A 94,015-nucleotide genomic window follows, 5' to 3' on the forward strand; every position below is an offset into this window, starting at 1 on the left:
ATTCTCTGATAGGCTCTTCACTTGCCAATGTTGATTCAGTCCACCGTCATTTGACCAAAGTACGGCCCCAGCCCCGTTGTTCGATGCGCCATTCCCCATCGCCAGCACTTTATGCGTTTTCTCATGTTCTATTTGATAGTTATCGTCTAAGTTATGATGCAACACAAAGCGCTGGTTCAATGAGCTATCACACGCTTGCTGGGTTAAGGTCGAACCATTCGCACCATCGGTACGATAGGGTTGTAAACACAGGTTTGTTTGTGCGTTTTTTATGATGAATTCTCCGGATATGCCAGCGGTACCCACACCAGCTTCCGTCGGAATCACTTTTTCTATATTACCCGCATCATCGTAATACAGTTTGTCGATAGCGACGCTACGCCGATATTCCCCTCCGTCAGGCAAGTCGGCATTGTGATAAACCAAATACCATTGATCGTGATACTGAATGATAGACTGATGACTGGTGGGTGAACTCACATCATCAGCATTAAGAATGGTACCTTGGTAGGTAAATGGTCCCATCGGATTATCTGCCGTCGAATAATCAATTCGTTCAGGCCAGCTCGCAGCATAAGAAAGGTAATAAATACCGTTACGTTCATGCAGATATGGGGCTTCAGTAAAAGCGGGAACTTGATCGGTATCGATACTTTCGATATCCCCATCAAGTTCAATCATATTGCTTTTTAATTTGACCATCTTGATGATGCCGCTATCAGTCGCATTACCCCAGTACAAATAAGCTTGACCATCTTTATCAATGAACACAGTTGGGTCGATATCGAGTGTTTCATTCGGCGTCATGCTGTCGGTAACCAACGCATGACCTATCGCATCATGAAAAGGCCCTGTTGGAGAATCACCAACAGCCACTCCAATGCCAAACCAACCATCATCGTCATTATTAACTGGGACATACCAATAATAGCGATCGCCACGTTTAATGATCTGTCCAGCCCATGCATCCGCAGATGCCCAAGTAAAGTCGTCTAATGACAGCACTTCTCCGTGATCGGTCCAATTCACTAAATCTTTTGAAGAGAAAGCATGCCAATCATCCATTACATAATTACTATCATTAATTCCCGCTTCATCATGACCTGTATAAACATAGACAGTATCATCAAATACCGCTGCTGCTGGATCAGCGGTATATATATGTTTAACAATCGGATTGCTCGCAAAAGCCACAGTAGAACCCAACAAACACGTTAGTACGGTAAACGCACTCGAATACCTGGTGAATTTCATTCCAAAGTCTCCTAAATAAGAATATCGAATAGATAGCGAATTAACCGATTCACTATCGACGCTTCAGACTCTTGTATTAGGCACTGCACTGCCAATGAAATGGCGACACGTTTCGACCTTCGCTTGTTTCCCGACTTCAATCCCGTATCGTTCTAAGAAATCGTTGAGATGCCAATAGCACCTCCAAATAGGTCATTTGGGTATAAGTCTGCATTGTGTTGCAACTCACCCAAATTGCCCGCAGATTCTCGCCTTACCAAAGTAACATGGGTAAGTTGAGATCTTTCCGTATTGGGTCTGTAAGTTCATTCACTGTAAAGCTCCCCAAATAAGAATCAACATGCATATTTGTAGATTTAAATATTTGTTCTTCGAATTAAATCAGCTCGAGAACATGATTCCATTTTTACTCATACAGCTCACCTCACACCAAACCATGATTACGGTGGATCTGCCCAAACATGTAATTTCCTACAATAGTCATGGTATAATGCGAGATTGTTTGTCGCTTGTGTTCATCTTGAACATCGCTAGGCACACAGAATCATCTAAATATTTTAAATATATTCAGCACATTACAATTATTGGTTTTCGGCATTAGGTCGACCATTAAGCGAGACTGACGGTAAACGTCAAGATGGAGTAAACAGAGTGAGCGTTAAAATTCATTATCAAAACACGCATTTCATTACGAGTGCCCCAGACATTCGCCATCTTCCGATGGATGTAGGTATTGAAATTGCGTTTGCTGGACGTTCTAACGCAGGCAAATCAAGCTCTCTTAACCGCTTGACCAACCAAAAAAGCTTAGCGAAAACCAGTAAAACGCCGGGACGTACTCAGCTCATCAACTTATTTAAAGTGGCTGAAGGCTGTCACATTGTGGATTTACCAGGATACGGTTTTGCTCAAGTACCACTTGAGATGAAGAAAAAGTGGCAAAAATCACTCGGTGAATACCTGCAAAAACGCGAAAACTTAAAAGGTTTGGTCGTTCTAATGGACATCCGCCATCCAATGAAAGATCTCGATCAACAATTGGTCGTTTGGGCTGTCCAATGTGGCATTCCTGTTCAAGTGTTATTAACTAAAGCAGACAAACTAAAAAGCGGTGCTCGTAAGGCACAAGTACTGCAAGTACGTAAAGATGCTGAATCTTTCGGTGGCGACGTAAAAGTCGATGCGTTCTCTTCATTAAGTGGTATCGGTGTCGACATCCTACGCGCTCGTCTTGATGAATGGTATGCACCAATGGTTGAGCAGCTAGCACTCGCAGAAAGCGAGGGTAATCAAATTGAGTTTCTAGGTGACGAAGAGTAGTTACTCTTCTTTTTCCGACTATAAAGCCCTGCATTCCATGCGGGGCTTTTTATTATTCCCCTCTTCTTCGGCAAAGAAAAATCCCCACCGAAGTGGGAAAAAGGGAGAGATCTTGGAGTTATTGAAATAGATACGGTTTGAGTATTCTCCAATACATCACAAAATTCAATATCATCAGCGCACCAAAAACACGCACCCCACCCCAAACAAAGACATATTAACTATATGTTTTTATTGTATTTACCTAAAATCGCATGAAATTAATGCAACTTATTTTCTATGAATAAATAATCGAAGTGTGAATGAAGCTTTATTACAGAATTGAATAATTCAGTCAAATTATCACTCATCTCAAAAGAGATTAAAAAACAAACAAATAAGTTCGCTTTGTGCGTATATTTCACAAAAAGAGAAAGAGAGATATCGAAAAGAGAAACAAAATTAGACTGGGGTAAAAATGGATAGAAGCTAGGTAACCATTGGAATAGCGTACAATAAAAAACGCCCCAGTCAAAAAAGTGACTGGGGCGGCTGAATCAGCCTAATCCAATAACGTGAAACAAAAGGTCTGAAAGATAGAACATCTTACCTCTGTACCCTACGGAAGTTAATGTACAACATTTGGTCAGAAATGAAAATACTTTTTGTAAGTTTTTTTCATGATAGTTTTGTTAAACAACATGAGCGACTATTTAACGCTTTGTTTTTTAAACGTACAAAAAAGCCAGCGAATGTGCGCTGGCTCATAATATTTAGGATCTTTGTGTGAGATTTAATCTAGTGGGCTTGTTCCCAGTTGTCACCATGACCCACTTCCGCCACAAGTGGCACGTTGAGCTCTGCTGCCGATTCCATCAATTCTTGTACTTTACTTTCAATTTCGGACAAAGCTTCCTCTTTCACTTCAAAAACCAATTCATCGTGTACTTGCATTAGCAATTTCACGCGACCATCACCTTCTTTCTCAATCCACTCATCCACCAGCAGCATCGCTTTTTTAATGATATCCGCGGCTGTACCTTGCATTGGCGCGTTGATCGCCGCTCGTTCAGCAGCCTTACGACGCATACCATTACGTGATTGAATTTCAGGTAAATGTAAGCGGCGGCCGTAGATGGTCTCAACATACCCTTTTTCTGCAGCTCGGCTGCGCGTATCTTCCATATACTGCATTACACCAGGATAACGCTCAAAGTAAGTATCCATGTAGTGCTGCGCTTCGCCACGAGGAATACCTAGCTGTTTTGCTAGACCAAACGCGCTCATACCATAAATCAGACCAAAGTTAACCGCTTTAGCGCGACGACGCTGCTCGCTGGTAACATGGTCAATCGTGGTGCCCAAGATTTCTGCCGCTGTCGCTGCGTGAATATCTTTACCTTGTTGGAACGCTTCCAATAACGCTTTGTCGCCTGAAAGATGCGCCATAATACGCAACTCAATTTGCGAGTAGTCGACCGCCATGATTTTCCAACCATGTGGTGCAACAAACGCTTGGCGAATACGGCGACCTTCTTCGTTACGAATAGGAATATTCTGTAAGTTAGGATCCGTTGACGACAAACGCCCTGTTGCCGTAACCGCTTGATGATAGGAAGTATGCACACGTCCAGTCGTTGGGTTAATCATCTTCGGCAGTTTATCGGTGTAAGTCGATTTCAGTTTGGCCAAGCCACGATATTCTAAAATGACTGCAGGCAATGGGTAATCTAATGCCAGTTCTTGTAGAACTTCTTCATTGGTCGAAGGTGCGCCTGACGGCGTTTTCTTCACCACCGGCAATTGCATTTTTTCAAACAGAATGGTTTGCAGTTGTTTTGGTGAACTTAAATTGAATTTCTCACCTGCAATCTCATAGGCTTTGAGCTCTAGCTCATCGAGACGCTGGGCAATTTCTTGCGACTGAGCCCCAAGCAACATGTCATCAATCAGTACTCCTGTACGCTCGATACGAGACAGGACAGGAACAAGCGGCACTTCAATTTCACGATAAACCTTTTGTAATTCAGGCTCGTTTTCCATTAATGATTGGATTTGGTTGTGCAAACGCAAAGTCACATCAGCATCTTCCGCTGCATAAGGCGCAGCTTGTTCAAGATCGATTTGGTTAAAGGTGATTTGAGCTTTACCCTTACCCGCAATCTGCTCAAATGAAATACAGCTGTGTTGTAAGAAACGCAGAGCAAGACTGTCCATATCATGCTTGCCACCCACACTGTTGTAAACGTAGGAAGCGAGCATAGTATCGTGCTTGATACCTTGCATATGAATATCGTAACGCGCTAACACGCTAGCATCGTACTTCAAATTCTGACCAATTTTACCCTGCTGAGGGTTTTCTAGCAGCGGTTTTAATTGTGCAAGTACCCAATCACGCGATAGCTGCTCTGGAGCATCGAGGTAATCATGAGCAACGGGAACGTAAGCCGCCTCCCCCTCATTGATGGCAAAAGAGAGACCAACAAGATTCGCAACCATGTAATCAAGGCTGTCGGTTTCAGTATCAAAAGCAAATTCATCAGCTGCGGTTAATTTCTCTAACCACGTATTGAACTCTGTTTCTGTCAGTACTGTTTTATATTGGCTACGATCGATTTTAGTCGCCATAGAGATGGCTTCTGCTGCTTTTTCTGGGGCGTTATAACGCCCTGCAGCAGACTTCTCGTCAGCCACAACTGTACCATCCCCACCTTCTAAAAGTTCAGATAGCCATGATTTGAACGCCATTTTGCCGTACATCTCAATAAGCTCATCTTTGGCCGGAGTTTCCTTTAATAGGCTTTCTGGTGTAAACGGCATATCAACGTCTAACTTGATTGTCGCCAGCTTATAAGACAGATACGCATTATCTCGATTATCCTCTAACTTCTTAGCCATGGTTTTTGAACCACGAAAACCCAGCGGTGCAATTTTATCGAGGTTATCGTACAACTCATCCAAACCACCTATTCCCTGCAATAATGCTAAAGCTGTCTTTTCACCAACACCGGGAACACCAGGAATGTTATCAACCTTATCTCCCATAAGAGCGAGATAATCGATGATCAACTCTGGTGGTATACCAAACTTATCAATCACACCTTCGCGATCCATCACCACATTCGTCATGGTATTGATCAAGGTAACGTTATCGTCGACAAGTTGAGCCATATCTTTATCACCGGTACTGATCAACACCGGCATTCCTGCTTTTGATGCTTGGCTAGCGAGCGTACCAATAACATCATCGGCTTCCACCCCTGTTTCACAAATCAGAGGCAAGCCTAAAGCTTTAATAATTTTATGCAGTGGTTCTATTTGGCAACGTAACTCATCTGGCATCGATGGACGATTGGCTTTGTACTCCGGATACATGTCATCACGAAATGTTTTGCCTTTCGCATCAAATACAACAGCAATACGCTCGGACGCAAATTGACGCATCATACTGCGAACCATGTTTACGACACCGTAAATGGCATTAGTTGGAATCTCACCGTTACTCATCGTGCCGGGATAGGCATGGAACGCACGGTATAAATAAGAAGAACCATCGATAAGAATGAGTGGGTTATCAGGTATGCTGGCCATAATCTGTTTGCTGTCCAATTGGGATAATCTATTTTTACTAAGGATGCCACGACTGCCGATTCGTTTCTACGTTACGACAGCTTAGAGTACAAACATTCCATTGTTTAATATTTCCACGATCCACCACCACCCTGTGGATAACTCTGTTCATATATTTTATCCACTGGTTATTAAACACCAATAAACAACACCCCAATTAAAAATAAGCCACTGTTTTGTAATGATTTTTTATTAGATCGAACTTTTAATAATGGATCGATCATCAATTTCACTTTGTGGACAAGATTATGGCGAAACTTTTCTAAGCTATGGGATCACGATCGGATCTTAGTGAAGAAACTTTCAACAATTCTCTCAGATAACGAGAAGAAAAAAGAACCGTTGGATAAAGTGAGGATAAAAATAAGAAGAGTTAAAATAAAAAAAGCGACATCATAAGATGTCGCCTAGCGATACAGGTTGAAGCCAATTTAGAACCAGCCCCACCATAAAGCCTAAATTACACTGGAAGCAATGTGAGCAATGTCGTGTCAAAAAGAACTCTTGCACTTCTTATCCACTTACCGCTTAAGACCAAGAATGTTCAGAACCGATAAAACGTTTAAGAAAGAGCGTCATTCCCTAAGACATGGTTAATAATAATTATTCTCATTTAATAGTCAACATTTAAATGAGAAAAAATCTCATTTATTTTTTATACGTGTCACAAAAGTGATCTGTTTCGCAATTTAATAGGCAAAAAAAAGGGCTAACACAAGTTAACCCTTTCAATACATTTCAATCGTATTTCGACTATTTTTTACGTAAATATTGAGCTTTTTCTGCGTTATCTTCAGCTAACCACTCGGCGACATCTTTCGCAAAGTAAGTAAGAATACCGTCAGCACCAGCACGCTTAAAACAGATCAAAGATTCCATCACAGTCTCTTTCTCTTTTAGCCAACCATTCATGATAGCCGCCTTGTGCATTGCGTATTCACCTGACACTTGATAAGCGAAGGTAGGAACTTGCAGTTCTGTTTTTACACGACGTACTACATCCAAATATGGCATACCCGGTTTTACCATCACCATATCGGCACCTTCATTGATGTCCATCGCCACTTCATGTAAAGCTTCATCACTGTTAGAAGGATCCATTTGGTAATTTTTCTTGTCTGCGCCTTTTAGGTTCGCGGAAGAACCAACTGCATCGCGGAATGGACCGTAATAACAAGATGCGTATTTAGCAGAGTAAGCCATAATTTGAGTATAGATATGGCCAGCTTCTTCTAGCGCTTCACGAATCTTACCAATGCGACCATCCATCATATCGGAAGGCGCTACAACATCAGCACCTGCAGCAGCATGCGACAAAGCCTGCTTCACCAATACTTCTGTCGTTTCTTCGTTAAGCACATAGCCTGTTTCATCAATAATACCGTCTTGACCATGTGTAGTATAAGGATCAAGAGCAACATCAGTAATAACTCCCATCTGAAGAACATGGGCCTTCAATTCACGTACAGCTCTCTGCACTAAGCCTTCAGGATTGTATGCTTCGGCAGCATCCAAGGTTTTAACATCTTGATTCACCACAGGGAAAAGAGCCAACGCTGGAACACCTAAATTTGCTAGATATTGCGCTTCTTCCACCAATAGATCGATAGATAAACGTTCAACACCTGGCATAGATTCCACGCTTTCACGGCGACCTTTACCCATTAAGACAAATACTGGGTAGATTAAATCGCTCACTGATAAGGTGTTTTCTGCCACTAAACGACGACTGAAATCATGTTTACGAATACGACGTAGACGGCGGCCGGGGAATTGACCTTGAATGGATACGGACACTTTACTCTCCTTATTTATGGCATCGCAGGCACTCGCGTGCACAGGCAATGGTTGAGCTATCTTGGGAAGTGTTGCCGAAATGATATCACTCTCGAATCTCAACGCTAGGTTTCGGAGAAAATAAATCCCTCCAATGATTGTATGGCACTATTGACGTATACTACCCGCCAACCTAAGTAACGTTGAGATGAGACCATGATTGATACTCACGCCCATATTTATGCTGCAGAATTTGATGCTGACCGAGATGAGGTCGTCAAACGCGCTCTAGAGCAAGGAGTAGAACAAATTCTACTACCGAATATCAATTTGGAATCCATCGATCCAATGCTCGCAACCGAAGCAGCCTACCCTAGCGTCTGTCGTTCGATGATGGGATTACACCCTACCGACGTTAACGCCGATTTTGAAACCACATTAGCCACCATGTACGACTGGTTTGATCGCCACCCTTTTATTGCCGTAGGTGAAATTGGTATCGACCTGTATTGGGATAAAACATTCAAACAAGAGCAAGAGATTGCTTTTGTCACTCAGCTAGGTTGGGCAAAAGAAAAGAACCTCCCAGTGGTCATTCACACCAGAGATTCGATGGAAGATACCATTACTCTGCTTGCTAAAGAGCAAGATGGTCGTTTACAAGGCGTATTCCACTGTTTTGGAGGTTCGGTAGAAGAAGCACAAAAGATAAATGAGTTAGGATTTCACTTAGGTTTAGGTGGCGTATCAACCTTCAAAAATGGTGGCATGGATAAAGTGATCCCACATCTCGATCTCAACTATGTAATTCTAGAGACCGATTGTCCTTACCTTGCACCAGTGCCTCATCGTGGTAAACGCAATGAGCCAGCTTACACTAAATTGGTACTAGAGCGAATTGCAGACCTCACCATGTCAAATGTTTGTCAGATAGACAAAATCACGACAAATAATGCTAAGAAATTGTTTAGGTTATAGTTATAAATCTATAGATAGCATTTAAATAAAAATTACTGTGGCATAGATCCCATTATTGACGATATATTACATATACCATTCAGGGTATTACTATCAAAAAAATATATACGTCATGGCTAATCAAACTACTCTAGACAGTGCTCAGCACCGTGCAAAATGTGATCATAAAAATCACCTTCAGCGACAACATCGCACCGTATGGCAAAAACTTACTGGTGTTAAAGAAGTATATATCTGCCGTCAATGCGGTGAGAAGGTGGTTGTAAAATAGAAGTGCTATTGATTCGTTTTAGAACGACCAACAAATCACTCCAAAACAGAACAACCAAACATTAAAAAAAGAAGCGGCTTTGAGCCGCTTCTTCGTTTTTAGCCTTGGGAATTCCCTTCCGTTTCAGCATCCTCTGTTCGCTCATAAAATCGAGCAAAGAACATCCCTACCTCAAACAATAAGCACATCGGTATTGCCAACAAGGTCTGAGAAATCATATCGGGTGGTGTTAGCAGCATACCCACAACAAACGCACCGACAATAATATAAGGACGTTTTGCTTTTAGACTCTTAACATCGGTTGCCCCGGTCCAGCACAATAAAATAATGGCCACAGGCACTTCAAACGCAATCCCAAACGCCATAAAGAGTGCCAATACAAAATCAAGATAGCTGGTAATGTCCGTCATGTACTCCACACCGCCTAATGAGATGGCCGTGAAGAACCCAAACACTAACGGGAAAACAACGAAGTAAGCAAACGACACCCCAAGATAAAACAAGACCGAGCTGGAAATAAGCAATGGAAAAATTAAGCGCCGCTCATGCTTATACAGCCCAGGAGCCACAAAGGCCCAAACTTGATAAAGGATATACGGAACTGAAAGAAATACCGCTGTGATTAACGTTAACTTTAGCGGAGTAAAAAACGGTGATGCAACATCGGTAGCTATCATGCTCGCACCATAAGGCAATTTATCGACCAATGGCTTAGAGACGAATTCATAAATGTTGTTTGAAAAATATACCAACGCCAAAAAGACAATGATCACAGCAGCAACACTTCGCAAGATACGATTACGAAGCTCAAGCAGATGAGCAATCAGCGGTTGGCTTTGCTCTTGTTCGGCTGAAGACATTAAAACCCCATGATTAGCGGATCAAAAAGAGTTACCGTCAAGGTAACTCTTTATATAAAGATTAGTCGGCTTTATTAGTCACTTTTGCAGAGGTAGAAGATTGAGATTGCACTTTAATCTCCTCTGATTGAGATGACGCTTCCGGCTGCGCTTCTGTTGCAAAAGGGTGCTGTACTTCTTGAGCGACTTTTTTCAACTCATCGACACTCTTTTGTACGTCGGGAGAAAGATCTTTCATCCCCATTTTTTCAGCTTTACGTAAGTTCTCTTGTAACTCTTGAATTTTTAACTCTTGAGTCAATTCATCCTTCACGTTATTCGCCATCCCCTTCGCGGCTGCAACAAATTTTGCGACAGAGCGAATGGCATGAGGTAAACGCTCAGGACCGAGAACAACCAGAGCAACAACGGAGATTAATACCAGTTCCCAAAAACCGATATCAAACACGACTTAGGCCTGCTCTTTGTCTTTTTTTACATCAGCAGTCGCCTTTTGAGCGCTGTTCTGCTGTTCAATGTTTTTCGGTTCAAAATCAGCGTCTTTAGTGGCAGCTGTATTCTCTTCATCTGCCATTGCCTTTTTAAATCCTTTTACTGCACTACCTAAATCCGTGCCCATCGTACGTAGTTTCTTTGTTCCAAAGAGCAAAACAACGATGGCCGCGATAATAAGAAGTTGCCAAATACTGATTCCACCCATTTTCCATCCCTCGGGTTATTAATGAACTGGTTAACATCGAGTTTAGCGGCGATAAGCACGCCAGCTTAACAACCAAAATAGGACACCGGCAATACCGCAACCAAGCGATACCTGATCCAAATGACTGGTAAACAATATCGCAGAACAGACAACCAAAGTAGCGCCAATTCCAAATAAAAATTTACCAGTGGCATGCTGCCGCTTATTGTCACGATAGCCCTGATAAAGTTGATCCATTCGCTGATTCAACACCTTACCTTGTTTGAGGCTATCATAAAGTAACTCAGGTAGTTCAGGTAATTTTTCTACCCAGTACGGCGCTCGTTCTTTAAACGCATGCCAAACCGCGTGCGGTCCAATTTGCTGTTTCATCCACTGCTCTAGAAATGGCTTAGCCGTATCCCACAAATCGAGCTGAGGATAAAGTTGACGCCCGAGACCTTCGACATAGAGTAATGTTTTCTGCAGTAAGACCAATTGCGGCTGCACTTCCATGTTGAAGCGACGTGCTGTATTAAATAAGTTTAACAACACATGCCCAAACGAGATTTCACATAATGGCTTAGCGAAAATTGGTTCACACACAATACGTATTGCGACTTCAAACTCATCGACGTTGGTATCGTATGGGACCCAACCAGAATCCACGTGCAATTGTGCCACTTTGCGGTAATCACGATTGAAAAACGCCAGAAAGTTTTCTGCTAAATAGCGCTTATCTTCGTTATTGAGTGTGCCCACGATTCCGCAATCCAAACCAATCCATTGCGGGTTTTCCGGATGGGTTGGATTAACAAAAACGTTCCCTGGATGCATATCGGCATGAAAGAAACTATCTCGAAACACTTGCGTGAAAAACACACTAACGCCCCGTTCAGCAAGAAGCTTCATATCCGTGCCATTAGCAACAAGTGCATCTATGTCGGATACTTGAATGCCATAAATTCGTTCGGAGACCATTAAACTTTCATTACTGAAATCGGGCAGCACTTCAGGAACATAAAGCTCTTCGCTATTTTCAAAATTCCGTCGTAGCTGAATGGCATTGGCGGCTTCGCGACGCAAATCTAATTCGCTAATCAACGTTTTTTCATATTCACGAACCACTTCAACCGGCTTTAAACGGCGAGCTTCGGGTACCGACTTAGCGACCATACGTGCTAAGCGATACATCAATTTCAAATCGGCCTCAATAACCGGACGGATATCGGGTCGAATCACTTTAAGAACCACTTCCTGCTGTGTTTCTTTTACGCGTGCGGTATGTACCTGAGCAATCGAAGCGGACGCTAACGGCTCAATATCAAACTCATCAAACCAATTTTCAACAGGTCCCCCCAGCTCTTCTTCAATACGTTTTTTCGCTAACTGGCCATCAAACGGAGACACTTTGTCTTGTAATAACGCTAATTGGTCTGCGATGTGTGGAGGAAATAGGTCGCGACGAGTCGACATCATTTGGCCAAATTTAATCCAAACAGGGCCGAGTTCTTGTAGAGCTAACCGCAGACGTTCACCAAGAGGCTTTTCTGGGTATTTATTACGAATCCAAAACAGCGATTTACGAGCCAGCAACGGCGCTTTGGTCAGTTGGTGGTTAGGAAGTAATTCATCGATACCGTATTCAAGTTGAACCTTGATAATACGGTAAAGACGTTTGATTTCCGAAGGAGTCATACTCTATCCATTAGTTGTTGCAATTGCGCTTCCAAACGAGCAGCTCGGCTTTTTACCTCATCCACTTGATCGCAAAAATCGGCGATTTCTAACGGCGGAGGAGCCATACGCCACTCTTCTGTCAGCACTTGTCCAAGATGGCTTTGATGACGAGCAAAATGTTCATGCAGGAAGCCTGACACCTCTTTCACACCCTGTACAACCGTATGGGCCACCACATCACCAGTCACGCGAGACAGCCATTCTTCCACATTGGGCTTACTGTCTGTCATTAACTGAGCGAATTTTTGGGCTAGTTGGATATCTCCTTCCAGCACCAACTTATCCTGTTTAATCAGTCGAGTGATATTCGAGTGTTCACGTAGTTCTGGCAATATCGATAGATGCAAGGAAAGATAACAATCCGGCTGACCTTCATAACGAGCTAACACATCCACCTGCTGACTAAAAACAAAGGTTAATGTTTTATCAAGCTCTTTAAGATGCAACTGAATAACCCGGCCTTTTAAACGAGCCAAACGACGCACTAAATCAGGGTTATCTTGAATCAGCGTATTTAATGTTGTCTCGATGACCGCAGTCACCAGAGGTTCAAACGGCATGATACGACCTTAAAATTTATATCCACGGTGAAGCGCAACAATGCCACCGGTCAGGTTGAAATATTGGGCTTGCTCGAAACCAGCCTCTTCCATCATCCCTTTCAGTGTTTCTTGATCAGGGTGCATGCGAATCGATTCCGCTAAGTAACGGTAACTTTCCGCATCGCCAGCAATCATTTGTCCCATGCGAGGCAAGATATGGAAAGAGTAAGAATCGTAGATTTTGGATAACGGCTCAATGATCGGTTTTGAAAACTCAAGAATCAACAAACGGCCGCCCGGCTTAAGCACGCGAAACATTGAGCGAATCGCTTTGTCTTTGTCTGTCACGTTACGTAGACAGAAACTGATAGTGATACAGTCAAAGTAGTCATCAGGGAATGGCAGCTCTTCGGCATTCGCTTGAACATAATGAACATTGCCCACAATGCCATGGTCACGTAATTTGTCACGACCAACATTCAGCATTGAGTTGTTAATATCAGCGAGGACGACATGACCTTCATCGCCAACAATGCGAGAAAACTTAGCCGTTAAGTCACCTGTACCACCACCAAGATCAAGAATACGTTGCCCAGGACGCGCACCAGCACAGTCAATGGTAAAGCGCTTCCATAAGCGATGAATACCACCAGACATTAGGTCATTCATAATGTCGTATTTTGTGGCTACTGAGGTAAACACCTGAGCGACTTTGCCTGCTTTTTCTGACTTTTTAACGGTTTCGAAACCAAAGTGGGTGGTTTCTTGAGCTTCTTCTGTATTTGATTGTACGCTGATATCCGTCATTCTCTATCCTCTTAGGCCACGCCTAACTACCAAACTGCGACTGGGAGATTAGTTTACTTTATCCGCCGCCTCATGTCTTTCCGGCAACGAATTTTCCTCATTAAGACCATGTTGAGACCGTTCAACGACATCACTACGGATAGAACGTTTAATCTCAACACCCAGTTGTTTAAAACTTTCTGCCTGACGGATCGCATTACCACGCCCCGTCACCAATTTATTCATGGCACCTTGATAGCTCTGGTTCGCTTTATCCAGCGAAGACCCCAAGGTATCCATATCTTCTACGAACAAACGCAGCTTATCGTACAACTTACTTGCGCGATCAGCGATAATTTGTGCGTTTTGATTTTGCCTATCATTGCGCCATAAGTTATCTATGGTACGCAGCGCCACCAACAATGTTGTTGGACTGACAATAATGATGTTTTGCTCCATCGCATCACGTATCAAACTTGGATCAGCCTGAATAGCGACTTGAAACGCCGGCTCAACCGGCACAAACATCAACACATAATCCAGAGACTGAATCCCTTTCAGTTGCTGATAATCCTTCTGCCCTAGTCCTTTAATGTGGCTACGTAACGCTAACAAATGGTCGCGCAGTGCCAGTTCGCGATCATGGTCATTATCAGCATGGAAATAACGCTCATAAGCAATCAGCGCCATTTTAGAGTCGATGACCACTTGCTTATCGTTAGGCAAGTAAACAATCACATCCGGCTGATAGCGCTTGCCGGCTTCATTTTGCAAGCTCACTTGAGTTTGATATTCGTGTCCTTCGCGCAGTCCCGACTCCGCCAACACTCGAGCCAAAACCACTTCACCCCAGTTGCCCTGCTGTTTGTTATCGCCCTTCAAAGCTTGAGTAAGGTTCAGTGCTTCTTGCGCCATTTGTTCATTAAGACGCTGTAAGTTTTTCAATTCATGAACCAATGTGTGACGCTCTTTGGCTTCAGAGCTAAAGCTATCGTTTACTTGCTTTTTAAACCCTTCCAACTGTTCTCGAAGCGGGTTCAAAATCGCCGATAGGCTTTGCTGGTTTTGTTGATCCACTTTCGCGGTTTTCACTTCAAAAAGCTGATTGGCCAAATGTTCAAATTGCTGTTTTAAACGCTCTTCTGCACGTTCCAACAACGCCAGCTTTTCTTGACTCGATTCTTGTTGCTGCTGATGACGGGCTTCTTGCTCATGCAATTGCACTTCTAACTGGGCTTTTTGTTCACGCACGCGGTTAAGTTCGTCGGCGTATTGCTGACGCTCTTGCTTCACCGCTTCGAAGTAACGCAATTTTTCCAAAGCCGCCATCACCTTACCATGGGATTGTTTAAGCTCATATTCGGCTTTGTCTCTTAATCCATCTAATTGTTCTAACTCATCCTGAGTGGTAGCCAGTGAAGCTTTAAGCTGCTCAACTTGCTGCTCATGCCACTGATTTTGATAACTTAATTGCTGTTCTAACAGCTGCGACTTGGTTTGCAGTTTTTGCTTGACCCACCACCCGGCAGCACCACCCGCAATCACTGCGCTTGATAAGCCTGTAAACAAGATGTTTTGATTCTCGATTATCCATTGCATAGCTAGCGCGTACTCAGTTGTATTGATTACTGAAAATGGTATTTCGATACTGGATAAATGTCCAGTTTGTCGCACGATAATTCACCCGCTAGACTAGAGTTTCCCTCCATTTTTGGATACTCACTCAATGAATGAACGCCGAGCGTTAGGTTTAGCACTGTCTGCTGTATTGCTTTGGTCAACCGTTGCAACCGCTTTTAAGCTGACTTTATCTCAGTTCACCCCCATCCAAATGCTGACTATGGCAAGTATCGTATCGGTTGTGGTACTGCTGATTTTGTGTCGCGTCATGGGTAAATGGCACAACATTGGCAATACCTTTCTATCCAACCCGGGATACTACTTGCTGCTTGGACTGATAAACCCCTTGGCGTATTACCTCATTTTGTTCAAAGCCTACGCTTTGCTTCCCGCGTCTCAGGCACAAGCGATTAACTATAGCTGGGCGATTACCTTAACCTTGATGGCCGCCGTATTCTTGGGGCAGAAGATTCGCAAGCAAGACTGGATTGCCTGTGGGCTGAGTTACTTTGGCGTGGTAGTGATCGCGACCCAAGGCAACCTGCTTAATCTCCATTTTGAAAGTCCAACAGGGGTTATTTTGGCGCTGGTATCCACTTTGCTCTGGGCTGGCTATTGGATTCTCAATACCAAAAACAAAGCCGATCCAATCATCAGTGTGTTACTTGGTTTCTTAGTCGCGATTCCCTTTGCGATTGGACTATGCGTTTACGAAGGTTCGGACTGGCAGCACATCACTTGGTCTGGTTGGGCTGCGGTGACCTATGTGGGCTTATTTGAAATGGGGATTACTTTTGTTCTGTGGCTCAGCGCGTTGAAAAACACCAATAATACGGCGCGTATCAGTAACTTAATTTTTGCTTCGCCGTTTATTTCATTGATTTTGCTTTCCACCATTATTGGTGAACAGATCCATCCATCAACCTTAGTGGGCCTGTTGCTGATTATTAGTGGGTTGGTTGTGCAACAGCTCAAGTCTCGCAAAAGAGATAAAACCGTTCCACAAAACTAAATTTGAGGGAGAGGATCCGCTTTTCAGCCGCCGCCTGACTATCAGAACTGGAGCCTAATTAGGAATATCTATTTATGTAATTTGCTCACGATACAGCTTTGGACTCACGCCCGCCTTACGCTTAAACACGCGAGAAAAATAAAGTGGGTCTGAGTAACCCACTATTCTACCTATATGATTAACCGAATAGTGAGTGGTTACTAACAACTGCTTCGCTCGGCTGATTCGCTGGTCATCTCGCCACTGAGTAATGGTCATTTTCATCTCATCACGGAATAAATGCCCTAAACGTGATGGTGATAAGCAAGCATGGGCAGCTACATCCTCTAAAGTAAAATCCTGATTGAGATTTTGCGTCATGTAGTTCATTGCTTCTATCACGCGAGGATCAAGCGGTTTAGTGACGATATCCGGTTGCACAGTTTTGCATCGAATGAGCAACTGCTCCAGCAGATTAATCGCCAAATCATTACGATAAGGCAAATCCGACTTTGCAGTGTATTCGATATCAATAAACAGCTCTTCCAACGGTTGAGTCACCGATGGCGGCAAATTGCGCGTCACGTACACACCGCGCACTTCCGTCTGCCAAGTTAGCCAGTCGTTCCAAAATGCCCGCGGACGAAAATAGACCCAACGATGAAACCATGACGCACTGTCAGGGCTGCGTTGATAGAAATGGGCAGCACTCGGCGGGAAAAGCAGCAAATCCCCTGCTTTTACATCAAAAGCCTGATCGCCAGAAAATATGGTTCCCTCACCCTTACTGGTGATATTGATGATGTACCCTTTCATCCCGTTAGGGCGGTCGATAGTAAAATCGAGCTCATCCCCTTCGATGATAGGGGTTAAACCTGCGACGAGGTGCGCATCAAAGTTATACCCAGGTTTCAAAGGATCAGAATTCTGCATACTTAAGGCTTCATGAATGTTTCGCAATATTATATTTTAGACATCAATTAATTACGATTTTATAGCTCACATTTTGTCTAACACGATCCACTGGGTAGCAGAAAATGCTTCGCGAAAATGATCCGTCGTGGCCGGTTGAATTAGGCTATGACTAGGCAAACCGTGGCGACGTCGATGCCAATGATGAGTTAAATCAGGAACAGTTCGAGTTTGAGGAGGTTCAGTTGCTGCTGTGGTTTCAATGACATGATGGATGTCCAGCCGCGTGGGGATGCTATTGCGCGCTAAGTATTCCACCACCAGCGCATCATCATGAAAGTAGTAATTCATGTTGATCGACAATTTATCAACATGATTCATCTGACACCACTGTTCTAAGCGATCAGGTCGATGACGAAACTTCCACTGAACATCGTGAAAAGACAACGGTATACCATTGTTTTCTATGACCAATTGGCCCTCGAAAACCAACTCATCACCATATTGAATCCGCAACCGACCTGGCTCTTGCCGATTAACAAGCAGTTGCCACTGTTGATTTTTCACTATGTAGCAGCGATCAGGAGGAGAAGTTTCACTCACCAATGTGTTACCTCAGAAACGTGATGACCTAAAATTGCTCCCTTCCCTTTGAGGAAAGGGAGCAAGAGACCAAGCAAGAGACCATTAGATACCAGAAGCTAAACGGTAATACAGGCTGTTGGAACGCAATTCGTTTTTGAAACGACGAATTTCAGTCTGATCATCAATCACTACCATTTCCATACCAAGAATATCAGCGTAATCACCTAATGTATCCAAAGAGAGCGCTTGTGTATAAACCGTGTGGTGCGCACCACCGGCATGAATCCAAGCAGCAGCTGCAGTTTGTAGATTAGGTTCTGGTTCCCACAACGCGTGAGCCACTGGTAATTTTGGTAGATCGGCAGGTGGTTCAACAGCGTTGACTTTACTCACTATCATACGGAATCTGTTGCCTAAATCGACGACAGAGACCGCATTTGCTGGACCTGTTTGACCTGAGAACAATAAACGAGGCACTTCACAATGAACACCGATGGTGTGGGTATGAATTTCCAAACGTGGTTTTGCTGCTGCAATTGAAGGACAAACTTCCAACATATGCGCACCCAAGATTTGATCACGGGCACCAAAATGGTAGGTATAATCTTCCATGAAGGAAGTACCACCAGGTAAACCTTTTGCCATGGTTTTCATAATATGAGTCATAGCGGAGGTTTTCCAGTCACCTTCACCGCCATAACCGTAACCTTTCGACATCAGACGCTGAGTCGCTAAACCAGGCAGGCTATCGATACCGGTTAAGTTTTCAAAGGTGTTGGTAAAGGCTTTTGCACCGACTGCAGTCAAGAAACTTTCCATACCTGCTTCTAGACGGGCTTCTTTTTGCATAATTTTTAGCAAATCGCTGTCGTGCAGCAATTTGGGATCCATGACATAACTAGAAGCGTATTCATCTAGTAGTCGTGAAACGTCTGCGTCAGATACAGCATTAACGGCTTCAGTCAGTTCGCCTAGACCGTAAGCATTCACTTCATAACCAAACTGAATTTGAGCTGATACTTTGTTGCCTTCCGTTACCGCTACTTGGCGCATGTTGTCACCAAAACGCGCCACTTTCAGATCATGACCAGCTTGAATACCGATAGCAGCACGACACCATTGGTCTATTTCGCTGTGAACCTGTGGATTTTGCCAGTGACCCACTACGACTTTACGATCCAAACCTAAACGAGTACCGATAAAGCCAAATTCACGGTCACCGTGCGCACTTTGGTTCAGGTTCATAAAGTCCATATCGATGCTGTCCCAAGGCAGTTCAGCATTGAATTGGGTATGTAGATGTAAGAAAGGTTTGTTGAGTTGAGATAAACCTGCAATCCACATTTTGGCTGGAGAGAAAGTGTGCATCCACAAAATCACCCCTAAACAGTCTGGGTCATTATTTGCAGCACGACATACACCAAGAATCTCGTCTGGGGTTTTTACAATACCTTTTTCAGCAATCGGCACAGAAATGGTTTCAGAACTATTTAAGCCATTTACAATCGCAGCACTATCCTGACCTACCTGGCGAATTACTTCTGGTCCATAAAGGTGTTGAGAGCCGGTCACAAACCAGACTTGTTTATCATTAAATACTTTCATAACTTTCCCTTCACTTCTTATTTCTTATTGGATGAGGACTGTCCGTAATAGGCATTGGCACCGTGTTTACGCAGGTAATGCTTATCGAGCAGGGCTTGATTAATGTGATCAACTTGGGCATTGATTTGTAGGGTTTGGAGAGCCATGTCTGCCACGACTTCCATCACGACCGCATTATGAACTGCTTGTGCTGCGTCTTTACCCCAACTAAAAGGTCCATGTTCTTTCACTATGATGCCTGGGATGGCAACCGGGTCATTGTCACCAATGGTTTCCACTATTACCTTCCCTGTGTTGTACTCGTAGTCATTTTGAATTTCTTGGTCGCTCAAAGCGCGAGTACATGGAATATTTCCGTAGAAATAATCCGCGTGGGTCGTACCTAAAGCAGGAATGGGTTTACCCGCTTGTGCCCACGACGTGGCATGATTAGAGTGCGTATGCACCACTCCACCTATCTCAGGATAAGCGCGATACAAGACTAAGTGCGTCGCAGTGTCAGACGATGGGTTTAAGGAGCCTTCCACCACATTGCCTTCTAAATCAACAACGACCATGTTTTCAGCAGATAATTCACTGTACGCAACGCCACTTGGTTTAATCACCACCAATCCAGACTCTCTATCGATCGCGGATACATTACCCCACGTAAAAGTCACAAGATGATGGCGCTCAAGATCCATATTGGCTTGCCACACTTGGTGACGAAGCTGGCGTATACGTTCAAACTGAGCGCTACGGGGGTTATTTAGCACTGCATGTTCAGCCATGATGACGCTCCTGAGATAAATGAAATTCTTCAATTTGTTCAATATGATGACCTAACTCTCGATAAGCAGAATAACGCTGTGTTCGACGAGGCTTGGTCGCCAGATTGGGTTGGTAAATTTGGCAAATAGGACTGGCCATCACTTGTTGTGCGGTTTGGCTATCGGCATGTACGCCAGCAGCCACAGCGGCAAAAATAGCAGCCCCCAAAGCACAGCATTGTTCAGAGCGAACAATCGCAATATCCCGACCAATAACATCCGCACACATCTGCATGACGAATGGGGATTTTTGCGAAATACCACCAATCGCAATCACACGTTCAACATCCATACCTTGGTCAACAAAGCAGTCAACAATCGCTTTCGCACCATGGGCTGTCGATTCCACCAGCGCAGAAAACAAGGCGGGTGCACTTGAACCTAAGTTAAGTTCAGTGATGGCACCTTTGAGACGTTGGTTGGCATAAGGAGTACGGCGACCGTTATGCCAATCCATCGCGAGAGGAGACGTAGCATGCACATCGTATTGTTGTGCGGCCTCAGAAAGCATAGGAATCAGCTGATTTTCTAAGTCTTGCAAAGCTTGTGCATGCTGAGGGTTGTTCGCACCTAATTGCTGCATTGGCCACAACAACACATTTTTAAACCAAGCGTAAATATCTCCGAAAGCCGATTGACCCGCCTCCAAAGCAGTTAGATTGGGTAATGCACTGCCCTTAACCTGCCCACAAATACCATGAATGGTTTTATCACCGACTTGATCGTGTTCCACCATCAAAATATCGCAGGTGGAAGTACCAATCACTTTCACCAAATCGTGAGCGCCTGCGCCTGCGCCAACAGCACCCATATGGCAGTCAAATTCGCCAATCGCGACGGCGATGCCCTCTGGTAAACCAAAGCGCTGTGCCCATTCTGCTGATAAGCGCCCGGCTTCTTGGTCTGCGGTATAAACTCGGTCAAACATACGTTCGCGCATACCACTTAACGTTGGCGATATCGCTGTCAGAAATTGCTCATCAGGTAAACCGCCCCAGCTGTCATGCCACATCGCCTTATGACCTGCCGCGCAGATACCACGACGGAAATGATCAGGATGCTGGTTGCCACTGATCAGTGCTGGAATCCAGTCACACAGTTCAACCCAACTGTAAGCCTGTTTGGCTACATCGCTGTCTTGTTCACTCACCCAAGCAGCCTTAGCCCAAAACCATTCCGAAGAATAAATACCGCCGATGTAGCGAGTGTAATCAGGGAACTCACCACCATGAGCCAATTCATTAATTCGCTCAGCTTTCTCTACAGAGGTATGGTCCTTCCACAACACAAACATCGCATTAGGGTTATGTTCAAATTCTGGAAGAAGCGCCAGTACATTCCCCTCTTTGTCGATTGGCGCAGGAGTAGAGCCTGTGGTATCGACGCCGATCCCCACAACGGACTGAGCAATGTCGGCTGGAACTTGTGCGAGCACCTCTTGGACTGCACTGGTCATTGCCTCAATGTAATCTTTAGGGTGATGGCGAAATTGTGAATATTCAGGATTGCTATATAAGCCTTTCATCCAGCGAGGGTAATAGGTGACACCAGATGATACTTCGGCACCATTTGTCGCATTAACAAGCAGGGCACGTACAGAATCTGAACCAAAATCAAGACCGATAACGTGAGCTTGATGTGAAGTGAACTTGTCCATGACAGCTCCATCTATGGTTGGAATTGCTATTTGTTATAACCGTGCGGTGACGGTTCAACCATGAATCAAGCTGCTACAAGTATGGATAAAAACGCCACAACGTAAAATCCGTGCGTTAGGTTATAAAATCGGCCTCAAGTAACATATTGAGCCATATCACAAAAAAATAAGGGTAAATTCTCCCATTTGGTTCCATTCGTGCACGAACCGGCAGCGATTGAGATCCACTTCATAGTCATGGGAGCTAAATGAATGGACAAATTCGCTACTTTCCCCCCCTGTGATTTTTATCACTTCCTCCGTGCCACAATAGTGCAAATAATAGCCAGCGAAACCCTACAAACATCAGCGGATGAAATAACAATGAAACTAAAAACCCTACTCACTGCTGCAGCATTGTCTGGATTGACTCTGCTCAGCGCCTCTGCCAGTGCCTTTTCTTTATTTGGTTCTGACGATGACACCCTCAAACTCGGCTATTTAGTTAAACAACCTGAAGAACCATGGTTCCAAACCGAATGGTCATTTGCCGAAAAAGCCGCTAAGGACAAAGGCTTTGAGGTGATAAAAATGGCAGTACCCGATGGCGAGAAAACCCTAAATGCCATCGATACCCTCGCCGCAAGTGGCGCAAAAGGCTTCGTTATCTGCACGCCAGACCCTAAGTTGGGGCCTGCGATCATGGCTAAAGCGAAAAGCTATGATCTCAAAGTGGTGACAGTTGATGACCAATTCCTTAATGCTAAAGGTCAACCAATGACCGATGTACCTTTGGTGATGATGGCAGCAAGCCAAATTGGCTATCGCCAAGGACAAGAATTGATTAAAGAAATGCAACATCGCAGTTGGGATCAAGCCACAACTGGTGTTATGGCGATTACTGCCGATGAGTTGGATACCGCTCGTCGTCGTGTTGATGGCGCAATCAAAGCCATTGAAGAATCCGGTTTCCCTGTGGCGCAAGTGCATCGTGTACCAACCAAAACCAACGACATTCCTGGCGCATTGGATGCCGCAAACTCACTCCTTGTTCAATACCCAACAGTTAAACAGTGGTTAGTCGTTGGTATGAATGACAACACTGTTTTAGGCGGTGTACGTGCAACAGAAGGCCAAGGTTTTACCGCGAAAAACGTTATTGGTATCGGCATTAATGGTGTGGATGCGGTCAATGAACTTGCAAAATCTAAAGCGACTGGCTTTTACGGTTCACTGCTTCCTAGCCCTGATGTACACGGTTATAAAAGTATCGAATCTCTCTATGATTGGGTCGAAGATGGCGTTCAACCTAAGAAGTTTGTTGAGGTAACTGACGTCGTTCTCATCACTCGTGATAACTACAAAGCTGAATTGGCGAAAAAAGGTCTATAAGCAAAAGGGACACAGGTGACCAAAAGCTTGTGTCCCCTCCGATTAAGCAAAGTGAGCACAAGGAGAGACGGTGATGAACACAGCCCCCTCATACCTCGAATTTAGCCATATTTCGAAACATTTCCCAGGTGTCAAAGCGCTAACAGACATCAGTTTTAGATCAAACAAAAGCAGCATTCATGCCTTGATGGGTGAAAACGGCGCAGGCAAATCAACCCTTTTGAAAACCTTAAGTGGGTTACATCAACCAACGGAAGGTGAACTGCTCATCGATGGTCAGCCTCATCAGTTTTCGAATGCACAAGATGCACTCGAGCAAGGCATTGCCATTATTTATCAGGAGCTAAACCTAGTTCCAGAACTCAGCGTGGCAGAAAACATCTTTCTTGGCCAACTGCCAACTAAGCAAGGCCGAGTAGACGTAGACACTCTCAATCGTAATGCGCGAGAACAACTCGAGCGCCTTGGTGAACATTTTGACCCATCATTGCCATTGAAAGAATTTTCAATCGGCCAATGGCAGATGGTTGAAATTGCCAAAGCACTGAGCCGTAATGCACAGATCATTGCCTTTGATGAGCCCACCAGTAGCCTTTCCCAACGCGAGATTCAAAACTTGTTCAAAGTGATTCGCGAACTGCGCGACTCCGGCAAAATTATTTTGTACGTTTCACACCGTATGGAAGAGATTTTTGAACTGTGTGATGCCATCACCATTTTTAAAGACGGCACTTTAGTGCAAACCTTTGATGATCTTACACACCTAACCCACGAACGCTTAGTGGAGTTAATGGTGGGTCGAGAAATCAGTGATATTTACCACTATCGTCCCCGCCCATTAGGCGAAAGTGGTCTGCGACTTGACAACTTACTTGGTCCAGGTGTCAGCTCACCAATCTCTTTCGACATTCGCCAAAGCGAGATTTTAGGCCTATTTGGTCTGGTTGGTGCAGGGCGAACAGAGCTTACCAAACTAATATTTGGTGCCGAGAAAGCAACCTCTGGTCAAGTGTATCTGCATGACACTCCGATAAAGATAAATCGCCCGGTTGATGCCATTCGAGCCGGTATTACGCTCTGCCCCGAAGATCGAAAAACCGATGGCATTGTGCCCATTCTTTCCGTTGCAGAAAACACCAACATCAGTGCCAGACCATGGCACTTGAAGCTGAAAAGTCTGATCGATTTTTCATGGGAAGGCCAAAATGCAGCGGAGCAAAAAAAAGCTCTCAACATCAAAGCATCCTCTTTAGAACAGCGGCTTGGTGACCTATCTGGCGGGAATCAACAAAAAGTCATTTTAGGTCGCTGGTTGTCGACAGCAATGAGCGTGATTCTACTTGATGAACCCACTCGTGGCATCGATGTAGGTGCGAAATCAGAGATTTACGAACTGATTTTTAAACTGGCTGAAAATGGCGTCACGGTGCTCGTGGTATCAAGCGACTTGCCTGAAGTGCTTGGTATCTCTGACCGAGTTTTGGTCATGAAAGACGGCGCCGTAACGGGTGAACTGCAACGCAATGAATTCAAAGAACAAACCGCACTTCGACTCGCAATGCTTGGTGACGAAGCCACCGCGGCTTAATGAAAGGAATTAGATTATGTCTCTATCAAGTTCAACCAAAATGACTCAACAAGAGCCAAAAGAACGCCATCTCAACCTCACGCATCTTTGGGATAAATTCGGCATGCTGATTGTTTTCGCCGGTCTCTTTATCCTGTGCAGCTTGTTTGTGCCCTACTTTGCCACTTTTGTAAACATGAAAGGTTTAGGCCTTGCAATTTCAATGAGTGGTATGGTCGCCTGTGCAATGTTGTTCTGTCTTGCCTGTGGCGACTTAGACCTATCGGTTGCATCGGTTATCGCCTGCTCTGGCGTTGTGACCGCGGTAGCGATTAATGCCACCAGCAGTGTCGTACTCGGTGTCGGTGCGGGTTTATTATCTGGTGTGGCTTTTGGTTTGCTCAATGGCTTTGTGATAGCCAAACTGCAAATCAACGCCCTGATAACCACACTCGCAACCATGCAAATTGCCCGCGGTTTGGGTTACATCATTTCAGATGGTAAAGCCGTTGGTATCACTGAAGAAGGCTTCTTTGCTCTGGGCAACTCCTCTTTCATTGGTATTCCAACCCCAATTTGGCTCACCATCGTCACCTTTGCCATCTTCGCATTTCTACTTAATCGCACGGTTTATGGACGTAATACCTTGGCCATTGGCGGTAACGAAGAAGCAGCACGTTTAGCAGGGGTCAATGTGGTCAAAACCAAGCTACTGATTTTCACTATTTCCGGATTTATATCAGCCCTAGCAGGTGTCATCTTGGCAGCGCGTATGACCAGCGGCCAACCCATGACATCGGTCGGTTTTGAACTGGTAGTTATCTCTGCTTGTGTCCTGGGCGGTGTATCACTCAAAGGCGGGATAGGTAAAGTATCTTATGTCATTGCAGGGGTACTGATTCTGGGTACGGTGGAAAACGCGATGAACCTATTAAACATGTCTCCATTTGCGCAATATGTGGTTCGTGGGGCTATCTTACTTGCAGCCGTTATATTTGACCGCTATAAACAAAAAGCGCGATAAATATTATTTAATAAATTCAAGCCTCTGTTATTTTTCAGAGGCTTTTTATTTACAAAGAAAAATAAAAAACAACGCTATCACCTCTATTTTTCAACTCATTTTTTGTGAACATAATGTTATTTTTGTTGCTATTAAAATGGATAAAATTGCTACAAAAATTGTTATGTGATTAACGTCCAAATCCCTCTTATCTAACAAACATACTCTTATCTTCGTAATAAAAATAATGTCCTACAAAACGCTTTAATCCGTGAAATAAATAGTCAAACAAAATAGGTACATCAATATGTTAAAGAAACTTTCTCTCGCCGTTGCGATCAGCTCTTTATTGATGTCTGGTTCGCTGATGGCCAACCCCCTCACCGTCGGCTTTTCCCAAATTGGTTCTGAATCTGGTTGGCGCGCTGCCGAAACGTCAGTAGCAAAAACCGAAGCAGCCAAACGTGGAATTAACTTAAAAATATCCGATGCCCAACAAAAACAAGAGAACCAAATCAAAGCTGTGCGTTCATTCATTGCTCAAGGCGTCGATGCTATCTTTATCGCCCCAGTCGTGCAAACAGGATGGGAACCCGTGCTTGAAGAAGCCAAAGACTACGACATTCCGGTTTTTTTACTTGACCGTACTGTCTCTGTCGACGACTCACTTTACATGACATCCGTTGCTGCAAATGACGTTTTAGAAGGTGAAGTAGCGGGTAACTGGCTGATTAACCAAGTAAAAGATCGTAAAAACTGTAACGTGGTAGAACTACAAGGAACGGTAGGCTCTAGTGTCGCTATCGAGCGTAAACAGGGCTTTGATAAGACCATCCAAAAAGCTCAAAACATCCATGTTACCCGTACCCAATCTGGCGAGTTTACTCGTAGTAAAGGTAAAGAAGTTATGGAAAGCTTTATCAAAGCAGAAAATAACGGCAAGAGTATTTGTGCGGTATTTTCCCATAACGACGATATGGCCATTGGTGCAATTCAAGCAATAAAAGAAGCAGGATTACAACCGGGTAAAGATATTCTTATTGTCTCAATTGATGCTGTGCCCGATATATTTAGAGCCATGCTAAAAGGTGAAACCAACGCCACTGTTGAATTGACACCAAATATGGCAGGCCCTGCATTTGATGCCTTAATGGCATATAAAGACAAAGGTATTATTCCACCTAAAAAAATCGTAACTAAATCAACTCTGTTCTTGCCTAAAGATGCCGCTGAAGAACTAAAAATCAAACAAAACTTAGGTTATTAGTTTTTATTAAGTCATGAACTTTTATTAGGTTATGAATTTGCAGTAGTTCCCGCCTCATGCTGCTTCCTGCCAGCATGAGGCGCAGATGGAGTGATTCTCATGTCCAATCAAGATTTGGTGCTCGATGCCAAACGGATCTGTAAATATTTTCCTGGCGTTAAAGCATTGCAGAATGTCGATTTTTCTCTACGTAAAGGCGAAATTATGGCTTTGCTTGGGGAAAATGGCGCAGGTAAATCCACGTTGGTGAAAACCCTCACCGGCGTATACCCAAAAGATTCGGGGGAAATTCTTCTCGATGGCCGTTCTATCTCACCACAGAATACCGCACATGCCCAACGGCTTGGTATTGGTACTGTTTATCAAGAGGTCAACCTATTACCCAATATGTCGGTAATGGACAACCTCTTCATTGGTCACGAGCCGAGACGTTTTGGTTTGGTTGACCACAAAACCATGGCGCATAAAGCCAAACAAATCGTACAAACATATGGGCTGGATATCGACGTCAGCCTACCTCTTAATCAGTTTTCAGTTGCCATTCAACAAGTGGTCGCTATCGCTCGTGCGATCTCGATGTCTGCCAAAATTTTGATTCTTGATGAACCCACCGCAAGCCTTGATGGTAATGAAGTCAATATGCTGTTCGATATCATGCGTCAATTAAAAACGCAGGGAGTCAGTTTAATTTTCATTACTCACTTTCTTGAACAAGTGTATCAAGTGAGTGATCGCATCACCGTCTTGCGTAATGGACAGTTAGTCGGCACAAGGGAAACAGCCGAGTTACCACAAATTGAATTAGTAAAAATGATGCTGGGACGCGAATTGGAAGAAGGCGCACTGAAACGCGCAGGCAAAACCACTTGGAATGACAAACCCGTTATCCAACTATCCGATTTTGGTAAAAAAGGCACCATTGAGCCATTCACGCTTGACGTTCATGCTGGAGAAATTGTTGGACTCGCCGGATTATTGGGTTCAGGACGTACCGAAACGGCTCAAGTCATTTTTGGTATTGAACCTCATGATAGTGGTACCTGCCAACTGCAAAACAAAGTCGTCTCCATTCACTCAGCAAGACAAGCTTCCCATTTAGGACTCGGTTATTGTCCTGAAGATCGTAAAACCGATGGCATCATTGGCGCAGCCTCAGTAAGGGAAAACATTATTCTAGCTCTGCAAGCCCAACGCGGATGGTTTCGTCCTTTATCACGCAAAGAACAAGAGACCGTATCAGATCGGTTTATTCAACAGTTAGCCATTAAAACCCCAACGATGGAGCAACCTCTAGAATTTCTTTCAGGGGGGAATCAGCAAAAAGTCCTGCTGGCACGCTGGCTACTGACTAAGCCTAAATTTCTCATCCTAGATGAGCCAACTCGTGGGATTGATGTGGGTGCTCATGCTGAGATCATCCGACTCATCGAAAGCCTATGTGCGGATGGTCTGGCTTTGTTGGTTATCTCTTCGGAGTTGGAGGAATTGGTCGGTTATGCCGATCGAGTGATCGTCTTGCGTGACCGTAAACAGGTAGCTGAAATTCCAACAGAAGAGTTATCCGTTCCCGCCATTATGCAAGCTATCGCGATGTGAGGTGAATTATGAGTATTTTAACACCCTCAACCCTATCCAAGTCTGGACATAAGCCCACTCTACACTTACCTAAAGGTACGCCACAAATTGCCGCATTAGTGTTACTGCTGGTGGTCAACAGCCTGATTGCGGATAACTTTTTTTCTATCCATATCCAAGATGGGCGCCTGTTTGGCAGCCTTATCGATATTTTAAACCGCGGAGCACCGGTTGCCTTGCTGACCATTGGTATGACGTTGGTCATCGCCACTGGAGGTATTGACCTATCGGTTGGTGCCGTTATGGCCATAAGCGGTGCAGTGATGGCGAGCATGGCTCACCAAGGCTATGACCCAAGCGTGATTCTGCTTTGTGGCATCGTTGCAGGTGCGCTATGTGGGCTATGGAACGGCTTCTTAGTCGCGATTTTTAAGATTCAGCCGATTGTGGCCACCCTAATCTTAATGGTTGCAGGTCGCGGTATCGCCCAGCTTATCACTCAGGGGCAAATCATCACTTTTACCAACAGCACATTAGCTTGGTTTGGTAGTGGCACCTTGCTCTACTTTCCAACACCAGTTTGGTTGATGCTAGCCGCAGCGATAGCGGTATGGGCACTAACCAAAAAAACCGCCTTGGGACTCTTTATTGAATCGGTCGGTATTAATATTAAAGCCGCCAAAAATGCTGGCTTAAATACCCCTGCTATTGTGATGTCCGTTTATGTGGTGAGTGGTGTGATGTCGGCAATTGCTGGGATTGTTGTTGCAGCAGATATTCAAGGTGCAGATGCAAACAATGCGGGGCTGTATTTGGAAATGGATGCCATCCTCGCGGTTGTGATTGGCGGCACGTCGTTGATGGGCGGGCGTTTTAACCTCTTCCTTGCCCTGATCGGGGCCTACATCATTCAAAGTATCAACACGGGTATTCTTTTGTCTGGGTATCAACCGCAATGGAACCAAATCGTTAAATCTGTCGTGGTGCTGATTGTACTTGTGCTGCAATCACCAGCCGTTATTCGAGCTATAAAAGGGAGAATGAAACATCATGATTAAACGTCATTTCCCACTCTTCATAACAATTTGCGTTTTCTTGCTTGGTTATTTTTTCTGTGCCTTGCAATTTCCCGCATTTACTAGCACTCGAGTCATCTGCAATATCCTTACTGATAATGCTTTTCTGGGGATTCTAGCTGTTGGCATGACCTTTGTGATTTTATCTGGCGGTATTGACCTGTCCGTTGGGTCGGTGATTGCTTTTACAGGCGTGTTGATGGCGACGTTGATTAGCCATGGCATTCATCCTTACGCTGCCATGTTGATAGCCCTAGTCCTAGGAGCATTGTTTGGCGCATTTATGGGCTGGATTATCGACACTCTGAAAATTCCGGCTTTCATCGTCACGCTGGCGGGGATGTTTTTTCTGCGCGGTACCAGCTTCCTGATCTCAGAACAGTCGATCCCAATTAACCACCCTACTTATCGTGAACTATCTCGAACGGTATGGCACATCTGGGGTGGAGGACGCCTTAGCCTTTTAGCTGTAATTATGCTGGTCGTGGTGGCATTAGGTATTATCCTAGCTCAGAAAACCCGCTTTGGTAATAACGTCTATGCGATCGGCGGGAATGCAACATCCGCCTCTTTAATGGGAGTGCCTGTACGGATGACAACCATTGGTATTTATACTCTTTCGACCCTACTTGCGACCTTGGCTGGGATTGTTTTCTCTATCTACACATCAGCGGGTTACCCGCTGGCGACAGTCGGAGTTGAACTGGATGCTATCGCCGCTGTGGTGATTGGTGGCACTTTGCTCTCCGGTGGCGTGGGTACAGTGTTTGGTTCACTGTTTGGCGTGTTAATTCAAGGTTTAATTCAAACCTACATTACCTTTGATGGCACCTTAAGCTCTTGGTGGACAAAAATTATCGTCGGTATTTTGCTGTTCAGTTTCATCGGCATGCAGCGACTGCTCACCATCATTACCGAACGGCGTAAAGTCGTTCATAAGATAGAAGCGGCGACCACATAAAATAGTCACCACACCTAAACAGCAAACCCCAGTCTTGCACTTGGGGTTTGCTTTATTCTGCTTCTGAAGACGCGAGAGAGGATTGGGAAGTGGCAGGGCGAACTTCCGGTCGACGCCAAATAATCACCAAGGCAATCAACATACCAGCCGTAGCAACAAACAACACCCAAAACGCAACATGATGAACCCACAAGATAAGAAAACACACGGATATAGAAATAGTCGAGATCACTTTATTCTTGCGAGTGATAACCCGCCCATTTTGCCAGTTTTCTATCATGTCGCGAAAATAGGGCCGTGACATAATAAAACGATAAATCGTTGGCGAACCTTTGGCTGCCGCCCAAGCACTGAGAATCACAAACTCAGTGGCAGGTAAACCGGGTAACAAAACCCCCGCAAACGCCATCATCAAACTCAATACAGCAATACACTTGTACATCCAAAGCTTCATGCAAAGCTCCGTTTTATCTCAATATGCTACCAAGTATAGATGACGTTAACTGGCCCTGTGTCAGGCGTTATGATAGAGAAGCGGTTTGCTTATTCGACGTTTTGAATTGCCGCAACACAACGTTGCACAACTTCAGCAAAAGTCCCATCAATGTTAACGCGAATAATGTCGCTTTCTTCTGCCGTTGGCATCTCCAAGGTATCAAACTGGCTTTTGAGTAACTCAATTGGCATAAAGTGCTCGGCGCGATCCAGCATGCGTTGTTTCACTAGGTCAAATTCGCCATGGAGATGAATGAAGGTTAATCGACTATTGCCTTGGCGGATTTGATCACGGTATTTCTTTTTCAACGCAGAACACACTATCACACCGGACTCTTTTTTCATCTCAATGCTAAATACTGCATCATTAATGCGTTCCAACCACGGCGCACGGTCATCATCATTGAGTGGATGTCCCGATTTCATTTTGAGAATGTTGGCTTTGGGATGTAAGTCATCGCCATCAATGAATTTTGCGTTCAGTTCACGAGCGACTGCGGCACCAATCGATGACTTGCCACAGCTAGAGACGCCCATAAACAGATAGCTGTTCCCTTTTTTCTCTATCATCACTTTGTTGACCTCAATCTCATTTCCAAGCTTTGTTGGTTTTCATCCTACCACGTTACCCGTAACATGTTACGGGTAACCTACAAAAATGTGAACAAACTAACACTCCAACAAAAGGTACTTTTATGTCTGATCTTTCACTGATCCTGACGGCAATAGGCTCAATTGCGCTGCTTCTGTTCTTAGTCATGAAGGTGAGGCTTCATGCGGTAGTATCGTTGATTCTCGTGTCGATGATCGCAGGGCTTTGTTCAGGAATGAACCCTGCAGATATCGCTAACACCATCCAAAAAGGCATGGGCGGCACACTCGGCTTTGTTGCTGTGGTCGTCGCGCTCGGCGCTATGTTTGGACGCGTCATGGAAGAAACTGGCGCGCTTGATCAGATTGCCCATACCCTACTCAACAAATTTGGGTCGAATAAAGCTCACTGGGCAATGACTCTAACCGGTTTTATCTGTGCTCTGCCCCTATTCTTTGACGTGGCCGTTGTACTATTAATTGGTATTGCCTTTGCCGTAGTACGTAAAGGTGGTGGTAGCGTCGTTAAAATTGGTATTGCACTATTAGCGGGTATCGCAACCTGCCAAGCGTTTTTAATCCCAGCACCAGGGCCAATTCTAGTCGCTTCACAATTGAATGCTGACTTTGGCTACATGATTGTGATTGGTTTGCTAGCATCCATTCCTGCGATGATTCTTGGCGGACCTATCTTTGGTAGCATGATTGCGAAAAAGGTACATGTCGAGCTGCCAGCACACGAACAGCAAGACAATATGCAACGTGAGGGGTCAGTAATTCCTTCATTTTTACTCTCTATTAGCATCGTGATTTTCCCTCTGCTGCTGATTGGTCTAAAAACCATCGTATCCCGTTTTATTGACCCGCACTCCTCTCTACACGATTGGCTAGCACTGATCGGTCACCCATTTACCGCGATTTTGCTGGCATGCCTATTGGCATTTTATGCACTAGGAATTAAACGCAATATTCCTCGCGAACGTATTATGGATATCTGTGGTAGCGCCCTGCAACCAGCGGGTGTCATCATCTTAGTTACAGGTGCAGGCGGTGTATTTAAACAAGTACTTATCGATTCAGGCGTTGGCGCAGCATTAGGTAACACCTTAGCTGGCTCAGGTCTACCTATCGTGATTCTTGCCTTTATTTTGGCAGCGGCTGTGCGTGTTATTCAAGGCTCCGCAACGGTGGCTATGCTGACAGCATGTGGCTTGATCACACCGATGCTAGCACCACTGAATTTAGATGGGGCGCAATTGGCTGCGATTACTATCGCAATTGGTGGAGGCGCCATCGTGTTATCACACGTGAATGACTCTGGCTTCTGGTTGGCTAACCGTTATCTGGGTTTAAGTGAAAAACAAACATTGCAAACGTGGACCGTTATGGAAACCATTATCGGAACCACTGGCGCTATCGTAGCGATGTTAGTATCTATCTTTCTTTAATTAGATCAGTCTATCTCCAAGTAACCTCAAGATGTGGTTTCAGCGAGAATGTATTAGCTCCACAACGAACCGCACTCTGAATCTTTCGGGTGCGGTTTTTTATTGTAAGCTTTCACCAATATCAATTTCATACCCAAGATTGATGATTGACTTCTCCACTACCTTTCCTTGTAAGCGATCCAGTAGTTCTGTTGCAGAAATACGCCCAATTTGCTCTCGCGGGGTAATCACACTCGCCAGCTTTGGTGTCATCGATTGACCAATATCATGCCCATGGAAACCGGCAACACCAATCTCCTCAGGAACGCGAATACCTTGGCGCTGACACTCAAAAATAACACCTGCCGCCAAGTCATCGTTGGTACAAAAGAAACTATCTAAATCGGGGTAACTTTGCATACTGTTTTTTAGCAATTTAGCACCGAGAGAAAATGAAGAGGCTTCATCGGTCGTTACTACTGCGGTTGGTAAGCCAGCCTGATCCATTGCTGCTGCGTAGCCCTGCATCTTCAATTTGGTACGTACGTCCATTCGAGCGCCAAGATAGACAATACGTCGGTGACCACGCGCGATCATCGCCTGAACCATTTCATAGGCTGCTTGAGTGTTATCAATCCCGACGCACTGTTGGATTGACGGTGAGGCTATATCCATCATTTCAATAACAGGAATACCCGCAGTTTCAATCATTCTAACGGTTCTGGGCGTGTGATAACTCTCAGAAAGCAATAGCCCATCAATGTTGTAAGAAAGTAGCGAAGCCACCCTAGCCTCTTCAACTTCAGGACGATAACCATAGTGAGCAAACATGGTTTGATAACCATATTTCCCAGTGACTTTTTCAATACCACGAATCACTTCAGCAAAAACTTGGTTAGTTAAAGAAGGTACCAAAACGCCGATCGCTCGACTTTTGGCTTGCGCCAAAATCTCTGGAGCTCGATTGGGAATATAGCCACAAGTGTCGAGTGCAGAAGCTATCTTTTCGCGGGTTTTATCAGAAACCAATAGTGGATCTTTAAGATAACGACTCACCGTCATCTTGGTTACCCCTACCAGATCAGCAACATCCTGCAACGTAGGCCGGCGTTTTTTAGTCATAAATAGTTATCTTCCAAGTCGATGGAGAACTCTGTTTTAGAGAACCTATAACATCATAAATTACAATATGTTATGCAGCATCACTGAATCTTATAATAGATTGCCTAATTCAACCAGTCGCAATGGGGTTATGCCCACTGCCCTGCGACATAGCCACTCGACCATGCCCATTGAAAGTTATAACCTCCGAGCCAACCGGTCACGTCCATCACTTCGCCAACAAAAAACAACCCACTAACTTGAGTACATTCCATGGTTTTGGAGGAAATAACCTGAGTATCCACACCACCTAATGTAACCTCGGCAGTGCGATAACCCTCTGTTCCATTCGGCAAGATTTTCCATGCTTGTAACTGTTCGACCACTTGTTCGAGCTGTTTACCTTGATACTGCTTCAATGGCTTATCAGCAATGACTTTACGCTCAATCAGTACTTCCACTAAGCGTTTAGGTAATACTCGCGCCAGCGTGTTTTTCAGGCTCTGATTTGGATGTTGTTGCAAGGTTTCAGTGAGCATGGCACTCAAATCCACATCGGGAACAAGATTGATGGTAATCGCCTCACCAGGAGTCCAGTAAGAAGAGAGCTGCAACACGGCGGGACCAGATAAACCACGGTGAGTGAAAAGCAGTGCTTCTTTGAAGGTTTTACCCGATTTAGATTCGATAATGGTCGGAATAGCAATACCCGATAGTTCAGCGAAATCTTCTTTATCTTCTTTGTGCAACGTAAAGGGAACTAAGCCCGCAGTTGTGGTGATCACTGGCAGTCCGAAGCTTTCGGCCACCTTGTAACCAAAAGGGGTTGCACCTAGTTTAGGCATGGATAAACCGCCCGTTGCGATCACTAAAGACTCACACGTAATCTCGCCTTTATTCGTCGCCAACTGGAATCCTGTCTCGGTTTTATTAATCTGCTCAATCTCAACTTGATACTGCTGCTCAATATTTGCTTGGTCACACTCTGCCAATAACATGTTTACGATATCTTTAGCAGAATCCAAGCAAAACAGCTGACCATGATCGCGCTCTTCAAATTCTATACCGTGCTTGCTCACCATCGAGATAAAATCCCAGTTGGTATATTGAGATAACGCTGATTTCACAAAATGTGGATTGCGACATAAGTAGTTTTCAGCGGAAACATCGTAGTTAGTGAAGTTACAACGACCGCCGCCAGAAATAAGGATTTTTCGCCCCGGTTTTTTAGCGTTGTCGATGACCAAAACTCGGCGACCACGCAGTCCTGCTTGGGCTGCACACATTAATCCCGCCGCACCGGCACCCACGATGACTACATCGACCTGTCTACTCATGCTTTATAACTCTTGATTGAAATAAAAAAGGATGTGCTTGGGCACATCCTTCGATTACGTGAGGCGGTATTTTAGCGGCAAAGCCCGCGCTTGCCAATTAGCTGTTTACAGAATAATCGCCGCAGCCGTAGTGACAACCAACAGCGTAATACAGAGAATAAAGAGCTCTCGTACCCGATCGCACTTCGCCATAAACAGCTCATCATGATGATGATGGTATTCTTTGCTCTTAATATAATGGTAAAGACGCACTTGCTTCGTCCAATTTCCTTGGGTCGAGAAAAAACCTCTTCCATCCACTTGTTGATACAACAGAGGATGTGCATCCCTCATGATATACAGCAAAGAACGCAACGCGCTGAAATATCTTGCCAAATTAATTAAGGTTACTATCAGTAACGCAAAAAGAATGGTATCACCATTAATCATCTTTTCCTCCCCACATCTTCATACCAGACACCGAAAGAAAAAGACGATCGCTAACTCCAGTCTTTTACTTCTTACTATTCAGCAGAGGTATCTGATGCAGAAGATGAACTACCCACTTTTGCCAATTCCGCTAAATCCTTGTCGATAAAGAAGAGGGCTTTTCCGTCTTCACCAACAAGTTCTAGCTTGTCTAATATCCCTTTAAACAGTTTCTCTTCCTCATGTTGCTCAGCGACATACCATTGAAGAAAACTGAATGTAGAGTAGTCTTGAGATGTGAACGCCACATGAGCTAACTTATTAATATTCTGTGTAATCATTTGCTCATGTTCATACGTTTCACGGAATACCTCACCAAGGCTCGCGTACGTATGTTTAGGCGCAGCGATCGCACCAAGGATTGGCAAGGCACCCGTTTCACTTACATACGTAAATAAACGGTGCATATGCTGCATTTCTTCTTCTGCATGCTTACGCAAAAACTGCGCCGCGCCTTCGAATCCTTTGTCTTCACACCAAGCACTCATCTGTAAGTATAGATTGGATGAAAAAAATTCTAGGTTAATTTGATCATTCAATTGATCAATCATAGCTTGTGCCAACATAGATAACTCCTAACTCTCTGTTTCTATTTATAACAAGCACTATAACACGATCATTGTATTAAGTGCGTAAGGTATTACGGCGCGCTACGGATATGAGATCATGACTGCAAAAATCCCTAGCGTGCAGTGTTAATCTAATGTTAGTCACCTAAAAGGAGATAGCATTATGGGTTATCAACACATCTTAGTTGCCGTCGATCTTTCTGAAGATAGCAAAGTATTAGTCGACAAAGCGGTGGCGTTCGCAAGACCTTTAAACGCTCAATTGTCGTTCATTCATATCGATGTGAATTATGCGGAGCTTTATACTGGTCTCATCGATATCAATCTGGCTGAAACACAGCACAACTCCATGGAAGCCTCCCTCAATCAGCTTCAAGATTTGGCTAAATATGCGGGTTATCCAATTAATCACACCTTGGTGGGGAGTGGTGATTTAAGCAACGAGATCTGCGATACGATTGCGGAGTTTAATATTGACCTAGTTGTCTGCGGCCATCACCAAGATTTCTGGAGTAAAATCCTATCCTCAACCAAACAGCTCATGAATTGCACACCTGTCGACCTTCTGGTTGTGCCATTTGTTGACTGACGACAAAAGTAAATTCCGATAAACTTGGTTACTTTCTCCCTTGTGCGAAGTAACCATGTTTTATCTATCTGCTGTCACCCTACTATGGGCATTCTCTTTCAGCCTGATCGGCGTTTATCTTTCCGGTCAGGTTGATTCTTGGTTTGCGGTACTGATGCGTATTGCTCTCGCCAGCCTCGTCTTTCTGCCATTTCTCAAATTCAAAAACATATCAGGCAAGCTGATCATTAAATTAATGGCGATTGGCGGCATCCAACTCGGATTGATGTATTGTTTCTATTACCAATCCTTCCTACTACTGACGGTTCCCGAAGTATTGCTGTTTACCGTATTTACTCCCATCTATGTCACCTTGATTTATGACTTACTCAAAGGGAGATTCTCACCTTGGTATTTGGTGACCGCTCTCATCGCGGTGGCAGGCGCAGCCATTATTAAGTTCTCCGGCATTAACCAAAACTTCGTTTTAGGATTTCTCGTGGTGCAAGGAGCTAACCTTTGCTTCGCCATTGGCCAAGTGGGCTACAAATATGTAATGGAAAAAGAAGCCGCTGAGATTCCACAACGCACGATATTTGGCTATTTCTATCTCGGCGCTCTCGTTGTTGCGTCAGTTGCCTTTTTACTAATGGGTAACCTAAATAAACTGCCAACTACGGCTACACAATGGGGTATTTTGATCTATCTTGGCGTCATTGCTTCGGGTCTAGGCTACTTTGTGTGGAATAAGGGCGCCTGCTTAGTCAACGCAGGCGCGTTAGCTATCATGAATAACGCACTGGTTCCGGCAGGGCTTATCGTTAATATTCTGATTTGGAATCGAGATGTGGACTACCCTCGCCTTATTCTTGGGGGCATTGTTATCCTGTTTTCATTGTGGGCCAACGAAACTTGGATAAAACGCCTAGCGCAAAAAAGTTACGCGCGTTCAAATTGATAGGTTTACAGCAAAAAGCCGCTTGATAGCGGCTTTTTTCAATCCAAATTAATGCATCGGTACTGGTTCTTGCTGAACAACACCTAAACTGTTTTTTGCTGTTAGCTGATTGAATTTATTATTTAATTGGGTTTGTTTACGCACCAGTTTTTGCTGCTTTTTGTACACTTTTGCCAATTTCTTCTGCAACTTCTTCTGTTGCTTAAGTGCTTTTTTCGCCTTTTTCAAACTGATATTGAGCGGCATTTCATCCGTAATAAAATCCAAACCTAATATCGGCGCGTTATACGATGTCTCTTTACTACGTTCAATCTTCTGCGGCTTACATAAGTTGCCTTTCTCTTTCGAAGACCGAGCACAAGAGCGACAAACATAGTTTGGCGCTTCCACTAGACGATAGATTTCACCAAGTGAACTCGCGATATCGCGGCGATTCATTTTACAAAAACGGGTTGTCATCTTTACTCTCACTCCATGCTCACTTGGCAAGTCATTAAGACTAATCTTCTTTCATCGCAGACAACACATACACATCAAAACGGTTTTTCTTCGTCTCAATCGCCATGGTCGGTTTGTGTTGATTCAACCATTCTGCGTAATCTGGACGCTTTACGACCACACGTTTTGTCGCGAGTGCTAGAGCGGGCTCTAACAGACCATCCGCATCATTATCGGCACCAACCAGTGATTGAAAGACTCGCATCTCTTTTTTCACTAAGGCAGATTTCTTTTTGCCTTCTGGATGTGGATACATAGGATCAAGATAGACCACATCTGGACGAGCAAAATTCGGGTCTCGAGCAAGTTGGTGTAATGCATCATGGCTTGATGCATGGATTAAATTCACTCGTTCTTGCACCCAAGCACCGATCTCAGGGTCTTGCTTGGCTCTTTGTAAGCCATCATCAAGCAACGCGGCAACAACCGGATGACGTTCCACCAGCTGCACTTTACAGCCCAACGACGCCAGTACAAAAGCATCACGGCCAAGGCCTGCCGTACCATCTAACACAGTCGGCATAACGCCTTTATTTAAGCCAGCAGCTTTAGCTATCGCCTGCCCTTTACCACCACCAAACTTACGGCGGTGTGCAACGGCCCCAGTGACCCAATCAACATAGATTGCGCCAAGCTTAGGCTCGTCCAATTTGCGTAACTCAAGTCGCTCGTCTGTCAGCACTAAAGCAAAAAGGCTCTGGCTCGAATGTTCAAGCTTCCAGCGTGTCGCCAAAAGGTCTAATTCACCTTGACGCTCAGGTGCTTCAGCAATCAGTTGTATCTGCAAAAAATGGACTCCAAACTCGGGGCTAGTAACGGCGCAATTTTAGCGGATTTTGCTAGGAATACCTACACTTCGCAAAGAAAGTTCCATACACAGCCAACGCTCACACGTAACATCAAGAAAATGAGAATATAAACGCTAATTGATATTACTCTTTTCTAGGAGATGTTAAGATAATGAAACCGGTTGTTGTTCGAGAAGAGAAAAGGATATGACGAGCCCTGTAGCTGCGATAAAACTTGATGATTTAGACAGAGCTATTCTAAAGATCTTAATGGACGATGCTCGAACACCCTACGCTGAAATGGCCAAACAGTTTAACGTTAGCCCCGCCACAATCCACGTGCGTATCGAGAAAATGAAATCTTCCGATATTATTCAAGGTACAGAGGTGGTGGTAAATACAAAAAAACTCGGTTACGACGTTTGCTGCTTTATTGGTATTAACCTTAACGCAGCCCGTGATTACCATTCTGCTTTGACAAAACTTAATGCTTTAGATGAAGTGGTAGAAGCCTACTACACCACTGGTGCTTATAATATCTTTGTCAAATTAATGTGTCGCTCTATCGAAGAACTTCAACATGTACTTATCGATAAATTACAAGCAATTGATGAAGTGCAATCAACAGAAACATTAATTTCATTACAAAATCCAATTAATCGGAATGTAAATCCTTAAAAAAGCCCCAATTTATATTTGGGGCCAATCATTATATTTAAATTAATTAAATTATTTATTCAGATATTTTAATAATTCTTCAGCTGATATGCCTTGTTGTGCTAGTTCTTTTGCCAGAACATCAACTTGTTCGTTTTTACGTGAATCAATTACTTGTTGAAATTGATAAACCAGATCACGTAGGACGCTAATAGGTACTTGTTTTGCCGCACTGCGAATACGTTCACTACTTTGGTTGCCCAATTCACTAAGTAGTTTGCCAAACATAACCTTTTCTGGAGACTCATCAAGTTGTTCTAAAATTCGAGCCATTTCATAGGTTGTAAGAGACATTGATTATGATTCCAAAGTATTAATTAAAAGTAATGTTAGAGCCGTTAGGATTAACGTCTCTAACTAATTCAAGAAATAAAAATGAGGAGAGGTAATTTACCTAACCTAGCTTTAAGGCTCAAGCACCCATTGATGCCATTTTCGACCCACATCAGAGAATAGTACTAATAACGCAGGAACGACAAGCCACATTTGTATTGCAATTAACCAATAAGGTGTCATTTCTAGACTCTGTACTAGCGCAACCACCAGCCCAGAACCACTCATCTGAAATAAACCCAATAACGCGGCAGCGGTACCTGCTTTATCGCCAAAAGGAGCGAGTGCTTTACCAGCAGCAGCACCGAGAATCCAAGCAAACCCAAGTGATGAAATAAAAATGGGCAACATAAAACGCCAAGCAGTTTGCTCTGTGGACAAAACAACCATGACAGTTCCCGCAATGCCGAGCAGAAAAATACCCGCAATAATTGAGCGATGAGTTCCTAATTTATCCATAACCTTTGGTGCAGTTAAACACGCGATAATATTAATCGCAGCATTTACACCAAACCAAAAGGTAAATTGATCCATAGACAGCCCGAGACGCTGCATTAGAACCAATGGAGCAGAAGTGACGTACGCCAAAATAACTCCCATCGACAACATACACAAGCCCGCATGAAATAAAAATGACGGATTTTTTACAACATCCCAATAACGACTCACTTGAAAAGTGGGAGTTTGGGATTGATTTGGATTGGTTTCCTTCATACTAAACCAAAGTAAAGTACCGCAAACCACAGCGAATACCACCATAAATGAGAAGTTTGCCCGCCACGAGTAATGCTGGGTTAACCAACTCCCTAGAATAGGCGCTAAGGCCGGGATAAAGCAGATAGCTCCATTAAGATAACTGATCATTTTGCCACTTTTCTCTGGACCAAAGAGGTCGCGTACACACGCAAAAGCAGCCACTGATGTCGCACAGGCTCCTAAGCCTTGCATTAATCGTCCCATCAACATCCACTCAATGCTCTCTGCTTGCCAACAAAGAAATGCACTCACTGCGTAAATGGTGATACCCACTAATGCGACGGTTCTACGTCCATACTTATCAGCTAATGGACCAGCAAATAGTTGTCCTAGCCCCATAGCAAACAAAAAACCCGTAATCGTGAGTTTAGCTAGCTCATGTTCCACGTGAAACGTGGTAGCAATCATTGGTAAAGCTGGCAAATAGATATCAATCGCTAAAGGACTAAATAGAACTAACAGCGTCAAAAGCACCATTTGGAAGCGTGATGGAGAAGCAGAAACCATCAATAAAACTCCTTGTTGAACCAGAATAAAAAGAAATGCTGGCGCATCATAGAGCAATGGTGTTATGAATAACAATGATATGTAATCATTGTTATTATTCCAGTTTGGAAAATCATATGAAGGTAGAAAAACTCGCCCGTCTCGACCTAAATTTGTTGGTCTGCCTTAAGGTTCTTACAGAAGAACTTAACGTGACTCGGGCAGCCAATCGGCTTTTTCTCAGTCAATCAGCTGTCAGTAAGTCACTCGCAAAGTTACGAGAGCAGTTTGATGACCCTTTGTTTATTCGCACTTCTCATGGGCTAAAAGCAACACCAAAAACACTATTCCTTAAGCCAAAACTTGATGCACTCATTCATCAGTTGGACCTTATATCTCAGCCGATAGAGTTCAGCCCAACCCATAGTGAATACCATTTCCAAATTGCTGCAGTTGAGAGCATCTATCCTCTATTGCTTCCCCATTTTTTGCCAACACTGTTTCAATTGGGTCCTCAATTAAATATCAGCACGCATGCTTGGAATAATGACACGCTTAAAAAATTGCAATTAGGTGAGTTAGACTTAGGTATTGTCGGTCGTGATGTCGACATTAGTGATTCACGTATTACTATGCCATTACCCTTAGACATCGCGAGTGAAGAAATATACCGCGATCACCAAATGTGCTTGATAAGACAGGACCATCCGGCACTAAAACAAGACTGGAACTTAGAAAGCTATCTAGATTTACGTCACGTTCAAGTACGTTACGATGGTAACGATCGCTGGTTACTTGATTACCGGCTCGCCGACATTGGGCGCGAACGCGACATTGCCATAACCGTTCCCGATCATAATAGTGCAGCAACGCTATGTACTTACACAGATTTTGTTTTTACTGCGCCAAGTCACTTTGCTCATGAAATGGTAAAACAGAAAAACTTGGTCGCACTTCCCCTGCCACTAGCATTTCCCCCAATGGCCTATACCCTACTTTGGAGTCAAGAACGTAATAGCGATCAAGCATTAACTTGGTTACGGAAACTGATTAAGTCTAAAACCGCACATTTACAGTAGTCGTCAGGTTGCTGATTGCGCCCTAAAGGCAAAAAGAGTAGCTTAGACTTTCACGTCCAAAATCACATAAGATCATAGTCAAATAAAAGGACTGTTGTTAAAGGATATTACAGATGCAACCATTTACATCTCAACGTGTCGAAGCTCTGCGCAGCTGGATAGCACAACATCAACTTGATGCCATAATTATTCCTCATGAAGATGAATATCTAGGTGAATATGTTCCTGAGCATAACGAACGTTTGCATTGGTTAACCGGCTTTACTGGTTCTGCTGGTGCCGCAGTAGTGAGTCAGGATAAAGCAGCTATTTTCGTTGATGGTCGCTACACCGTACAAGTACGTAAACAAGTGCCTGCAGAAATCTTCGAGTATCGCCATCTTGTCGAACAACCTTATCTAGACTGGCTAATCGAACAACTACCAGCCGGCAGTAAAGTTGGCTTTGACCCAAGAATGCACCGAGCTAACTGGCTAACAGCCACCCAAGCTAAACTGGCTGGTGACATTGAACTCGTTGCAGTTGATACTAACCCAGTCGATGAACTTTGGCATGATCGACCTGCAGCGGTTGTCTCTCCTATGCGCTTAATGGGCAATGAACTAGTTGGTGAAAGCAGCTTAGCTAAACGCCAAAAAATCGCGAAAATCCTTCAAACCAAGAAAGCCGATAGCGTTATCTTGACTGAATTAGACTCTATTTGCTGGTTACTGAACATTCGCGGTCTCGATGTTTCTCGCCTACCAGTGCTACTTTCACACGCTATTTTGCACAACACTGGTGACGTGGATTTCTTCCTCGATCCTGCTCGTTTAGCAGAAGGCTTTTTTGCTCACGCAGGCGAAGGAGTTCGCGTACATCACCCAGACGAATTAGCGCAACAACTTAACGCACTAGCAGGTAAACGCGTTATCGTTGACCCAACCACCAGTAATGCATGGTTTACTCTTAACTTACAAAATGTAGGTGCAGAGTTAATTGCAGACTCCGACCCATGCCTGACACCTAAAGCAGCAAAAAATGCCACGGAAGTTTCGGGCATGAAAGCATGTCATGTGCGTGATGGAGCAGCAATGGTGAATTTCCTTGCTTGGTTAGATGCTCAAGTAGCAGCGGGAACCGAACTTAACGAAGCGCTAGTCTCCGATCGCCTACAAGCATTTCGCGAGGAAGACCCAACCCTAGCAGATTTAAGCTTTGATACTATTTCGGCAGCTGTAAGTAATGCTGCGATGTGTCACTACAATCACATGAATCAACCGGAACCTGGTAAGTTAGAGCTTAATTCACTCTACCTCGTCGATTCCGGTGGCCAATACATTGATGGTACAACCGACATTACTCGTACAGTTGCTATTGGTGAAGTTAGCCAAGAAATGAAACAGCAATACACCTTAGTTCTTAAAGGTCATATTGCGCTGGCTAAAGCACGTTTTCCGAAAGGAACCTGTGGCCACCATTTAGATATTCTTGCTCGCCAACACCTTTGGGCTAATGGGTATGATTATGATCATGGAACTGGCCACGGTGTAGGTCATTTCTTAAGTGTTCATGAAGGACCACAACGTATTGGTAAAGCGGTAAATAACTTCCCGCTTCAACCTGGTATGGTGCTATCCAACGAACCTGGCTATTACCGTGCCGATGGCTTTGGTATTCGCATCGAAAACCTAGAGCTTGTCGTTGATGTTGAAACTCAGGGTGATTTTGATGTTCTCGGCTTTGAGGCATTAACTCGTTGCCCAATCGATAAACGAGCTATCGATACTAACTTATTAACTAAACCAGAACTTGCATGGTTGAACCACTATCACCAACAAGTTTGGGATGATGTGAGTCCCCTTGTAAGTCAAGAAACACAAGCTTGGTTACGTGAAGCTACAGCCCCTCTCCATCACATTTAATCAACAAAATACATAAAACCCAAGCCCCTCATAACTTAGAGTTCTGAGGGGTTTTTTATTCTCTTTTGTAATAAAAATCACACAGATAAGAACTCAAAGTAAAATAAAAACAAAACCAATCCCATCTATATGTTTTAAAACACCTTTATCACAAAACAAGCACCAGAAAGAAACATTTCACCCCAAAATATATTTGAGATCTAAACATTATAGGTATAAGGTTATATTTAATTAATCGTTCAATAAAAATTAACAAAAGGTGTGAATATGCCAAAGGTAGGGATGCCAGACATACGTAAACCTCAACTTGTTAAGGCGACAATGACTGTCATCGAGCGTGTAGGCCTGCATGCGGCAAGCATTGCTCTTATCAGTGAAGAAGCTGGTGTGTCGTCTGGTATTATCAACCACTACTTCGGTGGCAAGCACGGCCTGCTTGAAGAAACGATGCGCTCGATCTTGCGAGAGCACGGAGCCACGGTCAGCAAAGCTTTAGCTGATTTGCCTAAAACAGCACATAAACAGCGCATATTGGCGATTGTTAAAGCAAATTTTGATAACTACCAAACCCAAGGATGTGTCATAAAAACGTGGCTGGCGTTCTGGTCCCACTCAATGCATGACAAACAACTAATGCGTTTACAACGAGTAAACGAAATGCGTTTGTTATCCCACCTATTAATTGAACTCAAAGCAATATTTTGCGAATCACACGCACAAAACGTAGCTCATGCTATTGCTGCATTGATTGATGGAATGTGGCTTCGTGCGGCATTAAGCCCTGAGGGGTTATCACACAATCACATCGAATCCATTATTGAAAACTACGTCGAAACACAACTTCTCGCTCAACAAACTCAGTATTAAGCAAAAGGCTTTTTATGGAAATTGCATCTCTTTATATTCATGGTCAGGCTTGCAAAGCCTCATCTGGTGAAACGTTTACCACTTACAATCCTGCAACTGGCAAGGTTTTAGCTGTTTTAGGGCAAGCAAGCGAACAAGATGTTCAAAACGCTATCAATTCAGCTCATCAAGGCTTCAAAGTTTGGTCTGCAATGACAGCAACTGAACGCAGTCGAATTTTGTTGAAAGCAGTAGCGCTCCTGCGAGAGCGAAACGATGAGTTGGCAGCTCTTGAGGTTCAAGATACAGGTAAGCCATTACAAGAAGCCATCTGTGTCGATATTGCAACTGGCGCGGATGTGATTGAATATTTTGCAGGGCTAGCACCCGCTCAAGAAGGCAGCCAGCAACCTCTCTCAGACAGCCAATTTTATTACACCCGCAAAGAACCGTTGGGTATTTGTGCTGGTATTGGTGCCTGGAACTATCCTATTCAAATCGCCATGTGGAAATCTGCGCCTGCACTTGCGGCAGGCAATGCCATGATCTTTAAGCCTTCAGAAGAAACACCTCTTACGGCACTAAAGCTGGCAGAAATCTTCACTGAAGCCGGCGTACCTGATGGTGTGTTCAATGTCGTTCAGGGTGATGGTCGTGTTGGTCAAATGCTAACGGCTCACCCTGATATTGCCAAAGTATCGTTTACTGGCGAGGTGGGCACAGGTAAGAAAGTGATGAGCGCAAGCGCACAAACACTTAAATCCGTTACGATGGAACTGGGTGGCAAATCTCCCCTACTGATCTTTGACGATGCTGACGTGACTCAAGCCGTTTCTGCAGCGATGATGGCCAACTTCTATACTCAAGGTGAAGTATGTACTAACGGAACCCGCGTCTTTGTACACGAGAAGATCTATGACCAATTTGTTGATCAACTTAAAACTCGCACAGAGAAACTGATCATTGGCGATCCGATGAATATGGATACTCAAGTCGGCGCTCTCATCTCAACATCGCACATGAACAAAGTACTTGAGTTCATTGAAAACGGAAAGAACAGTGGTGCCACTCTTCTTACTGGCGGATACCAAGTAACTACTGATGGCTTGGACAAGGGCAACTTTGTCGCACCTACTATCTTTACCGACTGCAATGATCAAATGGATTTTGTGAAATATGAAATCTTTGGTCCGGTCATGGCTGTCCTGAAATTTTCAGATGAAGATGAAGCTATCTCTCGCGCCAACAACACTGAGTATGGTTTAGCAGCCGGTGTCTTTACCCAGAACCTACCACGCGCTCATCGAGTTATCCACCAGCTGCAAGCCGGCATTTGTTGGATTAATACGTGGGGAGACTCCCCAGCTCAAATGCCCGTTGGTGGATACAAACTTTCTGGTATTGGACGTGAAAATGGAGTGGAGACACTCAATCACTACACCCAAACCAAAAGTGTTCTTATTGAACTGAATGAGTTTGTTGGACCGTACGCTTAAGGAGGCAGAATGAAGCAGCATTACGATTACATTGTTATTGGTGCCGGCTCAGCTGGCTGTGTGTTGGCAGATCGCTTAACAGAATCAGGCGAACACTCCGTATTACTGTTAGAGGCCGGAGGCAGTGATAAAAGCATTTTTATCCAAATGCCTACCGCTCTTTCTTACCCTATGAATACGCCTAAATATGCTTGGCAGTTTGAATCCCTTGCCGAAGAAGGCTTGGACGGACGTCGCCTTCACTGCCCACGCGGTAAAGTCCTTGGCGGTAGCTCTTCGATCAATGGCATGGTTTATGTTCGTGGACATGCCTGTGACTTTGATGAATGGCAAGAACATGGCGCCAAAGGGTGGGATTACGCACATTGTCTTCCTTACTTTAAAAAGGCGGAAAGCTGGATTGGTGGAGAAGATGAATACCGTGGCGGTAACGGACCATTAGCAACTTGTAATGGTAATGATATGAAGCTTAACCCTTTGTATCAGGCATTTATCGATGCCGGTCAAGAAGCGGGATACCCAGAAACAAAAGATTATAATGGTTATTGTCAAGAAGGCTTTGGGCCAATGCATATGACGGTTGATAACGGTGTTCGTGCCTCAACCTCAAACGCTTATCTACGCCGAGCAATGAAACGTCCAAACCTCACCTTAGTGTCAAAAGTACTCACGCGAAAAATCATCCTTAATGGCAAAAAGGCCATTGGTGTGGAGTTTGAGAAAAACGGCACGGTTCACCACGCTTTTTCTAATCAAGAAGTGATATCAAGCGCAGGTTCTGTTGGCTCCGTACAACTTCTCCAATTGTCAGGCATTGGTCCTAAAGATGTACTGGAAAAAGCGGGCGTAGAGGTTCACCACGAACTACCCGGTGTGGGTGAAAACCTACAAGATCACCTTGAAGTTTATTTCCAATATCGTTGTGAGCAGCCCATTACTTTGAACAGTAAATTGGGACTTATCAGCAAAGGATTGATCGGAACCGAATGGTTACTTACACGCAAGGGGCTAGGTGCAACAAATCACTTTGAGTCTTGTGCCTTTATTCGTTCTCGTGCCGGTCTAAAATGGCCAAACATACAGTACCATTTTTTACCAGCCGCCATGCGATATGATGGTCGAACTGCATTTGATGGTCATGGATTTCAAGTACACGTTGGACCAAACAAACCACTGAGCCGCGGCAAAATTTGGATTGAGTCATCCGATCCAAAAGCCAAGCCGGCTATCAAATTTAACTACTTACAAAATGAGCAAGATATTCAAGATTGGCGTGATTGCATTCGTCTAACTCGAGAAATCCTTGCTCAACCAGCCCTAGATTCTTATCGCGGAGATGAAATTCAACCAGGTATGGCGATTTCTTCTGACGCAGATATAGACCAATGGGTTAAAGAAAATGTTGAGAGTGCTTATCACCCTTCCTGCTCATGCAAAATGGGAGCAGATGATGACCCAATGGCCGTGCTTGACGAATCCTGTCGAGTACGAGGTATAGAAGGTCTTCGAGTTGTCGACTCTTCTATCTTCCCTACTATTCCCAACGGTAACCTCAATGCACCAACAATTATGGTCGCAGAACGAGCAGCAGATTTCATTTTGGGTCATGAGATGCTGCCGAAAAGCGAGGCTGCTGTTTGGATCGATCCTCACTGGCAAAATCAACAACGTTTAGAAAAACCTCAGCGTGCTCTTGCTGATAGTTCGCCAGTAATCACTTCAAAAGATAAGGAAATTCAACATGCGTAAAGTCGTTACCTTCACCGCCGCGACGTTATTATCAATAAACGCTTATGCAAGTAGCTGTGACTCCGTCAGCTTCGCCGATGTAGGTTGGACAGACATCACCTCAACCACAGCAGTGACATCCGAAATTCTGAAAGGTTTAGGTTACAAAACCCAAACAGAGCTTTTGTCTGTACCCGTGACGTACTCTTCTATGGCAAGTGGTGATATTGATGTATTTCTTGGAAACTGGATGCCTACTATGGAGGGTGATATTGCAAAATATCGCGACTCCGGAAAAGTAGATGTCTTACAAGCCAACCTTGTTGGAGCAAAATATACATTAGCTGTCCCTAAGTACGTTTATGATGCTGGTGTTCACTCTTTTGCTGACCTACAAAAATACGCTGATAAGTTCCATAACCGCATTTACGGCATTGAACCGGGTAATGATGGTAATCGCCTCATTCAATCCATGATTGATAACAATGCTTTCAACCTTAAAGATTTTAGTCTCGTAGAATCAAGTGAAGCCGGTATGGTTTCTCAAGTTTCACGCGCTGTTCGCCGTCATCAATGGATCGCATTCCTCGGCTGGGCACCTCATCCAATGAACAGCAAATTTGACATGAAATATCTCAGCGGTGGCGATGATTATTTTGGCCCTAACTACGGTGGAGCTAAGGTATTCACCAATGTGCGCCATGGTTACATTAAGCAATGCCCTAACGTGGGTAAGCTCATAACAAACCTAAAATTCGACTTAGATATGGAAAACCATTTAATGGGAAATATCTTAAACGATAAGCAGAAACCTGCGGTTGCTGCTCGTAAGTGGCTTCAAGCGAACGAGCAATATCTGGATGCTTGGCTGAAAGGTGTCAAAACCATCGATGGAAAACCTGGACAGGCTGCTGTAAAAGCCTATCTCGAGAAAGACAACGCCTAATACCAGTTAATTCAAACAGTGGAGCAATCAATTGCTCCACTGAAAGAAAAAGGATCTATTGTGAATATTTTTACCGATTACAAAATCCCTCTTGGTAGTTGGATGGAAACCCTTGTCGATTGGTTAACAATCCACGCGTCAGGCTTATTCGACGCTATATCTATCTCCTTAGAAACGGCCATTATGTTCTTAGTGGACATCTTTAAGGTGATGCCTCCTGCATTACCCATTGTGCTTACAGCGGCCTTAGCTTGGTGGCTACATCGCAAGGTTTCTCTCGTTATTTTTGTCGTAGCCGCCCTATTGCTTATTTTGAACTTGGGTTATTGGCAAGAGATGTTAGAAACGTTCGTTATGGTCTTTTCAGCAACTGTTATCTGTATTTTGGTCGGCGTTCCACTAGGCATCATGGCGGCACACCGCCCTTGGTTATATACAGTAATGCGGCCAATTCTAGACTTAATGCAAACAGTCCCGACCTTTGTATATCTAATCCCAACACTTGTTTTGTTTGGATTAGGTGTAGTTCCGGGGCTTATCTCAACCATTATTTTCGCTATCGCAGCACCAATTCGTTTGACCTACCTTGGTGTAAACCGTGTTCCAGAGGAGCTCGTTGAAGCAGGTAAAGCATTCGGCGCGAGCAAAATGAAATTGCTCTTCAAAGTCGAGCTTCCCGCAGCAATGCCTAGCATTATGACAGGGGTAAGCCAATGCATCATGTTGTCACTATCTATGGTTGTCGTTGCCGCTTTGGTTGGTGCAGATGGTTTAGGAAAACCAGTAGTACGCGCCCTTAACACGGTAAATATCTCTCAAGGTTTTGAAGCAGGTTTAGCCATTGTTCTCGTGGCCATCATTCTTGACCGTTTATGTAAAGCGCCAAACAACAAAGAGGTACAGTAATGAACGCTATTAGTATTGAAAACTTGGACGTGATCTTTGGTACCCATTGCGAGTCAGCGTTAGAACTTCTTGATCAAGGTAAAAGTCGCCAAGAGATTATTGATGAAACTGGATTAGTTGTCGGTGTTGATAATGTCTCTTTAGACGTTAAGCAAGGTGAGATTTGTGTCCTGATGGGACTGTCCGGTTCAGGTAAGTCAAGCTTGCTGCGAGCAATTAATGGACTCAACCACATTAGTCGCGGTTCTTTAAAAGTTCAAGATGGCGATGACGTTGTTGATCTGGCCGAATGTAACGAGACTACCCTCCGTCACTTACGAACTGAACGTATTTCAATGGTGTTCCAAAAATTTGCTTTGATGCCTTGGTTATCAGTATTAGACAACGTAGCTTTCGGCTTGGAAATGCAAGGAGTACCTAAAAAGGAACGTCGTCGTAGAGCTCAAGAAAAATTGGATATGGTTGGTCTTGGTGAATGGGGTGAGCAATTTCCCCACGAGCTATCAGGTGGTATGCAGCAACGAGTAGGCTTAGCTCGAGCCTTCGCAATGGACAGCGATATCCTGCTGATGGATGAACCGTTTTCTGCACTTGACCCTTTGATTCGTACTCAACTACAAGATGAGTTATTGGATCTCCAGAAGAAGCTCAATAAAACAATAGTGTTTGTTAGTCATGACCTAGATGAGGCATTAAAGATCGGATCTCGCATCGCGATAATGGAATCAGGAAAATTGATTCAATACAGTAAACCAGAGCGGATTGTTCTTAATCCTAAAACTCAATACGTGAGAGATTTCGTTGCTCATACAAATCCACTCAACGTGCTGCGCGGTCGTTCATTACTCAACTCAGCAAATGAAATAGTACAACAAAATGATCGTTGGCAAATTTCTGAAGATGATAATCTTTGGTTAGAAAAACATGGTCAAAGTTGGAAGCTTTCCGAAGCGAGTCACTACGAAATTATTGAATGGGATTCAAATCGTACACACGAAGACTTAAGCATCCATTCAATTGTTCTTGCATCTTCAGAGATAGAAATGCGCGAAGCTATAGAAATACGTTATCACACTAACAATCCGATCGTGTTAATAGAGTCGGGTCAGCCAATTGGTGTTTTGAACGACCATGATTTCTATCATGCACTATTAGGTAAATACAACGAACCACAAGAGTTAATAGAAGAAGCCAAGCAAGAAGAGCAAGCGGCTTGAACTGAAAATAAAAGCTAGAGATAACGACGAGTATCCATAGCTTGTTTCGGCATTTAAAATTTATTGATTCCGTATAAATCGAGAAACATAACGCGGGGTGTGCGAAAAGTTCACCCCGCTTTTATGTCTAACAGATAGCAACTACATTACGTTGAACTTTATCGAAGTTCTGCATTCCACTTAAAGCAACTTTATAAGAGTAGATAGTTATCCCTATCTGAACAGCTACTAATAATGATGCACAGCAGCATGTATTCGAACTGTTTTTTCGTGTAAGCAATCGCGTCTCTTGTCTATAGCCGCACATTTCATGTTTCACGTGAAACATCATTTAGGGAAAATGCATCAGACCAATCATGCCATACAGCTTCTATCTCATGATCTTTCAACATAGAATGAACATCTACAGTTGAGCGTTCATCACTTATTTCAAATTGAACTAGCTCAGTATTCGGATGTACATAACCTCCGGGTTGGGTGCTAGATTCAGCAGATAATGCCGTAATTCCTAACTGAATTAACTGATTTCGCAAACTAGACGGCTCCCTTGTTGAAAGCGATAACTCGACTTCAGGAAAGCATAGTCGATAAGCACAAATAAGCTGGATTAGCTGATTATCGCTAATCATACTTTGGGGCTCGACGCCACCCGAGCAGGGACGCAAACGCGGGAAAGAGACAGAAAATCTTGTCCGCCAATACTGCTTCTGTAAATACATCAGATGGTGAGCAGTGAAGGCAGAATCCCCTCGCCACTCATTTAATCCTAGCAACGAACCGATACCTATTTTATCGAGTCCAGCTCGACCTAATCTATCTGGAGTTTCAAGACGATAAATGAAATCCTTCTTTTTACCTCTTAAATGATGTTGACTGTAAATTACTGGATGATAAGTTTCTTGATAGACCAATACTGAATTAACACCTAGTGACTTAAGCTCGACATATTCGATTTCATCAAGCGGCTGCACTTCCATAGCAACGTATGAGAAATAACGTTTAACTAAAGGAATCACCCGTCGAAAATAGTTCATCCCAACTTTCGTCTCTTGCTCACCAGTAACTAGCAAGATACTGTCATACCCTTTCTTTTTGATGGCTTTTAGTTCTAACTCAACTTCTTGTTCATTCAGAGTCTTTCGCTTAATCCGATTACTCATTGAAAATCCGCAATAGGTACAATCGTTCGAACAAAGGTTCGATAGATAAAGCGGAATGTACATTCCCATAGTTCGACCAAAACGTTGTTGCGTTAGCTCAGCCGAGCGGGTTTTCATGAACGGGACAAAAGCTTCAGCCATAGGAGATATCAGTGTCATAAAATCGTCGAGATCTAAACGCATGCCTAACACGCTCTTTTCTAAAACGCGCTGGACATCAAGCGTCGTTTTTCCATAAAGTTGAAGAAGAGTATCGTCCCAATCTAGCTGTTCAAATTGCTCAATATAATTAGGCATCATGGTCTCGCTCCTATCCCGTTTGGCAGTTCGCTTAAGAAACTGCAAAGAGGACTAGTTGATGAGCCATACAGGCCAACATTTCCTAAACCACTTTCAAAACCTAACCTACCCGCTCTAACCGCTAATCGAAACGCTTCTGCCATTTCGATAGGATTACGAGCAGATGCAATCGCGGTATTGACCAAAACCGCATCGGCTCCCATCTCTAATACATAGCTAGCATCGGAAGGCCTTCCTATTCCAGCATCGACAACAACAGGAACAGTGGCTTGTTCTATGATGATGCGTAGAAACTCTTTCGCCACAATACCTTGATTACTTCCGATTGGAGAAGCTAATGGCATCACGGCAGAACACCCCACTTCTTCAAGTCGCTTACACAACACTGGATCGCAATGACAATAAGGCAGAACAATGAATCCTTGCCTAACTAGCTCCTCAGCAGCCAATAATGTTTCGACACCATCCGGCATCAAATAGCGACTATCAGGATGGACCTCTAACTTCACCCAATTGGTTCCAAACAATTCACGAGCCAATTGAGCCGCAAAAACAGCTTCTTTAGCATTCCTTGCTCCTGAAGTATTCGGTAGCAGTTTTACGCCAGACTTCACTAGTGAGGAATAGAGCGTCGATTTATCTCTTTTATTGCGCTTATCTTCAACTCGTTTAAGCGCTACAGTCACCAATTCGGAACCACTCGCTTTCAAAGATGCCAACATAATATCGTTACTAGAAAACTTACCGGTTCCAGAAAACAGTCTTGAACTGAAGGTCGTATCTGCGATTTTGAACATGATGATTAACCTCCCGCTACCGCATGAAAAGTAACAAGGTTATCCTGCTCTTTTAATTCAATTTCACCCCATTGAGATTTGGGAACGACAGACTGATTAAGCGCAACAGCAGTACCAAGTTGGTCGATTTTCAAATGCCGAAGTAAATCACGTATCGATGTATTGGGTATGGTTTCTAACGACTGCCCATTTACGAAAATTTGAATCATAACGCCTCCCTACACTATTTCTTTATTTGCAAGACAGCTGGCTTTACCATCACTGACTTCATCATCAAACAACGATACTGAACCAACATCGCCATTGGCTAAGTTTCCACACACACAACATTTAGGATCACGATTAATCTGAAACGAGGACCACTCTCCGGAAAGCCCGTTAAAGCAGTAAAGAGTCGAGCTTAGAAATCCGAAATGTTCGTTAGCCAAATAATTAAGGCAAGCTAGAGATTGGTAGCAACTAATAATGCCAACGAGTGGCCCGACAATACCTAATGATGAACAACGGTCAGCAATTACTTTAGTATCATCGGGATATAAACAGTGATAGCACGAACTATCCGCCTGATAGTCCCACGCACAAAATTGACCATCCCAACCGGCAGTAGCGCCAGAGATAAGGGGAATTTCACTACGATTACAGCATCGGTTTACTTGGTGGCGAGTAGCTATATTGTCACTACAATCAAGAACAACATCTGTAAGTGTTACTTCTAACATCAGTTGTTCATCGGTCATTCGCCTTCTTACAACCCTGACCTGACAATCACTATTACGCTGGCGAATTGCTTCTTTTAGCGCATCAACTTTACTCACACCTAAATCATCGAAGCAGTAAGTGACCTGTCTAGGGAGATTACTAAGTTCAACTTCATCATCATCAACGAGAACCAAATGACCTACCCCAGAAGCAGCCAAATAAAGAGCTGCTGCATTACCTAACCCACCACAACCGATAATAAGCACTGTACGCTCTAACAGTTTGGCTTGAATATCCTCACTCCAGCCATCAAGACAAATCTGCTTTTGATAGCGTAAGAACTGCTGATCAGTTAGAGTTGACATCTGTCACCTCCCGTAGCTTTAACATCTCAAACTCTCGAACAACAGATGAAAGATTGGGCAACGTTGAACTTACCGCTCGTACAACCGCAACACTATTAACACCTGTGCGGTAAACTTCTCTAGCATTATCAAGTTGAATACCACCAATCGCGACAGTGGGGATCAGCTTACTACCTAGTGATTGATATAGTCCCTCAATAAACTTCTGGTAGAGCGCTAACTTATATAATCCTTGGGGACGAGAAGGCATGTTTTTAGTTGTGGTAGAGAAGACATGACCCAAAGCGATGTAGCTAGGATAGCTTCGATAAACCCTTAGTATTTCAAAGTAGCCATGGGTAGATATACCCAGTCGGATATTGGCCTGCTGTAATAATGATATGTTTTCTTGAGAAATATCATCCTGACCGAGATGGACTCCATAGGCTTGACACTTCAACGCTAGCTGCCAGTGATCATTGATATAAACAGCGGCCTGATAGGTTTTACCAAGTTGAACTGCTTCTTCTATCGCCTTTTCAAGCGAACGCTTTTCTACATTTTTGATCCTTAATTGAATTGTTTTTACACCTAACTGTAGTAACTGTTCCAGCCATAAGTTGTTATCAACAACGGGGTATAAGCTAATTTCAGATAAGGTAGAAGGGAATGGTTTGGGACTGTCGAGTTGCTCTTTACAGTGAGGAACATTAGATTCATCAAATACCCAGTCGACAGGGCAAGCAAAATCTTGTCGTTTTACAGGCCAAGATGTTTCACGTGAAACATGTCCAAGTGAACGAGCCAAAAGCAAACTGTCTTCGATTGTAAACTCGAGTGCGAGCAAGACAACAAACCAACTAAAGTGGGTGGCTATATCAATTGGTAACCGTTCAAACTGAATGCCCTTTCTGGATGATATTAAATAATCCGTACCATTGGGAGCGCTTGTTAACAGCAGCTCCTTTTTATTATATGCGGGTGGATTGTGCAGATTAGACTTTTGCAGCAAGAAATCGTGAACGTAATGCAGAGAGATAAACGGCTCACTTTCTTGAGATTCTTGAGATTCTTGAGATTCTTGAGATTCTTGAGATAAAAAGGAGTGATTCGATGAGTTAGTACCAATACTTACATCGATATAAAGAACACTCGAGTCGTCAAATCGTAGGGAAATGGTAGGCTCATCGACCATTTCAAATTTCATGACGAATTCATTAGAACAAACATTATTTCGTTTTGCACAGCAAAGGTGATGCTCAACCTTTGTAATGAATTCGGCAACCGAGGAGATAGGATATGGCCAATGTTTCGGGATATGAATCTTAATCATTCTTCATCCTCCCTACAGGCAGGTTCTAAATACAACTCAGAACCTGCATCGACAAAACGCTGAGCCATTCGGTTCATTCCCTCACTAGCATTGAGAATGTCTATAGTTTTAGAATGAGTCTCTACAGAGGTTTGTTTTGGTAGTCCCGCTGCGTATTCACGTACTTCTTGAGAGATCTTCATTGAGCAAAACTTAGGACCGCACATAGAACAAAAATGAGCAATCTTCCCTGACTCTTGTGGAAGAGTCTCATCATGGAGCGATCTTGCAGTATCGGGATCAAGTGACAGGTTAAATTGGTCTTCCCAACGGAATTCAAAACGAGCCTTTGATAATGCGTTATCTCGTAGTTGTGCTCCAGGGTGCCCCTTAGCTAAATCAGCAGCATGTGCAGCAAGTTTGTAAGTAATTAGTCCAGTCTTCACATCTTCTTTATTTGGTAATCCGAGATGTTCTTTAGGTGTGACATAACACAGCATCGCACAACCAAACCATCCAATCATGGCAGCACCAATCCCAGAGGTAATATGGTCATAACCGGGAGCAATGTCGGTGGTAAGTGGGCCTAAGGTGTAAAATGGGGCTTCATGACAATGTTCGAGTTGTTCTTCCATATTCTTCTTGATCATGTGCATTGGCACATGTCCCGGGCCTTCTATCATGACCTGAACATCATGTTCCCAGGCTATTTTGGTAAGTTCTCCCAATGTATGAAGCTCAGCAAACTGCGCCTCATCATTGGCATCAGCAATACATCCTGGTCGTAATCCATCTCCCAAAGATAGTGCAACATCATATTGAGCACATATCTCGCAAATATCCTTGAAATGGGTATACAAGAAGTTCTCTTGGTGATGAGCAAGACACCATTTAGCGATTATAGAACCTCCCCGAGAAACAATACCGGTGATACGTTTTGCCGTCATAGGGACATAGCGAAGCAACAAACCACAATGGATAGTGAAGTAATCAACCCCCTGCTCCGCTTGTTCAATCAAAGTATCGCGCATTACATCCCACGATAGGTTTTCAGCAACCCCATTTACCTTTTCTAACGCTTGATACATTGGTACCGTACCAATGGGAACTGGGCTATTACGTAAAATCCATTCTCGAGTCTCATGAATATTGCGACCAGTAGACAGATCCATGACCGTGTCCGCCCCCCATCTCGTCGCCCAAACTAACTTCTCAACCTCTTCTTCAATCGATGAAGAAACCGAAGAATTACCAATATTGGCATTCACCTTCACAAGGAAATTTCGACCAATAATCATTGGTTCCGATTCAGGGTGGTTAATATTAGATGGAATGATGGCACGTCCTTTCGCAACTTCACTACGAACAAATTCCCCAGAGATCAACTCTGGAATTTGAGCACCAAAACGTTCTCCAGAATGCTGCCTTTCTAATTCTTGATTGGATACCTCTAAGCGATGCTGGTTTTCTCGAATAGCAATGAATTCCATTTCTGGGGTAACTATCCCCTGACGAGCGTAGTGTAGTTGTGTAACTATCTTGCCTTGCTTGGCTTTGCGGATTTTTGGTAAGTGAGGGAATCGAATATCCTCTAGAGTATTATCTTTTAGTCTTCCTGCGGTATAAGACGAAGCTGTTGTTGCTAATTCGACGGTATCTTGCCGTTCATTAATCCACTTGGCACGTATCGTTGCCAAACCAGCAAAAATATCGATGTGAGCATTAATGTCGGTATATGGACCAGAGGTATCGTAAACATACAGTGGTTCATTAGCACTAAACTTGGGGTTTTCTTTAGTACCGCCGACAAGAGAATCTGAAAGAACGATTTTACGAAATGGAACCTGCACATCCGAGCGAGAACCAGAAATGTAGGCTTTAGATGAGTTGGGCAATGGGGATGTTGTTAAGGATTCAATAAACGACTTGGCGCTTAATCTAGCGTTTTTTCTATTCGACATAGCATTTTCCTTGGATAGTAATTTAGGGATAAATGCTTGGCGGGTGTGTACAACAAGAGTGATTAACGGATGCTAATCGAGAGATAGGACAAAGCAATAAAACTCATGATATGCCCAGAATAGGGGTATACCAATGGTAAAATAGCTTTGAGAAATGTCTTCTCTTGTTCCCTTCGCAGGTTCTAACCTGATCAGGTTCAACGGATCCCGAATAAACGGTCTCAGCCTTATGGCACTCCGACAAGTGAAAGAGATTATAAGTAACACTTAAAAATTAACAAACATCTTTAAGTAATTAACATAAAAAATGAGAGAGAGCTTTCAGTTTGACACTTAGCGCTCAGCTTCTATTAAGAGCGTAGTAACCACTGATATCCAACGTAAGCAGCCGATATACTAAACAATACGTTCAATACAACATTGAAGCCCATCTTAACGAATGCCCCCTGCTCCATCATTAAAACGTTATCCATTGAGAACGTAGAGAAAGTAGTCAGCGCTCCCAAAAAACCTAACCCTATAATTTGGCGCCATGGGTATGGAGCAAGCCACTCGTTTTGAAAACAAGCCATCAACACACCCATGATAAAAGAACCAATAATATTGACGGACAACGTTCCATAGGGAAATGCGCGACCAAAGAGCGTAACAGTCCACTCAGAAACCAAATAGCGGGAGCAAGCACCAAATGCCCCACCGATAGCGATAAACAGTAAAGTAGATAATTGACTCATGATAAAACCTCGAAACATTTGCTTACCATTGTAAGCAAAAAACGATCAACTCTAAGCAATTTTTTATAGATTTACCCTTTTTATTTCAGGGATAAGCACAACAAACATAAGCATAAATAAAAAGTTACAGGAGTCACTTAAACTGTTAAAAATCAAAATTTGATGAGTTTAATGCCTCGAAAATCTGAGGAGCAAGTTTGTAAAGAATACCACGATGCATGATATTGAGTTGGAAAGCATAACTAAGTGGGGCTGTTAATCTTTAAATAGGGCTATAGATAGGAAATACGAGAAAGACCATCAAAAAACAAACCTATTTCATAAACGCACCGAATACAGACTGTAGTGACATTATCAACTCTCTACCCTCAAGAAAGATCTGGTAATGGCAGGAGTAGCCATAGCCACAAGTATCATAGATGCCACCAAAAACGTGAAATACAAAAGATGAACTATGAGGCAAAGGAAAGTTAAAATGCGGTATAGAGCGACTCTAGTGGGTATTTTCAATACTATTAAGGATTCGAGGTAAGAATCAATACCTAATCGCGCTAGAAAACACAAAATCCCAAGCTGTGAACATTCCATAAAAAAAACATAGTAGAGTTTGACTTCACCGGCACTCCGGAGATTCGACAGGACTGGCACTACAGCATCCAACGCTAATTCTTCTAACCGAAAAATAAAAAGCCTTAGTATTTCTGCTAAGGCTTTAAATTATGGCAGGAGTGGACTGGGCCGGCACTCCGGAGATTCGACCGGACTGGCAATCCAGCACCTGACGCGGATTCTTCTAAACAAAAAATAAAAAGCCCGGTGTTTTTCAAGATAGTTGTCATCATTTGCTTATTTATTAAGCTGCTTCTTTTTCTGGATTTAAGTAAACCTCTCCAACGGGTTTACAGTTCCTAATATCTCGCGACCAACGCTCTGGATGCCGCTGTTTTGCAGCAAGTAACACTTCAGCCCTGTGCGCTAAGATAGCTTTATCCTTCCCATTGTGTCGCTGCGAAGGTGTCACGTAATTTAATTGACTGTGTTTGTGCTCGGTGTTGTACCAACTCACGAACGTTTCAACCCAACTACGGCTCGACTTCAGATGCTCAAAGCCCTTTGTTGACCATGTCGGTACGTATTTCACCGTTCTAAACAGGGACTCAATGTAGGGATTATCGTCACTGACCCTTGGGCGACTATACGATGATATAATCCCTAGCTCCTCCATTTTGGCTTTGAAGGTCAGTGACTTCATCGGTGCCCCATTGTCTGAGTGAAGAACGATAGGCTGATTAAAGCACTGCTCTCGTATCAGAGTTCTTTGTAATAGCTGTGACGCTAATTCACCACACTCTCGCTCGTACACGTCGTAACCAACGATTTTTCGACTGTAGATGTCTTCGATAACATACAAGTAATAATGCTGTCCTTTTACCTTTGACGGTAAATAGGTAATGTCCCATGTATACACTTGATTTGGACCTGTTGCTTTATAGCTTCTAGGCTTAGCATGCGGCTGCCTTCTTCGCTGACGACCTCGGTGATGCAGTTGGTCATGGGCGTTGAGAACTCGATAAAAACTCGACTCTGAAGCAATATATTCGCCCTTATCCAGCAAGCTCGGAACAATTTGAGTCGGCGGTAAGCTCGCATACTCAGGGCGATTACAAACATCAATAATCGCTTCATGTTCTTGCTGCGATAATTGATTAGCGGGCCGTGGTCGAGCGCAGGTTTTCCTTTTGTCGGATTGAACCTCGCCTTGTTGATACCAACGACGATACGTCCGTAAATCAATAAGAGCTTCATGGCAGGCCGGGACTAAACGACTACCATTTTGCTGCGCTTCATGAATGAGCTCGATTAAGCATTGCCTTTCTTCGGTCGAGGTCAATCGTCCTCTGGCTCTTCCCCGTAAAAGGCTCTCAGCTTTTTTCGAAGAACCAACAAGGCAGCGGTTTCGGCTAAGGCTTTCTCTTTGATTCGTAGTTCTTTCTTTAGTGCTTTGATTTCATTTTTGTCGGCTTTAGCTTGTTTTTTAATGTCCGCTTCACGCTCTTTATTCGACATAAAACCGTGCATGCACTCGCTGCGCCAAGCTTCGACTTGTTCGGGGTAAAGCCCTTTTTCTCGACAATAGTTGCTAAGTTCATTTTCTGTCATCGAGTACGTTTCAGCAACGATAGCAAGCTTGGTTTGAGCAGACCACTGCTCTGATGATGTATGGCTATTAGGCACGGCGGCTCCTGATTCTCTGAGTTGTTGACGCCAATAATACAGGGTTGCCGTGCTAATGCCTTCCTCTTTTGCCAATTGACTGACAGACATGGAATAAGGTGGCAGTAACTTTTTTAATATGGCTTCTTTTCTTTCAACAGAAATACGAGACAAAATACACTCTTTAACGCCCAAACTGGTTAAATTTTAACAGTGACAACTATCCTGCCAGAGGGGGAGCCTTAACATTTCTGCTAAGGCTTTAAATTATGGCAGGGGTGGACTGGGCCGGCACTCCGGAGATTCGAACGGACTGGCATTCCAGCTCACTACACTGACTTTTATAAACAAAAAAATAAAAAGCCTTAGCATTTCTGCTAAGGCTTTAAATTATGGCAGGGGTGGAGAGATTCGAACTCCCAACACGCGGATTTGGAATCCGCTGCTCTGCCAATTGGAGCTACACCCCTAAAATCTTTTAGATACTAAAAAACCCCAGTCTGGGACTAAGGTTTAGAAGTAGTGGCGGAACGGACGGGATTCGAACCCGCGACCCCCGGCGTGACAGGCCGGTATTCTAACCAGCTGAACTACCGCTCCGCTATGTTCAGATTAACAAGACTTGCATCTCGCTAATGGAAATTAAAGCCTGGCGATGTCCTACTCTCACATGGGGAAGCCCCACACTACCATCGGCGCTAATTCGTTTCACTTCTGAGTTCGGCATGGAATCAGGTGGGTCCAAATCGCTATGGTCGCCAAGCAAATTCTTCAATTCGGAAAACTGATTTTATAAAGTTCAAACACAATTCAAATGTCTTAATCGAGTCCGTCAAAACCCTTTTGGTGTTGTATGGTTAAGTCTCACGGGCAATTAGTACAGGTTAGCTCAACGCCTCACAACGCTTACACACCCTGCCTATCAACGTTCTAGTCTCGAACAACCCTTTAGGACGCTTATAGCGCCAGGGAGAACTCATCTCAAGGCTCGCTTCCCGCTTAGATGCTTTCAGCGGTTATCGATTCCGAACTTAGCTACCGGGCAATGCGTCTGGCGACACAACCCGAACACCAGAGGTTCGTCCACTCCGGTCCTCTCGTACTAGGAGCAGCCCCTTTCAATTCTCCAACGCCCACGGCAGATAGGGACCGAACTGTCTCACGACGTTCTAAACCCAGCTCGCGTACCACTTTAAATGGCGAACAGCCATACCCTTGGGACCGACTTCAGCCCCAGGATGTGATGAGCCGACATCGAGGTGCCAAACACCGCCGTCGATATGAACTCTTGGGCGGTATCAGCCTGTTATCCCCGGAGTACCTTTTATCCGTTGAGCGATGGCCCTTCCATTCAGAACCACCGGATCACTATGACCTGCTTTCGCACCTGCTCGAACCGTCATTCTCGCAGTTAAGCGGGCTTATGCCATTGCACTAACCTCACGATGTCCAACCGTGATTAGCCCACCTTCGTGCTCCTCCGTTACTCTTTGGGAGGAGACCGCCCCAGTCAAACTACCCACCAGGCACTGTCCTTATCCCGGATAACGGGACCAAGTTAGAACATCAAACATACAAGGGTGGTATTTCAAGGATGGCTCCACAAATACTGGCGTACTTGCTTCATAGCCTCCCACCTATCCTACACATGTAGGCTCAATGTTCAGTGCCAAGCTGTAGTAAAGGTTCACGGGGTCTTTCCGTCTAGCCGCGGGTACACTGCATCTTCACAGCGATTTCAATTTCACTGAGTCTCGGGTGGAGACAGCGTGGCCATCATTACGCCATTCGTGCAGGTCGGAACTTACCCGACAAGGAATTTCGCTACCTTAGGACCGTTATAGTTACGGCCGCCGTTTACCGGGGCTTCGATCAAGAGCTTCGACCTAAGTCTAACCCCATCAATTAACCTTCCGGCACCGGGCAGGCGTCACACCGTATACGTCATCTTACGATTTTGCACAGTGCTGTGTTTTTAATAAACAGTTGCAGCCACCTGGTATCTGCGACTCTCAATAGCTCCATCCGCAAGGGACTTCACCGTCGAGAGCGTACCTTCTCCCGAAGTTACGGTACCATTTTGCCTAGTTCCTTCACCCGAGTTCTCTCAAGCGCCTTGGTATTCTCTACCCGACCACCTGTGTCGGTTTGGGGTACGATTCCTTACAATCTGAAGCTTAGAGGCTTTTCCTGGAAGCATGGCATCAATGACTTCACATCCTTAGATGCTCGACATCGTGTCTCGGCCTTGAGAGTATCCGGATTTGCCTAAATACTCAGCCTACGCACTTGAACCTGGACGACCGTCGCCAGGCCCACCTAGCCTTCTCCGTCCCCCCATCGCAATTGTAAGAAGTACGGGAATATTAACCCGTTTCCCATCGACTACGCTTTTCAGCCTCGCCTTAGGGGTCGACTTACCCTGCCCCGATTAACGTTGGACAGGAACCCTTGGTCTTCCGGCGTGGAGGTTTTTCACCCCCATTATCGTTACTCATGTCAGCATTCGCACTTCTGATACCTCCAGCATGCTTTACAACACACCTTCAACGGCTTACAGAACGCTCCCCTACCCAATACGATAAATCGCATTGCCGCAGCTTCGGTTTATAGCTTAGCCCCGTTACATCTTCCGCGCAGGCCGACTCGACTAGTGAGCTATTACGCTTTCTTTAAATGATGGCTGCTTCTAAGCCAACATCCTAGCTGTCTAAGCCTTCCCACATCGTTTCCCACTTAGCTATAATTTGGGACCTTAGCTGGCGGTCTGGGTTGTTTCCCTCTCCACGACGGACGTTAGCACCCGCCGTGTGTCTCCCGGATAGTACTTACTGGTATTCGGAGTTTGCAAAGGGTTGGTAAGTCGGGATGACCCCCTAGCCTTAACAGTGCTCTACCCCCAGTAGTATTCGTCCGAGGCGCTACCTAAATAGCTTTCGGGGAGAACCAGCTATCTCCGAGTTTGATTGGCCTTTCACCCCTAGCCACAAGTCATCCGCTAATTTTTCAACATTAGTCGGTTCGGTCCTCCAGTTGATGTTACTCAACCTTCAACCTGCCCATGGCTAGATCACTCGGTTTCGGGTCTATATCCAGAGACTGAACGCCCAGTTAAGACTCGGTTTCCCTACGGCTCCCCTAATTGGTTAACCTTGCCACTGAATATAAGTCGCTGACCCATTATACAAAAGGTACGCAGTCACCCCACGAAGAGGCTCCTACTGCTTGTACGTACACGGTTTCAGGTTCTATTTCACTCCCCTCACAGGGGTTCTTTTCGCCTTTCCCTCACGGTACTGGTTCACTATCGGTCAGTCAGGAGTATTTAGCCTTGGAGGATGGTCCCCCCATATTCAGACAGGATATCACGTGTCCCGCCTTACTCGATTTCACTGAATATACGCTAACGGCTACGGGGCTATCACCCTGTATCGCGGTCCTTTCCAGAACCTTCGCCTGACGCATATAAAGCTTAAGGGCTAATCCAATTTCGCTCGCCGCTACTTTCGGAATCTCGGTTGATTTCTTTTCCTCGGGGTACTTAGATGTTTCAGTTCTCCCGGTTCGCTTCATTAACCTATGTATTCAGTTAATGATAACTGCTTATGCAGTTGGGTTTCCCCATTCGGAAATCGTAGACTCAAGTGGCTCTTACTGCCTCATCTACGCTTATCGCAAGTTAGTACGTCCTTCATCGCCTCTGACTGCCAAGGCATCCACCGTGTACGCTTAATCACTTAACCATACAACCCAAAAGAGTCTTATGCTTGGTCTTTTGCTCCCAGACTGTGTTGCTGTTCGTTTTTGCTTGGTCATGTAGCGAGCTACACTCCCTGCGACAAAAACTCTCAGCGCCTTGTCTGAAACCAAAATCCACAGCGCATAACCATCAGGTTGTAACCGTAATTAAGGTTTTGTCTGCATAACTCTTTGCTTTCACTTTGAAAAGTGGAGACAAAAAGGACATGTTGCAGACTCGATATTGCCGGACTCAATTTTGAATATTTACTTAAAAAGTAAATCCAAGAACACTTGAATGTGTTTTTGTTTGTCTTCTTAAAGAAGACAATTGAGAACTTTACAAACAATCTTCTATTTCATTGAAATAAAACATTGTTTTGTCAGCTTTCCAAATTGTTAAAGAGCAAAGATTTCTTTCGAAACCATTTTTAAGAACACTGTCGCAAATGCGCTTAAAGATGGTGGAGCTATGCGGGATCGAACCGCAGACCTCCTGCGTGCAAGGCAGGCGCTCTCCCAGCTGAGCTATAACCCCATCGTAATTACATTTTCAAAAACAAGGCAGTTATTGAGGACGTGTAGTTCGCTACACGACGAAATAACTAACGCAGTTACTGGAAATGTTGGTGGGTCTGAGTGGACTCGAACCACCGACCTCTCGCTTATCAGGCGAACGCTCTAACCACCTGAGCTACAGACCCACTAGGTGCTCTATTAAACCGTATCAATCTGTGTGAACACTCATCGCAATAATCTTCGTATTAAGGAGGTGATCCAGCGCCAGGTTCCCCTAGCGCTACCTTGTTACGACTTCACCCCAGTCATGAACCACAAAGTGGCAAGCGTCCTCCCGAAGGTTAAACTACCTGCTTCTTTTGCAGCCCACTCCCATGGTGTGACGGGCGGTGTGTACAAGGCCCGGGAACGTATTCACCGTGGCATTCTGATCCACGATTACTAGCGATTCCGACTTCATGGAGTCGAGTTGCAGACTCCAATCCGGACTACGACGCACTTTTTGGGATTCGCTCACTTTTGCAAGTTGGCCGCCCTCTGTATGCGCCATTGTAGCACGTGTGTAGCCCTACTCGTAAGGGCCATGATGACTTGACGTCGTCCCCACCTTCCTCCGGTTTATCACCGGCAGTCTCCCTGGAGTTCCCACCATTACGTGCTGGCAAACAAGGATAAGGGTTGCGCTCGTTGCGGGACTTAACCCAACATTTCACAACACGAGCTGACGACAGCCATGCAGCACCTGTCTCAGAGTTCCCGAAGGCACCAAAGCATCTCTGCTAAGTTCTCTGGATGTCAAGAGTAGGTAAGGTTCTTCGCGTTGCATCGAATTAAACCACATGCTCCACCGCTTGTGCGGGCCCCCGTCAATTCATTTGAGTTTTAATCTTGCGACCGTACTCCCCAGGCGGTCTACTTAACGCGTTAGCTCCGAAAGCCACGGCTCAAGGCCACAACCTCCAAGTAGACATCGTTTACGGCGTGGACTACCAGGGTATCTAATCCTGTTTGCTCCCCACGCTTTCGCATCTGAGTGTCAGTATCTGTCCAGGGGGCCGCCTTCGCCACCGGTATTCCTTCAGATCTCTACGCATTTCACCGCTACACCTGAAATTCTACCCCCCTCTACAGTACTCTAGCCTGCCAGTTTCAAATGCTATTCCGAGGTTAAGCCCCGGGCTTTCACATCTGACTTAACAGACCACCTGCATGCGCTTTACGCCCAGTAATTCCGATTAACGCTCGCACCCTCCGTATTACCGCGGCTGCTGGCACGGAGTTAGCCGGTGCTTCTTCTGCAGCTAACGTCAAACGAATGCGCTATTAACACATCCGCCTTCCTCACTGCTGAAAGTACTTTACAACCCGAAGGCCTTCTTCATACACGCGGCATGGCTGCATCAGGCTTGCGCCCATTGTGCAATATTCCCCACTGCTGCCTCCCGTAGGAGTCTGGACCGTGTCTCAGTTCCAGTGTGGCTGATCATCCTCTCAGACCAGCTAGGGATCGTCGCCTTGGTGAGCCCTTACCTCACCAACTAGCTAATCCCACCTGGGCATATCCTGACGCGAGAGGCCCGAAGGTCCCCCTCTTTAAGCCGAAGCTATTATGCGGTATTAGCCATCGTTTCCAATGGTTATCCCCCACATCAGGGCAATTTCCCAGGCATTACTCACCCGTCCGCCGCTCGCCGCCCATAAGCGCCCCCGAAGGTTTGTTTATGTCGCTGCCGCTCGACTTGCATGTGTTAGGCCTGCCGCCAGCGTTCAATCTGAGCCATGATCAAACTCTTCAATTAAAAGTTTTTTCGGCTCAATGAATACTGAATACATTACTAAGTAATGTTGAATTGACTGTGCCGATAATAAATTATCGATTGGTCACTCAGTTCATTGAAACCATTTTGCTTCCTAAGAAGCTATGATTATCATCAACGAGTGCCCACACAGATTGATAGGTTTAAATTGTTAAAGAGCTTTGCTTTTCAAGAACTTTTCTCTCAAAGCGGAGGTGCATTCTAGCGATTTCGTTGTCAGTGTCAAACACTTTTTTCAACTTTCTCATTCGAGCGTCTTATCCTCTCACTGATACCGCTGAAGCCTTGTGGCGTCTGCCGTGTCAGTGAGGGCGCATTATAGGGAGTTATGGAAAGTTGGCAAGCATAAAAAGAGCTTTTTTTGTGAAAAACAGCCCGTTCGAACAAACAAGCACCAAACAGAGCATTATAACAACAATCTTTTAAACTAATGACTCAATATACCGAAACAAACATGTCGATTTGTAATAGTTAGCCATGGATAAACGGTGTCAAATTGTCTCGACTTCTAACGTCAAAGGCAGCACCTAATCTGCTCCAATAAAAGTATTGGTGAGGTAGATACTATTTCCTGAGTCATTTACCCTAGAGATCAGCAACTGCACCACAAGAATGATCTCATCCATCATCACGGTTATGGATGAGATAGAGTGACATACGGAAGATATTACTGAGGAATTTAATAAGGTCAGTGTCATCAAACTACCACTCTATTCACCGGAGCTGAATCCAATAGAACAAGTATCAAGTATGGCGTTGGTTAAGACAACATTACCTAGCCAACCATCGTTTACTGATTACGAGGATATTGTCGCCAAAGTTTGTGATGCGTGGAATCGTTTTTAGATTGCTCTCAAAGAGTCACAAATATGTGCTCGAGAAGAAGGACAGACCTGACCAATTAGTTTTCCAGATTGGTATAAGTGGCGGAACGGCCGGGGTTGCGGGCAACCGGGATTCGTCCCACGGCAATGCCACCATTAACCAGTCGATAAAAACATCAAATGTAAAAAAGCCTCAGTCTTTCGACTGAGGCTTTTTCAAATAAGTGGCGGAACGGACGGGATTCGAACCCGCGACCCCCGGCGTGACAGGCCGGTATTCTAACCAGCTGAACTACCGCTCCGCTATGTTCAGATTAACAAGACTTGCATCTCGCTAACGGAAATTAAAGCCTGGCGATGTCCTACTCTCACATGGGGAAGCCCCACACTACCATCGGCGCTAATTCGTTTCACTTCTGAGTTCGGCATGGAATCAGGTGGGTCCAAATCGCTATGGTCGCCAAGCAAAATTTTGTCTGGAACAAAATTTAACGCACTTTAGTGCGGCCCGAAGGGTCAACTACAAGGATGTAGTTGATAAATTCTATTCCTAAATCTGGAAAACTGATTTTATAAAGTTCAAACACAATTCAAATGTCTTAATCGAGTCCGTACAAAACCCTTTTGGTGTTGTATGGTTAAGTCTCACGGGCAATTAGTACAGGTTAGCTCAACGCCTCACAACGCTTACACACCCTGCCTATCAACGTTCTAGTCTCGAACAACCCTTTAGGACGCTTATAGCGCCAGGGAGAACTCATCTCAAGGCTCGCTTCCCGCTTAGATGCTTTCAGCGGTTATCGATTCCGAACTTAGCTACCGGGCAATGCGTCTGGCGACACAACCCGAACACCAGAGGTTCGTCCACTCCGGTCCTCTCGTACTAGGAGCAGCCCCTTTCAATTCTCCAACGCCCACGGCAGATAGGGACCGAACTGTCTCACGACGTTCTAAACCCAGCTCGCGTACCACTTTAAATGGCGAACAGCCATACCCTTGGGACCGACTTCAGCCCCAGGATGTGATGAGCCGACATCGAGGTGCCAAACACCGCCGTCGATATGAACTCTTGGGCGGTATCAGCCTGTTATCCCCGGAGTACCTTTTATCCGTTGAGCGATGGCCCTTCCATTCAGAACCACCGGATCACTATGACCTGCTTTCGCACCTGCTCGAACCGTCATTCTCGCAGTTAAGCGGGCTTATGCCATTGCACTAACCTCACGATGTCCAACCGTGATTAGCCCACCTTCGTGCTCCTCCGTTACTCTTTGGGAGGAGACCGCCCCAGTCAAACTACCCACCAGGCACTGTCCTTATCCCGGATAACGGGACCAAGTTAGAACATCAAACATACAAGGGTGGTATTTCAAGGATGGCTCCACAAATACTGGCGTACTTGCTTCATAGCCTCCCACCTATCCTACACATGTAGGCTCAATGTTCAGTGCCAAGCTGTAGTAAAGGTTCACGGGGTCTTTCCGTCTAGCCGCGGGTACACTGCATCTTCACAGCGATTTCAATTTCACTGAGTCTCGGGTGGAGACAGCGTGGCCATCATTACGCCATTCGTGCAGGTCGGAACTTACCCGACAAGGAATTTCGCTACCTTAGGACCGTTATAGTTACGGCCGCCGTTTACCGGGGCTTCGATCAAGAGCTTCGACCTAAGTCTAACCCCATCAATTAACCTTCCGGCACCGGGCAGGCGTCACACCGTATACGTCATCTTACGATTTTGCACAGTGCTGTGTTTTTAATAAACAGTTGCAGCCACCTGGTATCTGCGACTCTCAATAGCTCCATCCGCAAGGGACTTCACCGTCGAGAGCGTACCTTCTCCCGAAGTTACGGTACCATTTTGCCTAGTTCCTTCACCCGAGTTCTCTCAAGCGCCTTGGTATTCTCTACCCGACCACCTGTGTCGGTTTGGGGTACGATTCCTTACAATCTGAAGCTTAGAGGCTTTTCCTGGAAGCATGGCATCAATGACTTCACATCCTTAGATGCTCGACATCGTGTCTCGGCCTTAGGAGTATCCGGATTTGCCTAAATACTCAGCCTACGCACTTGAACCTGGACGACCGTCGCCAGGCCCACCTAGCCTTCTCCGTCCCCCCATCGCAATTGTAAGAAGTACGGGAATATTAACCCGTTTCCCATCGACTACGCTTTTCAGCCTCGCCTTAGGGGTCGACTTACCCTGCCCCGATTAACGTTGGACAGGAACCCTTGGTCTTCCGGCGTGGAGGTTTTTCACCCCCATTATCGTTACTCATGTCAGCATTCGCACTTCTGATACCTCCAGCATGCTTTACAACACACCTTCAACGGCTTACAGAACGCTCCCCTACCCAATACGATAAATCGCATTGCCGCAGCTTCGGTTTATAGCTTAGCCCCGTTACATCTTCCGCGCAGGCCGACTCGACTAGTGAGCTATTACGCTTTCTTTAAATGATGGCTGCTTCTAAGCCAACATCCTAGCTGTCTAAGCCTTCCCACATCGTTTCCCACTTAGCTATAATTTGGGACCTTAGCTGGCGGTCTGGGTTGTTTCCCTCTCCACGACGGACGTTAGCACCCGCCGTGTGTCTCCCGGATAGTACTTACTGGTATTCGGAGTTTGCAAAGGGTTGGTAAGTCGGGATGACCCCCTAGCCTTAACAGTGCTCTACCCCCAGTAGTATTCGTCCGAGGCGCTACCTAAATAGCTTTCGGGGAGAACCAGCTATCTCCGAGTTTGATTGGCCTTTCACCCCTAGCCACAAGTCATCCGCTAATTTTTCAACATTAGTCGGTTCGGTCCTCCAGTTGATGTTACTCAACCTTCAACCTGCCCATGGCTAGATCACTCGGTTTCGGGTCTATATCCAGAGACTGAACGCCCAGTTAAGACTCGGTTTCCCTACGGCTCCCCTAATTGGTTAACCTTGCCACTGAATATAAGTCGCTGACCCATTATACAAAAGGTACGCAGTCACCCCACGAAGAGGCTCCTACTGCTTGTACGTACACGGTTTCAGGTTCTATTTCACTCCCCTCACAGGGGTTCTTTTCGCCTTTCCCTCACGGTACTGGTTCACTATCGGTCAGTCAGGAGTATTTAGCCTTGGAGGATGGTCCCCCCATATTCAGACAGGATATCACGTGTCCCGCCTTACTCGATTTCACTGAATATACGCTAACGGCTACGGGGCTATCACCCTGTATCGCGGTCCTTTCCAGAACCTTCGCCTGACGCATATAAAGCTTAAGGGCTAATCCAATTTCGCTCGCCGCTACTTTCGGAATCTCGGTTGATTTCTTTTCCTCGGGGTACTTAGATGTTTCAGTTCTCCCGGTTCGCTTCATTAACCTATGTATTCAGTTAATGATAACTGCTTATGCAGTTGGGTTTCCCCATTCGGAAATCGTAGACTCAAGTGGCTCTTACTGCCTCATCTACGCTTATCGCAAGTTAGTACGTCCTTCATCGCCTCTGACTGCCAAGGCATCCACCGTGTACGCTTAGTCACTTAACCATACAACCCAAAAGAGTTTTGGGTTGACTTGTTTGCTTTCACTTTTTAAAAGTGAAGACAAAGGTTAGTCACCAAGGTTATCTGCATTTTTATACATGTTGCAGACTCGATATTGCCGGACTCAATTTTGAACATTTACTTAAAAAGTAAATCCAAGAACACTTGAATGTGTTTTTGTTTGTCTTCATAAAGAAGACAATTGAGAACTTTACAAACAATCTTCTATTTCATTGAAATAAAACATTGTTTTGTCAGCTTTCCAAATTGTTAAAGAGCAAAGATTTCTTTCGAAACCATTTTTAAGAACACTGTCGCAAATGCGCTTAAAGATGGTGGAGCTATGCGGGATCGAACCGCAGACCTCCTGCGTGCAAGGCAGGCGCTCTCCCAGCTGAGCTATAACCCCATCAGTGGTGGGCGATACCGGGTTCGAACCAGTGACCCCCTGCTTGTAAGGCAGGTGCTCTCCCAACTGAGCTAATCGCCCACATTATTTGATTTCCTGTGGTAGGAAATGGTGGGTCGTACAGGATTCGAACCTGTGACCAATTGATTAAAAGTCAACTGCTCTACCAACTGAGCTAACGACCCGTGGTATCCCGTAGGGGAGTCGAACCCCTGTTACCGCCGTGAAAGGGCGGTGTCCTAGGCCTCTAGACGAACGGGACACTAAGATACTCTTTGCTTTTTCTAAACCGTATCAATCTGTGTGAACACTCATCGCAATAATCTTTCGTATTAAGGAGGTGATCCAGCGCCAGGTTCCCCTAGCGCTACCTTGTTACGACTTCACCCCAGTCATGAACCACAAAGTGGCAAGCGTCCTCCCGAAGGTTAAACTACCTGCTTCTTTTGCAGCCCACTCCCATGGTGTGACGGGCGGTGTGTACAAGGCCCGGGAACGTATTCACCGTGGCATTCTGATCCACGATTACTAGCGATTCCGACTTCATGGAGTCGAGTTGCAGACTCCAATCCGGACTACGACGCACTTTTTGGGATTCGCTCACTTTTGCAAGTTGGCCGCCCTCTGTATGCGCCATTGTAGCACGTGTGTAGCCCTACTCGTAAGGGCCATGATGACTTGACGTCGTCCCCACCTTCCTCCGGTTTATCACCGGCAGTCTCCCTGGAGTTCCCGACATTACTCGCTGGCAAACAAGGATAAGGGTTGCGCTCGTTGCGGGACTTAACCCAACATTTCACAACACGAGCTGACGACAGCCATGCAGCACCTGTCTCAGAGTTCCCGAAGGCACCAATCCATCTCTGGAAAGTTCTCTGGATGTCAAGAGTAGGTAAGGTTCTTCGCGTTGCATCGAATTAAACCACATGCTCCACCGCTTGTGCGGGCCCCCGTCAATTCATTTGAGTTTTAATCTTGCGACCGTACTCCCCAGGCGGTCTACTTAACGCGTTAGCTCCGAAAGCCACGGCTCAAGGCCACAACCTCCAAGTAGACATCGTTTACGGCGTGGACTACCAGGGTATCTAATCCTGTTTGCTCCCCACGCTTTCGCATCTGAGTGTCAGTATCTGTCCAGGGGGCCGCCTTCGCCACCGGTATTCCTTCAGATCTCTACGCATTTCACCGCTACACCTGAAATTCTACCCCCCTCTACAGTACTCTAGCCTGCCAGTTTCAAATGCTATTCCGAGGTTAAGCCCCGGGCTTTCACATCTGACTTAACAGACCACCTGCATGCGCTTTACGCCCAGTAATTCCGATTAACGCTCGCACCCTCCGTATTACCGCGGCTGCTGGCACGGAGTTAGCCGGTGCTTCTTCTGCAGCTAACGTCAAACGAATGCGCTATTAACACATCCGCCTTCCTCACTGCTGAAAGTACTTTACAACCCGAAGGCCTTCTTCATACACGCGGCATGGCTGCATCAGGCTTGCGCCCATTGTGCAATATTCCCCACTGCTGCCTCCCGTAGGAGTCTGGACCGTGTCTCAGTTCCAGTGTGGCTGATCATCCTCTCAGACCAGCTAGGGATCGTCGCCTTGGTGAGCCCTTACCTCACCAACTAGCTAATCCCACCTGGGCATATCCTGACGCGAGAGGCCCGAAGGTCCCCCTCTTTAAGCCGAAGCTATTATGCGGTATTAGCCATCGTTTCCAATGGTTATCCCCCACATCAGGGCAATTTCCCAGGCATTACTCACCCGTCCGCCGCTCGCCGCCCATAAGCGCCCCCGAAGGTTTGTTTATGTCGCTGCCGCTCGACTTGCATGTGTTAGGCCTGCCGCCAGCGTTCAATCTGAGCCATGATCAAACTCTTCAATTAAAAGTTTTTTCGGCTCAATGAATACTGATATTTCAACCGAAGTTGAAATGAATTGACTGTGCTAAGACCGAAGTCTTAATTGGTCACTCAGTTCATTGAAACCATTGTGCTTCCTAAGAAGCTATGATTATCATCAACGAGTGCCCACACAGATTGATAGGTTTAAATTGTTAAAGAGCTTTGCTTTTCAAGAACTTTTCTCTCAAAGCGGAGGTGCATTCTAGCGATTTCGTTGTCAGTGTCAAACACTTTTTTCAACTTTCTCATTCGAGCTTCTTATCCTCTTACTGATACCGCTGAAGCCTTGTGGCGTATGCCGTGTCAGTGAGGGCGCATTATAGGAGCGCTATAAAAAATGGCAACCCTTTTTTAAGAGTTTTTTGATTTTTTTCATTTACTGCTTAAAAAGCCATCTAAATCACCAAAAAACACTAAATTTTTTCTATTTTTTGTAACTGCTGAGCAAATAAACTCACTTTTTCCCAGTTTGTATATTCGATTTCTTTAGTGGTATCTGTCTCTCCACCAGTCAGCTTCATTATTAGCTGAATCATTTTTTTATCGAACCAACCATAACGAGGATAAAGCAGCGCTCCGGCGAATACACCGATCAAACGAGGTTGCCAAACCGACTTTTTTAAAAAAGTACGAATGTATGCACTACCTTCGGGTGTATCTTTACCCTGCTCTTCTTTACGAGCGGTTAGATTAACGCAAAAGAATGCAGCATTACTGTTATTAAGCTGCTCCGCGTGACCTTCAATAAACTGGTATAGCTTTTTATTCAAATGTCCATAACGAATAGATGCTCCAATCAGAACCTTGCTATATTGACTAAGTTCGAGCTGAGGGTCTGTGTGTAAATCGATAAACTCACAGTCTGATTCATTTTGTTCCCTAGCTATTTGATGAATGATTTTTTCTGTTTGCCCTTCACGGGTAGAATATAGATAGAGTGTTTTCAACGTAAAGCCCTTAACTACGCCAAAATGTTGGCGTAAACAAAATTAGTAAAGTAAATATCTCTAAACGACCAAAGAGCATTGAAACAATAAGAATCCATTTGGCCGTATCATTAACGTTTGCAAAGTGAACAGCAACTTCGCCAAGTCCGGGTCCAAGATTATTTAAAGTAGCGGCAACAGCAGAAAAAGCGCTTAACTCTTCCATACCCGTAGCTATTAGCGCCAGCATACAAACAACAAATACTAGGGTATACGTGGCAAAGAAACCCCAAACAGCATCAACAACTCTTTGTGAAAGCGCAACGCCACCAAGCTTTATGGGGTATATAGCTCTCGGGTGTATCAGTCGTTTGATTTCACGAGCCCCCTGCACAGTTAATAATAATATGCGAATGACCTTCATTCCCCCGCCAGTAGACCCAGCACATCCCCCAATAAAGGAAGAAAAAAGAAGTAGAACTGGAAGAAATAATGGCCACTCAGAGAATCCTGTCGTGGTAAATCCCGCTGTAGTAGAGATAGATACTGTCTGAAACAGTGCTTGGTTCATCATATCGTAAAAAGAGCCCTGAGACTGATGAGCAATCAGCACAGCAAAACACACGAAAAAAAGTAATGCCTGAATAAAAAGAAATGCTCGGAACTCTCTATCGTGCCAATAAAACTTCAAGTTTACTGACCCCGTAGCAAAAGCGGCATAATGTAAGGTGAAATTACAGGCAGAAATAAGAAGAAAGACGACAGTGATCAGGTTAATCACATGACTATGAAAATAGCCCATACTCGCATCATGAGTAGAAAAACCCCCTATTGCTATTGTTGAGAAGCTATGACAAATAGCATCAAACAGCGTCATTCCAGCTAACCAATAAGCTCCAGCGCACGCAATTGTTAGGCTAAGGTAGATATACCATAATGCTTTTGCAGTCTCGGCAATTCTAGGCGTTACTTTATTATCCTTAACAGGTCCCGGGATTTCAGCTCGGTAAAGCTGCATCCCACCAATACCAAGTACTGGCAAAATAGCGACAGCAAGAACAATGATTCCCATTCCACCAAACCATTGTAGAAATTGGCGGTAAAATAGAATTGCTTTGGGTAACGAATCAAGCCCCACAATAACGGTTGCACCTGTCGTAGTTAGAGCAGAAAAAGATTCAAAAAATGCATTAGTTACTGATATTTGAGGATGTTCTGACAACCAGAAAGGCATGGCTCCTGCACTACCGATTACAGTCCAAAAAAGAACCACTATTAAAAAGCCATCACGAGCTTTTAGCTCCTGCCTGTAATGACGATGTGGAAACCAAGCGGCAAAACCAATAAATAGCAAAGTAAAAAATGTTGAAACAAAGGGAACCCCTGCCCCATCACGATAGATTAGAGCAACCAATGCAGGAGCCAGCATAGAAATGCTGAACAAAGCGAGAAGCAGTCCGACAATTCGGATAATTGAACGAAATTGCATTGCTAGAAATAACCAAGCTAAGCTTGTGACTTCCTATACGTTATCATTATGAGCGACGATGACCTTTGCTCCACTTTTGTTAATAATGGTCTGAGTAAAAGCCTCAACTTGTAAGCATTCCAATTCAATAACAAATGCTACTTTTTCACTATAGTCAGCTTCTACTTCAATTGCTTGGAACTGAGCCATAATCGATTGAGTTAATGGAACTAATGCGTAGTCTAACGTTAGGTTTAACTTAATTGTGATTTTTTTCTCAATTGTTTGAAGCAACTTAAGTGCTTGTTGCACTCCACCACCGTAAGCCTTAACAAGTCCTCCAGTGCCTAACTGTATACCACCGTAATATCGAGTCACAACGGCAGTTATTTCACCAACATTTGAGCCAGCTAACTGAGCCAAAATGGGTTTTCCAGCCGTTCCTGATGGCTCTCCATCATCACTAAATCCCCATTTCATCGAATCTTGTGGTCTTCCAGCAACAAATCCCCAGCAATTATGTCGAGCATCAGAGTGTTTCTGCTTAATGGAATCAACAAAAGCCTTCGCATCTTCAATAGAAGGCGTATGCGCTAGATAGGTAATAAAGGTGCTTTTTTTAATCTCTTCTTCAAACTGAACGGCTGCTAAAGGAATGAGATAAGGCTGAATATTCATGATGCTTGCAAATTTTTTATTGGTAACCCTTTTAAGTGAAACAGTTTAACACGTGTAATGATTCGAATGACAAATCGCAAATGTTAAAAAAATGTTTATATGTGTATTGAGAAAGTACTCACTCACATACACACTGAATTAATAACACAATCAAAAAAACAGAGTTCACTTTTATTGTCTGATGCGGAGAACACAATGATCTACCAATCCAGCACCCTTTTCTTACAAGAACGAACAAAGCATATTGTTGAACTTTGTTTTTCCTCGTCTAGTTCAGTGAATAAACTTGATCTAGAAACCCTGCAACACCTTGATAAAGCCCTAGATAAACTTTATCAATATCAGGGATTAGCCGGGCTTATACTCACTACCAATAAATCAACATTTATTGTTGGTGCAGATATTACCCAATTTTTGACTCTATTTACCCGTCCGACAAGTGAACTTACTTATTGGCTCAAATACGCTAATCATATATTCAATCGGCTAGAGGATTTGCCAGTACCAACGGTATCCGCCTTAACCGGACATGTTCTTGGCGGGGGATGTGAGTGTGTACTTGCTACCGACTTTCGGATTGCTAGCACAACCACCAGCATTGGATTACCAGAAACTAAGCTGGGTATCATTCCCGGCTTTGGCGGAACAGTTCGGCTACCAAGATTGATTGGTGCAGATTCAGCAATGGAAGCCATAACCAAAGGCAAAGCTTACACCGCAGAACAAGCCTTAAAACTCGGAATAATCGATGCCATTGTAGAACAGGACATATTAGTCAATAGCGCTCTAGACACATTACAGTCAGCCATCCAAGGTAAGCTTGACTGGAAAACCAGAAGAACAAATAAAACTCAACCGTTAAAACTCCCCCAAGCAGAGCAAAAGCTTTGCTTCCAAGTCGCTAAATCCATCATTAAGAATCTATCCGGCAAACACTATCCAGCTCCTTTAGCTGCTGTAAACACAATAAGTGAAGCCGCTATGATGAAGAGAGAGCAGGCTTTGGATGTCGAAAGAAAACACTTTATTGAATTGGCACAATCACAACAAGCTCATGCTTTAATTGGTTTATTCTTAAATGACCAACAACTTAAATCTTCAGCCAAACAAGCCGTGCAGCTAACGCTAAGTTCTTTCTCATCAGTTGGTGTCATCGGTGCGGGCATTATGGGAGGAGGTATAGCTTACCAAGCAGCTGCTAAAAACATGGCTGTTGTGGTTAAAGATATCCAACAAACCGCTTTAGACCTTGGCTTATCTGAAGCTGCCAATTTACTGAGTAAGCAACTCGAAAAAGGGAAAATAGATACTCAAGAACAAGCACAAGTACTCAATAGGATTACGCCAACGCTTCACTATGCAGAACTAGAATCTGTGCCAATAGTCATAGAAGCTGTTATAGAAAATCCTAAAGTTAAAGGCTCGGTACTTGCTGAAATAGAACAAGTAGTATCTGAAAACACCATTATCGCTTCGAATACTTCCACCATTCCTATCAATGTGTTAGCTCAATCATTAACAAAACCAGAACGGTTTTGTGGCATGCATTTCTTTAATCCAGTTCATCGCATGCCTTTGGTGGAAATCATTCGAGGCAAAAAAACATCTGAAGAGACTATTGCTCAAGTCGTGTTCCTCTCATTAAAAATGGGCAAGTCGCCAGTTGTCGTCAATGACTGCCCCGGTTTCTTTGTTAATCGGGTCTTATTTCCCTACCTCACTGCTTTTCGCCTATTAGTTCAAGATGGCGCCGACTTCTCTCGAATAGATCAAGTGATGGAACAGCAATTTGGATGGCCAATGGGGCCTGCTTATTTATTGGATGTCGTTGGACTTGATACGGCTCATCACGCACAGCAAGTCATGGATAACAGCTATCCAGAGCGAGCGACCAAAGTAACAAAAGACATCGTTACCGAACTGTACAACCTAGGCTTATATGGACAAAAGAGTCGCAGCGGTTTCTACGATTATTCTAAGCAACAGCAAAAAACCAAGTCAGCGAGTGAGCAAGTACTTACCTTAGTTAAGGAAATAAATTCTTCGCCTGTATTAAACGATTCAAACGAAGAACTGATAGACCGAATGATGATACCCATGATCAATGAGGTGCTACTTTGTTTAGAGCAAGGGATCGTGTCCTCTGCTGCAGAGGCCGATATGGCACTTGTTTATGGGTTAGGTTTTCCTGCTTTTCGTGGCGGGGTATGTCGCTACCTCGATCAACTAGGTATGCAGACATATTTCGATAAATTAGAAAAATATAAACATCTAGGCCCCATCTATCAGGCTCCACCACTACTCATTACCATGATAAACAACCATAACACCTTCTATTCCAGTCAATATCAAAGCCGTTTACCTAAAACATCTGTAAATAGCTGCCATAAAGGAGCCGAGTCATGAGACGAGTCGTCGTTATTGATTGTCTACGAACACCTATGGGCCGCTCTAAGCACGGATCCTTTCGCCATCAACGTGCAGAGGATCTTTCTGCACACCTAATGCAAAAGATCCTAACAAACTATCCACAACTTGATCCCAGCTTGATCGAAGATATTTATTGGGGCTGTGTTCAACAAACATTAGAACAAGGATTTAATGTCGCGAGAAATTCAGCATTACTCGCAGGATTGCCCACTTCAATAGGAGCTGTCACTGTTAATCGACTGTGCGGTTCATCGATGCAAGCCGTTCATGATGCATCTCGCGCCATCATGGTTGGGGACGCGGATATTTGTTTAGCCGGTGGAGTTGAACATATGGGGCATATTCCTATGACTCATGGTATCGATATTCATCCTCAACTCAGCAAATACGCCGCAAAGGCATCAGGAATGATGGGTATTACAGCGGAGGCATTGGCTCAAACCTATCAAATTACAAGGGAAGAACAAGACAGCTTTGCTTATCAATCCCATATCAAAGCAAGCCATGCGGCAAAAACAGGTCTGTTTCAACGGGAAATCTGCCCAACAATAGGCCACGCTGACGATGGTTCACTGAGATTAATTGATGAAGATGAAGTGATACGCCATAACCCTTCACTAGAAGCATTGAGGAACCTCACGCCGGCATTTGACCCATTACACGGAACAGTAACCGCAGGAAGTTCCTCAGCCATAGCTGACGGAGCGGCAATATTACTACTAGCTTATGAAGCTACAGCCTTAGAACTTGGCTTACCAATTCGAGCTTATATCCGCTCAATGGCAGTTGCAGGATGTGAACCTGCACAAATGGGCTTAGGTCCAGTACCAGCAACAAATAAAGCATTAATTCGAGCGAAGTTAACTCTAGACCATATCCAATGCATCGAACTCAATGAGGCATTTGCCGCACAATCATTAGCATGCATTAAAAATCTCAACCTGACAGAAAGAATGATAGACATTAATCCCCATGGCGGTGCGATCGCATTAGGTCATCCTCTTGGATGCTCCGGGGCAAGAATATGTACGACACTTATCAATACTATGGAACAACAGTCGGCAAAATATGGTCTCGCCACTATGTGTATAGGCTTTGGGCAAGGTATTGCTACGATTTTCGAAAAACCGTAAAAATAAAAAGAGCCGCAATTTGAATTGCGGCTCTATAATTTCTACAGTATATCGGAACTACTTTTTCTTAGTTGGGCGTACCCAACCAGAGATACGGCGCTCTTTAGCGCGAGTAATCACTAACTCACTTTCATTGGTGATATCTTTAGTGACCGTAGTACCAGCACCGATAGTAACGCCATTAGCAACATTAACCGGAGCCACCAACTGAGTGTCTGAACCAACAAAGACATCATCACCGATAATTGTCTTATGTTTATTCGCACCGTCATAGTTACAAGTAATCACACCGGCACCAAGATTTACACGCTGACCAATTTCTGCGTCACCAACATAGGTGAGGTGATTAGCTTTAGAACCTTCACCTAGTCGGGCATTTTTAACTTCAACAAAATTGCCCACATGTGAATCATTACGTAGATCCGCACCAGGACGAAGACGGGAGAATGGACCTACAGTACAATTTTCGCCAACCGTTGCGTTTTCAATCACGCTGTATGGGCGAATAATCGTGTTGTCATCAATCTCACAGTCAGTCAGAACGGAACCGGCACCGATCACAACGTTATCACCAATGGTCACTTTACCTTCGATGATCACGTTCACATCGATCTCTACATCTTTACCGCACTGCAACTCGCCTCGTAAATCAAAACGAGATGGATCACGTAGCATCACGCCTTGAACAAGCAACTTATGAGCCTGTTCTTGTTGGAAAATACGTTCCAATTTAGCCAGTTGTACGCGGTCATTAACACCTTCAACTTCACTGTCTTGCACAGGATGAATAGATTGAATTAAACGACCTTCTTGGTGTGCAGCTGCGATAATATCGGTTAAGTAGTATTCACCTTGAGCATTATCATTAGTTAGGCCAGACAACCAACGTTTCAAATCTCGGCCATCAGCAACCATCACCCCGGTGTTAATTTCTTGAATCGCTTTTTGCTCTTCCGTTGCATCTTTTTGCTCAACGATAGCAACAACGGAATTGTTCTCACGAACAATACGACCATAACCTGTTGGGTTATCCATTACGACAGTTAAAAGCCCAATACCACCTTCTGGTTGTCCATCGAGCATGCGTTCTAAGGTTTCTTCTGAAATCAACGGAACGTCTCCGTACAAAATCAGAACTTTCTCGTCATCGGTAAAATGAGGCGCAGCTTGGTTGACTGCATGACCCGTCCCCAATTGTTCCGCTTGCAAAACCCAATTAACAGATTCTTCTGCCAATGTTTTTTGCATCAAATCACCGCCGTGACCATACACTAGGTGAATGTTTTGCACTCCAAGACCGCTACATGTATCGATGACATGTTTAACCATTGGTTTACCAGCCAAAGTATGAAGTACTTTTGGCAAAGCAGAATGCATCCGTGTGCCTTTACCTGCGGCAAGAATCACTGCACTGAATTTCATGAGTTACCTATGACGTTTTTAAAATAAGGAATGACAGACATTCTAACGACTGATTGATGAAGAGTTAATTTTTTGTCGTTAGTTTTTATTAAAAAATAAACAAAAAGGCGACTCGAAAGTCGCCTTTTAGATATCAAACGCTATTAATTAAAAATTAACGACGTTTTTTGGTCAGTTCGATTACTCGTAGCTGAGCCATGGCTTTAGCCAGTTCACTGGCCGCTTGAGCGAAGTCCATGTCACCATGCTGATTCTTAATGTGTTCCTCAGCACGTTGTTTGGCTTCTTCTGCCTTAGCTGCATCAAGGTCTTCCCCACGGATTGCAGTATCAGCCAGCACAGTTGCTGAACCAGGCTGAACTTCTACAATACCACCAGAAACATAAATGATTTCTTCGTGGCCATGGAGTTTAACAATGCGCACCATACCAGGCTTGATAGCGGTCAGCAGCGGTGTGTGACCATGGAAAATACCAAGTTCACCTTCGCTACCGGTCACCTGAAATGTTTCAACTAGGCCAGAGAAGATTTTCTTCTCAGCACTAACAACATCCAAGTGAAAGGTTATTGCTGCCATAACGCCTCCTAATTAGCCTTACATTTTCTTCGCTTTCGCTACAGCATCTTCAATCGTGCCGCAGTACATGAAGGCTTGCTCAGGGATATCATCGTAATCACCATTTAGCAGGCCTTTAAAGCCACTTAGAGTGTCTTTAAGTGGTACATAAATACCAGGGTCGCCAGTGAATACTTCTGCTACGTGATATGGTTGAGTCAAGAAACGTTCGATTTTACGAGCACGTGCTACCACTTGCTTGTCGTCTTCTGACAATTCATCCATACCAAGAATCGCGATGATGTCTTTTAGCTCTTTATAACGTTGCAGTGTCTGCTGAACGCCACGAGCAATGTCGTAGTGCTCTTGACCAACAACCAATGGGTCCAACTGACGAGAAGTTGAATCCAACGGGTCGATTGCTGGGTACAGACCCATAGATGCGATGTTACGGTTAAGTACCACTGTTGCATCCAAGTGAGCAAACGTTGTTGCCGGTGAAGGGTCAGTCAAGTCATCCGCAGGTACGTATACCGCCTGTACAGATGTGATAGAACCTGTTCTAGTCGATGTGATACGTTCTTGAAGAACACCCATCTCTTCAGCTAGTGTTGGTTGGTAACCTACAGCTGAAGGCATACGACCTAGCAGTGCAGATACTTCTGTCCCTGCCAAGGTGTAACGGTAGATGTTATCGATGAACAATAGTACGTCACGACCTTCATCACGGAAACGCTCTGCCATAGTCAAGCCAGTAAGCGCAACACGAAGACGGTTGCCTGGTGGCTCGTTCATCTGACCGTAAACCATCGCTACCTTAGATTCTTCAGGTTTTTCTAGGTTCACAACGCCAGCTTCCTGCATTTCGTGGTAGAAGTCATTACCCTCACGAGTACGCTCACCAACACCAGCAAATACAGATAGGCCCGAGTGTTTCAGTGCGATGTTGTTGATAAGCTCCATCATGTTAACGGTCTTACCAACACCTGCACCACCAAACAGACCGATTTTACCACCCTTAGCGAATGGGCAAATCAAGTCGATAACTTTTACACCAGTTTCTAGAAGTTCAGTCGCGTTCGACTGCTCTTCGTAGCTTGGTGCTTCGCGGTGAATTGAGTACTGAGTTTCAGAACCAATATCACCACGCTCATCAATCGCGTCACCAAGAACGTTCATGATACGACCTAGGGTCTTAGTACCTACTGGCACTGAAATTGGAGCGCCAGTATTTTCTACTGTCATTCCGCGACGTAAACCATCCGAGCTACCCATTACGATTGCGCGCACAACGCCACCGCCAAGTTGCTGTTGCACTTCAAGAACTAGACGTCCTGTCGCTTCAACAACGTTAAGAGCATCGTAAACACTAGGTACTTCGCTCTGTGGGAACTCCACGTCGACTACTGCGCCGATGATCTGTACGATCTTACCTGTAGCCATCGTTAATCCTCTAAACTGTTAATTTACCTAAGCTTAAACCGCAGCTGCACCACCAACGATTTCTGAAAGTTCCTGGGTAATAGCCGCTTGACGCGCCTTGTTATAAACCAGTTCCAATTCATCAATCAGGTTAGATGCATTATCTGTTGCAGCTTTCATCGCAACCATTCGGGCCGCTTGTTCACAAGCAAGGTTTTCCACCACACCCTGATACACTTGAGATTCTACATAGCGCAGCAATAGCGCATCGAGCAGAGGTTTTGGCTCTGGCTCATATAGGTAATCCCAAGAATGATCACGCTGCATTTCGTCGCTGTCTGATTTAGGCAGAGGCAGCAATTGATCGATCTTTGGTTGTTGTACCATCGTGTTCACAAATTCATTGAACACGACATACAGGCGATCCAATTCACCGTTGTCATATTTTTTCAGCATCACACCAACAGAACCAATTAGGCTCTCTAGGCTTGGTGAATCACCAAGACCTGAAACTTGAGCTGATACTTTAGCTCCAGTGTGATTAAAGAATGCTGTTGCTTTAGAACCAATAATGGCCAAATCAATTTCAGCACCTTTTGCTTTCCACTCATTCATGTCAAGTAATGCATTTTTGAACAGGTTAATGTTCAAACCACCACATAAACCACGGTCAGTAGAAACAATAATATAACCAACGCGCTTCGCTTCACGCTCTTCTAGATACGGATGACGGTACTCTAGATTAGCGTTAGCGACATGACCGATCACTTTACGCATCGTTTGCGCATATGGGCGGGAAGCCTGCATCGACTCTTGCGAGCGACGCATTTTTGAAGCGGCTACCATTTCCATCGCTTTAGTAATTTTCTGAGTGCTTTTAACACTACCGATTTTACTACGTATCTCTTTTGCGCCGGCCATCGTTACTCTCCATTAGTTGGTGGCATAAAAGCCACCGACTGAATTACCAAGATTGGGTTGCTTTGAACTCTTCAACAAGTTTGTTCAACTTGTCTTCGATATCGTTGTTGTAAGCACCAGTCTTGTCGATTTCTAATGCTAGATCAGCATATTGAGCACGAGAGAACGATAGTAATGCGGCTTCAAAATCTAGAACTTTATTCAGTTCTACATCCGCTAGGTAACCACGCTCAGCAGCAAAGATAACAATCGCTTGGTCAAAAATAGACATTGGCGCGTATTGTTTTTGCTTCATTAGCTCAGTTACTTTCTGGCCATGATTTAGCTGTTTCTTAGTTGCTTCATCAAGGTCAGATGAGAACTGTGCGAAAGCCGCAAGTTCACGGTATTGAGCTAGCGCGGTACGGATACCACCAGACAATTTCTTAATGATTTTTGTCTGAGCAGAACCACCAACACGAGAAACAGAGATACCTGGGTCAACAGCCGGACGAACACCTGCGTTGAACAGTTCTGTTTGTAGGAAAATCTGACCATCAGTAATCGAAATTACGTTCGTAGGTACGAACGCCGATACGTCGCCCGCTTGGGTTTCGATAATCGGTAGTGCAGTCAAAGAACCCGTTTTACCTTTCACTTCACCTTTAGTGAAATGCTCTACATAATCCGCGTTAACACGAGCTGCACGCTCTAGTAGACGAGAGTGAAGGTAGAAAACATCACCAGGGAATGCTTCGCGGCCTGGTGGGCGACGAAGAAGTAGAGAGATTTGACGATAAGCTACAGCTTGTTTAGATAGGTCATCATAAACAATCAATGCATCTTCACCGCGATCACGGAAGTATTCACCCATTGCACAACCAGCGTATGGCGCTAGGTATTGCAATGCTGCAGATTCAGAAGCCGATGCTACAACCACGATAGTGTTTGCTAATGCGCCGTGCTCTTCCAATTTACGAACAACGTTTGCAATTGTTGATGCTTTCTGACCGATAGCAACGTAAATAGAATAGATTCCAGAATCTTTCTGGTTGATGATCGCATCGATCGCCATTGCTGTTTTACCAGTTTGGCGGTCACCGATGATCAACTCACGCTGACCACGACCGATTGGGATCATCGAGTCTACCGATTTGTAACCAGTTTGAACTGGTTGATCAACCGATTGACGATCAATAACGCCAGGTGCGATTACTTCTACAGGAGAAGTTAATGTTGCATTGATTGGACCTTTACCATCGATAGGTTCACCCAGAGTGTTAACCACACGACCAAGTAGTTCAGGACCAACTGGTACTTCAAGAATACGACCAGTACCAGTTACTTTTGTGCCTTCCTTAAGGTCAGCATAGGGGCCCATTACAACCGCACCAACCGAGTCACGCTCAAGGTTAAGTGCTAGTGCATAACGGCCACCCGGTAATTCAATCATTTCACCCTGCATCACGTCCGCTAGGCCGTGAATGCGGATAATACCATCGCTTACCGAAACGATAGTACCTTCGTTGCGAGCTTCACTAACAACGTTGAATTTCTCAATACGCTGTTTAATTAGATCGCTAATTTCCGTGGAATTAAGTTGCATGCTCCAATCCCCATCAAGACTGCAATGCATCGCTCAGGCGGTCTAAACGACCACGAGCTGAGTTATCGATGACTAGGTCTCCGGCTCGAATTACAACCCCAGCTAGTAGGGTCTCATCTATACTGCAATTCAGCAGGACTTTGCGCTCGAGACGCTGCTCTAGTTTGTTGATAATGTCTGTTTTTTGCTGTTCAGAAAGTTCAGTGGCAGAAATCACTTCTACATCCACCTTCGATTCATAATCTTTTTTCAAGACATGAAATTCAGCACAAACATCAGGAATAGCACGTAAGCGACCATTCTCAGCCATAACCTTAATTAGATTCTGACCATGTTCATCAAACTGTTCGCCACAAACACCGATAAAAATCTCTGCTAATTGCTCAGCAGACAGAGAACTGGTAATCAGTTCATGAATTTGCTCGTTATTTGCGACTTCAGCAGCGAATACCAACATTTCGGACCATTGTTCCAATTGTTGGCTCTCAACCGCAAAATCAAATGCTGCTTTAGCATAGGGGCGTGCAATAGTAGTCAAATCAGACATCAAGCGCCCCCTGCGTTAAAGTTTTGCAGTTATGTTGTCAAGAATATCTTTGTGCGCATCTTTATCGATTGAACGCTCTAAGATTTTCTCCGCACCAGCAATAGCCAGAGTTGCAACTTGTTTGCGCAGTTCATCGCGAGCACGGTTGCGTTCAGCTTCAATTTCAGCTTCTGCTTGTGTCAGGATCTTCTGGCGTTCAGCCAAAGCCTGCTCACGAGCTTCATCCAAAATTAGAGCTTTGCGCTTGTTTGCTTGCTCGATGACCTCAGTTGCTGTGCGCTTCGCTTCTTTCAATTGTTCGGAAGCGTTAACTTGTGCTAGATCCAAGTCTTTTTTTGCACGCTCAGCGGCTTGAAGACCATCAGCGATTTTTTGCTGACGTTCTTCAATCGCTTTGATGATTGGCGGCCACACGTACTTCATGCAGAACCAAACAAATAGAGCAAATGCGATAGCTTGACCTAACAGAGTTGCGTTCATATTCACAACAGCTACCCCCTATATGGACAGACTTGTGTTAATTAATCAAAGACAAAACTCCTGCGAGTTTTGTCACTGAAATCGAGAATTAACCTAGTTGACCAACAAATGGGTTAGCGAAAGTGAATAGAAGTGCGATAACGATACCGATCATTGGAACCGCATCGAGCAGACCTGCGATGATGAACATCTTAACTTGCAGCATAGGAGCCATTTCAGGTTGGCGAGCTGCGCCTTCGAGGAATTTACCGCCTAGAAGAGCGAAACCAATCGCTGTACCTAGAGAAGCAAGACCGACGATAATACCCACGGCGATTGCAGAAAAGCTCAGTAAAGTTTCCATTACTATCTCCAATAATAATTGTTGGCTAAAGTGCCCAATAAAAGCTTAAAAATCAGAATAAAAAATCAATGATCTTGGTCTTCGTGAGCCATAGATAGATAGACGATAGTCAACATCATGAACACGAATGCCTGAATCAAAATTACCAGAATATGGAAAATAGCCCACGGTAGTGAACCCATCCATTGTAACCACCAAGGTAGCATTGCCGCGATTAGAATAAATACAACCTCACCAGCAAACATGTTACCGAATAGACGCATACCTAGCGAAAGCGGTTTAGCCAGTAGCGACACCACTTCAATAAGTAGGTTAAACGGAATCATGATTGGGTGATTGAATGGATGTAAAGCCAATTCTTTCACGAACCCACCTAGACCCTTCACTTTGATGCTGTAGAAAATCATCAGAGCGAAAACGCCTAGAGCCATAGCCATGGTGATATTTACATCAGCCGACGGAACTACCTTCAAGTAAGGAACTCCAAGCCAATGTTGTGCTGGATAAGGCAAGAAATCGATGGGCACAAGGTCCATGATATTCATTAGCAATACCCAACAAAAGATAGTCAGTGCCAGCGGTGCTATAAGCGGATTGCGGCCATGAAAGGTGTCTTTGACGTTCTGATCGACAAATTCCACCAAAATTTCCACAAAACACTGTAGCTTGCCTGGTACACCTACTGTTGCTTTCTTCGCGACTGAACGGAAAATCCAAAGGAAAATCAATCCAGTAAACAAAGAAAAAAACAGGCTATCGATATGAACGTTCCAGAAACTCGTTTCACTAATATGCCAGCCCAAATCAAAGTGCTCAGAAATACGAGCTAATGAAAGGTTTGACAAATGGTGATCGATATAACCGGAAGGTGTAAGCGCTTCACCTGGCGCAGCCATAACTCATCCTATTTTTTTGTTGTTAATAAATAGTACTGGCGCACAGATATTGATACCTAGAGCCAGTAAATAGGCCAGTTTCAGAGGAACAAGTTCCACCTGGACATACATGTAAGCCACAGAAAAGAGTGCAATGGTAATGAGAATTTTCAATGCTTCGCCTGTGTAGAAAGAAGCGGTGATGCGTTTAGCAGCCCGAGCCCCCCCAAACATAAAAGCACATAGCGCGAATACAGCATTAGCGATGACAAAAATGCCCCCGCCTATTAGCGCAGAAAGTCCCCATTCAGCATTAACCACAACAGCCATTCCCGTTGCTAAAATAATAACCGCGCAGAACTGGATCAATAACAATTGCTTTGCGAGCTCTCGTCCTGGTCTAGCTAACGCAGCTACCATGTATTCTTACCTCACATAATAATCTCAGACTCAACAACACAAAATCTGAGACCATATTAAAAAATTTTATACATTCGCCATAAAGTTTGGCAATGCAAATACCACAGAAAGTTACAGTTTTGCTTGTAACTCTACAACTTTTCGACTCAAAAGTTGTTTTTTACAATTGATTTAGATCAATTATCTCATTTAGCGTTCTAGCTTGGCAATCACTTGTTCTAATTTGTGAGGTTCATCAAGACTTATTGTTAATTTAGCCTTGCCACTCGCCGACCGAACAATAGAAACTTTTGCCCCTAGTTTTTCGCTAAGATCTTGTGATATTTGTTGAATTTCTAGGTCTTCTACCACGTTTTTCTCGTCAGATACGCCTGATAAGCACTTTTTAACCAGTTGCTCTGTTTGACGCACTGTAAGTTGTTTTTTGGCTACACGCTCAGCAATTTCTACTTGACGTTCACCTTCTAGCATCAATAACGCTCGAGCATGACCCATTTCTAATTGTTTTGTTTCAACAAAACGTTTCACCTGATCATCTAATTGATTCAAACGCAGTAAATTACTGACAGTTGTGCGCGATTTACCTATCACGTCAGCAACTTGTTGGTGGGTTAACTTAAACTCATCTTGTAAGCGTTCTAATGCCTGAGCTTCCTCAATAGCATTAAGGTCTTCGCGTTGGATGTTTTCAATTAGCGCCATAGCGACAGCAGCTCTGTCGTCTACGCGTTTTACAATACAAGGTACCTGTTTTAAGCCAGCATGACGCGCAGCGCGCCAACGACGTTCTCCAGCAATAATCTCATAGCCGCCAGTACTTAGAGGGCGAACAACGATTGGCTGGATGATGCCTTGAGATTGTATTGAAGCTGATAGCTCTTCTAGAGCTTCAGGAGACATGTCTTTACGGGGTTGGTAAACACCTGGTTTTAAGCTTGTAATAGCAAGGTCGGTGAGATCTGCATCAGATGACATTGCCTGACTATTGGATGCAACTTGTTGCTTTTCACGAGCCATAGAGCTAGTGGCCAACAAAGCATCCAGCCCTTTTCCTAAACCGCGTTTAGACGTGGACATGTAGATGAATTCCTTAAGTTAAATCATTATGCGGGAACTTCTTCACGACGAAGCATCTCGCCAGCAAGCGCCAAATACGCTTTTGCACCAGCAGAATACTTGTCGTAGTACATGGCAGGTTTACCATGACTTGGGGCCTCAGCCAAACGAACATTTCTTGGGATCACTGTACGATACACTTTGTCACCAAAATGCTTCTTCAGCTGATCAGAAACTTCATTAGCTAGGCGGTTACGAGGGTCATACATGGTTCTGAGCAGACCCTCTATCTTGAGATTTTCATTCACAACCGCAGCAAGCTTACTGATAGTATCCATCAATGCTGTTAAGCCTTCTAAGGCAAAATATTCGCATTGCATTGGCACTAATACAGAATCGGCAGCTGCCATTGCGTTAATGGTGAGCAAGTTTAGAGCTGGTGGGCAATCAATGAAGATATAATCATAGCTATCTCTTATTGATGCTAATGCATTTTTCAAACGCACTTCTCGCGCAAATACTTCCATCAATTTGATTTCAGCGGCAGTCACATCACCATTTGCAGCAATCAAATCGTAGTTACCGGATGTTTTACGGCATACCACATCATCAAATGGCGCATCTTCAACCAAAAGCTCATACGCTGTTGCGTCGACCTGATATTTGTCGACACCGCTAGCCATGGTTGCGTTTCCTTGCGGATCCAAATCCACGACTAACACTTTACGTTTAGTCGCAGCCATAGATGCAGCCAAGTTAATACACGTTGTTGTTTTACCAACACCACCTTTCTGGTTGGCGATTGCTACGATTTTACCCACGGTGTGCCTCGTTGTTATCCCTTGCGCGATAAGATTACAAGATGACGCTCACCTTCCAACTCAGGAACTTCCAAAGATTTGACACAGTTCACAGAACACCAGTCAGGTAACTGATCGATTTCGTCTTGAGCGACATGACCTTTTAAAGCCAAGAACAGCCCATTTTCCTGTTTTGGTAAATGGCGACACCAAGATACCATATCTACCATAGAGGCAAACGCACGACTCAATACAGCATCAAAACCGTTACCCGCTTCATATTCTTCAACACGACTTTGAACTGGAGTCACATTGGCAATCTTCAGTTCATGGATAACTTGTTTAATAAAACGAATTCGTTTCCCCAAACTATCCAACAGGACAAATTCTTTGTCTGGATTCATGATGGCAAGTGGAATCCCCGGTAAACCAGGGCCAGTGCCGACATCAATGAATCGATTTCCCTCGAGAAAAGGACTCACTACGATACTATCAAGGATATGTTTCACCAACATATCCATGGGATCTCGTACTGAGGTCAAATTGTACGCTTTATTCCATTTATTGAGGAGCTCAACATAACCAACCAATTGCTCTCGTTGTTGCTCAGAAACCTCTAATGAAGTCTGAGCAATCAAGCTATCTAGTTTGACTCGCAACTGGGTCATTACGCAGCTTCCCCTTTCTTAAGCATACCGTTCTTTTTCAAGTGCACCAGCAAGATAGAGATCGCAGCTGGCGTAATTCCTGAAATACGTGATGCAACACCAATACTTTCAGGTTTGGCTTCATTGAGTTTCAACACGACTTCATTAGACAAACCTTTCACTTGTTTATAATCCAAATCAATCGGCAATTTCGTATTTTCGTGACGCAACGACTTCTCGATTTCATCTTGCTGACGAGAAATATATCCTTCGTATTTCACTTGAATCTCAACCTGTTCTGATGCTTGTGCATCTTCCAACGCTGGGCCAAATGCATCGAGTGAAGTCAGCATGTCGTAGTTCATTTCTGGACGACGCAGCAAATCTTCTCCACTCGCTTCACGAGTAATCGGGGTTTTCAACATTGAGTTTAAAGACTCAATGCCTTGAGTATTAGGATTAACCCAAATGGATTTCAAACGTTGACGCTCAAGCTCCATATTTTCCAATTTTTGGTTGAAACGAACCCAACGTTCCTCACTGATCAAACCAAACTCATGAGCTTGAGCAGTCAAGCGAAGATCAGCATTATCCTCTCGAAGCAGTAAACGGTATTCCGCACGTGATGTGAACATACGGTAAGGTTCTTTGGTGCCAAGAGTAGAAAGATCATCGATCAATACGCCCATGTAGGCTTGATCACGACGCGGGCTCCAGCCTTCTTTTTCTTGACTGAATAAACTTGCGTTTAGGCCGGCCATTAAGCCTTGAGCTGCCGCTTCTTCATAACCTGTTGTACCGTTAATCTGACCTGCGAAGAACAAACCTTTCATATGCTTGGTTTCGTAAGTGTGTTTCAGATCGCGAGGATCAAAGAAATCATATTCAATCGCATAACCAGGACGAACGATATGAGCATTCTCAAAACCTTTCATTGAACGAACAATTTGCACTTGAACATCAAACGGTAAGCTGGTGGAGATACCATTTGGATACAATTCAGTCGTATTTAGACCTTCCGGCTCGATAAAGATTTGGTGGCTGTTCTTGTCAGCAAAACGCATTACTTTATCTTCGATAGATGGACAGTAACGCGGACCAATCCCTTCAATCACACCTGCGTACATAGGGCTACGATCAAGGTTAGCACGAATCACATCATGCGTTTTTTCATTGGTGTGAGTGATGAAACACGGAATTTGACGTGGATGATGTTCACGACGCCCCATGAAAGACATGACTGGCGCAGGATTGTCACCGTGCTGTTGTTCAAGCACAGAAAAATCGACACTATTGCCATCGATACGCGGAGGAGTACCCGTTTTTAGACGATCAACGCGGAAAGGTAATTCTCGTAAGCGACGAGCTAATGCGATCGATGGTGGATCACCAGCGCGACCACCGGCATAGTTTTCTAGGCCAATATGGATCTTACCGCCGAGGAATGTACCTACGGTTAACACCACCGCTTTAGCGTGGAATTTAAGACCCATTGTTGTTACAACACCTTTGACTTGATCATTTTCAACAATCAGATCATCAGCAGGTTGCTGGAACAAAGTTAAATTAGGAGTATTTTCCAATGCATTGCGGACATACGCTTTATACAGAGCACGGTCTGCTTGTGCACGAGTAGCACGAACTGCTGGGCCTTTAGAAGCATTGAGTGTTCTAAACTGAATACCTGCATGATCAATGGCTTCAGCCATTAAACCACCCATAGCATCAACCTCTTTAACTAAATGTCCTTTACCAATCCCACCAATGGCTGGATTGCATGACATTTGTCCTAAAGTATCAATATTGTGAGTAAGCAGAAGAGTTTTTTGGCCAGTACGAGCGGCGGCTAAAGCGGCTTCCGTTCCTGCATGACCGCCACCAACCACAATGACGTCAAATGTTTCGTGATAAAGCATGAACGACCTCAGGTAATCTGTTAAAGCTAAGGAAAATTGGGACGCGTATTCTACCTTCTTTCTGCTGGCTATTAAATCGCTTTTCACATTTTTTCGTGGATCAAAAAAG

Annotated in this window: 75 protein-coding genes, 9 tRNA genes, 6 rRNA genes and 1 riboswitch (1 of these 91 running past the window's edge); of the genes, 24 read left to right on the top strand and 66 right to left on the bottom strand. The window is 44.4% G+C overall.

Annotated features, from left to right (window positions below):
* Positions 1 to 1,254 carry the 5' portion of a family 43 glycosylhydrolase gene (locus JCM16456_RS23340; RefSeq protein WP_082712309.1) on the bottom strand. Its footprint begins 528 nt before the window's first position, so 1,254 of the gene's 1,782 nt are visible here — the first part of the coding sequence; its start codon is at positions 1,252 to 1,254; its stop codon lies off the left edge, out of view.
* A 651-nt stretch (positions 1,255 to 1,905) separates the two neighbouring features.
* Here JCM16456_RS23340 and yihA point away from each other — a divergent pair.
* Positions 1,906 to 2,574, top strand: coding sequence for a ribosome biogenesis GTP-binding protein YihA/YsxC (yihA, locus tag JCM16456_RS14900; protein ID WP_068715681.1), 669 nt, complete (start codon positions 1,906 to 1,908; stop codon positions 2,572 to 2,574).
* A 536-nt stretch (positions 2,575 to 3,110) separates the two neighbouring features.
* Here yihA and JCM16456_RS24550 read toward each other — a convergent pair.
* The 3 genes from JCM16456_RS24550 to hemB form a co-directional block, all read right to left on the bottom strand.
* The gene (locus tag JCM16456_RS24550; RefSeq protein ID WP_438356636.1) at positions 3,111 to 3,158 is read right to left on the bottom strand and encodes a hypothetical protein; all 48 of its coding nucleotides are present in this window, start codon (positions 3,156 to 3,158) and stop codon (positions 3,111 to 3,113) included.
* A gap of 193 nt (positions 3,159 to 3,351) precedes the next feature.
* Positions 3,352 to 6,144, bottom strand: a complete 2,793-nt coding sequence (polA, locus tag JCM16456_RS14905) for a DNA polymerase I (protein ID WP_068715683.1) — start codon at positions 6,142 to 6,144, stop codon at positions 3,352 to 3,354.
* 792 nt (positions 6,145 to 6,936) lie between these two features.
* The gene (gene hemB, locus JCM16456_RS14910) at positions 6,937 to 7,980 is read right to left on the bottom strand and encodes a porphobilinogen synthase (RefSeq protein WP_068715685.1); all 1,044 of its coding nucleotides are present in this window, start codon (positions 7,978 to 7,980) and stop codon (positions 6,937 to 6,939) included.
* A 195-nt stretch (positions 7,981 to 8,175) separates the two neighbouring features.
* On the opposite strand from hemB, the gene JCM16456_RS14915 reads away from it, so the two are divergent.
* Positions 8,176 to 8,937, top strand: coding sequence for a TatD family hydrolase (locus tag JCM16456_RS14915; protein WP_068715687.1), 762 nt, complete (start codon positions 8,176 to 8,178; stop codon positions 8,935 to 8,937).
* 369 nt (positions 8,938 to 9,306) lie between these two features.
* Here JCM16456_RS14915 and tatC read toward each other — a convergent pair whose 3' ends face one another.
* The 7 genes from tatC to rmuC form a co-directional block, all read right to left on the bottom strand.
* Positions 9,307 to 10,068, bottom strand: coding sequence for a twin-arginine translocase subunit TatC (gene tatC / locus JCM16456_RS14920; protein WP_068715689.1), 762 nt, complete (start codon positions 10,066 to 10,068; stop codon positions 9,307 to 9,309).
* Between the two features lie 61 nt (positions 10,069 to 10,129).
* Positions 10,130 to 10,516 (bottom strand): Sec-independent protein translocase protein TatB, encoded by a 387-nt coding sequence (gene tatB / locus JCM16456_RS14925; protein WP_068715691.1) that lies wholly within the window; start codon positions 10,514 to 10,516, stop codon positions 10,130 to 10,132.
* Between the two features lie 3 nt (positions 10,517 to 10,519).
* Positions 10,520 to 10,768, bottom strand: coding sequence for a Sec-independent protein translocase subunit TatA (gene tatA / locus JCM16456_RS14930; RefSeq protein WP_068715693.1), 249 nt, complete (start codon positions 10,766 to 10,768; stop codon positions 10,520 to 10,522).
* 42 nt (positions 10,769 to 10,810) lie between these two features.
* Positions 10,811 to 12,445: a ubiquinone biosynthesis regulatory protein kinase UbiB gene (ubiB, locus tag JCM16456_RS14935; RefSeq protein WP_068715695.1), complete on the bottom strand. Its 1,635-nt coding sequence runs from the start codon at positions 12,443 to 12,445 to the stop codon at positions 10,811 to 10,813.
* Positions 12,442 to 13,047: a ubiquinone biosynthesis accessory factor UbiJ gene (locus tag JCM16456_RS14940; protein ID WP_068715697.1), complete on the bottom strand. Its 606-nt coding sequence runs from the start codon at positions 13,045 to 13,047 to the stop codon at positions 12,442 to 12,444. Before JCM16456_RS14940 ends, ubiB begins: the two co-directional genes overlap by 4 nt.
* Positions 13,048 to 13,056: 9 nt before the next feature.
* On the bottom strand, positions 13,057 to 13,836 hold the full coding sequence (gene ubiE / locus JCM16456_RS14945; protein WP_068715699.1) for a bifunctional demethylmenaquinone methyltransferase/2-methoxy-6-polyprenyl-1,4-benzoquinol methylase UbiE: 780 nt from the start codon (positions 13,834 to 13,836) through the stop codon (positions 13,057 to 13,059).
* Positions 13,837 to 13,884: 48 nt separating this feature from the next.
* A complete protein-coding gene (rmuC, locus tag JCM16456_RS14950) occupies positions 13,885 to 15,414 on the bottom strand; it encodes a DNA recombination protein RmuC (RefSeq protein WP_068716105.1) in 1,530 nt (509 codons plus the stop codon).
* A 127-nt stretch (positions 15,415 to 15,541) separates the two neighbouring features.
* On the opposite strand from rmuC, the gene JCM16456_RS14955 reads away from it, so the two are divergent.
* The gene (locus JCM16456_RS14955; protein ID WP_068715701.1) at positions 15,542 to 16,447 is read left to right on the top strand and encodes a DMT family transporter; all 906 of its coding nucleotides are present in this window, start codon (positions 15,542 to 15,544) and stop codon (positions 16,445 to 16,447) included.
* Between the two features lie 72 nt (positions 16,448 to 16,519).
* Here JCM16456_RS14955 and araC read toward each other — a convergent pair whose 3' ends face one another.
* From araC to JCM16456_RS14980, 5 genes are all read right to left on the bottom strand, one after another.
* Positions 16,520 to 17,359 (bottom strand): arabinose operon transcriptional regulator AraC, encoded by an 840-nt coding sequence (araC, locus tag JCM16456_RS14960; RefSeq protein ID WP_068715703.1) that lies wholly within the window; start codon positions 17,357 to 17,359, stop codon positions 16,520 to 16,522.
* 66 nt (positions 17,360 to 17,425) lie between these two features.
* Complete coding sequence (locus JCM16456_RS14965; RefSeq protein WP_231894409.1) at positions 17,426 to 17,941, bottom strand: hypothetical protein; 516 nt, start codon at positions 17,939 to 17,941, stop codon at positions 17,426 to 17,428.
* A gap of 84 nt (positions 17,942 to 18,025) precedes the next feature.
* On the bottom strand, positions 18,026 to 19,528 hold the full coding sequence (gene araA / locus JCM16456_RS14970; RefSeq protein WP_068715707.1) for an L-arabinose isomerase: 1,503 nt from the start codon (positions 19,526 to 19,528) through the stop codon (positions 18,026 to 18,028).
* A gap of 17 nt (positions 19,529 to 19,545) precedes the next feature.
* A complete protein-coding gene (gene araD / locus JCM16456_RS14975; RefSeq protein WP_068715709.1) occupies positions 19,546 to 20,298 on the bottom strand; it encodes an L-ribulose-5-phosphate 4-epimerase in 753 nt (250 codons plus the stop codon).
* The gene (locus JCM16456_RS14980; protein ID WP_068715711.1) at positions 20,291 to 21,994 is read right to left on the bottom strand and encodes a ribulokinase; all 1,704 of its coding nucleotides are present in this window, start codon (positions 21,992 to 21,994) and stop codon (positions 20,291 to 20,293) included. The genes araD and JCM16456_RS14980 overlap by 8 nt, the downstream gene beginning before the upstream one ends.
* Before the next feature lie 363 nt (positions 21,995 to 22,357).
* On the opposite strand from JCM16456_RS14980, the gene JCM16456_RS14985 reads away from it, so the two are divergent.
* The 7 genes from JCM16456_RS14985 (at position 22,358) to yjfF (ending at position 30,814) form a co-directional block, all read left to right on the top strand.
* Complete coding sequence (locus tag JCM16456_RS14985) at positions 22,358 to 23,365, top strand: arabinose ABC transporter substrate-binding protein (RefSeq protein ID WP_068715713.1); 1,008 nt, start codon at positions 22,358 to 22,360, stop codon at positions 23,363 to 23,365.
* A gap of 73 nt (positions 23,366 to 23,438) precedes the next feature.
* Complete coding sequence (gene araG / locus JCM16456_RS14990) at positions 23,439 to 24,953, top strand: L-arabinose ABC transporter ATP-binding protein AraG (protein ID WP_068715715.1); 1,515 nt, start codon at positions 23,439 to 23,441, stop codon at positions 24,951 to 24,953.
* Positions 24,954 to 24,969: 16 nt separating this feature from the next.
* Positions 24,970 to 25,956 (top strand): L-arabinose ABC transporter permease AraH, encoded by a 987-nt coding sequence (gene araH, locus JCM16456_RS14995; RefSeq protein WP_068715717.1) that lies wholly within the window; start codon positions 24,970 to 24,972, stop codon positions 25,954 to 25,956.
* Positions 25,957 to 26,242: 286 nt separating this feature from the next.
* The gene (ytfQ, locus tag JCM16456_RS15000) at positions 26,243 to 27,202 is read left to right on the top strand and encodes a galactofuranose ABC transporter, galactofuranose-binding protein YtfQ (protein ID WP_068715719.1); all 960 of its coding nucleotides are present in this window, start codon (positions 26,243 to 26,245) and stop codon (positions 27,200 to 27,202) included.
* A gap of 99 nt (positions 27,203 to 27,301) precedes the next feature.
* Positions 27,302 to 28,798, top strand: coding sequence for a galactofuranose ABC transporter, ATP-binding protein YtfR (gene ytfR / locus JCM16456_RS15005; protein ID WP_068715721.1), 1,497 nt, complete (start codon positions 27,302 to 27,304; stop codon positions 28,796 to 28,798).
* Between the two features lie 8 nt (positions 28,799 to 28,806).
* On the top strand, positions 28,807 to 29,835 hold the full coding sequence (ytfT, locus tag JCM16456_RS15010) for a galactofuranose ABC transporter, ATP-binding protein YtfT (protein ID WP_068715723.1): 1,029 nt from the start codon (positions 28,807 to 28,809) through the stop codon (positions 29,833 to 29,835).
* Positions 29,828 to 30,814 carry a galactofuranose ABC transporter, permease protein YjfF gene (gene yjfF / locus JCM16456_RS15015; protein ID WP_068715725.1) on the top strand — a complete coding sequence of 329 codons (987 nt, stop codon included), beginning with the start codon at positions 29,828 to 29,830 and terminating at the stop codon, positions 30,812 to 30,814. Before ytfT ends, yjfF begins: the two co-directional genes overlap by 8 nt.
* 52 nt (positions 30,815 to 30,866) lie before the next feature.
* Here yjfF and JCM16456_RS15020 read toward each other — a convergent pair whose 3' ends face one another.
* Complete coding sequence (locus tag JCM16456_RS15020) at positions 30,867 to 31,268, bottom strand: YbaN family protein (RefSeq protein ID WP_068715727.1); 402 nt, start codon at positions 31,266 to 31,268, stop codon at positions 30,867 to 30,869.
* Between the two features lie 89 nt (positions 31,269 to 31,357).
* Positions 31,358 to 31,879 (bottom strand): gluconokinase, encoded by a 522-nt coding sequence (locus tag JCM16456_RS15025; protein ID WP_068715731.1) that lies wholly within the window; start codon positions 31,877 to 31,879, stop codon positions 31,358 to 31,360.
* A 125-nt stretch (positions 31,880 to 32,004) separates the two neighbouring features.
* On the opposite strand from JCM16456_RS15025, the gene gntU reads away from it, so the two are divergent.
* On the top strand, positions 32,005 to 33,348 hold the full coding sequence (gene gntU / locus JCM16456_RS15030) for a gluconate transporter (RefSeq protein WP_068715733.1): 1,344 nt from the start codon (positions 32,005 to 32,007) through the stop codon (positions 33,346 to 33,348).
* 99 nt (positions 33,349 to 33,447) lie between these two features.
* On the opposite strand, the gene gntR is transcribed toward gntU, so the two are convergent.
* From gntR to ftnA, 4 genes are all read right to left on the bottom strand, one after another.
* Complete coding sequence (gene gntR / locus JCM16456_RS15035) at positions 33,448 to 34,449, bottom strand: gluconate operon transcriptional repressor GntR (RefSeq protein ID WP_068715735.1); 1,002 nt, start codon at positions 34,447 to 34,449, stop codon at positions 33,448 to 33,450.
* A 128-nt stretch (positions 34,450 to 34,577) separates the two neighbouring features.
* A complete protein-coding gene (locus tag JCM16456_RS15040) occupies positions 34,578 to 35,765 on the bottom strand; it encodes a BaiN/RdsA family NAD(P)/FAD-dependent oxidoreductase (RefSeq protein ID WP_068715737.1) in 1,188 nt (395 codons plus the stop codon).
* A 105-nt stretch (positions 35,766 to 35,870) separates the two neighbouring features.
* A complete protein-coding gene (gene uspB / locus JCM16456_RS15045) occupies positions 35,871 to 36,194 on the bottom strand; it encodes a universal stress protein UspB (protein WP_068715739.1) in 324 nt (107 codons plus the stop codon).
* 74 nt (positions 36,195 to 36,268) lie between these two features.
* Positions 36,269 to 36,799 (bottom strand): non-heme ferritin, encoded by a 531-nt coding sequence (gene ftnA, locus JCM16456_RS15050; protein WP_068715741.1) that lies wholly within the window; start codon positions 36,797 to 36,799, stop codon positions 36,269 to 36,271.
* 166 nt (positions 36,800 to 36,965) lie between these two features.
* On the opposite strand from ftnA, the gene JCM16456_RS15055 reads away from it, so the two are divergent.
* Both JCM16456_RS15055 and JCM16456_RS15060 read left to right on the top strand, forming a co-directional pair.
* Positions 36,966 to 37,391: a universal stress protein gene (locus JCM16456_RS15055; RefSeq protein ID WP_068715743.1), complete on the top strand. Its 426-nt coding sequence runs from the start codon at positions 36,966 to 36,968 to the stop codon at positions 37,389 to 37,391.
* A 55-nt stretch (positions 37,392 to 37,446) separates the two neighbouring features.
* A complete protein-coding gene (locus JCM16456_RS15060; RefSeq protein WP_068715745.1) occupies positions 37,447 to 38,328 on the top strand; it encodes a carboxylate/amino acid/amine transporter in 882 nt (293 codons plus the stop codon).
* Positions 38,329 to 38,376: 48 nt separating this feature from the next.
* Here the strand turns inward: JCM16456_RS15060 and JCM16456_RS15065 are convergent, their stop codons facing one another.
* Together JCM16456_RS15065 and JCM16456_RS15070 are read right to left on the bottom strand one after the other, a co-directional pair.
* Complete coding sequence (locus JCM16456_RS15065) at positions 38,377 to 38,787, bottom strand: hypothetical protein (protein ID WP_068715747.1); 411 nt, start codon at positions 38,785 to 38,787, stop codon at positions 38,377 to 38,379.
* A 40-nt stretch (positions 38,788 to 38,827) separates the two neighbouring features.
* On the bottom strand, positions 38,828 to 39,613 hold the full coding sequence (locus JCM16456_RS15070; RefSeq protein WP_068715749.1) for a class I SAM-dependent methyltransferase: 786 nt from the start codon (positions 39,611 to 39,613) through the stop codon (positions 38,828 to 38,830).
* A 208-nt stretch (positions 39,614 to 39,821) separates the two neighbouring features.
* Here JCM16456_RS15070 and asnC point away from each other — a divergent pair, with 208 nt between their 5' ends.
* Positions 39,822 to 40,292, top strand: coding sequence for a transcriptional regulator AsnC (gene asnC, locus JCM16456_RS15075; RefSeq protein ID WP_068715750.1), 471 nt, complete (start codon positions 39,822 to 39,824; stop codon positions 40,290 to 40,292).
* Between the two features lie 51 nt (positions 40,293 to 40,343).
* Here the strand turns inward: asnC and tsrA are convergent, their stop codons facing one another.
* Both tsrA and JCM16456_RS15085 read right to left on the bottom strand, forming a co-directional pair.
* Positions 40,344 to 40,625: an H-NS-like global regulator TsrA gene (gene tsrA, locus JCM16456_RS15080; protein ID WP_068715752.1), complete on the bottom strand. Its 282-nt coding sequence runs from the start codon at positions 40,623 to 40,625 to the stop codon at positions 40,344 to 40,346.
* Positions 40,626 to 40,736: 111 nt separating this feature from the next.
* Positions 40,737 to 42,008: a multidrug effflux MFS transporter gene (locus JCM16456_RS15085; protein ID WP_455570267.1), complete on the bottom strand. Its 1,272-nt coding sequence runs from the start codon at positions 42,006 to 42,008 to the stop codon at positions 40,737 to 40,739.
* A gap of 35 nt (positions 42,009 to 42,043) precedes the next feature.
* Between JCM16456_RS15085 and JCM16456_RS15090 the strand changes: the two genes are divergently transcribed.
* From JCM16456_RS15090 to choV, 8 genes are all read left to right on the top strand, one after another.
* Positions 42,044 to 42,985: a LysR substrate-binding domain-containing protein gene (locus JCM16456_RS15090; protein ID WP_068715756.1), complete on the top strand. Its 942-nt coding sequence runs from the start codon at positions 42,044 to 42,046 to the stop codon at positions 42,983 to 42,985.
* A 113-nt stretch (positions 42,986 to 43,098) separates the two neighbouring features.
* On the top strand, positions 43,099 to 44,889 hold the full coding sequence (locus JCM16456_RS15095) for an aminopeptidase P family protein (protein WP_068715758.1): 1,791 nt from the start codon (positions 43,099 to 43,101) through the stop codon (positions 44,887 to 44,889).
* A 267-nt stretch (positions 44,890 to 45,156) separates the two neighbouring features.
* Complete coding sequence (gene betI, locus JCM16456_RS15100; RefSeq protein ID WP_068715760.1) at positions 45,157 to 45,756, top strand: transcriptional regulator BetI; 600 nt, start codon at positions 45,157 to 45,159, stop codon at positions 45,754 to 45,756.
* A gap of 14 nt (positions 45,757 to 45,770) precedes the next feature.
* Positions 45,771 to 47,231: a betaine-aldehyde dehydrogenase gene (gene betB / locus JCM16456_RS15105; protein WP_068715762.1), complete on the top strand. Its 1,461-nt coding sequence runs from the start codon at positions 45,771 to 45,773 to the stop codon at positions 47,229 to 47,231.
* A 9-nt stretch (positions 47,232 to 47,240) separates the two neighbouring features.
* Entirely contained in the window at positions 47,241 to 48,980 is a 1,740-nt protein-coding gene (betA, locus tag JCM16456_RS15110; RefSeq protein ID WP_068715764.1) for a choline dehydrogenase, read from the top strand.
* Complete coding sequence (locus tag JCM16456_RS15115; RefSeq protein ID WP_068715766.1) at positions 48,973 to 49,905, top strand: choline ABC transporter substrate-binding protein; 933 nt, start codon at positions 48,973 to 48,975, stop codon at positions 49,903 to 49,905. Before betA ends, JCM16456_RS15115 begins: the two co-directional genes overlap by 8 nt.
* Positions 49,906 to 49,965: 60 nt before the next feature.
* A complete protein-coding gene (gene choW, locus JCM16456_RS15120; protein ID WP_068716107.1) occupies positions 49,966 to 50,811 on the top strand; it encodes a choline ABC transporter permease subunit in 846 nt (281 codons plus the stop codon).
* Positions 50,811 to 52,028: a choline ABC transporter ATP-binding protein gene (choV, locus tag JCM16456_RS15125; protein WP_068715769.1), complete on the top strand. Its 1,218-nt coding sequence runs from the start codon at positions 50,811 to 50,813 to the stop codon at positions 52,026 to 52,028. The genes choW and choV overlap by 1 nt, the downstream gene beginning before the upstream one ends.
* 308 nt (positions 52,029 to 52,336) lie before the next feature.
* On the opposite strand, the gene thiH is transcribed toward choV, so the two are convergent.
* From thiH to JCM16456_RS15260, 26 genes are all read right to left on the bottom strand, one after another.
* A complete protein-coding gene (thiH, locus tag JCM16456_RS15130) occupies positions 52,337 to 53,485 on the bottom strand; it encodes a 2-iminoacetate synthase ThiH (protein WP_068716109.1) in 1,149 nt (382 codons plus the stop codon).
* Positions 53,485 to 54,285, bottom strand: coding sequence for a thiazole synthase (locus JCM16456_RS15135; protein WP_068715771.1), 801 nt, complete (start codon positions 54,283 to 54,285; stop codon positions 53,485 to 53,487). The genes thiH and JCM16456_RS15135 overlap by 1 nt, the downstream gene beginning before the upstream one ends.
* A 5-nt stretch (positions 54,286 to 54,290) precedes the next feature.
* Positions 54,291 to 54,494, bottom strand: a complete 204-nt coding sequence (thiS, locus tag JCM16456_RS15140) for a sulfur carrier protein ThiS (protein ID WP_068715772.1) — start codon at positions 54,492 to 54,494, stop codon at positions 54,291 to 54,293.
* A 9-nt stretch (positions 54,495 to 54,503) separates the two neighbouring features.
* Complete coding sequence (locus JCM16456_RS15145) at positions 54,504 to 55,349, bottom strand: HesA/MoeB/ThiF family protein (RefSeq protein ID WP_082712310.1); 846 nt, start codon at positions 55,347 to 55,349, stop codon at positions 54,504 to 54,506.
* Positions 55,333 to 56,661, bottom strand: coding sequence for a thiamine phosphate synthase (locus JCM16456_RS15150; RefSeq protein WP_068715774.1), 1,329 nt, complete (start codon positions 56,659 to 56,661; stop codon positions 55,333 to 55,335). The genes JCM16456_RS15145 and JCM16456_RS15150 overlap by 17 nt, the downstream gene beginning before the upstream one ends.
* The gene (thiC, locus tag JCM16456_RS15155; RefSeq protein WP_068715776.1) at positions 56,658 to 58,601 is read right to left on the bottom strand and encodes a phosphomethylpyrimidine synthase ThiC; all 1,944 of its coding nucleotides are present in this window, start codon (positions 58,599 to 58,601) and stop codon (positions 56,658 to 56,660) included. Before thiC ends, JCM16456_RS15150 begins: the two co-directional genes overlap by 4 nt.
* Positions 58,602 to 58,752: 151 nt before the next feature.
* Positions 58,753 to 58,851, bottom strand: a riboswitch (TPP riboswitch).
* Positions 58,852 to 58,951: 100 nt separating this feature from the next.
* On the bottom strand, positions 58,952 to 59,335 hold the full coding sequence (gene crcB, locus JCM16456_RS15160; RefSeq protein ID WP_068716111.1) for a fluoride efflux transporter CrcB: 384 nt from the start codon (positions 59,333 to 59,335) through the stop codon (positions 58,952 to 58,954).
* 853 nt (positions 59,336 to 60,188) lie between these two features.
* A protein-coding gene (locus tag JCM16456_RS15165; protein WP_456243175.1) for an IS3 family transposase occupies positions 60,189 to 61,723 on the bottom strand; the annotation gives its coding sequence in 2 pieces (ribosomal slippage) (positions 60,189 to 61,255 and positions 61,255 to 61,723; 1,536 coding nt in all).
* A gap of 219 nt (positions 61,724 to 61,942) precedes the next feature.
* Positions 61,943 to 62,019, bottom strand: a tRNA-Trp gene (locus tag JCM16456_RS15175).
* A 53-nt stretch (positions 62,020 to 62,072) separates the two neighbouring features.
* Positions 62,073 to 62,149 (bottom strand) — tRNA-Asp (locus JCM16456_RS15180).
* A 47-nt stretch (positions 62,150 to 62,196) separates the two neighbouring features.
* Positions 62,197 to 62,312: ribosomal RNA gene (gene rrf, locus JCM16456_RS15185) — 5S ribosomal RNA — on the bottom strand.
* A gap of 90 nt (positions 62,313 to 62,402) precedes the next feature.
* Positions 62,403 to 65,292, bottom strand: a 23S ribosomal RNA gene (locus tag JCM16456_RS15190).
* Positions 65,293 to 65,749: 457 nt separating this feature from the next.
* A tRNA-Ala gene (locus JCM16456_RS15195) sits at positions 65,750 to 65,825 on the bottom strand.
* An 89-nt stretch (positions 65,826 to 65,914) separates the two neighbouring features.
* Positions 65,915 to 65,991: transfer RNA gene (locus tag JCM16456_RS15200), tRNA-Ile, on the bottom strand.
* Between the two features lie 61 nt (positions 65,992 to 66,052).
* Positions 66,053 to 67,605: ribosomal RNA gene (locus JCM16456_RS15205) — 16S ribosomal RNA — on the bottom strand.
* 1,067 nt (positions 67,606 to 68,672) lie between these two features.
* A tRNA-Asp gene (locus tag JCM16456_RS15210) sits at positions 68,673 to 68,749 on the bottom strand.
* 47 nt (positions 68,750 to 68,796) lie between these two features.
* Positions 68,797 to 68,912: ribosomal RNA gene (gene rrf / locus JCM16456_RS15215) — 5S ribosomal RNA — on the bottom strand.
* Positions 68,913 to 69,081: 169 nt separating this feature from the next.
* Positions 69,082 to 71,971, bottom strand: a 23S ribosomal RNA gene (locus tag JCM16456_RS15220).
* A 330-nt stretch (positions 71,972 to 72,301) separates the two neighbouring features.
* Positions 72,302 to 72,377, bottom strand: a tRNA-Ala gene (locus JCM16456_RS15225).
* A gap of 5 nt (positions 72,378 to 72,382) precedes the next feature.
* Positions 72,383 to 72,458, bottom strand: a tRNA-Val gene (locus JCM16456_RS15230).
* Positions 72,459 to 72,486: 28 nt separating this feature from the next.
* Positions 72,487 to 72,562: transfer RNA gene (locus JCM16456_RS15235), tRNA-Lys, on the bottom strand.
* Between the two features lies 1 nt (position 72,563).
* A tRNA-Glu gene (locus tag JCM16456_RS15240) sits at positions 72,564 to 72,639 on the bottom strand.
* A 71-nt stretch (positions 72,640 to 72,710) separates the two neighbouring features.
* Positions 72,711 to 74,263 (bottom strand): 16S ribosomal RNA (locus tag JCM16456_RS15245).
* Together the 16S, 23S and 5S rRNA genes with 9 tRNA genes alongside form the textbook arrangement of a ribosomal RNA operon.
* A gap of 431 nt (positions 74,264 to 74,694) precedes the next feature.
* Entirely contained in the window at positions 74,695 to 75,228 is a 534-nt protein-coding gene (gene hemG, locus JCM16456_RS15250) for a menaquinone-dependent protoporphyrinogen IX dehydrogenase (RefSeq protein ID WP_068715782.1), read from the bottom strand.
* A gap of 10 nt (positions 75,229 to 75,238) precedes the next feature.
* Complete coding sequence (locus tag JCM16456_RS15255) at positions 75,239 to 76,696, bottom strand: TrkH family potassium uptake protein (protein WP_068715784.1); 1,458 nt, start codon at positions 76,694 to 76,696, stop codon at positions 75,239 to 75,241.
* 33 nt (positions 76,697 to 76,729) lie between these two features.
* Positions 76,730 to 77,353: a YigZ family protein gene (locus JCM16456_RS15260; RefSeq protein ID WP_068715786.1), complete on the bottom strand. Its 624-nt coding sequence runs from the start codon at positions 77,351 to 77,353 to the stop codon at positions 76,730 to 76,732.
* Between the two features lie 195 nt (positions 77,354 to 77,548).
* Between JCM16456_RS15260 and fadB the strand changes: the two genes are divergently transcribed.
* Positions 77,549 to 79,759, top strand: coding sequence for a fatty acid oxidation complex subunit alpha FadB (gene fadB / locus JCM16456_RS15265; protein ID WP_068715788.1), 2,211 nt, complete (start codon positions 77,549 to 77,551; stop codon positions 79,757 to 79,759).
* Positions 79,756 to 80,916, top strand: coding sequence for an acetyl-CoA C-acyltransferase FadA (fadA, locus tag JCM16456_RS15270; RefSeq protein WP_068715790.1), 1,161 nt, complete (start codon positions 79,756 to 79,758; stop codon positions 80,914 to 80,916). The genes fadB and fadA overlap by 4 nt, the downstream gene beginning before the upstream one ends.
* Positions 80,917 to 80,973: 57 nt before the next feature.
* On the opposite strand, the gene glmU is transcribed toward fadA, so the two are convergent.
* From glmU to mnmG, 14 genes are all read right to left on the bottom strand, one after another.
* Positions 80,974 to 82,338, bottom strand: a complete 1,365-nt coding sequence (glmU, locus tag JCM16456_RS15275; protein WP_068715792.1) for a bifunctional UDP-N-acetylglucosamine diphosphorylase/glucosamine-1-phosphate N-acetyltransferase GlmU — start codon at positions 82,336 to 82,338, stop codon at positions 80,974 to 80,976.
* 154 nt (positions 82,339 to 82,492) lie between these two features.
* Entirely contained in the window at positions 82,493 to 82,915 is a 423-nt protein-coding gene (locus JCM16456_RS15280) for a F0F1 ATP synthase subunit epsilon (protein ID WP_068715794.1), read from the bottom strand.
* A gap of 18 nt (positions 82,916 to 82,933) precedes the next feature.
* Positions 82,934 to 84,337 (bottom strand): F0F1 ATP synthase subunit beta, encoded by a 1,404-nt coding sequence (atpD, locus tag JCM16456_RS15285; protein WP_068715796.1) that lies wholly within the window; start codon positions 84,335 to 84,337, stop codon positions 82,934 to 82,936.
* 33 nt (positions 84,338 to 84,370) lie between these two features.
* Positions 84,371 to 85,237 (bottom strand): F0F1 ATP synthase subunit gamma, encoded by an 867-nt coding sequence (gene atpG / locus JCM16456_RS15290; RefSeq protein WP_068715798.1) that lies wholly within the window; start codon positions 85,235 to 85,237, stop codon positions 84,371 to 84,373.
* Between the two features lie 43 nt (positions 85,238 to 85,280).
* On the bottom strand, positions 85,281 to 86,822 hold the full coding sequence (atpA, locus tag JCM16456_RS15295; protein ID WP_068715800.1) for a F0F1 ATP synthase subunit alpha: 1,542 nt from the start codon (positions 86,820 to 86,822) through the stop codon (positions 85,281 to 85,283).
* A 13-nt stretch (positions 86,823 to 86,835) separates the two neighbouring features.
* Entirely contained in the window at positions 86,836 to 87,369 is a 534-nt protein-coding gene (atpH, locus tag JCM16456_RS15300; protein ID WP_068715802.1) for a F0F1 ATP synthase subunit delta, read from the bottom strand.
* 15 nt (positions 87,370 to 87,384) lie between these two features.
* Entirely contained in the window at positions 87,385 to 87,855 is a 471-nt protein-coding gene (gene atpF, locus JCM16456_RS15305) for a F0F1 ATP synthase subunit B (RefSeq protein WP_068715804.1), read from the bottom strand.
* 82 nt (positions 87,856 to 87,937) lie between these two features.
* A complete protein-coding gene (gene atpE, locus JCM16456_RS15310; RefSeq protein ID WP_002540812.1) occupies positions 87,938 to 88,192 on the bottom strand; it encodes a F0F1 ATP synthase subunit C in 255 nt (84 codons plus the stop codon).
* A 65-nt stretch (positions 88,193 to 88,257) separates the two neighbouring features.
* Positions 88,258 to 89,088 carry a F0F1 ATP synthase subunit A gene (gene atpB, locus JCM16456_RS15315; RefSeq protein ID WP_068715806.1) on the bottom strand — a complete coding sequence of 277 codons (831 nt, stop codon included), beginning with the start codon at positions 89,086 to 89,088 and terminating at the stop codon, positions 88,258 to 88,260.
* A gap of 3 nt (positions 89,089 to 89,091) precedes the next feature.
* Positions 89,092 to 89,487 (bottom strand): F0F1 ATP synthase subunit I, encoded by a 396-nt coding sequence (locus JCM16456_RS15320; protein ID WP_068715808.1) that lies wholly within the window; start codon positions 89,485 to 89,487, stop codon positions 89,092 to 89,094.
* 189 nt (positions 89,488 to 89,676) lie between these two features.
* Positions 89,677 to 90,564, bottom strand: a complete 888-nt coding sequence (locus JCM16456_RS15325; protein ID WP_068715810.1) for a ParB/RepB/Spo0J family partition protein — start codon at positions 90,562 to 90,564, stop codon at positions 89,677 to 89,679.
* Between the two features lie 26 nt (positions 90,565 to 90,590).
* Entirely contained in the window at positions 90,591 to 91,364 is a 774-nt protein-coding gene (locus JCM16456_RS15330) for a ParA family protein (RefSeq protein WP_068715812.1), read from the bottom strand.
* Between the two features lie 14 nt (positions 91,365 to 91,378).
* Positions 91,379 to 92,011 (bottom strand): 16S rRNA (guanine(527)-N(7))-methyltransferase RsmG, encoded by a 633-nt coding sequence (gene rsmG, locus JCM16456_RS15335; RefSeq protein ID WP_068715814.1) that lies wholly within the window; start codon positions 92,009 to 92,011, stop codon positions 91,379 to 91,381.
* Entirely contained in the window at positions 92,011 to 93,906 is a 1,896-nt protein-coding gene (gene mnmG, locus JCM16456_RS15340) for a tRNA uridine-5-carboxymethylaminomethyl(34) synthesis enzyme MnmG (RefSeq protein ID WP_068715816.1), read from the bottom strand. Before mnmG ends, rsmG begins: the two co-directional genes overlap by 1 nt.
* Between the last annotated feature and the right edge of the window lie 109 nt (positions 93,907 to 94,015).

The sequence above is a fragment of the Vibrio tritonius genome, from assembly GCF_001547935.1.
Taxonomy (GTDB): Bacteria; Pseudomonadota; Gammaproteobacteria; order Enterobacterales; family Vibrionaceae; genus Vibrio; species Vibrio tritonius.

What these genes read in the sequence shown, in the direction of transcription:
- glmU (WP_068715792.1), bottom strand. Translation starts at nt 82,338, where the DNA reads ATGAAATTCAGTGCAGTGATTCTTGCCGCAGGTAAAGGCACACGGATG.
- atpB (WP_068715806.1), bottom strand. Translation starts at nt 89,088, where the DNA reads ATGGCTGCGCCAGGTGAAGCGCTTACACCTTCCGGTTATATCGATCAC.
- ubiE (WP_068715699.1), bottom strand. Translation starts at nt 13,836, where the DNA reads ATGACGGATATCAGCGTACAATCAAATACAGAAGAAGCTCAAGAAACC.
- uspB (WP_068715739.1), bottom strand. Translation starts at nt 36,194, where the DNA reads ATGATTAATGGTGATACCATTCTTTTTGCGTTACTGATAGTAACCTTA.
- araD (WP_068715709.1), bottom strand. Translation starts at nt 20,298, where the DNA reads ATGGCTGAACATGCAGTGCTAAATAACCCCCGTAGCGCTCAGTTTGAA.
- rmuC (WP_068716105.1), bottom strand. Translation starts at nt 15,414, where the DNA reads ATGCAATGGATAATCGAGAATCAAAACATCTTGTTTACAGGCTTATCA.
- betI (WP_068715760.1), top strand. Translation starts at nt 45,157, where the DNA reads ATGCCAAAGGTAGGGATGCCAGACATACGTAAACCTCAACTTGTTAAG.
- JCM16456_RS15020 (WP_068715727.1), bottom strand. Translation starts at nt 31,268, where the DNA reads ATGAAGCTTTGGATGTACAAGTGTATTGCTGTATTGAGTTTGATGATG.
- araC (WP_068715703.1), bottom strand. Translation starts at nt 17,359, where the DNA reads ATGCAGAATTCTGATCCTTTGAAACCTGGGTATAACTTTGATGCGCAC.
- ftnA (WP_068715741.1), bottom strand. Translation starts at nt 36,799, where the DNA reads ATGTTGGCACAAGCTATGATTGATCAATTGAATGATCAAATTAACCTA.
- JCM16456_RS14940 (WP_068715697.1), bottom strand. Translation starts at nt 13,047, where the DNA reads ATGCCGTTTGAACCTCTGGTGACTGCGGTCATCGAGACAACATTAAAT.
- JCM16456_RS15280 (WP_068715794.1), bottom strand. Translation starts at nt 82,915, where the DNA reads ATGGCAGCAATAACCTTTCACTTGGATGTTGTTAGTGCTGAGAAGAAA.
- JCM16456_RS15055 (WP_068715743.1), top strand. Translation starts at nt 36,966, where the DNA reads ATGGGTTATCAACACATCTTAGTTGCCGTCGATCTTTCTGAAGATAGC.
- ubiB (WP_068715695.1), bottom strand. Translation starts at nt 12,445, where the DNA reads ATGACTCCTTCGGAAATCAAACGTCTTTACCGTATTATCAAGGTTCAA.
- gntR (WP_068715735.1), bottom strand. Translation starts at nt 34,449, where the DNA reads ATGACTAAAAAACGCCGGCCTACGTTGCAGGATGTTGCTGATCTGGTA.
- asnC (WP_068715750.1), top strand. Translation starts at nt 39,822, where the DNA reads ATGACGAGCCCTGTAGCTGCGATAAAACTTGATGATTTAGACAGAGCT.
- rsmG (WP_068715814.1), bottom strand. Translation starts at nt 92,011, where the DNA reads ATGACCCAGTTGCGAGTCAAACTAGATAGCTTGATTGCTCAGACTTCA.
- choV (WP_068715769.1), top strand. Translation starts at nt 50,811, where the DNA reads ATGAACGCTATTAGTATTGAAAACTTGGACGTGATCTTTGGTACCCAT.
- atpH (WP_068715802.1), bottom strand. Translation starts at nt 87,369, where the DNA reads ATGTCTGATTTGACTACTATTGCACGCCCCTATGCTAAAGCAGCATTT.
- thiH (WP_068716109.1), bottom strand. Translation starts at nt 53,485, where the DNA reads ATGCCTAATTATATTGAGCAATTTGAACAGCTAGATTGGGACGATACT.
- JCM16456_RS15135 (WP_068715771.1), bottom strand. Translation starts at nt 54,285, where the DNA reads ATGTTCAAAATCGCAGATACGACCTTCAGTTCAAGACTGTTTTCTGGA.
- JCM16456_RS15260 (WP_068715786.1), bottom strand. Translation starts at nt 77,353, where the DNA reads ATGAATATTCAGCCTTATCTCATTCCTTTAGCAGCCGTTCAGTTTGAA.
- JCM16456_RS15115 (WP_068715766.1), top strand. Translation starts at nt 48,973, where the DNA reads ATGCGTAAAGTCGTTACCTTCACCGCCGCGACGTTATTATCAATAAAC.
- thiC (WP_068715776.1), bottom strand. Translation starts at nt 58,601, where the DNA reads ATGTCGAATAGAAAAAACGCTAGATTAAGCGCCAAGTCGTTTATTGAA.
- tatA (WP_068715693.1), bottom strand. Translation starts at nt 10,768, where the DNA reads ATGGGTGGAATCAGTATTTGGCAACTTCTTATTATCGCGGCCATCGTT.
- tatC (WP_068715689.1), bottom strand. Translation starts at nt 10,068, where the DNA reads ATGTCTTCAGCCGAACAAGAGCAAAGCCAACCGCTGATTGCTCATCTG.
- ytfR (WP_068715721.1), top strand. Translation starts at nt 27,302, where the DNA reads ATGTCCAATCAAGATTTGGTGCTCGATGCCAAACGGATCTGTAAATAT.
- gntU (WP_068715733.1), top strand. Translation starts at nt 32,005, where the DNA reads ATGTCTGATCTTTCACTGATCCTGACGGCAATAGGCTCAATTGCGCTG.
- atpD (WP_068715796.1), bottom strand. Translation starts at nt 84,337, where the DNA reads ATGGCTACAGGTAAGATCGTACAGATCATCGGCGCAGTAGTCGACGTG.
- JCM16456_RS14985 (WP_068715713.1), top strand. Translation starts at nt 22,358, where the DNA reads ATGAAACTAAAAACCCTACTCACTGCTGCAGCATTGTCTGGATTGACT.
- araG (WP_068715715.1), top strand. Translation starts at nt 23,439, where the DNA reads ATGAACACAGCCCCCTCATACCTCGAATTTAGCCATATTTCGAAACAT.
- JCM16456_RS14915 (WP_068715687.1), top strand. Translation starts at nt 8,176, where the DNA reads ATGATTGATACTCACGCCCATATTTATGCTGCAGAATTTGATGCTGAC.
- mnmG (WP_068715816.1), bottom strand. Translation starts at nt 93,906, where the DNA reads ATGCTTTATCACGAAACATTTGACGTCATTGTGGTTGGTGGCGGTCAT.
- fadB (WP_068715788.1), top strand. Translation starts at nt 77,549, where the DNA reads ATGATCTACCAATCCAGCACCCTTTTCTTACAAGAACGAACAAAGCAT.
- tsrA (WP_068715752.1), bottom strand. Translation starts at nt 40,625, where the DNA reads ATGTCTCTTACAACCTATGAAATGGCTCGAATTTTAGAACAACTTGAT.
- JCM16456_RS14980 (WP_068715711.1), bottom strand. Translation starts at nt 21,994, where the DNA reads ATGGACAAGTTCACTTCACATCAAGCTCACGTTATCGGTCTTGATTTT.
- thiS (WP_068715772.1), bottom strand. Translation starts at nt 54,494, where the DNA reads ATGATTCAAATTTTCGTAAATGGGCAGTCGTTAGAAACCATACCCAAT.
- fadA (WP_068715790.1), top strand. Translation starts at nt 79,756, where the DNA reads ATGAGACGAGTCGTCGTTATTGATTGTCTACGAACACCTATGGGCCGC.
- betB (WP_068715762.1), top strand. Translation starts at nt 45,771, where the DNA reads ATGGAAATTGCATCTCTTTATATTCATGGTCAGGCTTGCAAAGCCTCA.
- JCM16456_RS15255 (WP_068715784.1), bottom strand. Translation starts at nt 76,696, where the DNA reads ATGCAATTTCGTTCAATTATCCGAATTGTCGGACTGCTTCTCGCTTTG.
- JCM16456_RS15145 (WP_082712310.1), bottom strand. Translation starts at nt 55,349, where the DNA reads ATGTCAACTCTAACTGATCAGCAGTTCTTACGCTATCAAAAGCAGATT.
- JCM16456_RS15150 (WP_068715774.1), bottom strand. Translation starts at nt 56,661, where the DNA reads ATGATTAAGATTCATATCCCGAAACATTGGCCATATCCTATCTCCTCG.
- JCM16456_RS15320 (WP_068715808.1), bottom strand. Translation starts at nt 89,487, where the DNA reads ATGGTAGCTGCGTTAGCTAGACCAGGACGAGAGCTCGCAAAGCAATTG.
- yjfF (WP_068715725.1), top strand. Translation starts at nt 29,828, where the DNA reads ATGATTAAACGTCATTTCCCACTCTTCATAACAATTTGCGTTTTCTTG.
- araH (WP_068715717.1), top strand. Translation starts at nt 24,970, where the DNA reads ATGTCTCTATCAAGTTCAACCAAAATGACTCAACAAGAGCCAAAAGAA.
- atpG (WP_068715798.1), bottom strand. Translation starts at nt 85,237, where the DNA reads ATGGCCGGCGCAAAAGAGATACGTAGTAAAATCGGTAGTGTTAAAAGC.
- crcB (WP_068716111.1), bottom strand. Translation starts at nt 59,335, where the DNA reads ATGAGTCAATTATCTACTTTACTGTTTATCGCTATCGGTGGGGCATTT.
- JCM16456_RS15095 (WP_068715758.1), top strand. Translation starts at nt 43,099, where the DNA reads ATGCAACCATTTACATCTCAACGTGTCGAAGCTCTGCGCAGCTGGATA.
- JCM16456_RS14955 (WP_068715701.1), top strand. Translation starts at nt 15,542, where the DNA reads ATGAATGAACGCCGAGCGTTAGGTTTAGCACTGTCTGCTGTATTGCTT.
- JCM16456_RS15025 (WP_068715731.1), bottom strand. Translation starts at nt 31,879, where the DNA reads ATGATAGAGAAAAAAGGGAACAGCTATCTGTTTATGGGCGTCTCTAGC.
- araA (WP_068715707.1), bottom strand. Translation starts at nt 19,528, where the DNA reads ATGAAAGTATTTAATGATAAACAAGTCTGGTTTGTGACCGGCTCTCAA.
- ytfQ (WP_068715719.1), top strand. Translation starts at nt 26,243, where the DNA reads ATGTTAAAGAAACTTTCTCTCGCCGTTGCGATCAGCTCTTTATTGATG.
- polA (WP_068715683.1), bottom strand. Translation starts at nt 6,144, where the DNA reads ATGGCCAGCATACCTGATAACCCACTCATTCTTATCGATGGTTCTTCT.
- atpA (WP_068715800.1), bottom strand. Translation starts at nt 86,822, where the DNA reads ATGCAACTTAATTCCACGGAAATTAGCGATCTAATTAAACAGCGTATT.
- JCM16456_RS15325 (WP_068715810.1), bottom strand. Translation starts at nt 90,564, where the DNA reads ATGTCCACGTCTAAACGCGGTTTAGGAAAAGGGCTGGATGCTTTGTTG.
- JCM16456_RS15040 (WP_068715737.1), bottom strand. Translation starts at nt 35,765, where the DNA reads ATGAGTAGACAGGTCGATGTAGTCATCGTGGGTGCCGGTGCGGCGGGA.
- JCM16456_RS15060 (WP_068715745.1), top strand. Translation starts at nt 37,447, where the DNA reads ATGTTTTATCTATCTGCTGTCACCCTACTATGGGCATTCTCTTTCAGC.
- atpE (WP_002540812.1), bottom strand. Translation starts at nt 88,192, where the DNA reads ATGGAAACTTTACTGAGCTTTTCTGCAATCGCCGTGGGTATTATCGTC.
- betA (WP_068715764.1), top strand. Translation starts at nt 47,241, where the DNA reads ATGAAGCAGCATTACGATTACATTGTTATTGGTGCCGGCTCAGCTGGC.
- ytfT (WP_068715723.1), top strand. Translation starts at nt 28,807, where the DNA reads ATGAGTATTTTAACACCCTCAACCCTATCCAAGTCTGGACATAAGCCC.
- JCM16456_RS15090 (WP_068715756.1), top strand. Translation starts at nt 42,044, where the DNA reads ATGAAGGTAGAAAAACTCGCCCGTCTCGACCTAAATTTGTTGGTCTGC.
- JCM16456_RS15065 (WP_068715747.1), bottom strand. Translation starts at nt 38,787, where the DNA reads ATGACAACCCGTTTTTGTAAAATGAATCGCCGCGATATCGCGAGTTCA.